This is a genomic window from Microbacterium pumilum (genome assembly GCF_039530225.1).
Classification (GTDB): Bacteria; Actinomycetota; Actinomycetes; order Actinomycetales; family Microbacteriaceae; genus Microbacterium; species Microbacterium pumilum.
Genome location: NZ_BAAAOH010000001.1, coordinates 397,688 through 513,030 on the forward strand (window position 1 = coordinate 397,688; position 115,343 = coordinate 513,030).

Consider the following 115,343-nt stretch of genomic DNA (forward strand, 5'->3'; position numbering starts at 1 on the left):
CCTTACCCTGCTGACGCCCGGGCGATACCGTGTGGCCATGGCGACGAACGGGCCGGTGCGGGCGTTCGCCATCGCGTTCGGAATCGTCGTGGTGGGCATCGCGTCGATCGCAGTGGCATACGCGCCGTGGAACGTCGCCGCCTGGACGGGCGACCTGCTCACAGGATGGGTCTTGACCGGAGCGGGCCTCCTGGCCATGCGGCGGACACCCACCAGCAGTGTCGGCCAACTGCTCGTGATCGCAGGATTCGCATGGTTCGTCGGCGACTACGCGGTGCTGGCGGGCGCAGCGGGGTGGGCCGGCGGCGCCCTGACGTGGGCGTACCACGGGGTGCTCTTCCATGCGATCATCACGGTGCCGTCTGGGCGCATGATCTCGCCTTTTCAACGTGCCGCCGTCGCGGTCGGGTATGCGGCAGCGCTCATGCCGTGGCTGTGGACGAACCCGGCGCCGGCGATCGCCGTCTCCCTCGCAGCTGTCGGCGTGGCGGCGGTGGAGTACTCCAGCTCGCGGGGCGTGCGACGTCGGTCGAAGCGTCGCGCGCTCGAGGCATCCGCGCTCCTTGCGACGTCGACCGCGATCGGATTCGCCATCCGAGAGATGGTGGCCACCTCACTCGCATCGACCGTCGCGCTGGTCGCGCTCGAGGTCACGATTGCGGTCGCGGCCGGTCTGCTCGTCCTCGCTGCGGGCACTGTCAGCCGGGGCGGAGAGCTCGTGGACCTGGTGGTGGAACTGGATGACGCGGCCGGCGCCGGCCTCGAGGGCGCTCTGCGTCGCGTACTCGGCGATCCCCAGCTGACGATCGCGTACGCCACCGCGGACCCGCGTGGGAGGGACCGCGAGATTGCGCCCGACCCAGGCCGGGAAGAACTGGTCATCGATCTCGTCAACGACCGGACCGCTACGCTCTGCACGGTCACCGACGCCCTCGCGGAGCCACCGCTCCGTGATTCTGTTGTCGCCGCGATTCGTCTCGACGCCGCCAATCGCTCTCTCCGCACCGACGTCGCTACACAGCTCGACGCGGTGCGCGCGTCACGAAGCCGCCTCATTCGAGCGGCGGATGAGGCGGGACGCGAACTCGAAGAGCGAGTGCACTCAGGAGCCGACAAGAGCCTCACGGCGCTGGAGCGGATTCTCCACGGCATTCAGGCGCATGAACCCGAGATCGAGAAGCCGCTCGCCACCGTCCAGGCGCTGCTCGGCGATGCCCGCGAGGATCTCGCCCGGTTCTCGGCAGGACTGCACCCTCGCGCTCTGGACGAGCTGGGTCTCACCCAGGCACTCGGAGCCGCGGTGCACGAAAGCGCCATCAGCGTCGACCTCGAGATCGTCGAGCACGACCCAGTCGACCCGGACATCCAGCTCGCCGCCTACTTCTTCTGCCTCGAGGGACTGGCGAACATCTCGAAGCATGCGTCGGCACGACGTGCCTGGGTGCGCGTCGCGGCGGCCGATGGCGTACTGAACCTGGAAGTCGCCGACGATGGAGCCGGCGGCGCGACACTGGGGAGCGGCATCCAGGGCATCGCGGATCGGATCGCCGCCGTGGGCGGCGTCGTCACACTGCAGAGCGCGCACGGCGCCGGCACACGCCTCATCGGTCGCGTGCCGCTCGATGATGCGCCGCCGGCCGTGGTGGGGATCAGGCCATGACGGCTGCGCCGGCCACAATCCGCCGGGTGTCGATCGGAGCCAGCGGCGTCGTCATGCTCGCGTGCGCGGTCGGACTCAGCATCACCGAGAATCCGGCGGCCTCATTCTTCGCGGGAACCGGCCCGCTCCCATTGCTCCTCACGGCAGCGGGGATCTCGCTCCTCGCCAGTGGGTTGGTCGTATTGCAGCTCCGAGCTACATGGCGGACCGGGCCGCTGCTCGTGCTCGCATCGATCCTCTGGTTCAGCCCGGTGTGGATCGCGTGGGACAGCGGCCCGCTCTTCGCGCGCTCGCTCGGCACAATACTGGCACTGTTCACGCCGTTCGTCCTGGCGACGATTGTGATGGGGTTCCCGGATGGACGCGAGCCGCTGCCCCGACGGCATCGAGTGCTCGTGGCCACGGGGATCGCGCTCGGCGTTGCGGCAGCGATCTTCGCCTTCTCCTACGACCCGTTTCAGGACGTCGGATGCTGGGCGACATGCGGCGGCAGTGCATTTCTGATCGTTCCGCTCCCCTGGCTCGCCGGGGCGGCGTTCGTCACGGCAAGCGGTCTGGACGTGTTCGTGGTCGGGGTCGCGATGCTGAGCGCATTTCGGGATGCCACAGTGCGCAGGAGCGCGTCGTCGTGGCTCGCCGTCTCGGCCTCCACTGTGCTGCTGCTCGGCATCGCGCTGAAACTGATTGTCGAGGCGACCGCGGGTTCGCGGGGACCGGGCAACATGTGGGCTGAGACCGGGCAGGCGGCGATCGCGGGTGGTGGGCTGCTGCTCTCAATCGCCATCGCGAGTCAGATCTGGATCATTCGCCGGCGCCAGACAGCTGTCGACGCAATCGTCCAGACGACATCAGGCGGCCAATCGAGCGCCATCCAGGAGTCTCTGCGACAGGCGACCGGCGACTCCACCCTCTCCCTCGCGTTCTGGCTACCCGAGTCGCAGCAGTACATCGACTGCGATGGTATGCCTGTGGAGCCGCCGAGCGACTCGGTCGAGGTCAGAACGGTGACGATCGCGCGCGAAGGACGCAGCGTCGCGACGATCGGGCACAGCGCGCTCACCGAGATCGAGAGCCATCTCGGGCCGGCGCTGCGGCTCGCAATCGAGAACGAGTCGCTTCGCGTTGAGCTCGAGGTCCAGCTGAGAGAACTGCGCTCTGCCCGCACTCGTATCGTCATCGCGCAAGATGACCGCCGCCGCGAACTGGAGCGGGCACTTCACGATGGCGCGCAGCATCGTCTGACGGTCCTCGTACTCCAGCTCCGGGCTCTCGCCGACCTCGCGGATGCCGGCGACCTGCAATGCGCAGACGACCTCCAGCAGGGCATTGCGCTGGCCCGGGCGGCGATCGACGACCTGCGCGAGGTCGCCCGCGGCGTGTACCCGACGATTCTCGAGAGTGGCGGTCTGCTCTCGGCGCTCGCGACCTACGCCACCAGTGCGCCGATCGCGATCGAATTCGACTCCGTCGCACCCGAGCGTGTCGATCGCGCCGTCGAAATGACCGCCTACCGCTTCGTGGTCTCGGCGGTCGAGGATGCCTCTCGACGTCTCGCATCGCATGCCACCGTCACGATCGTGGCAGCGGGAGGAACGCTCACCGTGACCGTCAAAGATGACGCAGCGGACGCGCCGGCGCCCCTCCCGAGCACCCTCGACCGCGTTGGAGCGATCGGCGGTCTCGTCCACGCCCACCATGGACGCATCGTCGCGGAGCTCCCATGCGAGTCGTGATCGCCGACGACATGCTGCTGATCCGCCGCGGGGTAGCAGACGTGCTGGAACGCGCCGGCATCGACGTGGTCGCCGAGGCAGCAGATGGGCTCGGACTGTTGAGCGCCATCGCGGAGCACGAACCCGACGCCGCGATCGTCGACATCCGGATGCCCCCCACCCACACGACCGAAGGACTCGTGGCCGCGCGAGACATCCGCACCAATCACCCTGCGGTCGCCGTTCTCCTGCTCTCGCAGTACGTCGAGGCAAGCTATGCCATGGATCTCATCGAGCAGAACCCGGCTTCGGTCGGCTACCTCATCAAGGACCGGGTATTCGAGCCGATGGTGATCGTGGACGCGCTACGACGCGTCTGCCAGGGTCAAACCGTCATTGATCCAGGAATCGTGGCACAGCTATTGTCGCGACTACGTCGCGACGACCCGATCGATCGGCTCAGCGAGCGCGAGCGCAGCGTGCTGGCACTCGTTGCCGAGGGCCTCTCGAACCGCGCCATCGCGTCGCGGCTCTACGTGAGCGAGCGCACCGTCGAGGCGCACATCGCGCGCGTCTTCGGCAAACTCGGACTGCTCGATTCACCACAATCTCATCGACGAGTACTCGCCGTGCTCGCCTATCTCAGGGCGTAGAGCGCGCCGGCCAGCAGGTACTCGCGATGTTCCGGTCGTCGTAGCTGATCCCCATGCGGGCCATGCTCGATAGGGGCAGATGGCGTGCGGACCTGAGTGCGTGCGATTGGGATCCCTCTACGGGGATGACGGATGCATGCGCTAACGCTCGCGTAGCGCGGGGCCCTCGTCGGCGACCCGACGCTCCAAGCCCTCTAGCAACAGCTCCAACCCGTAGTCGAACTCGTCCGCGAATGCGTAACCGCCATCGCCGAACAGCTCGGCGCGGGAGCGCGCAATGTGCGGATACAGCTCCGCCGACGCCGCAACCCGGACGGCGAATGCCTCCTCGGCGCCGTCCCCGGGTTTGAACGGCAGGCTGGTCTCGGTCAGCGCGAACCCGTACACGTAGGCGTCGATCGCCGAAAACGCGTGTGTTGCGAGCGCGGCGCTGAAGCCCTCGGTCATGAGCACGCCAATCAGCCGGTCGTGGTCCTGCAGCAGCGCTGGCCCGGGGTTCTGGCGCACCATCATCCCGAGCGCCCACGGATGAGCGGTGAGCACCGACCGTGCCGATCGTGCCCGGCCGGTCAACGCCTCCCGCCAGGTATCGCCGACCTCGGGCACCTCGATCCTCTCGAATACCCAGTCGACGAGGTCGTCGAGCAGCGCCTCCTTGCTTGGGACGTGATGGTAGAGCGACATCGCCTCTACGCCGAGCACCTTCGCGACACTGCGCATGCTCACGGCGGCGACACCTGCGCGGTCGGCGACGGCGGCGGCCGCGGCAATGATCCCCTCCCTGCTCAGTGGTTCGCGCCGCGTCATTTTCCCATCCTTGCGCACTTACGCCTGTAAGGCTATGGTTGGGACCGGTCCTTACAACTGTAAGTCCCGAATCTAACGAATCAAGCCAAGGAGCATTGTGATGAGAACGCCTCAATCCCACACCGCACCAGGGAATCCGCCGTCCCAGAGCACGCTGGAAAAGCTGCGCATTCCGGTGCACGCCAAGCTCGCCGCCGCATGGACCAGTTTCATGTTCCTCTACGTCTACGTCGACATCTTCAACTTCTACAAGCCCGGCGTCGTCGACGGCATCCTGAATGGCCTGGTCTGGAGGTTCGACGTCAGCTCGACGTTGTTGACCATCATGCTCGCGTCCGTGGCGATCCCCGCCCTGATGGTGATGCTGTCCATGACGCTGCCCGCCCGGGTGAACCGCGCCACGAACCTCGTCGTGGCATCGCTCTACATCCCCTACTCGGTGTTCAACGCGGCAGGGGCGACCTGGGAGTGGGCTTTCTTCTACGGCCTCTCGATCGGAATCGAGGTGCTGATCCTGGCCTTCATCCTGCGCTCCGCCTGGACCTGGCCACGCCGCACCGCATCGCCGGCAACCCTGGCAGCCAGCCTCGACAGCGGGCCACTCCCCGCGCCGCAGCAGGCCTGACTTCCCGCCCCGCGACCGACCAACCTTCGCTCGCGCCACCCGCGGGCACGGTCACCTGTCTCAGCGTTCGCTGTTGAGCACTCCGTCCCACCCCATCCCCAGAACGGGCCCGGTCATGATCGAGGCGCACGAACTCCCCAAGCGCTACGGCGACGCCACCGCCGTAAACTCCCTCAGCTTCACGATCGCGCCCGGGAACCGTCACGGGGGTCCTCGGCCCGAACGGCGCCGGCAAAGTCCACGACCATGCGCATGATCGTGGGGCTGGACCGGCCGACGTCGTCAGCGAGGTCATCGAAATGACCGGCCTGGCCGGGGTCGCGACCAAGTGCGTTCGATGGTTCTCCCTTGGCACGGGCCCGCGCCTGGGCATCGCCGCCGCCCTCCTAAGCGACCCCAGGACGCTCATCCTCGACGAGCCGGTCAACGGGCTCGACCCCAAGGGGCGCTGAAAAGCGGGTCCAGTCGGGCGTTCAGCTCAGCACATGCCTCGGCGACTCGCCCTCCGAACTCGTCGCGCATCACGCCCTCGGCAGGTCGGGAAGGATGGACGTTGATCGCTCGAGTCGGATCCCGATGCGGGCCATGCCGGATCGGGGACCGCGGCGGGCGCTCGCCCGGCAACGATCCCGCCGAGAATCGGCGCGGAGGGAGAGGAAGACCCCGCGCGACTCAGCCGGCGGGGGAAACGCTCGGGTATTGGAACGATCAGGGCTGCGCTCGGGCATGCGTCTCACGGGCCCGTCATCCGGGTGACCCGAAGTTGTTCGCCTCTGATCGTCGCGAGTCGCGCCACCTCGGCCTTAAGGTGCGATTCGTCGACCGGCGAGGTCAGCTCGAAGTCGCAGTTGGCTCAACCGCCTGGGGCGACGGCGCGGAGGAGGTCGTAGCCGTGCGCTGCCTGGTCACGGCGCGCGCGTACGGCTCTCAGCGTGCTGGTTTGGTCTTCCCTGACGTGGTGACGATTCGGCAGGAGCAAATTATCGTGATGCGCCGGTGGTACTCCCCGGTCGATAGCCACAGCAGATCGTGCATCGAATCGTCCCCGTGCTCAAGACCCCTTTATGGAAGCAGAGGGACCAACTACTCTTTGGGTGGGGCAGCACTATGGAGTGAGCGGTCCGGCGGAACGCTCTCGACGATGACCGCCCCTCGTGAACGATGAGATCTCACGAGTAAGGAGCACGCGATGCCCGAACTACGGCTTGGCATCATCGGCCACAGGGCCGAACGACTGGGAACGCTCATACACACTGATCAGACGCTTCGAGTCGAGCTACCGGATGAGTTCACCGATGCTCATCTGGCTCAGATGAAATACGACACGCAGTTCATCCTGGAGCTCATCGAACGCAACCCCGACGCCATCATGAGCATCCAAGGTGCAGTGCTGCGGAACGACTTCGCCACCGCGAACGAAGTCGCGCGAAGTGTCGGACTCACCGAGAACAACATGATCGACAACGACGGGGGAATGTGGGGATACATCATTCTCGCCGCTGTGGTGATCGGCGCATACGCCGCGTTCAGTGGCTCGGGCGAGGAGGCTCCGCCGCCGCCCCCGGAACCACCCACGCCTCCAGAACCTACGGATGCCGGGTTGCCCGGCGGCACCGGATAGGTCCGGAGCGACGGGCCACCCCGATAAGCGAGTTCGGGCGCTAATGCCTGCTGTGGTGCAACCCGGTCCCGGCGTCGTGAAGTTCGTGCTTCGTGCGCGGTGAGCGCCTGACGGATCAATTCTGAGTGGGTCTTTGTGTTGCGCGTCGGGAGGACATCCATCTTGAGTAGCCAGCACCCGGCTCGGCGCGACCTCGACCGCGTGCAGTTGCGCGGGCAATCACTTTGGACATTTGCAGCCAGAGGACGCTTACGCGTACCGGATGCGAACCCAGGCGAACCGGCGGTTCGCACTCAGTCCTCTCCACGCACTCCACACACAATTCCAGATTCGTCGGCAGGTAAAGAAAAACCCCAGTTGAACTGGGGTTTCTTTGCGGACACGGAGGGGTTTTAACCCTCGGTCCCCCGTGAGGGGACTCCACCTTAGCAGGGCGAAATCGCCGTTCCACGGGCTCGGAGGCGTGGCGGCCGTCCAGCCCCGGACTCACGCAGTTTGTCCACTTCATCTGGGCGTTTCTGGACTGGCCGGGTTCACACTCCTGACACTCGTCGCACTCCACAGTCGTCAAACAATGGCGTCCGCGGGATCCTCGGGGACCCCTGGGGGACCCTTGGAGCAGGTCGATGTTTGCGGGGTGCTGCGACGGTCACATGTTGTCAATCCCACGGCACGGGGCACCGGCATCTCACGGACTCCTTCCGAGACGATCATGGCCGCAACTCAAGTGTCCGGAACAGCGGGTCAGGCTCCCCATGCAATCCATCGCTGCTCATTGCCGCCGGGCCGCGCGGCAACCCCGAGGTGAGACGCAACCATCGGCGGACGCGGACCGCTGCAGTCGGGGTCGGGGATCCGTCGGCCGAGCACCTGGACCAGCCATACGGCACACCTCGACCTGTCGATCCGCGGGCGGCACTCGGTTATGAAGGCAATGCACAACTGCACTTGCCTAATCGGGGCGAAGCGAGTAATACAGTCGCAGGCGACCGAGTCCAGGCTGGAGCGTAACTGACTTGGATACGGATGCGGTCTCATGGTCAGCCGAATGGCTCCCGAAGGAGCAGAGTTGGAACGTGCCCAGCGGTGCCGCTGCGAAACCGGAACTGCACGGGTCGCAGGCAGAGTTCCATCAGGTCCTCGGAATCGGGGTGGGAGGCGGTCAGCGACAGGGGCGCCGACAGCTCGATAAGGGTTGCGCATTGCGACTGCTCCGAAGTCGCTTGCTACTGGCGAATGGTCGGCAAGGCCGCGTGGCAGAACAACTCGTGTAACTGGAAGGGAACGAACCAATGACTGCAGTCACCTGGGACGCCGTGCGGCCGTTCATCGAGTACTCAGAATCCCCGCACTATTACCTGGGCGGCGCCTTCGTATGGAGCACGCCGCCGGGCGGCTTCCTCGCCGCGTTCACCGGCGGCAGCCTCAGTCAGGACGATCCGACAAGTCAGATCTTGACGGGGATCTTCCCCGCCAAGGACGCCGTCTCAGCCGAGGTCGCAGCGCGTGTCCAATTGCACGTGCACTACCAGGACCGAGACCCCGTCATCGCCACCACCGTCAAGTTCTACGGCGGGACGTTGAATCTGCAGGAGTTCACGACGATTGCTGACGACATGCGCGGCGGTTGGAACCCAGACCCACCCGCCTTCACCGGCACGACGAGCGAGCTCCTTCTGTTCGGCGGCACCCAGTCGCTGCTGGTCCTGTCCGCGGTCGTATACAGCGATGTCCCCATCCGGGGGCAAGCTCTGCCCAGCGGCCGCGACGTCGTTGCATGGCCGTTTGAGGAGGCGCTCGCTCTGTCCGCAGACTCGAACTCGCTCGCGGCTATCCGAGAGCGGTACGCAACTCGGTCCGAGCCTCCTCCCCAAGGAAAGCAGCCGCTGGACGATTCGGAGCAGTCGAAGACCACGTCGTAGCGACGTCTTGGAAGTTCGAGGTGCTGAGAGCGGCGAGGAACTTGCGGCGCACTCGCCGCGCCGAGCGCGTCGCCAGCCGCTCAGCGCGGGATGCGCCGGCGCAGCCACTCCAAGCTCGCGGCTAGCGCCAGGAGCGGTGGACATCCTCCGAGGAGGGGAGCACCATGGTGGTGGCGGGCCGCGGGGTGCGAGGAAGCCGCCGGATGGAGTATGAGCGATGTCGGATCTCGATGAGGTTCTGGGGCGGCTGTCGGAGGTGTCATCCACGACGACGGTCCGTGGGCTCGCGATCGGCAAGACCCACGACTCGCTGCGTGTCGCGGTGAGGACGGGTGTGATCGCGATTCCCCTGAGCGAGATCGTCGATCTGCGCCGTGGCGAGACCCTGAGTTCGGGTTCGCAGGCGGTCGAGGTGGATGTGGCTCATCCCGAAAAGATCGTGCAGGTGCTCAAGGTCCGCCCGATCGCACCCGGTGAGCGTATCGACTCTGCGGTGTATTCCTCCCCCGCGGGTTTCAGCCTGACGGGAGAGAGGACGACCGAGACGGCGACCCTCACGGGGCGTCCGCTCGCACAAGACCAGACCGACGACGGTCCGGGCTCGCCGATCGTCGACGACTCGGCCGCCATCGAGATCGAGAGCACCTGGTACTAACGTGGCGTTCGAACGGGAGTGGCTCGAGAGGCTTCCGCAGCTCGCTGATCCCGACAGCGGCGTCATCCGGGCGTACGGTGTCGCCGTCGGGGCACCCGTGGGGCGCCTCCGGCTGCTCTTGGCCGAGACCTGCATCGACCTTTCCCTCGACGATGTGGTGAGCCTCGAGACAGCGGGCGCCGAATCGGGCCGCGGGGCCGTCCCGGTCGAAGCCGTCGTGCGTGCGGGTGCCCCCGTCCTCGCGTTGCAGGACGGGGATGCCCTGCAGCTGGGGGAGTCCTTCGGAGCGGAGACGTTCCCCTATCGCACGCGCACGGACGCGCTCTCCGAGATCCGCTCCCCGGTCTTCGATCAGCTCGAGCGCGAGTATCTGCAGCGCTGGAATCTCGCGAGCTGACGAGTGATCCTCATCGTCGCCTCTGACGAGGACGTGCACGCGCGCCGCGTCGCACAGGAGATCGAGCACATCGGCGCGCCCGCGGCGATCCTCGACTGGCGGACCGCGGCGAACACGTCCGTGGCGTCGCTTCGGTACGGCACCGACCGCGCTCGGCGATCGGTGCGCCCGCTCGACGACCACCGAGCGTTCGATCTCGATGAGGTGGACGCGGTGTGGACCCGCCGCGTCGGCCCCGCCACCATCCCTCCGTCGATCCTCGGCATCGACCAGCGCAGCTTCGTCGCGGCGGAGTGGCGGGATCTGCTCTACGGGCTGCTCGACGGTCCGCACGCGGTGAGCCCGCTCGACGCGCAGCGGTCGGCGACCAAGCCGGCGCAGCTTGCTCGCGCGCCGCGTGCCGGGCTCACGATTCCCGATACCCTCATAACGAGCGATCCGCTCGAGGCCGGCGGCTTCATCGACGAGCACGGCGGCCGTGTCGTTCACAAGACGATGAACAGCCCCCGGGACCGGCTCCTCGCGACGCTGCGCTGGGAGGAGCGTCACCGCAGCGACCTGGCGCGTCTTCCCCTCGTTCCCACGATCTTCCAGGAGCTGATCGAGGGGCCTCGAGATCTGCGTGTCACGGTCATCGGCACGACCTGCTACGCGGCATCCATCGAGGGCGGCGCTTCGGCGAAGCATGTCGACTCGCGTCTCGACGTCGACGTGCCGATCATTCCTTTCGAGCTTCCCCCGGCGCTCGCGGCGGCGCTCATCGACCTCATGGGACTGCTCGGTCTGACCTTCGCGACGATCGACCTCAAGCAGGCGTGGGACGGCACCTTCTACTTCCTCGAGCTGAACCCGCAGGGCCAGTTCCTTTACATCGAGATCCTCACGGGACTGCCGATCGCGGCGGGCATGGCTCGGTATCTGGCGGGGCTGGAGAATCGGCAGGCGTGATCTCCTGCACCCGTGGGTCTGCGCGGAGTGGACAGCCGCCGGGATGGAGAGGACCATAGTTAACACCGGCGAGTGCGGATAGGAGGACGGGCGATGTCCGAGCTCGATGACCTACTGGGGAATCTGTCCGAAGTATCCACGAAGACGACGGTCCGCGGGGTCGCGGTCGGCAAGAGCGGCGATCGGCTTCATGTCGCGGTGCGGACCGGAGTCATAGCGATCCCGATCGCGGAGATCGCCGACCTGCGCCGGGTCGAGACGCTGACCTCAGGCTCCGAGGTGGTCGAGGTTGACATGGAGCGTCCCGAGACGATCGTCCAGGTCTTCAAGGTCCGCCCGTTCCTCGCTGGAGAGCGCAACGACCCCTCGCTGCTTTATGCCTCGGCGTCGAACACCACCTCGACCGACCTCTCGACCGTGACCTCGACGTTGTCCGGCGGAGTCTTGGATCAGACCGACGACGGGTCGACCGGATCGGAACTCGACGACTCGGGAACGGCGGTGCTCGAGTCGGCCTCGTTCTGACTCCGCGGCGCCGCTCGTGATCGAGATCAGCCTTCCCGCGCGTCGAGCGCGAATTCGGCCGCACGGCACTGATGCCCGGCTGCCCCCGGAAGCCGAGATCCGGCGCCTAGGTCTGCCCGTGCTGGGGGAATCTGTGAGGCAATGAGTTGGGCATCCTCTACAGGTCGACCATGAGCTGCGGCTGCCCTCCTCGTAATCCGTCATCGACAGCGTCGTTGATGAGCTATTTGTCCCGCGTGGTGGGGCGATGCATTCTGGAGACCGCCGTGCGGGCCACGGCCCGATAGTCGGCCCTAAATAGCGACTCCGTGTGTCCCCTCGCAATGGCGAGATCAAGCACCGCATTTTTGATGGCGGGCTGCCCAGATCCGGCCGTGCCACCTCGACGAGCTCATCGGACGCGCGTACGGACGGGGGTTCGACGAAACTCGCCGGGTAGACGGCCGCCAATTCTCTGCGGTCAGGGTTGAGCAGCTCAAATGCGGCCAGCCCTACCCACTCCAACTCGTCCGGGTGGACCATAAGCCCGGTCTACTCCAAGGAGTTCTTGTGCAACGAGAGGGGGCATGACACACCGTCTAGGTGGTGAGCGGTCGGCTCGACAGTGTCGCGGAGGTCAGTCATTCACTGCCCTTGTGGGTCGACTGCGAGGGTGCATCCATCGCCCAACCGTGCCATGAGGACCGAATGAAGTCGGCTTCCTCAACGTGCGAAAGCCCGTGCGCCACCGCCGTAATCCAGTCCTCTTGCGCGCTGCCGTGGGTGTCATTCGAGACGTCGCGTCACCGCGCCAACTCGGTGAGCCCGAGTGTCCCGTTTGAGGAGGTGCCTGATGTCAGTGCGTCCAACGAACGCTGACTCAGAGCCGTCAGGTAATCAGGGGGACACCACCTATGGAAGGGTGTAGTCCCCTGAGTGCTATTCGCGGATCACAACCGCGGAATCACACGCGTGTTGGGAGCTCCAGAAAGCGAGCGCAATGCGGATGGCGCACCGCAGGGGTCCCCAAGGGTCCCCTGGGGGACCCCTGGAGAGCGAAAATGCCTCCGATGGAGGCATTTGGACGCGAGAATTTAGCGCAGGATTTGGGCCCCTGATCAGTGATTTTTCTGCGGAGACGGAGGGATTTGAACCCTCGGTCCCCGTGAGGGGACTCCACCTTAGCAGGGCGTCGATTCGCCCATCACAGGCGAAAACACGCACGTGCCGGGCCGCTTGAACACTCAAGACACCGCATCCACCACAACTCTCGGTTCGCGCTGAGTACGCACGCCGCCGACTCAGCGAGGTGGCACACCTGGCCGAACGAGGATCGTCGCTGCCGCCGCGCCGATCCCCGTTTGAGCGGTCTCCATCTATTCTCCGCTGGTTGAATATCTCTGCTGAGCCAGGACCGATCCACCCACCTCGCGCGACGCACTCACGTCACGATCGGGGACGGCAACGAGCATCCACGGGGCTGCGGCATCGGTGACCTGCAGATCGAGCTCGAACCTTTGGATGGCTCCGCGTGCGAGCTCCACGTCGAGGACTTCGGTGGCCATGTCGTCGAGATTGTGCCTCCTTAGGGCGATCGAGTGCGAGCCTTCACCCGATACTCCGACGATGACGCGGATGTCTGCGGTCGAGCTCGTCTCCACCAGCAGCTCGAGCGTCAACCATTGAGACTCATCAAGTCGGATCTCGAGGTGCGCGCCGTCAACCACTGCCAGCGAGGTTCGTGCTCCGCCGAACAGTACGTCGTACTCGCCGGCTGGAATCATCAGGTCGAAACTGCCGGGAGCAACAACCCATACCTCGCCGGTCACGAGCCTCGTGAAGGTCGCGCCCGCGGCAGCGTCCCCACGCACCCGTGCGGGCGTCCCCACCCGGGCGAGGACCATCGCCATCCGGCTCGATGAGTAGACCCACTGCTCCTTGTAGGGGAAGACCGCGTTGTTCCCCCACGCCGGCGTGTCACCGGTGTAGGAGTTGAAGCCGAGCGACAACCCTCCGACGAGATTGGGGAGCTCCGCCGAGAAGTTCTGCCACCAGTCGTGTCCGACGCCGTAGACGAGCGACCGCGAGAACGGATTCGCGCCAACGACCCACTCGAGCTGGCGCGACGCCAGATTCATGTCTGCCGAGCTTCCCCGGGCGATCGCTGCCTGGGCAAGGCCGATCGTCTTGCCGAGGTGCACCGTGGTCGCGCCGTGGCGCACGTGGTCGCACCAGAGCGGGAATCGGCGCAGCCGGTGTTCGCCGCCGAGGTCCACGCCATCCTCGAACATCCGCTGCATCTGCTCGCGCACCAAGTCGGGCATCGGCGGCGTCGGGAAGAGCGGCGTGGGCGGCAACAGGTGGATGAAATCCACCACCGGGTCGGGCGGAAGGGGCGCGTCGAGGTCCGCCGCGCGCCACACCGCGGCGGGGATCATCCCGAATGGAGCAGATGCCTCACTGCCGAGCTGGCAGAAGTAGTCCGCGTAGAGGGCCAGCCCGGTGTGCCATTCGATCCAGTCGTCGCTGTCGACGAACTCTTCGCGTAGCGCGGCAAGGGCCAGCAGACCGGAGTCCTCGAACCCGTCGTGATACTCATGCACGATCCGCGTGCGCGCGGCATCCTCGTAGAAGAAGCCCGTAATGGGAACGTCGGCAACGAACCGGGTCTCCTGCAGGTCGAGCACCCACCGGCCCAGTCTGATCGCGGCATCCCGATACTGCAGGTCACCGGTCGCGCGGTACAGTTCGACCGCGGCAAGACACAGGTAGCCCACCCGGTCGCGCCACGAGCTCGCGTTGATCGCGACCGGCTCGGCCGTGCCGGGAGGGACCAGCCCGTCATATGTGATGGCGAAGTCCTCGCCGGCCGCGACGATCAGCCGTTCCGCGGTTTCCGCGTCGTGGTCGCCGATGGTGCGCGCAGCCCGGGCCATCGCGAGTACGCCCAGGATGTTCTGGAACTCGTCGTAGCGGACCCCACCGCGCCCCTCCTGAACCACGTCGTCATCTGTGCCGACGATGCCGTCGGTGTAGTACGACGCGTCGTTGTAGAGAGCCCGGAGTCCCGCGCCGAAGCGGGTGCCGAGGGACCACGCGATCCCCCAGCAGACCTCCTCCCGCGCACGATCGGCGAGCGCTGCCGCCCCTCGCGCGTACAGCGAGTCGGCGAGGTCGCTCAGGGCGTAGATCGAGAGGTGGGTCCGCCCCGGCCCCTGGGTGAGGTTGGCGGCATCGTGCCAGCCGCCCGCCACGCTCCGTCGATCTCCTTCGTGTTCCGAGAACACGTCGGTGTGACACACACCGTGCACGCCCGGCACGGGCCATCCGCAGCGCAGTCCGTAGAAGGCGTTCAGTGTTGCTTCGACCAGCGGCAGATGCGCGTCGTCGGCGATCGGGAAGACCTCGGTCTCGACCCCGTCGTAGCGGAGGCGCCACTCCCCCTCGCCGGTGAACGTCGAGAAATCGAGCTGCATCCATGAGCCGCGCTCGTTGGCGATCACGGCCGCAGGCAGTGCTGCGACGACCTGGCCATCACGAGAGAGCACCTCGAACTCTGCGGCCTCTCCTGCGGGCGCCGTCGCGAGCTTCTGCGCACCGCGGGTGTACCCGAAGTGGCTGTAGGAGATCGTGCCCTCCGGCACACTCCAGCCTTCGGGCACTTCCGCGTCGACCAGTTCGACCTGCAGCGCGTCGAGGTCGTACGTGATTCGCGGGTCTGACCCGGTCACACCGAAGGTGGGCTGGAAGACGGTGATCTCGGTGACGGCATCCCGTCGTATCTCCGGGATCTCCCACGCGAGGTGGTTCCAGGCACCCGCTTCGAGGTCGCTGAAGTAGTGGATCGCGATGGGGTCTTCGGGGCCGGCGGCCGATCCTTCGCTGAGGAATCCGAGCGCGAACGCGATTGTGGTGTGGTCGGTGGGGTGCACGTAGACCCACAGCGACAGCCGGTTGTACTCGGACCAGTCCTGCGGCACGTCGAAGTGTTTGGCGATCACTGCGGAGAACGGGGTCCCTTCGAAGAGCACCGCCTGCCCGGAGAACGTCCCGTTGGGTTCACGGCTGGCCCGGATGTAGTCGGGATTGCGCAGCAGTGTCGACATCCGCAGGGATCGCGTCCCGGAAACGGAGCGATCGGTCGTGTAGCCGAGCTCGATGACAGGGCTGGGCCGCCAGTCCGAGTCGGTCTCCATGTCGTCGATCGGCTGCCGCTTCAGCACGGGCTTCTCGAGGCTCTTGCGGTCGAGGGATGCCGTCATGTCGGCGTGCAGCAGGGGCCGTTCGGTCCACGAGACCTCGGCCCCGGCGTGGTGATGCGCCATGTCGTCTAGTCCTTTACGTCTAGGTAGTTGCGGGCCCACGCTCTCCATCGGGCCACCATGTCCACGTCGCGATCGCGCAGCCAGAAGATCTGCAGACCGTCCAGCTCGCAGTTCACCTGCAGCGCCAACTCGTCAGGGTCGTCGTACCAAGAGCGAGCCAGATCGCTCAGCTCGCGGAGCGATCTGACCTGACGCTCGCGGAAATACTCGTGTGCCGGATGATCGGCGTGCAATGACTCCGCCGACAGCACGGCGTAGAGGCGGATGAGTTCGGGGCGCTCGGCGTTGCGCGCGATCAGTCGAGCGATGACGTCGGTGAACTCTGCCGCATCGTTGACCGGATGATCCTGTGGTGCAACGGATCGGATGTCGACCTCGTCTCTGCGCGAGAGCACACCGAGCATGAGGTCGTCCTTGGTGGGGAAGTAGTGCAAGACAGCCTGGAAGGTGATGCCGGCACCCTTGGCCACGTCTGCGAACGTCAGGCCCCAGTAGCCCTTCACCGTGAGGAGCGCGAGCGTGACGTCGAGGATCTCCGCCTTGCGCGCCTCGGGGGTCAGGCGTCGCCGGCGCGGGTTCGTGACGGACGGCACGTCGCTCATCGTTCGGCCACACGACCGTTGCGGATGACGTCGGCGTACCAGCGTGCAGAGTCTTTCATCGTCCGAGCCTGGGTGGAGTGGTCGACGTGGATGAGTCCATACCGCTCGCTGAGGCTCGCGGACCACTCATAGTTGTCGAGCAGCGACCACACATAGAAGCCGCGGATGTCGGCCCCGGCCGCCACCGCCCGCCCGGCCTCCGCCAGGAACCCGGCCAGGTAGTCGATGCGCTCAGGATCGTGTACTGCTCCGTCGACCACCGCATCGGCGGGAAGCGAGATGCCGTTCTCGGTGATGAACAGCGGGAGCGTGACCCCGTAGTCGTCCTTGACCATGGTGACGGCATCCGTTAGTGCGGTCGGGTAATACTCCATCCCGTTGGTCAGATAGTTGCCCCCGGGGTGAGAGTCCGCGGCCTCCCACCAGCGGGGGTTGTAGTCCTCCGCGCTGACGACCACCCGTGAGTAGACGTTGAGCCCCAGGAAGTCGATGGGCGCCGTGACGACGCGCTCGTCCCCAGGGAGGATTGCGGGCATGATCCCCGACGCCGTCAGCCGCTCGACTATTCTCGCGCTCGGCCGGCCCGTGAACAGCTCGTCGAGGAAGAAGCGGAATCCGTCGTCCTCGTCGCGCACGGCAAGGTCTCGATCCGCCGGCGAGTCGGTGGCGGGATGGCGAGCCCAGATGTCCAGGACGATGCCGATCTCGCCGATGGCGGATGACGCGCGGAAGGCTTCGACAGCACGACCGTGCGCCAGCATGGCGTGGTGCATCGCCTGCTTGCCGACGCGTTCGTCGGCGATTCCGGGAGCGAAGATCCCCAGTCCGTAGCCCACCCACAGCGCGATGGGCTCGTTGATCGTCACCCACCGGGCCACCCGGTCACCGAATCGATCGAACACCAGCGCTGCGTACTCTGCGAACCAGTCGACGATGTCGCGGTTGGCCCATCCGCCCCTGTCCTGAAGCGCCTGCGGCAGATCCCAGTGGTACAGGGTGACGTTGGGCGAGATCCCCGCTTCGAGCAGACCATCGATCAGCCGGCTGTAGAACGCCACACCCTCTTCGTTCACGCGTCCGGTTCCCTCGGGCAGCAGTCGCGACCAGCTCAGCGAGAACCGGTACGAATCGAGGCCGATCTCCTTCATCAGCGCGATGTCCTCCCGCCAGCGGTGGTAATGATCGACAGCGACATCGCCGGAGATGTCATTCCACACGTTGCCCGGGGTTTGCGAGAACGTATCCCAGATGGAGCGCCCTTTGCCGGCCTCGTTCCAGGCGCCTTCGATCTGGTAGGCGCTCGTAGCTGCCCCGAACACGAAGTCGTCGGGGAATCGGACTTCAGACATCGGTCTGCTCCAAATGGAATCGGAATGCGGAGATCGCGCTTGATTGGGTGTTTGGAACAGCCGTGTTCTCCCTCGAGCTCACCACTGTGTTCTCACTCGTTCTTTCTAGACGACGCCGTGGAACACCCTACCGCTATTTCACTAAACATAGATAGTGCGCCCATGCCCGGATGGGCAACGAGGCACAGGAACCGGTCACCACGCAGTCGGTCATCGTTCGGGTCGATGATCCACAGGGCGATCGCAGGCGGCGTCGGGGCTGGGCTGCTCCGCGGTCGCGAAGGGCACATTGGGTCTGTACTTTCCGCCGCCAACTCGGGTTCCTAGCGCGGGCGGGTGCTCCACTCCGGAAAGGTGGGCTACTTTGCGCGCAATTTGGCAATCTCATCTGATATTTACTTTGGGCGATTGCTGCCAGAAGGCGCGGATGCGTACCGCGCGCGAACTCAGGCGAACAGACGGTTCGCACTCAGTCCTCTCCACGCACTCCACGCACGATCCACGCTCGAGTCGAGGCAAACGAAAAATCCCAGCTGAACTGGGGTTTTTCTGCGGAGACGGAGGGATTTGAACCCTCGGTCCCCGTGAGGGGACCCACCTTAGCAGGGCGTCGATTCGCCCATCACAGGCGAGAATCCGCTCCTACACGAGTCATCTCGCACGCCAAACACCGCATCCTCCGCAACTCCTGGTTCGCGCTGAGTCCGCTAGCCCTGGGGTCACCATGTCGCGCGTGGCGCGGTGATCCCGCCGTCGATCCAGAGGAACCGCCCGTTCGGTGGGTCGGGGGACATCGCCACGCGGAGGACCAGTTCGGCCGCCTCGTCCAGGGGATCGCCGCCTGTCTCATCCATAAGTGCCACCCAGTCCCGATACCCGGCTCCCGCATCGCCGGCCACCGCTGCCGCCGCCCGAATGTCTTCGAACATTTCGGTCCGAACGTCGCCCGGATGGAAGACATCCGCCACAACGCCCGAGCTCTCGAGTTCGAGGGCGAGCTGTCGCGTGAAGTGGTTGACCGCGGCCTTGCTCGTGCCGTAGGCAGAGTTGCCGGCTTGGATGTCCAGACTCGCGGCAGAGGTGGCATTGAGGATTATTCCGCGGCCTTGAGACCGCATCCGCGGCACGATTTCGGCGCACATGCGGAACACGGACAACAGGTTCGTCTCAACCGCTTCGACCCAGCTCTCCGGTTCCACGTCGCCGACGAGAGCGATCGGCCCGAATGTTCCAGCGACGTTCACGAGCAGGTCGGGTTGGAAAGCCTCAGCCTCCATGGCCTCCCGAAGAGCCGATATACCATCCGGACGGACAACGTCCGCAGCGACCAGTATCAGCGGCGGAGCAGGCGGACGGACAGTTCGCGCGAGCTCTGCGAGAGCGGCCTCCCGTCTCGCCACGGCCATCACTCGCGCGCCCGCCTCAGCCAGCACGATGACGATCTGACGCCCAATACCGCTACTCGCTCCCGTGACGACCACGTCATGTCCTGTCAACAACGGCAGGTCCCCTTCCCGCGCTCGTTGCCTCGAGAGACTCGCGCAGGGCAACGGTGCCTCCGATGGCCACGAAGCACAAGTGCCGCCCACGGCTTCTTCCGCGGCTCGACCTGGGCGACACCGGCGTCGCGGACGATCCGCGCCAACGACGCGATCGACGGAGCATCCATTCTCAGGGATGCGCGCCTTGTCTTGCATGTCGGTGCGGCGGTGGATCGCGTCTAGCGACCGCGAACGGTCACGTAAGTGTCAAGCCCTCAAAGACTGCGAACGCTGAACCGTACGATCGGGGGATGGACGACAAGGTCTCGGAGTTCGTCGACGGTGCAGCTCCTGCGCCGGTGCGGATCGCTCGTTTGTGGTGGGTGGTTTCGGCGGCCGCTGCGCTACTCCTCGTCGTGCTACTCGGCGCACTCATCTTCTACCGTCAGGCCGACAAGCCCTTCGGTTTCGAAGTGGAGTGGATGGGAGAGCTGGTCGAGGCCCGTGCGCCGATCTTCACAATCCCCGCGCTCGTTTTCAACTGGGTCGGCGGCGGTATCAGCGGAATCGCCATTGTTCCGATCACCATCATCACCGGCCTGCTGATCTGGCGAAGGCCGTGGGCAGCTCTTTACTGCGTCTGTGCCACGATCGCGAGCGAACTGCTCGTTCTCGTCATCAAGAATTTCGTTGGTCGTCCGCGCCCGACCGACATTCTCGTCGTGTCAGACTTCGGCTCGTTCCCGTCCGGCCACAGCGCTAACGCAGCCCTCATCGCGACAACGCTGGGAATCATCTTCTGGCGCACCTGGGTGTGGATCGCAGGGGCTGTCTACACATTGCTGATGATGCTGAGCCGCACCTACCTCGGGGCGCACTGGATATCTGACACCATCGGCGGGATGCTCATCGGCGTCGCCGTCGCCGTCATCATCTGGGCGCCGTTCGCATTCCTGCTCTACCGCGAGCGTCGAACCCCACATCCACCGATCTGGATCAAGGTCGCTCCCCCCGAGCCGCCCGCAGAGAGGTCCCGAACCTGAGATGTTTCGGGCCACTGGCGCCCAAAGGGGCAACACCCTCGCGGGGTGTAGCGCTCCCAGTGCTCTGTGGACGTCGCGGGCCCGGAACTACGGGTGTGCCGGCCTCTAGAACGCAGCTGCGGCACGAGCGCGACGCACTCAAGGGTCCCCCAAGGGTCCCCGCTGGGGGACCCTTGGGGGACCACGGAGCGCTCAAAGCGTCCACGTTGGCAGGTTTCGACCAGAGTCACTGAACAAGAAAAACCCTGTTTTACCAGGGGTTTCTGTGGCGGAGACGGAGGGATTTGAACCCTCGGTCCCCGTGAGGGGACTCCACCTTAGCAGGGTGGTGCACTAGGCCGAACTATGCGACGTCTCCAGGCATCCAGCGGCCGAAACCACACGGATGCGCCCAGCAATCATAACCGCTCCCGCCGGTGCGCACGAACGAGCAGGTCCCGCTGCCGACAGGCAAAGCAGGCTAAGCAGGCAAGCCGGCAAAGCCCAATTGCCGCTAACCGGTCCCGCGGAGGTTTCCGTTGGAGCAGGTCTCCTGCGCGAGCGTAGAGCCGTTGATGGAATCCGGCAGCTCGATGGCCGTGTCGGTCGGGGCCGGCGTCCCGCCTGGTGTCGGGGTCGCCGACGGCGTGGCGTCGGGCGTCGCGGACGTCGTGGCGCTCGGCGTCGGTTCTACGACGACGACACCGTCGTTCGATCCGGCCTCGCCGGTGATCACCAGGGGCTGGTTTGCGGCGAGTGCGGCCCAGAGCGCTTCGGCGGCGGCCTCATCGGGCACGACCTTGTTCGGGTCAGACGGGTCGCCGACCACGGGGTACTGCAGGAAGGTGATCTCGTCGAACGGCACGTTCTTCACGGCGAGCGCGATCTGCACCAGGGTCAGCGGGTTCGCGAGGCTCTGGCTCGGTGTGATGTTGTCGACCGCGGTCGTCGCGAGCTTGTACAGCGTCGCCGGGTTCGAGAGCACGTCTTCGCTCATGAGCTTGCGCCCGAGGCGCGACATGTACTGCTGCTGGTTCGAGATGCGACCGAGGTCGCTGCCATCACCGACACCATGCCGCGTGCGGAGGAACTGCAGTGCCTCGACACCCTGGATCGTGCGGTTGCCGGCGGGCCAGTCGATGCCGGTGTACTTGTCCCGGATGCCGGAGGCGAGGCACACCTCGACGCCGCCGACGGCGTTGGTGAGCTCGATCACGCCGCCCCAGGTGATCTTCGCCGCGAACGGGATGTTCTGCCCGCTCAGCTGAGACACGGTCTTCACGACGCACGAGAGCCCGCCGACGGTGTAGGCCGAGTTGATGGGCTGCTTGCTCATCGCCGATGTCTCACTGCCGTCTTCGCGGGTGCATGACGGGATCGGGAGCATCAGATCGCGTGGGAACGAGATGACCGTCACACGACGCGGTGCATCCGAGATGTGCACGAGCATGTTGACGTCGTTGAGCTCGCCGCTGGCGTCGGCGCCGGTGCACCGATCGCCGAAGTATCCGGCGTACTCGGGCTCGCAGGCATCCGTGCCCGCGAGGAAGAGGTTCACACCGCCCTCGATCGCCCCGATGTCGGGCGGCACGGCGTCTTGCCCCTCGAGCGCGACTGCGCCGTTGGTGAAGCTCTGCGTGAGATCGATAGCCGCGTAGGCCGCAACCCCAGCGCCCGAAACGAGGACGACCGCCACCACGATGCCGACGAACCTCATCAGCAGGGCGAACGGATGCGGCGACTTCAACTCACCGTGCCGTGCAACGGTGTGACGGCCACGCTTCGCGGGCTTGGTCGTCTGGCTCACGGGGTCCTCTCGGGGGCGGGGTTCCCTCAATCTGCGGAGGGTGTGGGATTCGAACCCACGGGACATTGCTGCCCACTGGTTTTCAAGACCAGGTCCATCGGCCGCTCGGACAACCCTCCCGGCGGTGCCGAAGCATCCGTCGAACAGGCGTCGAGTCTATCCGACGGCACTGCTTCCCCATTGTGCCAGCGACGCCTGGCAAACCTCTGAAGGCCCTTCGGCAAGCTCAGGGACCGCTAGGGGCGGTCAGCGCGTCGTAGATCCAGCGTGCGACCTCCTTGTCGCCGAGGTAGCCGCTGATGCCGTGCTTGTTGCCGGTGTCGTTGACGACATCGCCCTTGTTGGCGATGCCCGGCTTCACGCCGAACCAGGGCTTCTCGAGCGGATGCAGCGCCACGACGTCGTGTGGATCGTAAGCGTTCGACCACTTCGTCACGACTTTCGGATGCTGCAGCGGCGCGAGCACGTTGGTCACGGTCCGCACTCCGAGCGGCGATCCCAGCGTGATGAAGTGCGGCACCTTCCACCCCGCCGCCTCGCCCTCCCGACGCAGCAGCTTGTACGCGACGATCGTGCCGAGCGAGTGCGCGACGACGACGGTCTCGACATCCGGGGTCATGGCCTGACGCACTCCGTCGTCGATGACCTTCGAGATGCGGATGTTCGTCAGGTAGTGATAGACGTCGTTCGTGGCGATCGCAATGGCGCCACCGCTCACCCAGTCGAGATTGTCGTCGAGAGCCTTGAGGATCCCGAGCACGATGGGCCAGTTCTGGATGCCCTTGCCGACGACGGGATCGCCGCCCATCGCCGCGGTCAGCTGGGCGTCCGTGATGCCGAACCTGTCTTTGGTCTCCCCGAGGAAGGCCTCGAAGAACGCACGTTCGGCGGCGTCGTCGGCGGCGCCCTTCACGACCACCTCGGCGGCGTCTTCACCGGAGCGACCGCTGACGAGGTCGACGAGCGTGTCACCGTAGAAGGGGTATCTGACGGCCGTCTCGTCGATCGGCAACTCCAAGTCGGACTTGGCGAGGCCCGCCTTCAGGTCCGATATCCACTCCGCTTTGAGGGCCTCGGGGTCTTTGTGCTGCTGGGCCCGTCCATGAACGAAAACGAGCTCACGGTTGACGCGGGTCATTGCTCCTCCTTGCTCTGATCGCGTCGCGCGCGACGCAGGATCTCGATACCGTCGCCGTCGACCTGAGTCCAGATCGAGGGGAGCAGATGGGCGGGGATGCCGTCGAGCCCGTCACCCAGGTCGATTCCCTTGATCCGCACGGTCGACCATCCGCGCTGCAGCAAGGGTGTCGCGGGGTGCACTTCGTCCTCCGCGGTCGGCGTCCTGCCGTCGAGGTCGCCCGTCAGCATCGCGAGATCGAACAGCCGGAACCCCCACTGTGCCCGCACGGCGTCGTCGACGAGGCGCACGTCATCCCTGCGCTTCAGGTCGTGCAGGACGTACGCGGTGTACAGCGCGAGCGTCGGATCGCAGCCGTCCGGCCGCAGGACCGCCGCGAGCAGAGCGTCGCACTCGTCGCCGGTCAGCCACAGGTCGTTGATCCGCATGCGAGCCGCCACCGCCCCGCGCAGGCGCTGGGCATCGATGTTCACGGCAGCGGCGGGATCGCCGACGAAGGCGACATCGCGCAGCTCACCTCCGGCGAAGGTCGCAACCGTGGTGACGGATGCCGCCGAGGGCAGGATCACGCCGGAGTCGTCGTCGAGGCGCAGCACGACATCCATGGCGAGTGTGTCGCGCGCCGGCTCGACCGTGATCGCGCCGGCTGACACCAGCACGTCGGCATCGTCGCACTCTGCGGACGCCACGGTCGCGCCGCTCACCACGATGCGGCCCGTCGGCGACCGGTCGTGGGCGGCGGTGAACGGGTTCTGGCCTGGGCGTGCCGCGGGGTCCGCAACGCCGTCGCCGAGGGTCTGCGCGGCGAGTCGGGGGTCCGCGATGACGACGAGGTCGTTCAGCGCGCCGAGCCTGCCGACGTGCGCTTCCGCGGGAAGCCCGGCGAGACCGCGCATGAGGTCGCGGAGCCGCACGACCGGGTCGCCCTTGGCGCTGACCGTGCCGCCCGGACGTGCGCCGACTCCCCCGGGAACGATCTCGGCCGTCAGCGCCACTCGCGAAATCGTCGAGTCCGAGACGGCCCAGACCTTGGGTCGCTGCGAGATGTCGAGGGGCACCTTCAGTGCGCCCAGTCTGTTCACCACGTCCTCGGCGAGGATGTCCTGCAGCCCGCGCCGCAGTCGCACGATGCCGAAGGCAGGATCCTCGTCAGGCTCGACGATCTGCGGATGCGCGCCGTCGAGCGTCGCGACGAGCGATTCGGTGTAGATCGGATGAGACACCCCGTGCTCGTCCACGACCTCGTATGCGGCGCTGCCGAGCGGAGCGGCGTAGAGGCGGTCGACCTTCGGCTCGTCGTCGCCCGCGTAGCCGGGGAAGATGACGGCACCCCGGAGGTTCCGGAAGCTGCCCTCCGCATCGCTGCGGCACGCATCGGAGATCAGCACGATGTTGCCGACCGGTGACAGCGCGGCCGCCGCGGCGCTGCCCTGGACGTAGATCGCCTCGCCCAGGTCGGTGGGAGCTCCCGAGAGCAGCAGATACTCCTCTTGTCCGACAGTCACGCCGTGTCCCGTGAAATAGACGATGAGCTGATCGATCGTCTTCAGATCGCACAGCTTCTTGATGCGGGCATGTACGGCCTTCGCAGTCACCGGCGTGCCACCGGCATCGCTGATCCGGTGGATGCGGCGGATCTTCTGGCGCTTCGCCCACTCGGTCATCTCATCGAGACCGGCCTCCACGGCGTTCAGGGGGGCGAGCCCACCACCGGTCTTGCTGACGCCGATCAGGACGAGGGCTCGCTCCATGCTCTACTCCGCTTCGGCGGCGGCCGGACCGGGGTCGGCTTCGACGGGGCCGGCGTCGACGCCGACGTCCGCAGCTGCAGCACCGGCGGCGCCGGGCACCGTCTCCGCCGCCTCGGCCAGCGCTGCCTCTTCCGCGATGAGGAATGCGGCGCGCGCCACGGTCTCCCACGCGCTCCATGAGCTCACGCGCTCCGTCGCGTCGACGGGGTCCGGCAGACGGTGGATGCCGGAGCTCAGCGCGGTCGCGCTGCCACGCCGCTCGGGACTGAGCCCCGAGAGCCAGTCAGTCGGGCAGTACCAGCCTGACGGCCCGTCGATCTCATCGAACAGCGTCATGTCGCCTTCTTGCGTGAATCCCGAGGGCGAGATGTAGACCAGGTTGGGCTCGCACTCTTCGCTGACTCCGAACTCCACAGAGCGCAGCCTGACGTCGGTCTCCCTGCGGCGCCAGAATGCAGCGCGGGCGAGCGGGATGGCCCGCACGAAGAGCTCGCTCTCGAGCTCGCGTCCCGCCCACTCCTTGAGCCACGAGGGCGGGACGAGGGCGCCGATCGGCGGCGCCGAGGGTTCCTGTTCTTCATCGGATGGGGCGGCATCCACGTCGGCGACATGCTCGCCGGCGACATCCCCGCCGGCGTCATTCGCCGGCTCGGGCTCGGCCGGAGCGGTGTCATCGGTCCGTCGCACGATGTCGCGCAGGAACTCATCGATGACCGCGCCGACGAGCGGTTCGTCGAGGCGTGAACGAGCGAAGTCGAGCTCGGCGAGCATCGCGGCCTCGGCGTCGCCGACCGGGACCACCTTGGCCAGGCGCTCCGCCTCGCTCGCGGCGATCTCATCCATCCGCGCCGCGTACTCGGCCCCCCGATCTCCGCCGTGCAACTGCAGGATGGTGCGGGTGAACCGGCGCATCCGGTCGACCTCGCCGGGCACGAACCCCCAGCTGATCGCCGCAGCCAGGTCGTCCCAGCCGTCCTGCCCCTCGCTCGAGATGATGTCGGCGACCGCGACGGCCCAGCTTCCGCTGCGCCATCCGAGCTGCAGGCGCTCGCTGCTGCCGACCCGAACCGCGAGCGCGCGCGCTTCGTCGAACCGGCCCTGGTATACGGCTGCGCAGATGGCGAGGTTCGCCTGATCGGGGTCATCGGCGTCGGCCGCGGCCCGGACCGACTCCCAGGTGGCCGCGGCGTCGCTCTCGGCGCGTCGCGTCTGGAACTCCGCCAGCCACTCGATGTAGGTCACGCTGCCCGTCTCGGCCGCCTCGGCGAGCAGCTCGGCCGCGTCGTCGTGCTCGAGCCAGCTGTACGCGTAGCCGCGAACGGCGTCGATCCACCCCTCGCGCTCGCCGTCCTCCGCCTGCGGGGGCATGAGGTCGAGGGCCTCGCCGGCCCGGCCGGTGTTGAGCAGGCTGTAGACCACCTCCCACGTCGACCCGGCGTCGCCGGGCTCGTGGAACCGCGTCGCCAGGTAATAGCCGGTGTGCAGCAGGCCGACGTTGCGCAGGTCGAATGTGACGTTGCGCCAGAGCTGCGGGTCCTCCGAGCTGTCGGTCGCGTACCAGGCGATCGCGTCGCGCAGCGATTCCCAAAGCCTCGCCGATGGCGGCGGCTTCTCGATGCGATACAGCCGCTGGTGCAGGATGCGGGTGAGGTTGTTCACCCACGCGGTCTCTGCCGTGATGGGCTCGGTCTCGGCGGCCGACTCGCACAGCTCGAGCGCGCGGAGCAGATCCGCGAGCTCCTCAGCCCCGTCGACCAGCCCGGCCGTGATGTAGAGCGAGTCGGCGAGCCGTCGCTCGAGGGAGGGATCGCCGGGGGTCAGAGCCAGTGCGCGCTCGAACGACGCTCGGCCGAGCTCGTTGACGCCGCTCCAGATCGCCTGGTCGCCGATCGCTCCGTAGACCTGGGCGCGGGCCGCGTCATCCAGCCCCACCGCCTCGGCGATCGAGAGACGCAGCCGCACGGCGGGCTCTCGGAGCTGTTCGGCGAGCTCGGGGATCCACAGCTGGGCGGCGACGCCCGATGCGGCGTCGATGGACCCGTCCTCGAGAAGCCGTGACGCGACATCCATCACCAGCGCATCCGCGGGCGCGCGCAGGTCGCTCGTCATACCCGGCACCCACAGGTTGCCGATCAGACCGGAGGCGGCCTCTGCACGATCCTCCGCGAGCAGACGGGTCGCCAGAGCGAGCAGCAGCACCTCGGACGGGGGTTCGAGGAGCGCCGAGAGACGCTCCTCCGCACCCGCGACGGAGGGCAGCGCATCGACGAGCTGCTGGACGACCGTGAGCGGCGGACGCGTCGCCGTCGTTGCCGGCGGTGTGGCTTCGCTGGATTCCGGGCCGCCTCCCACGACGTCCTGCTCGCTGGTCGGTGCTTCGGCGGGCGCGCTGTCCGTCGTCGAACTCGACGGAGATGCGGCTGCCACGTAGCCGTCGGCAGGCGGAACATCCGACCGTGCGGGTCGCGCGCTCTCGGCCTCGTCGGCGCCACGCAGTCGGATGAACTCGTGGATGCCCGCCAGGTCGGCCGCTCCTCCGGCATGCAGCGTCTGGACCGACGACGACATGCCGTCCTCGAGGCCGTGGCGGGCGAGGAACGACTCGGTCGCCGAGATCGCGAGGCCGATGGTCGCCTCAGAGCCCGCCTGCACTGATCCCAGCAGGCGATTCGCCTGCAGGACAAGCGGGATGGCCCGCGCGTCGCCGGCGAGCGCCAACACTCGCGCGATGATCAGGAGGAGTTCGATGCGTCCCTTGACCGAATCGAGGGCGAGGCGATCAAGGGCGCCGTAGACGAAGTGGTCGGCGCTGTGCGACTCGTACTCGAGCAGCACTTCGACGAGGTTGTCGAGCTGGGCGACCGCCCCATGAGCGTCGGAGGTCGACCGCTCGACGGCCGACTGGATCGCTGCCGCGCGATCGGGAAGCCAGGCTGCCCAGTCCGCGACCAGATGCGGCAGGGCGAGGATGCGCCACGCCTCTTCGTTCGCACCGGAGGTGAGCGCCTCGAGCCAGCTCTCGAACCAGAGCGCGGTCCCGGTGTCCACATCCTCATCCAGCTGCTGCGAGAGCCGAGCGCTGCGCTCGGGCCAGTCGTCCGCGCCGAACTGCGCCGCCCACTGCTCGTGGGTCTTCTGTCTCAGCAGATGGTCGACCGCCTCCGAAGCCGTGGTCGCGAGCACATCGAGCGACTGCGGGAAGCGCTCACGCAGATCGTCCCCGACCTCGACGAGCTCGTCGGGATCAGCGAGCGCAGACACGACGCGCTCGACCAGGCCGCTGACATCCGCGAGTGCGGCCCGTAGGAGGTCGGCGCGAGAAGCGGGTTCGGCGGTCACAGTCGTGGTCCCTGTCGTGTGCTCTGCTTCCTCTGAGCAGTCGTCCGTCCGTCATCGGCGTAGGCGCCGCCATCCTGCTCGGCGCGGTCCAGCGGCGCGCGCTCCTCTTCGATGAGCCGGATGTCTCCCTGCATCGTTGTCACGACGCTGACCGCTCCGAACGCCGCATAGTCCTCTTCGCTGGCCAGCTCGCTCATGATGCGACGGGCATCCTGCACGGCGTTCTCGACCGATCGGCCGAGCGCCAGCTGACGGTAGAACGTCTCGGAGAACCCCGTCACGTCACCGGGATCGGTGATGTGCTGGCACAGCACGAGTGCGCGGGTCTCGCTGACCGTCATGCTCTCGCCGAACTGGGCGTTGATGGTCGACTTCGCCTTGAGCAGGTCGAAGTAGACGGACATCGGCGGTGGCAGCGCGGCCGCCTGCGATCCGAGCTGCAGCACCACGACCTTCGCGCCCGACGCGACGAGCATGCTCGAGATCGTGTTCCACGCCACGGGGTCTGCCTGCGACCTGATCGTCGGCATGACGAGGGCGCCGACGGGCGCCGCGGTGGCCACGAGGTGCACGACATCCCATTTCGCACCGACGGCGTCCTTTCCGGGGCGCACCGCCTCGCTGAAGGTCTTCCAGTCGGGCTGCGCGATGACGGTGGCCTCGATCCGCGGCGGGTCCTGGGTCGTGAACTCCTTGTTGATCGTCGCGAACTTTCCCTCGAGCTCGGTCTTGACCGACTTGGGGGTCACGCCGGCCACCGGATCCACGACCACCAGCACGCGGATCGTCTGCTTGCCTTCGAGTGGGATGTCGCCCTTGGGGGGCACCGGAATGTAGCGCGAGAACGAGCAGAGCTCCGACGTCGAGAGACTGGTGACGTACTCCCACGGAATCGCCGTGAGCGGGTCTTCCGCGGCGGTGCGCAGCCGGAAGATGGGGGTCCTTCGCTGGTCGACGGCACCGAGCGCCTGCTTGATGGCGTCCGGCAGCACGGCTCGCTCGAGTACTCGGGAGAGGATCTCGACCTGGTCCTTCGTGCGAAGCTCGTGGCGCCGGGCCCAGTTGTCGAGCGCGTCGAACAGATCGTCGCCGAGGTTGCCGAGCTGCCATGTGGCCTTGGCTGCGGGGTCACCCTCGACCTCGACCGTCCACTGCCGTGGGGGCTGACCCTCCACCGTCGTCTCGTGGAACAGCAGGTTCACGATCACCGGCGGCGCGTAGGCGCCCTCACGATCGCCTGTTCCGCTGTCGCGCCGGACGGCCTCGAGCTCCGCGGTGCCGATCCGCCGCACCCACTCGCCGGCCGCGGCATCCGGGCGATCGTGCAGCTCGCGCAGCTGCGGCACCGCGTCCAGCACGTCCGGGAGAGGTACGAAGTACCCGCCGTTCGGTCCGCCTTTCAGCCGTGAGGCGTTGACGTAGCCGCAGATGAACCCGTTCGGGGTGACGACGGCTGCCCCCGAGACGCCCTCATCCACGATGTCGTCAGTGATCCTCGTGTAATGGTTGCCGGCCTCGTCGAGACTGACGCTCGACCCGATCTCGTAGATCTGCGTGTCGTAGCCGAGCCACGACGCGAACCCGCCGACCCGGACCTTCGCGCCCTCGTCGGGCTGGTTGGCGTCGAGGACCACAGCAGTCGGGAACTCATCGTCCCCCGTGAGCTCGAGCAGTGCGAAGTCGGGCCAGCGCTCGGCTGCGGTCGGCTCAGCTGCCAGACCCCCCAACCCGGCGGGCAGCATGGTGCGCACGCGAGCGGTAAGCGCGAGGCGATCGGCGGCCGCGCGCACGAGCGGGACGTCGCCGCCCGGCGCCACGCCTTCCACCACGTGCCGGCAGGTCACGAGCAGCTTCGACGACACGGCGAAGCCGGTGCCGTGATTGCCCTCGTCGCCGACCTGATACGTGCACAGCGAGATCAGGTCGTCGAATCGCCCAGCTGCCATCGTCCCCACCTGTCGGCGTCAGGCCCTCCCGGGCCCCGTGCTCAGTTTCTTGTACGCGACCGAGGGCCCGCAAGGGCGTGGCAGACCGATGCCGCTCCGACCCACAGGTCGTTGAGCCCGTCGAGGCGACCGCGGCCCTCCGGCAGGCTCAGGACCGCTCGCGTCAGAGCTTGCGCAGCACCTCGGCGACACCGCCGGCCTCGACCGACGAGGTCGTCTCGCCCGCGGCATCCCGAACCTCTTGCGGACCCTGTTCCATCGCCACGGCGCGGCCGCCTCGCTCGAGTGCCCAGCGGAACATGCCGACGTCGTTGCGGCCGTCGCCGATCACGAGCACGTGTGCGGGGTTCAGGCCGAGCTCGGTCCGCACGATCTCGAGGCCCGTGCTCTTGTCGACGCCCTGCGGCGCGATGTCGAGCCACGCGGTCCAGCCCACGGCGTACGACACCTCTTGCAAACCGATGCGCGAGACGAGGTCGACGAAGTCCTGCTCACCCTGATCCGGCGCGACCACGACGATGCGGCACACCGGGTGGGCACCGAGGTCGTCGAAGGCCACCTTGTCCGCGTGCGCCAGGTTCCAGTCCTCGAGGTACTCGGTGTAGAGCCGGTGACCGTCCGGCAGCTCGACGAGATAGCGCGCGTCGGGCAGGTGCTCGCGCAGCAGGAGCAGCACCTCGGTGGGATCGAACGTCTCGACGTGGAACCGTTCGTAGCTCAGAGCCTCGGCATCCAGTCGTCGCAGCACGACCGCGCCGTTCGAGCAGACCACGAACTCGGGAGCGATCCGCAGCCGCTCCAGGATGTCGCGCGTGCCCTCCCAGCTGCGCCCGGTGGCGATCATCACCTCGTGGCCGGCGCGATGGGCGTGCTCGACGGCTTCGACGACGCCGGGGCTCAGCGACTCGTCCTGCAGGATGACGGTGCCGTCGATGTCGAGCACGATGAGCAGCTTCTCGGTAGGAACCTGAGGATCCTCGGTGTCGCGCGCGACCTGCTCGACGAGCTTGGCCGCCTTGCTCGGCTTGACGACCTTGACACTCCCGGTCGGAGGCAGGTGCTCCGTGCTCATTCGATCGCCCCCTTCGGGCGATGCGCGCTGGCGCGCGCAGGACGCGTACCGCGTGTCACTCGATCGGCTCCAAGACCTCGAGTCCACCGAGGTACGGCTGCAGCACCTCGGGGACCGCGACCGAGCCGTCCGCACGCTGGTGCGTCTCGAGGATCGCCACGATCCATCGGGTCGTTGCGAGGGTGCCGTTCAGGGTGGCGACGTGCTGCGTCCTGCCACCCTGTGCCGTTTTGCCGTTCTGGTCTGCGGTGAGGCGGTGGCGGATGTCGAGACGGCGCGCCTGGTAGGTCGTGCAGTTGCTCGTGCTGGTGAGCTCGCGGTAGGCGCCCTGCGTCGGCACCCACGCCTCGACGTCGTACTTGCGCGCGGCGCTCGAGCCGAGGTCGCCCGCGGCGACGTCGATCACGCGGTAGCTGAGGCCGAGGTCCTGCAGCATGCCCTCCTGGAGGGCGACCAGCCGCAGGTGCTCGGTCTCGGCATCCTCCGGAGTGGTGTACACGAACATCTCGAGCTTGTTGAACTGATGCACCCGGATGATGCCCCGGGTGTCCTTGCCGTACGACCCGGCCTCGCGGCGGTAGCACGTCGACCACCCGGCGTAGCGCTTGGCGCCCTTCGTCAGATCGAGGATCTCGTCCATGTGATAGCCGGCGAGCGGCACCTCGCTCGTGCCGACGAGGTAGAGGTCGTCCTCCTCGAGGTGGTAGACCTCGGCGGCGTGCTGCCCGAGGAATCCGGTGCCGCGCATGACCTCTGGACGCACCACGGTCGGCGGGATTATCGGGATGAAGCCGGCCTGCAGCGCCCGGTCGAGCCCGAGGCTCATGATCGCGAGCTCCAGGCGGGCGCCGATGCCGGTGAGGAAGTAGAAGCGGCTGCCCGACACCTTCGTGCCGCGCTCCATGTCGATCGCACCGAGCAGCTCGCCGAGGGCGAGGTGGTCGCGCGGTTCGAAGTCGAACACGGGGGTGTCGCCGTGGGTGCGGAGGGTCACGAAGTTGTCTTCGCCGCCGGCGGGCACACCCTCGATCACGATGTTCTCGATCTTCGCGAGCGCTTCATCGGATGCCGCCTCGGCCGCCGTAACCGCGTGCTGGGCCCGCTTGACCTGTTCGCTCAGCTGCTTCGCTTCGGCGACGAGGGCGGCTTTCTGCTCTTTCGGCGCCTGCGCGACCCGCTTGCCGTGGGCGTTCTGCGCGGCTCGGAGCTCTTCGAAGGAGGTGATGGCGGCTCGGCGCTCGCGGTCGGCCGCAATGGCCGCATCCACCGTGTCGGGCGACTCCCCGCGCGCCTCCTGCGAGCGCTTGACCAGCTCGGGATTGTCGCGGAGGAAGGCCAGATCGATCACCTCTCGAGTCTAGTCAGCGCAGGATGCGGCATCCCGAGCCTGCAGTCCTAGGGTGTACCCATGGCCAGCCCTCCCGATTCGCCCCTCCCCGATCCGGCGAGTGACGGAGCCCCGGGTCCCACTGAGGCCGGGGCGCGCCCGAGCCCCAAAGCCGCGCTCGTCTACAATCCCACGAAGGTGGATGCCGCGACGCTCCGGGCAAGCGTTCAGCAGCTCTCCGACGGCGCAGGCTGGTCCGAGCCCCTCTTCTACGAGACGACGGTCGACGACCTCGGCGATGATGTGACCCGGCAGGCGCTGAAGGAAGGTGTCGACGCGGTCCTGGTGGCCGGCGGCGACGGAACCGTGCGCGCCGTCGCCGAGGCGATGAGCGACAGCGGAGTGCCGCTGACGATCGTGCCGAGCGGAACCGGCAACCTGCTCGCGCGCAACCTGTTCCTGCCGATCGGGGATCCGGCCGCGATGGTGCGCGCCACGTTCGACGGCGACACGCACCCGATCGATGTCGGATGGGCGAAGTTGCATCGCAGCGACGGGTCGCGGGAGGAGCACGCATTCGTCGTGATGGGCGGAATGGGTCTCGACGCCGCGATGATCGCCAACACCAGCGGCGACCTCAAGAAGCGGGTCGGCTGGATCGCCTACGTGGACGGCGCGGCCCGCTCGCTTCCGAACGCGAAGCCGTTCCGGATCATGTACCAGATCGGCGAGCGGCGGCTGCACTCGGCGAAGGTGCAGAGCGTGCTGTTCGCCAACTGCGGGTCGCTGCCTGCCGGGCTCGAGCTGATCCCTGAGGCATCCGTGAGCGACGGTGAGCTCGACATCGTCATCTTCCAGCCGAAGGGCCCGTTCGGCTGGCTGCTCGTCTGGCGTCGCGTGGCGTGGGACAACAGCTTCCTCCGCCGTTTCCGCGCCGGCCGCGAGGTGCTGGCACTGCGCACCAAGGACAACTCCGTGCTGTATTCGCGTGGCGCCGGGGTGGATGTCGCGACGTCGCCGGCCCAGCCGGTACAGCTCGACGGCGACGAGTTCGGCGAGGCCGTGCAGATCGTCACGCGGGTCTCCCCCGGCGGGCTGATCGTGACGGTGCCCAAGGGGCATCCCGTCTCGCGCCTATAGCCCCTCCCCCTTCTTTTCGGTTACGGACGCGACACGCCGTGGCGCGGGGCGTCGGCGCGGCGTGTCGCGTCCGTAACGGGCGCGGGGGTAGCGGGGGACGAGGGCGCGTCCCTTTTTCGGTTACGGACGCGACACGCCGTGGCGCGGGGCGTGGGCGCGGCGTGTCGCGTCCGTAACCGGCGCGGGGGGGTCGGCGGGGGACGCGTCCTCCACAGAGGTGGGCCGAGCCGGGCTCTCCACGAAACCGCTCGGGACGCGGTGACGAAGGGATCCCGCCCCCCACAGTTGGGCGGATGAGCGGCCCCACCCCCCTTCCCGAACAACTCGAGGGGCGAGCCTTTTCGCTGCGAGAGGCCGACGAGCTGGGGGTCCCCCGCGGCAGACTCCGGCGGGGCGATCTCGAGACGCCACTGCGAGGCGTCAGGGTGCGTCGGCAGAAGCGCGCGAAGCGGACACCGAAGAAGCCATGGAAGCGGCTGCGCAAAGCGAATCTGGCGAGAGCGCGTATCGAGGCTGCGCGGCTTCCGGCGGACGCCGCGTTCAGCCATATCACCGCCGGTGTCGCACTGGGGTTCCCACTCGAAATGGGCCGGCTGAGGCATCCGACGACCCATGTCACCTCCACTTCGGATGACGCCCGCAGGCGCCGTCCGGAGGTCAAGGTGCACCCCCTGCCGAAGGATCAGCGGCATGTCGTGGCCAAGGGTCTCCGCGTCACACATCCGGTCGATACCTGGTGCGCGTTGTCGGCGATGCTCTCGATCGATGAACTGGTCGCGATCGGCGACCACCTGGTCCGGCGGCAGTCTCCCGATGCGACGATCGAGGAGTTGCGGCTGGCGGTGGAGCGGTATGCGGGTCGGTGGGGTGCGAAGCGCCTACGCGAAGCCATGGCGCTCGTTCGGCCCCGCACCGACTCGCCCAAGGAAACCGAGGTGCGACTCCTGCTTGTTCGGGCAGGGCTGCCGGAACCGACGATCAACGTCCCCGTCCGCGACCGGAACGGCCACCACATCAAGCTCGGCGACATGGTCTACGAGGAGTACCGCGTCCTCGTCGAATACGACGGCGAGCAGCACCGCACCGATTCAGCCCAGTACGACAAGGATGCCGCCGATCTCGAGCGAGCCTCGGCATCCGGCTGGCTCGTCATCCGTGTGCGAAAAGGGCAGCTGCGCTCCCCCTACTCGATCGTCGCGCGCGTCCGTCGAGCGCTGCACTCGCGCGGCCACTTCCCCTCTTCACCGGTTACGGACGCGACACGCCGCTGACGGATGCCGCGACACGGCGTGTCCCGTCCGTAAACGTGACGAGGGGCGGGCCAGTCCACACGTCGCGTTCCCATGCCCCGGGCCGCCGAGCCCCTCGCTGGCCAAGCCGCTCACCGGTTACGGACGCGACACGCCGCTGACGGATGCCGCGACACGGCGTGTCGCGTCCGTAAACGTGACAAGGGGGGCCAGTCAGCCCTTCACCGCACCGCCGAGGCCGGCGGAGCGCAGGAACACCCCCTGGAAGATCATGAACATCGCGATCGGGATGAGGGTGGCGATGGCCAGCGCCGCCAGGAACACGTCGAGCTCGGTCTGGGACTGCACCTCGGGCAGCCGCACCGACAGCGGCTGCACCGCGGGGGTCGTGAGCACGAGCTTCGGCCAGAGGTAGTCCTTCCACGCGGCGATGATCGCGAACACCGAGACCACGCCGAGGATCGGCTTCGACATCGGCAGCACGATCGACCAGAACAGCCGGAGCGGACCCGCGCCATCCGTCTTCGCGGCCTCGAAGATCTCGCCGGGCAGATTGTCGAAGAACCGCTTCACCAGCAGGATGTTGAACGCGTTCGCCGCCATCGGCAGCCACACGGCCAGGTAGTTGTTGAGCAGCGATCCTCCGATGATCGGCGGGTGCACGATCGTCAGGTAGAGCGGCACGAGAAGCACGATGCCGGGGATGAACAGGGTCGCGAGCACGAGTGCGGTGAGCACCGGCGCGTACTTCGGACGCAGCACCGACAGCGCGTACCCGGCCGTGGTCGCCACGAACAGCTGGAAGAACCACGCGCCGGCCGCGAGGATCACGGTGTTCCAGAAGTACTGGTCGATGTGGATGTCGTTCCACGCCGTCGCGACGTTGGCCCAGTCCATCCCGTTCGGCCAGAGTGCGAACGGCTGGGTCAGGGTGTCCTGCGTCGGCGTGATCGCCGACTTCGCGAGCCACAGGATCGGTCCGAGACCCACGACCGTGAGTCCGATGAACAGGAACGCGTGCGTACCGCGCATCCCCCACCGGGTGCCGCGCCGGCGCCGCTCGCTGGCCGAGATGATCGAACGGTCGTTCAGGTCGTCGACCGAGTCGCCCTTCGACAATCTCAGGGAGCGCCGACGGCGGGAGAGGAAGCCACGCATCCCCTCCTTGGTCTGCGCGGCAGAGATCGTGGTGGTCATGTCGTGCTCCAGCGGTTGGTGAGCTTGAAATACAGCCACGACAGGATGCCGAGCACGATCGCGAGCAGCACCGACACGGCGGTGGCCTCGCCGTAGTCGCCGCCGAGGCTGTTGCGGAACGCGAGGTTGTAGATGTACAGCAGGATCGTCGTCGTCGACCCGACCGGCCCGCCGCCGGTGAACAAGAACGGCTCGAGGAAGACCTGCGCGGTCGCGATGACCTGCAGGATCAGCATGATGAAGAGGATGCCGCGCAGCTGCGGAATGGTGACGTGCCACACCTTGCGCCAGATGCCGGCGCCGTCGACCTCCGCGGCGTCGTAGAGCTCTGGCGGCACCGACAGCAGGGCTGCGAGGTAGATGATGATGCTGCCACCCGCGGCGGCCCACGTCGCCTCGAGCACGAGAGAGGGCATCGCCTGCACCGCGCTCTGGATCCAGGGCTGGGGTGGGATGCCGAACCAGCTGAGGATCGTGTTGAAGACGCCTTCGGGTCCGGCGCCGTAGAAGACCTTCCACAGCAGGACTGCGACGACCGGCGGCACGACGACGGGCAGGTAGGCGAGCGCCGAATAGAGGCCCTTGCCGCGTTTGACCTCGCTCATCAGCACCGCCATGAACAGCGGCAGCGGAAAGCCGAAGATCAGTGCGAGCACCGCGAAGTAGAGCGTGTTGAGCACCGCGCGGCCCAGGGACGGGTCGGTGAGGATCGCGACGTAATTGTCCCAGCCGACCCAGTGCGAAACGATCAGGTTCGTCTTCTGGAAGCTCATGATCACCGACTGCACGATCGGCGACCAGCTGAAGAAGAAGAACACGAAGAGCATCGGCAGCAAGAACAGCAGGTTCCACAGGCCCCCGCCGCGGAACCACGTCAGAGGTGTGCGACGCACCTTGCGGTGGGCCGGGATGTCGGGGGGCGCCGCGTCCGGCGCTGCCGCCGGTGCCGCTGCCTTGTCGATCACGCTCATGAGTCTCTCGTCGAAATCGGCGAACCAGGGGGAAGATGCTGCGGCCGGGGCGTGGCGAGACGCCCCGGCCGCGGCATCCGTACGTCACTCGTCGAGCAGCGCCTGCGCGTCGGTCTGCGCCTGCGCGAGGAGAGCGTCGATGTCGGCGTTCTCATAAGTCAGCACAGCCTGGACGACACCGTCGAGGAGGGCGTAGACCTCCTGCGTCTTGACCTTCGGCTCACCCACGGGCGTCTGGTCCCAGATGCGGTCGCTGAACGGCGCCATCTGGTCCCTCGGCACGTTGATGTAGTCCTCGATCCAGACGAGCGACTCCTCGTAGAGCTCGCGGCTCAGCACCGGCAGCAGGGGCGTGCCCACGGCCTGACCCGACTCGTTGAGCGTCTTCGCGTCGAGCACGGCGGCGTCCTCGTCGAGCAGCTTCTGCATGTAGTACCAGTCGATCCACTTGACACCGGCAGCCTTCGTGGCGTCATCGATCGTCGGGCTCATCACGGCGATGTCGCCACCGCCGAGGGTGCCCGGGTCATCGCCCTCCAGCGGCACGACCGACATGCCGTACACCGATGAGTCGAGACCGAAGTCACGGACGAGGGCGGTGTAGATATCGGAGCCCGAGGTGTACATGCCGACGTTTCCGGCCGCGAACTCCTGGTTGATCGTGCCCCAGTCGAGGTCGACCTTCGACCCGAACGAGTCGTCCTCCCACTTGAGGGCGTGCAGGAACTCCAGCGTCGCCTTCGTCGCGGGGTTGTCGATCGTCGACTCCGATGTGCCGTCCATGTCGTCGATCTGCGTCCGGCCGCCGCGGGCTGCGGTCTGCGACGTCAGCTGCCAGCCGCCGGTGTTGTTGATCGCCATCTGCGAATAGCCGGCCTTGCCGGTCTCATCGTGGATCTGCTTGGCCGCGGCGCGGATCTCGTCCCAGGTCTCAGGCGGGTTGTCGGGGTCGAGCCCGGCCTGCTCGAACAGGTCGCGGTTGTAGTGCAGCGCCGCCGCATAGGCCTGACGCGGGAATCCGTAGATGTTCCCGTCGGGCCCGGTGACCGCGTCGAGGATGATCGGGTTGAAGCTGTCGGTGTAGCCGAGCTCGTCCATCTCCTTCGTGACATCCATCAGCTGCCCGTTCTCGAGCAGCGTCTTGCTGTCGGTGAACGGCACCGTGAAGACGTCGGGAAGGCTGCCGCCGGCGAGCTGCACGGCGAAGGTCGGGCCCTCCCACTCGTACTCGACACCGACGACGTCGATGTCGGGGTTCTCCTCTTCGAACTGCGCCTCCTGAGCGGCGAACGCCTCGTATGCTGCGGCGTCGGCGCCGGGCGGGAACGTGGCGACGCGCAGTTCGGTCTTGCCGCTCTCGCTCTCATCTGCGGCTGGCGAGCAGCCGACGAGCGCGCCGACGGTCGCCAACGTGGCGACACCGGCGAGCAGGACCCTTGCTGGTGACTTCATCGTCTTTCCTTTCGTGGTGGAGTCTCCGCGTCAGCCTCTCGGCGCGGAGTCCTCCGGTGTGGGGGTGGATTTCGTCGCTGCACCGGATGCCGCGGCATCCGCCGTCAGGTTCGGGTCATCGATTCGCAGCCACGCGGTGGAGTCGCCCGCGAGGGCGGTGCTGTCGCCGGGATCGCCGACGCGAGCGATGCGCTCGAGCGGGGCACTCGAGAGCAGGATGGTCGTGCCTTCCGGCAGAGCCACCGGGGTGTCGCCGGTGTTCACGACACACGCGAAGCGGTCGCCGCGACGGAACGCCAGCACATCCGGGCCACCGGGGACCGCGTCGTCCCACCACTCGAGCGGGCCGTCGCCGAGTTCGGGCAGCTCGCGGCGCAGGCGGAGCACATCACGGTAGAGGTTGAGCGTCGAGGTGGGATCCGCTCGCTGCCTTTCGACGGTGAGCGAGACCCACTCCGCCGGCTGCGGCAGCCATGTGTCGGTGCCCTCCGGGCTGAAGCCGAACGGCGGTCGGTCGCCCGACCATGGCAGCGGCACGCGGCAGCCGTCTCGACCCGGATCGACGCCGCCCGAGCGGTAGTGCATCGGATCCTCGATCAGCTCGCGGGGCAGATCCTCGACCTCCGGCAGCCCGAGCTCGTCGCCCTGATAGATGTAGAGGCTGCCCGGCAGCGCGGCGACCAGCAGCGCGGCGGCCCGCGCGCGGTCGCGGCCCACATCGGGGTCGGTCGGCACGCCGAAGCGCTTCTTGAGGAACGCGAATGCGGTGTCTTCGCGCCCATAGCGTGTCACGGGCCGGGTCACGTCGTGGTTGCTGAGCACCCACGTGCTCGGCGCGCCCACGGGAGCATGCGCAGCCAGGGTCTGCTCGATCGATTCGCGGAAGGATGCGGCGCCCCACGGTCGCGCGAGGAAGTCGAAGTTGAACGCCGTGTGCATCTCGTCGGGACGCAGATAGGCGGTGAACCGATCGATGTCGGGAACCCAGATCTCGCCGACGAGCACGCGCGTGCCCTCGTAGGTGTCGGCGACCGCGCGCCACGACCGATACACGTCGTGCAGCTCGTCGCGGTCTTCGGTCGGGTGCTCGCCGGGTCCCTGCTTCTGGCCGACCTCGGGCAGGTCGGCATCCTTGATCAGCAGGGCCGCGGAGTCGATGCGCACGCCCGCGACGCCGCGGTCGAACCAGAACCTCAGGATGTCCTCGTGCTCGCGGCGCACGTCGGGGTGGTTCCAGTTGAGGTCGGGCTGTTCGGGGGTGAACATGTGCAGGTACCACTCGCCCGGTGTGCCGTCGTCGTTGGTGGTCCGGGTCCAGGTCGAGCCCTGGAAGCTCGAGACCCAGTGCGTCGGAATCTCGTCGCCGTTCTCGCCCTTGCCGGGGTGGAACCAGAACCGCTCCCGCTCGGGGCTGCCGGGACCGGCGGCCAGCGCCGCCTGGAACCACTCGTGCTGGTCGCTGATGTGGTTCGGCACCACGTCGATGATGGTGCGCATGCCGAGGGTCAATGCCTCTTGGATGAGCAGCTCGGCGTCGCCGAGAGACCCGAACTGGGGATGGATGTCGCGGTAGTCCTCGACGTCGTACCCGCCGTCGGCCATCGGGCTCGGGTACCAGGGGTTGAACCAGATCGCGTCGACGCCGAGGTCTTTGAGGTAGCCGAGGTGCGCGCGGACTCCTGCGAGGTCGCCCGTGCCGTCGCCCGATCCGTCCGCGAAGCTGCGCACATACACCTGGTAGATGACGGCAGAGCGCCACCACAGCCGGTCGGTCGTCGAGGGCGTCGTGCGGCGCTCTGCGGCCTGCTCGCGGGTGAGGACGTCGCTGTCCACGGGGCTCCTCGTCGTCGGGGAAAGTCTTCTGTTCAGAATGTAGCTTCGGGCAGCCAATCGCGCAACTATGCGACAGGATTACGCAAGATTGCGATTACATCTCAGTATGGCTCGCTCTTGTCCGCGTCCACCCACCGTTTACGGACGCGACACGCCATCTCAGAAGGGGACCGCGCGGCGTGTCCCGTCCGTAACCGGTGGCGTGGGTCCAAGGCCGGGGCGGATGGCGGTGGGCCGGATGTCGTTCGGGCGCAGGAACCGCGGCTCAGGCCGCGACGGGGCCTGTCGAGGAGCGCAGGACCAGCTCGGGCTCGAAGAGCAGCTCGTCGCCGGCCTCGGTCGTCCCCGCGATCTGCGAGAGCAGCAGTTCGATCACGGTGCGTCCCATGGATTCGATCGGCTGCCGGACGGTCGTCAGCGCGGGATCGGTGCAGCTCATCAGCGCCGAGTCGTCGAAGCCGACGATGCTCGCATCCTGCGGCACCTGCAGGCCCGCGCGACGAGCCGCCCGCACTGCGCCGAGCGCCAGCGGGTCGCTCGCGCACACGATCGCCGTCGCGCCCGCCGCGAAGAGGCGAGATGCCCCGGCCTGACCGGACTCCAGCGAGTACAACCCGCGCACCACCATGTCGTCCCCGAGCGGCGCGCCCAGCCGCTCCAGCAGGGGACGCGCGGCGGCGAGCTTGCGCTGTGACGGGATGTGGTCGAGCGGCCCCAGAAGCATGCCGATGCGACGGTGGCCGAGCTGGTGCAAGTGGAGGATCGCCTGTTCCGCGGCGGCTCCGTCATCCGTCGACACCGTCGCGAAGTCGAGCGTCTCGATCCGCGCATTCACGAGGACCGTAGGGAGATTGACCTGCCGCAGCCGATCGTAGTGCTCGTGCGGGGCATCCGCCTGGCTGTAGTTGCCGCCCAGGAAGATCACGCCCGAGACCTGCTGCTGCAGGAGCAGATCGATGTAGTCGGACTCGGTGATGCCCCCGGCGTTCTGCTGGGTGCACAGCAGCGGCGTGTAGCCGTTCTGCGTCAGGCCGCCTCCGATGATCTCGGCGAGCGCCGGAAAGATGGGGTTCTGCAGCTCCGGAAGCACCAGGCCGACAAGCCGCGCGCGCTCACCGCGAAGCTTGGTCGGGCGCTCGTAGCCGAGGACGTCGAGGGCCGTGAGCACGGCCTGGCGCGTGGCATCCGACACTCCGGGCTTGTCGTTGAGAACGCGGCTGACGGTCGCTTCGCTGACTCCGACCTTGCGCGCCACTTCGGCGAGACGCTTCGACATGCGCTCAGTGTACGCAAATACCTTGCAGGATTCTGCAAGCCATTGCAAGGGATCGTGAGCCGCTGTCGGATGCTGTCAACCCCCGCCGGCGCGAAGCGACTCGGATTACCATCCGGTCCATGCCCCCTTCATCGATCGTGTGGTTCCGGGATGACCTGCGCCTCGCCGACAACCCCGCTCTGCGCGCGGCGCTCGACCGCGATGAGCCGGTGATCGGCCTCTACGTCCTCGACGAGGAGTCCGACGGCATCCGTCCCCTCGGCGGTGCGAGCCGATGGTGGCTGCACCACTCGCTCGCATCGCTCGACGCACGGCTGCGGGAACGCGGCGGCTCGCTGGTGCTGCGGCGCGGACGGGCCGGGCGCGTGGTCCGTGAGGCGGTGGCGGATGCCGGGGCCACCGCGGTGTTCTGGAACCGGCGATACGGCGGCGCCGAGCGCGAGGTCGATGCCGATCTCAAGGGCGCGCTGCGGGTCGAGGGCGTCGAAGCTGCGTCATTCGCGGCATCCGTTCTCTTCGAGCCGTGGACCGTGAAGACCGGCGCGGGAACGCACTTCTCCGTTTTCACGCCGTTCTGGCGCGCCTGCCTCGCCCTGCCCGCGCCGCGCGCGCCGCTGCCCGAGCCGCGCGAGATCCCGGGAGCGCGGTCAGCGATCGCCTCGGACCGGCTCGCCGACTGGGGTCTGCTGCCGCACGATCCGGACTGGGCGGGCGGCCTGCGCGAGAGATGGGAGCCCGGCGAGCCGGCGGCACGGCGTCGACTGCGGGAGTTCCTGCGCGACGACCTCGACGGCTACGACAGGGCGCGCGACGAACCCGCGGCGGGTGCGACATCGCTCATGTCACCGCGACTGCGGTGGGGCGAGGTGAGCCCTCACACGATCTGGCACGAGGCCGTCGAGGCCGGCGGCGGCGGGCGCTTCCTGTCGGAGCTCGGCTGGCGCGAGTTCGCGTGGCACACGCTGTTCCACGCACCCGATCTGGCGACGAAGAACCTCCGTCCCGAGTTCGACGCGTTCCCGTGGCCGCATCTTCGCCCATCGCATCTGACGTCGTGGCAGCAGGGTCGCACGGGCATCGCGCTGGTCGACGCCGGCATGCGCGAGCTCTGGCAGACCGGATACATGCACAATCGCGTGCGGATGGTGACGGCATCCTTCCTCATCAAGAACCTGCTCATCGACTGGCGACGGGGCGAGCAGTGGTTCTGGGACACCCTGGTCGATGCGGATGTCGCCAACAACCCGTTCAACTGGCAATGGGTGGCGGGCTCGGGCGCCGATGCCGCGCCGTACTTCCGGATCTTCAACCCCGAGCTGCAGGCGCAGAAGTTCGACCCGCGCGGTGAGTACATCGCGCACTGGGCTCCGGAGTACCGCGACGACGCGAGCGCGGCACCGCCCGAGCCGATCGTGGACCTGGGCGAAACCCGCAGGGCGGCGTTGGACGCCTACGAGCAGGTCAAGCGCGCGTCGCGCGCGTAGGTCACGTCACGGAGGTGCGAGCACCCATGGTTCCGGGGGCTGGCCCCCGTGTGCCGCGTCCCAGCCCGACCTAGTCTCGTGGTGACTCGAACGACAGGAACCCCATGACTCAGCCCACCCAGACCGACCAGCCCCAGCCGTGGTCCGGTCAGCCCGCACCGCAGCCCGCACCGCCGTACGGCGTGCCCCCGCAATACGCGTCGACGCCTCAATACCCGGCGGCGCCTCACTATGCGGCCGCCGCGCCGCAGCAGCTCAGCCCCAAGTCTTGGCTGGCGACCCTCCTGCTCTCGATCTTCCTGGGCGAATTCGGCATCGACCGGTTCTACCTCGGCAAGATCGGCACAGGGATCCTCAAGCTCGTCACATTCGGTGGTTTCGGCATCTGGTGGGCGATCGACATCATCCTGATCATCGCCGGCGTGATGACGGACAAGCAGGAGCGGGTCGTCAAGTACCAGGGCTGACGACGCGGAATAGACCGGATGCCGGTGGCTGTTGGCTTCTGTGATGTCCAGCTCCTCTCCCGTTCCGGCCCTTTCCGTTCTCGACCTCGTGCCGGTGCGCTCCGGTCAGACCAGCGCGCAGGCGGTCGCGGCATCCCTCGACCTCGCGGCGCGAGCCGATCTGCTCGGCTACCGCCGGTATTGGTTCGCCGAGCACCACAACATGCCCGCAGTCGCGTCGACGACCCCTCCGGTCCTGGTCGCGGCCGCGGCGGCGCGCACCGAGCGCATCCGCGTCGGATCGGGCGGCGTCATGCTGCCCAATCACTCCCCGCTCGTGGTCGCGGAGCAGTTCGCCGCCCTGGAGGCGCTCGCGCCGGGGCGCGTCGACCTCGGAATCGGACGCGCGCCCGGCTCTGACCCCGTGATCACGCAGCTGCTCCGGCAGAGCGGCACGACGAGCGACGTCGAGCGGTTCCCCGACCACATCCGCGACATCCTGTCTCTCATCTCGCCCGAAGGTGCGAGCGTGCGGTTCACGAGCGGCGGCACCTACGACGTTCATGCGACCCCGGCGGCGACGGGGGCTCCCGAGGTGTGGCTGCTCGGCTCGAGCGACTACTCGGCACAGCTGGCCGCGGCGCTCGGCCTGCCGTATGTGTTCGCGAATCACTTCTCGGGCCAGGGGCTCGAGCAGGCGCTGGACCTGTATCGGTCGGGGTTCCAGCCGACCGAGGCCCATCCCGCACCGGTCACGTTCCTCACGGTGAACGCGATCGCCGCGCCCACGGCCGAGGAGGCCGAGGCACGCTCGCTGCCGAATCAGCGCATGATGGCGCGCCTGCGGATGAGCCGGCCGCTCATCCCGGTCGAGACGGTCGAGCAGGCGATCGCCGGCGCGGACGAGTTCGACAGCCTCGCCGAGTCGATCATGTCGTCGGCTCGCGCGAACTGGTTCGTGGGCACGGGCGATTCGGTCGCCGCAGAGCTCGCGGCGTTCGCCGCGCAGCACGGGGTCGACGAGGTGATGCTGTCGCCGATCGCGGGTGCCTACGACGACGAGCCGATGGATGCCGCAGCCGGCCGGGCGCAGACGCTCGAGCTGCTGGCCGCCGCCGCGGTTCCGGTGGCCTGACCCTTCGGTCCCTGAGCCCGACGCATCCGTCCCTGAGCCGACGCATCGGTCCCTGAGCCGACGCATCGGTCCCTGAGCGAAGCATCGGTCCCTGAGCCGAAGCATCGGTCCCTGAGCGAAGCATCGGTCCCTGAGCGAAGCATCGGTCCCTGAGCGAAGCATCGGTCCCTGAGCGAAGCATCGGTCCCTGAGCCTGTCGAAGGGCCGATGCGAGACGCCGGACGCCTCGACAAGCTCAGCGACGTGCGGGACCTGGCTACTGCAGGATCGCCTTCGCGGGAGTGAACTCGATGAGGGCGGTGTAGCGCCCGGCCATCGATTCGGTCGTGATGCCGAGACGCTGCAGCCATTCGTCGTACTTCGCGGTGTATTCGGCCTCGATGCGGTCGAGCCACTCGGATGACGGCTCGGGTGAGATGGCGGCGGTCCCGCGCAGGATCGTCCACTGCTCGCCGTCGTCGCCCGACTCGAGGTGGAAGATCACCCGGTCGTTCTCCCGCAGGTTGCGCACCTTCACGCTGCCCGGCTCGCTCATGATCAGCGCTCGCCCGTCACGCCAGAGGAACCAGATCGGCACGGAGTGCGGAAAGCCGTCGCGGCCGATCGTGCCGAACCACGCGACCTGCTCACTCTCGAGCCGCGCCAGCGCGCGGGCGTGCTTCTCGTCAGCGGGATCGAAGATGAAGGGGTCGACGACGAAGGTCACGTCACTCCTGCGGCTCACCGCTGAGGAGGCCCCGCAGCCAGTCGCGCGCCTCGACGAACACGTCGTCGGAGTAGCGCTCGGGGTAGTGCACCAGCGCTCGGTCGGCCCGGGGGTACGAGCCGAGGAAGACGACCTTCGGGCTGAACCGCCGAAGGCCGAGAAGCGCGTCGGCCATCCGCTCGTTCTCGATGTGCCCGTCGGCGTCGATCACGAACCGGTACCTGCCCAGCGCATCTCCGATCGGGCGAGATGCGAGGAGCGAGAGGTTGATGCCGCGCGTGGCGAACTGCTCCAGCATCTCGAGCAGTGCCCCGGGGTGGTCGTCGGGCAGCTCGGCGATGAGCGAGGTCTTGTCGGCGCCCGTCGGCGGAGGCGCTGCGACCGTGCGGCTGACCAGCACGAACCGGGTCACGGCGTTCGGGTTGTCGCCGATGTCCGACGCGAGGAGTTCGAGCTCGTGGTGCTCGAGGATTCCGGGCGGGGCGATCGCGGCATCCGCATCGCTCGTTCCGTCGATGAGGCCGACGGCGCTCGCGACGTTGCTCGAGGCGGGCACGTGCGCGTGGGCCGGAAGGGTGGAGGTGAGCCACTGCAGGCACTGGGCATATGCCACCGGATGCGCCGACACGAGTGACACGTCCTCGAGCTTCGTGCCGGGCCGGCCGACGAGCACGAACTCCACGGGAACGAGGTACTCGCCGACGATCCGGAGCCCGGGCATCGTCGCGAGCGCGTCCTGGGCGGTCGAGACGCCGCCGTCGACGGAGTTCTCGATCGCGATCATCGCGGCGTCCGATCGGCCCGCGACGACATCGGCGAGGGCCTCACCCACATTGCGGACGGGCCGCCACTGCTGTCCCCACGCCTCGGGCACCTGCCCGAGCGCCGTTTCGGTGAAGGTGCCGGCCGGTCCCAGATAGCTGTAGGTGCGTCGGGCGGCCGCGGCATCCGTCATGCGTGTCAGCCTACCGGCGGGCGCGGGGGCCGGATCGCCGCCGCCGAATGCGTCGCGACGAGTGCCCTTCAGCCCGAAAAGCGGCAGACTGAACGCATGACCACGCGTGCCGGACTCCCCGCAGAAGCCTCCGACCTGATCGACGTCGACGAGCTGATCAGTGCCTACTACGACCGGGTGCCGGATCCCTCGGTGCCCGAGCAGCGCGTTGCGTTCGGCACGAGCGGTCACCGCGGATCATCGCTGTCGTCGAGCTTCAATGAGGTGCACATTCTCGCGACCACCCAGGCGATCGTGGACTACCGGAACGCCGAGGGCATCCACGGGCCGCTGTTCCTCGGGCGCGACACGCACGGCCTGTCGCTTCCCGCCGAGCGCAGCGCCATCGAGGTCCTCATCGCGAACGGCGTGGACGTCCGTGTCGACTCGCGCGATTCGTGGGTGCCGACCCCGGCCCTCAGCCACGCGATCCTCACCTACAACAAGGGCCGGGCGCTCGACGATCCGGGCCGGTCCGACGGGATCGTCGTCACGCCGAGCCACAATCCGCCGCGCGACGGCGGCTTCAAGTACAACCCGCCGAACGGCGGACCGGCCGACACCGATGCCACGAGCTGGATCGCGGATCGCGCCAACGAGCTGATCGCGGCGGGGCTCGAAGGAGTCTCCCGAACCCCGTACAAGGACCTGGACGGCGACGCGCTGGGCGACTACGACTTCCGCGACGCGTATGTGCGCGATCTCTCGAACATCATCGACGTCGACGCGATCCGCAGCGCCGGGGTGCGCATCGGCGCCGACCCGCTCGGTGGGGCATCCGTCGAGTACTGGGACCTGATCGCCCAGGTGCACGGTCTCGACCTCACGGTCGTGAACCCGGATGTCGACCCGACCTGGAAGTTCATGACCCTCGACTGGGACGAGAAGATCCGGATGGATCCGTCGTCGCCCTCGGCGATGGCGTCGCTGGTGGCACGGCGCGACGAGTACGACATCCTGACGGGCAATGACGCGGACGCGGACCGCCATGGCATCGTCACCCCGGATGCGGGGCTCATGAACCCGAACCACTACCTCGCCGTCGCGATCGACTATCTGTACTCCCACCGGCCCGACTGGCCGGCGGATGCCGCGGTGGGCAAGACCCTCGTCTCGTCGATGATCATCGACCGGGTCGTGGGTTCGCTCGGGCGCAAGCTGCTCGAGGTGCCGGTCGGCTTCAAGTGGTTCGTGCCCGGCCTGCTGGACGGCTCGGTCGCCTTCGGCGGCGAGGAGTCCGCGGGTGCGTCGTTCCTGCGAAAGGACGGCACGGTGTGGACGACCGACAAGGACGGCCTCCTGCTGTGCCTGCTGGCCGCCGAGATCCTGGCCGTCACGGGCAAGACCCCGTCGCAGCGGTATGCCGAGCTCGAGGCCGAGTTCGGCGCATCCGCCTATCAGCGCGTGGATGCCCCGGCGACGCCCGCCCAGAAGGCGGCGCTGGGCAAGCTCTCACCGGATGCCGTCACCGCGACCGAACTCGCCGGCGAGCCGATCACGGCGAAGCTTTCGCACGCGCCGGGCAACGGCGCGGCGATCGGTGGGCTCAAGGTCACGACCGAGAACGCATGGTTCGCCGCCCGGCCGTCCGGCACCGAGGACGTCTACAAGCTCTACGCGGAGTCGCTGCGCGGCCCCGAGCACCTCGCTCAGGTGCAGGAGGAGGCGCGCGCCGTGGTGTCGGCGGCGCTCGGCGAGGCCTGACTTCCCGCCCCAGCGGTCCGCGAGATCACATGTTCTCGACGAGACCACGTGTCGTTGTACGCACTGCGATGTGACCTCGCCGCGAGCATGTGATCTCGGTGGGAAGGGCGGCGTCACCCGAGCGGGAGCAGGGCGCTCCACGCTTGGCGCCGGGCAGCGCGCGGGTCGGACTCGACCCGGTCACGGTCCGCGATGATCAGGGTGAGGCGCTCATGCTCGACGTAGCGCGGCCACCAATCGGGGGGCGCGCCGGCGGCGGCGAAGTCGATCCAGGCGTCGCGCATCCGCTCGCCCGCGTTGCTGAACACCTTCCGGCCGCCGAGGGACGTCATCCGACGGGCCAGGGGCGCGTCCGTCTGCTCGAACAGCGCGAACATCTCGAGGCCGTGCGTGGCATCCAGTCCCGCCCACCTCATCAGGCGCGGCGCGACGTCGAAGCGGTAGAAGTACACCGGCGCATAGCGGGAGTGGCGCTCCGCGACCGCGACGCACGGGTACCAGAAGGCGTAGTCGCCACCGAAGTCAGGTGCGAGCGCGCCGCCTGGAAGACCGGGGTACGCGCGGGCGATCAGATCCCGAGACTCCGCAGTCCCCCGTGCCAGGACTGCCTCGATCCTCGATGCCGACCGAGGCAGGATGTCGATCCGCTTTCGGAAGATCGTGCCCTCGCGGTCGTTCGTCCCGATGATGAGCGGAACGCGGTGCGCGGTCCCGTCGGCGAACGCGGCGATCGGATGTCGCGGCACCAGCCGCCCGTCGATCACCGGCGCCAGGCAGAACGCTCCGGGATACTCGTCCGGCGTCCGCGCCTGGAGGATGAGCGCAGCGTTCACCATCGTGCCGGCATCCGTCGTCGTGAGCAGCCGAACAGTCTGAGCGACCGTCAGCGGCTGGCGGGTGCCGCTCGCAGGCAGCGTCACCATGCCCGGCCCGATGCCCGTGCCGGTGCGACCACGCAGGATCTCGACGAACTGAGCCGCCCACTCGGCGGCGACGTCACGCGAGTACACGGCGTTGGGAGGAGCGCTCTGCGCGATCGCCCGCGCGAACAGACCCCGCGCCGAGGCCGTCGCCATCAGTGTCGTCACGGCGTTCCCGCCCGCCGATTCGCCGAAGATCGTCACGCGATCGGGGTCTCCTCCGAAGGCCCGGATGTTGCGCCGCACCCAGCGGAGGGCTGCGACTTGATCGCGCAGACCGAGATTCGAGTCGATCGGGCGCCGCGGCGTCGAGTAGCGCGAGAAGTCCAGGTAACCGAGTGCGCCGAGTCGATAGTTGAAGCTGACGTACACGACCGCGCCGGTGCGCACGAAGTTGCGTCCCTGTCCGCTGAAGTCCTGCGAAGACCCGACGCTGTAGCCGCCGCCGTGGATGAACACCATGACGGGCAGCAACGGTCCGCCGGCCGATGCCGACGTCGGGGAGACCACGTTGACGGTCAGGCAGTCCTCGCCGGAGGGCACATCCGGGCCCACGCCGGTGAACTGTCCTTTGTACGCCTGCGGGGCGACCCGGCCGAACACTGCGGCATCCCGAACGCCCTGCCACGGAACCACCCGTCGGGGAGCACGGAAGCGCAGTCGCCCGACGGGCGGCGCCGCGTAAGGGATGCCGCGCCACGCGACGGTGGCTCCTTCACGGACGCCGCGCACGACGCCGCCCGTGACGCGCACGTCCAGCGATCCCTCCACAATCCCTGTCTACGCCTCGGATCATCGGCACGACATAGGGGGTTGCGCTCTCGACCGGCACGTGCTCCAACCTCGTCGCGCGGCAGCCGCTTACGGCCGGGACACGCCGCGTCGCCCGACCAGCGCGCGGCGTGTCGCGTCCGTAACCGATCAGCCGGACGCCGGCGTCGCGACGAGCAGCTCGGTCGCCACCGGAAGCTCCCACGCATTCGGGCCGGATGCCAGGGTGTAACCGCCGGGCTGCACACGCAATGCGCCGGCGTGGACCCAGTCGTCCGGGGCTCCGGGGAGGCGCACCGCGTCGTCCCACACCGCGAGACGCGCCACCGGGAACTCCACCTCCACGTCGCGGCTCGCGCCGGGCGCGAGGCGCACGCGGCGATAGCCGACCAGCAGGCGCCGCGGCGTCGGGATGGGCAGGGCCTCTCGCGGCACCACGTAGAGCTGGACCAGCTCTTCGACATCGCGATCGCCGACGTTGCGCACCCGCACGACCGCCCGCACCGTCTGATCGTGCGCGCCGGGCACGAATCCGGCGTGCCGGTGGGTCGCCGGTGCGGCATGGGCCTCGGCCTCGAGCGTGACCGACTCGTACACGACACTCCCGTACGTGCAGCCGTGACCGAACGCGAACCGCGGCGGCTCGGGCTGGTGGCGGTACGTCGCACCCTGGCGGAGCGTGTCGTAGTCGAAGAGGTCGCCCGCCTGCTCCTGAGTGGCCGGCCAGCTCTGCGCGAGGCGGCCGACGGGCTCGCGGTCGCCCGAAAGCACGTCGACGATGCCGTGCCCGAGTTCCTGACCGCCGTGGCTGGACCACACGACGGTCTCGGCATCCGCCACCCCTTCGCCGAGCACGTACGGATAGCTCGAGACGATCGCGAGGATCGACCGGGGATTCGCGTCGCGCGCCGCGCGCCACAGCTTCGCCGCCGAGTCCGGCAGCAGCAGGTGCGGGCGATCCTCGGTCTCGCGACCTGAGAGGTGCGGGTCGTTGCCGACCGCGACGATGACGACGTCGGCGCGGGCGGCAGCCTCGGCGACGGCGTCGATGCCCGTCCGGATCGCGCGGATGCGGAATCGTTCGGCCCCCTCGAGGGTCACCGCTTCGGCGGCCAGCAGGCCCGAGTCGCGCATCACCCGCACCCAGCGGCCCGAACCGAGGTGCAGCAGCGACCACGTCCCGTCGTCGTGCACGTGACGGCGGAAGCTCTCCTGCACCACCCAGCCGCCGACGCGCTCGGCGTCGGCGCGCATCGGCCACGCCCCGCCGGTGAGCAGGCGCCCACTCGCATGCGAACGGAGGGTCAGGATGCCGTCACCCCAATCGGTGACGTCGAACCGCGTCGCCTCACCTGCCGCGCCTTCGCTGTCGCCGCCTTCCGCCGGCGCGCTGGCCTCGACGGTCCCGCCGTCTTCGGCGACGACGACGGCGAGGCCGTTGGAGGATGCCCGCAGCGTGATGGTGTCGGCGCCCGTCACGACCTGGACGTCGGGGTAGCGCTCGGCGAGCGCCGCGCCGATGCCGATCGAGTAGGGCGGCGTTCCCGCGTACCAGTCGGTGAGGACGAGGTCGGCGAGCGGTCCGACGACCGCCACGCTCGAGGGCTCAGCGAGGGGCAGCACCCCGGAGTCGTTGCGCAGCACGACCACCGAGCGTGCCACGGCCTCTCGTGCGAGCACGCGGGACGCGGGCAGGTCGATCGCGTCGGAGCCGATCCGTCGGTACGGGTCGCCGTTGCCGTCGAACTCGCCGGTGCGGATCCGCAGCTCCAGCAGATGCATCACTGCGCGGTCGATGTCGTCGGTCGTCAGCAGACCCGCGGCGAGCGCCTCGTCAAGGTACCCGATCGTCGGGGCGGAGTCGGCGTCGTTGTCGGTGAACGAGTCGAGACCCGAGCGCACGAGTGCCGCGGTGGCAGCGACGTGGTCGGCGTGAGCGCGCTGCGTCGTGACGAGGAAGGTCGGGGCACCGGCATCCGACACCACGGCGATCGAGCCGTCCGCCCAGGATCGGGCCTCGGCGACGAGTTCGGGCTGGGTGTGCGCGGGCAACCCGTTGACGCGGTTGTAGGCGAGCATCATGCCCCCGGCGACCTGCGCCTCGATCGCCCCGCGGAACGCCGGGAGCTCCTCCTCGTGCAGGGTCCGCAGCGACAGGTTCGAGTCGGTCACCGAGCGGTCGGTCTCGTTGTTGTAGCCCAGGAAATGCTTGAGCGCGGGCACCGTCCGCCACACGCGCGGGTGGTGACCACGCAGACCGCGCGAGTACGCCGTGCCGAAGTGCGCGGTGAGGTGCGGGTCCTCCGAGTACCCCTCCTCGTTGCGTCCCCATGCCGGGTGGCGGAGAGTGTTCACGACCGGAGCCCACACATTGAGGCTCACCATCGGGTTCTCGGCGTGCTTCGCACGCACCTCGACTGCGGTGACCTCGCCGACCCGCTCGATGAGGTCGGCGTCCCACGTCGCGGCGAGCCCGACCGGCTGCGGGAAGACCGTCGCCCTGCCGAGCCACGCAGCACCGTGGAGCGCCTCGCACCCGGTGTGGAACGGGGCGACCCCCAGCCGCTCGATGGCGGGCGCCGCCTGATGCAGCATCGCGACGCGCTCGTCCGGAGTCAGCCGATCGAGCAGATCCCGCGCACGCTCGGCGATCGGCTGATCGATCCGGCGGAACGCCGGGACCGTCGACTCATTCACCGCGTCGCCTCCTCGACCTCGATGCGGATGTCGCCCGCCCCCTCGGCGCGCGCCACCTGATCGCCGACGTGGAGCGACCACGGCGCGTGCGCGTCATCCGATCGCGCGGTGATCACGCCGCCCTCGCGGCGAACGCGGAACGTCGTCGCGCGCTGCCCCGCCGGTCCGGGCACCGTCGTCACGGCGTCGAACCCCTCGGGCAGCTCGAAGCAGTGGAGCGCGACCCCAGCGGCCCAGTCGTAGTCGGGACGCTCCGACACCGCCCCGAGCGGAAGCACTGTGCCGGGACGCACCCGCAGCGGCACCGAGTCGTAGCCGTGCCGCTCCGTCACCCACCGGCGTCCGTCGGCCACCGAGCCGTCCAGCAGCGAGGTCCATCTGCCCTCGGGGAGGTAGTACTCGACACTGCCGTCGGCGGTGAACACCGGTGCGACCAGGAGCGCGTCTCCGAGCAGATACTGGCAGTCGGCATCGAAGGTGGAGCGATCTTCGGGGAACTCGAGCACGAGCGGGCGCATCATCGGGATGCCGCACGCGTGCGCCTCCTCGGCGACTCGCGCCAGGTAGGGCATGAGGCGCATCTTGAGTCGGGTGAACTCGCGGGCGATGTCGACCGCCTCGTCGTCGAACGCCCACGGAACGCGGACCGAAGACGAGCCGTGCAGCCGAGAGTGCGACGACAGCAGCCCGAACGCGAGCCAGCGCTTGAACACCCCGGGATCGGGGGTGCCCTCGAAGCCGCCGATGTCGTGACTCCAGTAGCCGAAGCCCGACATCGCGAGCGAGAGACCCCCGCGCAAAGACTCCGCCATCGAGAGGAACGTCGAGTCGTTGTCGCCGCCCCAGTGCACCGGGAACTGCTGGGATCCGGCCGTCGCGGAGCGCGCGAACACCACGGCCTCACCCTGGCCCCGGTGCCGCTCGAGCGCACGGAAGACGACCTCGTTGTACAGCTTCGAGTAGAAGTTGTGCATGCGCTTCGGGTCGGAACCGTCGTGCCACACGACGCCCTCGACCGGGATCCGCTCGCCGAAATCGGTCTTGAACGCGTCGATGCCCTGGTCCATCAATCCCTGCAGCTTCGCGATGTACCAGTCTCGTGCCGCGGGGTTGGTGAAGTCGACGAGCCCCATGCCGGCCTGCCACATGTCCCACTGCCACACGCTGCCGTCGGTGCGCTTGAGGAGATAGCCGTTCTCCGCCGCCTCCCGGAACAGACCGGATCGCTGGGCGATGTACGGGTTGATCCACACCGAGACCTTCACCCCCCGCTGGTGGAGCCGCGAGATCTGGCCGACCGGATCGTGGAACGCGCGCGCATCCCATTCGAAGTCCGACCACTGGAATTCGCGCATCCAGAAGCAGTCGTAGTGGAAGACGCTCAGCGGGATGTCGCGCTCGGCCATGCCGTTGACGAACGCGTTGACGGTGTCTTCGTCGTAGCTCGCCGTGAACGACGTCGTGAGCCAGAGTCCGAACGACCAGGCGGGCACGCGGGCCGGGCGGCCGGTGAGGGCCGTGTAGCGGCGCAGGACATCTTTCGGCTCCGGGCCCGCGATCACGTAATACTCGAGGGATTCGCCTTCGACGGAGAACTGGACGCGCGAGTTGACCTCGCTCGCGACTTCGAAGGAGACGTTCGCGGGGTTGTCGACGAAGACGCCGTAACCGCGGCTGGTGACGTAGAACGGAACGTTCTTGTACGCCTGCTCGCTCGAGGTCCCGCCATCGGCGTTCCACGAGTCGACGACCTGGCCGTTCTTCACGAACGCTCCGAAGCGCTCACCGAGCCCGTACACGCGCTCGCCAGGCTCGATCGTGAGCTGCTGGTGGACCCAGGTCTCGTCGAGTGCGCCCGCACGCGTGACATGACCGACCGAGCGCGGGAGCGAGGTGGTGAGCGACCGACCGTGGCTCTCGAAGTCCACCCGCCATGGTCCGGAGCGTGCGACACGCGCGCGAAGGGGTCCGGACTCGATGGTCCCGGATGCGTCGTCGAGCTGGATCGCGGGCCTGAAGCCTTCGGCGCCGAAGATCTCGAAGTCCGGACCGTGCTCGACAGCGCCGGAGTGGCGCTCGACGCGGACCTTGATCACGCCCGGCATGGGAGCCGAGAAGGTGACCGTCAGCATCGCCCGGTTGAGAGTGTCGCCCCGATCGCGGACCACCCCCGTCGGCGCGAAAACCGTCATCGTGCCGGCATCGTCGTCACGACGGATGTCGTCGACCTCGACCGCATACAGCGGCGCCAGCCCGGGCCGGGTGAGCCAGTAGCCATCGGTGAATTTCACTCTGCGTGCCTTCCGACCTCTTCATCGCGGTATCGAAGCGCTTCAACACCGAGACGATATACTACGCGTGTGAGGATGTCTACGCAGGGTTGCGTCGACGAAGCAGAGCGGAGTACCCCATGGTGACGATCGCGGATGTCGCACAGGCGGCGGGCGTGTCGATCTCGACGGTGTCGTACGTGATGAGCGGAAAGCGGGCGATCTCGCAGGAGACGCGCGTCCGCGTCGAGCACGCCATCGACAAGCTCGGCTTCAGCCCTCACGCGGGTGCGCGCTCGCTCGCTTCGCGCTCGACCAACGTGATCGGCCTGCAGGCGCCGCTGCGGTCCGGCGTGGATGTGCACGTCGTGATGCAGATCGTGACGGGAGTCGTGACGCAGGCGCGCAAGCACGGCTACGACATCCTGCTGCTCGCCAGCGACGATGCCAAGGCGCTCGAGCGGGCCGCCAGGGCTTCGATGGTGGATGCGCTGCTGGTGATGGATGTCGAATCCGACGATCCCCGCATCGACACGCTCACGGGACTCGAGCATCCGAGCGTGCTGATCGGCCTGCCTGCCGGCCGCCGCGCCATCCCGTGCGTCGACTTCGACTTCGAAGCGGCGGGCTGGCTGGCTGTCGATCGCCTCGTGGCGCTGGGACACCGCCGACTCGCGCTCATCGGATCGCCGCCCGAGGTGATGGCGCGGCACACGTCGTACGCCGACCGCCTGGCTCGCGGGTTCCTCGCCGCCTGCGAGGCGAGCGGTGTGGTCGGGACGGTGCACCCCTGCCCGAGCAGCGCCGACGCCATCGACACGGTCGAGGCCGTCGTCGCCGGCGACCCGGCGATCACCGGCTTCTTCGTCCACAACGAGGGCGCCCTGCCGCATGTCGCCGCGCGCCTGGTGGAACTCGGCCGCACTGGCGCCCAGCCGCTCTCGATCGTCGCGCTGTGCCCCGACGACGTCGCCCGGTCGGTTCCGGGGTTGGCCGACAGCATCGCGGTGCCCGCCGAGGCCATCGGCGCCGCCGCGACCGACATGATCTGCGAGATCCTCGCCAAGGCCGCCAAGCCGACGGTACGGCTGCTGCCCCCCGCACTGACGGGCAACGCGTCGACCACTCGGAAGTGATTCACCGCCCATGCGAATCGACCCCGAGAATCGCGTCGCCCAGGGGCTGACGGGCTTCCTGGCCTTCGTCGCGCTCAACATCATCTTCCTGCTCCTGTGTATCCCGGTGATCACGATCGGGGCGGCCACGAGCGCGCTGTACGAGGTCATGATCCGCTTCTCCGATGAGGAGAAGGGACGCCCGTTGAAGGACTACTTCCCCGCGTTCCGCCGCAACTTCGTCCGCGCCACGCTGCTGTCGCTGTGCCTGCTGCCACCGGTCGTCCTGCTCGCGTTCAGCGGCGTGTTCTGGTTCGCCGACAGCAGTCCGCTGGCGGGCGCTGCCGGCGCCCTCGCGCTCCTCGGCGCCACGTATCTGTTTGCCGCCTTCCTCTACGGCATGGCGCAGGTCGCCTACTTCCGGGTGGGGTTCGGACAGACCCTCAAGAACGCGCTGCTGCTGCCTCCCGCCGAGCCGGTTCGCACTCTCGGCATCCTGATCTTCCCCGTCACGGCCGTATGCCTCACGATCGTCTTCCCCCCGTTCGTGATCCTGCTGCTGACCATCGGCTTCTCGGTCGGCGCGTACGCGACCGCCTTCCTGTTCCGGAGCGTCTTCGCCCGCCACCAGTCCTGAGCCGGTCGCCGGAAGACGCAGCAGCACCGGATGCCGGCATCCGCCACCCGTGAAGGGCACCGGATGCGGGCATCCGGTGCCCTTCACTCGTCGGCAGGTCAGCCCGCGAACTCCTCGGTCACCGCGACACGAGCGTCGTTCTGCTCCTTCGCGTTGGCCATGTCGACGTCGAGGACCTTGTCGAATCCCAGACCGTTCGCCGTCTCGATGAGCTCGTCGAGGAGGGACTCGAACTGCGAGTCGCTCTCGGCGAAGACCATCTGCCACGAGTACTGCTTGATGATGTCCTTCACCTGGTTGCGCAGCGTCTCGGTCTCGGAGTCGTCCGCCGGCGCCGTGTAGCTGGCACCCGGGGCGACGAGGAGCTGTTCGTTGTCTTCCAGGTATCCCATGGTGGAGGTGGCGTCACCCATGTTCGCCGACCAGTCCTCGGTCAGCGTGTTCGCGACCGTCGCCTGGTAGGTCGGCCAGAACGTGTAGCTGTACGGGAACCCGGTCGCGGGATCGACGTCGATCGGCAGCACGGACGTCGTGTTCAGCGCGCTGACGCCGTCGGCGTAGGCGCCGCCGCCCCACTCCTCGGGCACGGTCGCGCCGCCCTCGAGGAACGCCTCCTTGCCGAGGTCGGTCAGCTCGGGCTCGCCCGCGTCGTTGACCTCCCACGTCAGGCCTTCGGGGCCTGCCGAGCCCATGGTCTGGCTGCTGTTCGCGTACGCACCCTCGGGAGAGTAGAGCCAGTCGATGAACGCGGCCATCCGCTCCGGGTCCTCGGCCTTGGAGCCGATCGCGAACACCTGCTTGCCGCCGTAGGCCTCGGCGCCGTACGAGAAGATCGACTGGTCCGCGAGCGGGACCATTTCGAAGCCCTTGCCGTCTGCCATGTTCTGCTCGGTGTTGTAGGCGGACTGCCCGAGCCACGGCCACCACGAGAACAGCACCTGCCCGTTCTGGAACTTCGAGAACAGCGTGTCGTAGTTCTGCGTGGTCGACTCGGGGTCGACGAGACCCAGCTGGTTCGCCTCGTAGTAGAGGCGCAGGTTGCGGATGTACTCGCCATCCGGGTCGAGGATGCTCTGGTAGTCCGAGCCGTCGGCCTTCGCGAGGACGAAGCCGATCTCGTCATAGCCGTAGAAGCACGCCGGCTGCTTGGCCGTCACCATCATGTTGCCGTCCCAGTCCTTGAACAGCGAGAAGGCGTACACAGGCTGGCCGTTGTCGGCAGTCGGGTTGAGCTCCTGCATGTCCGCGAGGACGGGGAGGAGATCCTCCAGCGTGCCGATCTCGGGGTAGCCGAGCTCCTTGTAGAGGTCCCAGCGCACGAACGGTCCGAACGTGGGGTTCAAGCCCTCCGACGGCTCGGTGGGCTGGAGCGACGAGACCGACGTCGGGAAGCCGTAGATGCCGCCGCTGTCTTCGTTCAGGCGCTCCACCGCCTTGTCGAAGGACGCGAGGCTGTCCATCGCCGGGTAGTAGTCGGCTGCGTCGAGGACGAGCCCGCCGGCGATCAGCTCATCGAGCTTCTCGCCCTTGTCGGTCACGATCAAGTCGCCGAGCTCGCCTGCCGAGACACGGGTGTTGTACAGCGTGTCGCCGCCTCCGGCGACGTTGGGGGCGATGATGTTCAGCTTCATGTTGAACTTCTTTTTGACGATGTCGGCGAACCAGCCCTGCTGGACTCCCATGTAGTTCGCCAGTCCGTCGAAGACATCGACGGTGATCTCCTCGTCCCACGACGAGGGGAACTCCTCGCTCGCGGTCGTCTTCTCGCCGCCGCCGCCCGTGCACGAGGCCAGCGAGCTCGCGGCGAGGATCACCGCTGCCGCCAGGGCCACCTTCTTTGTGAGCTTCATTGCATTCCTTTCTGGTGGGTTGTGGTCGCCATCAGCCCTTGACGGCGCCCAGCATGATGCCCTTCACGAAGAAGCGCTGGAACAGGGGGTACACGAAGATGATCGGCAGCACGACGAGCACCGAGACCGTCATCCGGATCGACGTCGGCGTCTGCGTCGTCGCCTCGCCGGCGATCTGGCCGAGGTTGCCGCCGGCGTCCTGCGCGGCCTGGGCGAGGCTCGACGCCTGGTTGATGAACATGTAGAGCAGGTACTGCAGCGTGTACAGGCTCTGGTCCGTGATGTAGATGAGCGTGTCCTGGAAGCTGTTCCACTGCGTCACCGCCGAGAAGATCGCGATGGTCGCGAGGATCGGCGTCATGTTGGGCAGGTAGACGCGGAAGAAGACCTGCACGATGTTCGCGCCATCCATCTCGGCGGCTTCCTGGAGCTCTCGCGGCATCGACTCGACATAGGTCTTGGCGAGGATGATGTTGAACGGCTGGACGATGAACGGAAGCACGTAGACCCAGAAGTTGTTGGTCAGCCCGAGCGTCTTCATGATGATGAACACCGGGATGAGGCCGGCGCTGAAGTACATCGTGATGATGAGGAATCGGTACCAGAACTTCCTTCCCCACATGCGCGTCTGGGTGAACATGAACCCGAGGAACGCCGATGCGAGAACCGTCAGCACCGTGCCGATGACCGTTCGCCCGATGCTCACCGCGGTGGCGATAGGCAAGCCCGGCAGCTGGAACACCTGCTCGTAGTTGGAGAGGTGGAATCCGATCGGCCAGAGGCGGACATCTCCCAGCGCCGAGACGTCGTTGGCACTCACCGAGTTGATGATCAGGTAGTAGAACGGGTAGGCGCAGATCAGCGCGAACAGCAGGAACAGCGCGTAGTTCGCGATGCGGAACAGCACGTCGCCGACCGTGGGGCGCGGCGGCGGGGCGGGGACCGGCGTCGCCGTGAGGAGGGTCTGGGTGGTCGTCATCCTGTGCCTCTCAGACGATCGATTCGCCGCGGACGCGCTTCGAGACCGCGTTGACGGTGAGCAGCAGAGCGACCGAGATGATGCTCTTGAGCATTCCGATCACGGTCGCGAGCGACAGGTTGTTGCCGGTCATGCCGACGTTGTAGACGTACAGGTCGAGGACCTGGATGTACTCCTTGTTGAAGGCGTTCTGGAAGACGTAGTACTGCTCCATCCCGTTGTTGAGGATGTTCGCGATCGACAGCAGCAGGAGCACCAGGTAGGTGGGCATCAGCTGCGGGACGGTGATGTACCACATCGTCTGGAAGCGGCCGGCACCGTCGATCCGCGCTGATTCGTAGAGCGACTGGTCGACACCGGCGATCGCGGCGAGGTAGATGATCGCGCCCCAGCCGAGCCCCTTCCAGATGCTCCAGAGAGTCATCGTGAGCCACACGTTCTGGTCGGTGTCGAGGAACTTGAGCGGTGCCGTCACGAGCCCCGCATCCATCAACACGTCGTTGACGAGCCCTGAGCTCGAGAACAGCGAGAACGCGATCATGTAGACGAGCACCCACGAGATGAAGTTCGGCAGCGCGGTCAGCGTCTGGACCGAGCTGCGGAACCACGGCGCGCGCACCTCGTTCAGGAAGATCGCGAAAGCCAGCGGCAGCACGGAGGTCGCGATTCCGAGGAAGCTGATCGCGAGCGTGTTGACCAGCACCTGCCCGATCTGCGCCATCTGCGCCGGCGAGCCGACGAGCATCTGGAACCACTGCAGTCCGACGAACTCGCTCCCCGCGAGACCGAGCGCGGGCTTGTAGTCGTACAGCGTGTAGATCCACCCGTAGAGCGGCAGATACGAGAAGAGGAACGCGAGCACGAGGAACGGGAGGATGCAGAGGAACAGCGTGAAGGAGGTGCGTCCCCCTGCGGGCGTGAATCGCCTCCCGCGGCGCCGCTTCGACTGATGCGACAGGTTGCCCATCGCCGCTTCCTGCAGGACGACCTGCGACTGCGCCTGCGTCGTCATGAGAACGCGATCCGCGGCTCGGCGACGTCGACGGATGCGCGCGGGTGGGACGGATGCCGCTCCATGTCACTCCTTCGTGTACGTGGGTGTCGACGATTCGAGGATCGTCGACCTTTCGTCTGTCCGTCGAAGCGCTTCGATTTCGAACCGCTTCGATTGCGAGGGTAAGCGCTCTTCCCCCAGTTCGTCAAATAGTCGTTGGTAACGCCCAGGTAACGATCGGCCAGCCCGCACCGTTTACGGACGGGACGCGCCACGCCGCCCGGCCCGCGCGCGGCGTGTCGCGTCCGTAACCGATCAGGTGCGCCGAGACGAGGTGCGTCACGGCTCACCAGCGCGCATCGGGCCAGCCCTCGGCATCCCAGGTCAACGGAAAGAGCGCCAGCTGGAAGGCACCGTCCAGACGCCGGTCGTAGTAGTGCACCGCAAGCGTGCCGTCGGCGATCGACTGCCCGCCCGGCCCGACGTGGACGTCGCCGTCGGTATCGAGCACGGGAGTGCCGCCGCCGTTCAGCAGCGGGACGCCGTCGCGATCGACGTAGGGACCGGTGACGTCATCGGCGCGGCCGACCATCACGTGGTACGTGCTGTCGAGCGCCTGGCAGCACGAGTCGAACGAGACGAACAGGAAGTAGTCGCCGTCGTGTTCCACGATGTACGGCGCCTCGACGGCATTCGGCGGCACGCCGCGGTCGGCGAGTCGCAGCGGCTCAGCGGCATCCGCGCGCGTTCCCTGCGGCCACTCCAGCGGAACCATGCGGATGCCGCTCCAGAACGAGCCGAACGCCATCCACGGCTCGCCTGATTCGTCCACGACCACGCCAGGATCGATCGCGTTGTAGTCGTCGCCCTTCGTGGAGGCGACGACCTGGCCCTGATCGACCCACTCGTACTCTGCGTCATCCGGGTCGAGGGTCGTGTTCGTGGCGAGCGCGATGACCGACGCGTTCGAGCCGAAGGTGGATGCCGAGTAGTAGAGGTACCACGTGCCCTCGTGCTCGATCAGCTCCGGCGCCCAGAGGTTCGAGACGCCGGGCACCGACTCGCCGAGCCACGCAGGTTTGTCGTCCCACACCTCGCCTCGGTAGCGCCAGGTGGTTCCGTCAGTGGAGGACCGGATCTGGATGTTGCCGTCGCCCGTGCTCGCATTTCCCGTCGAATACACGTACTGCTCGTCGCCCGACACGGCGTACGCGGGGTCATGGACCGCGAGGTCGCCGCTGAGCTCACGGGCTCCCCCGCCCGCGCACGCCGTGAGCAGGGCCAGCGCGCCCGCCATCGCGAGCCCCGCCATGCTGCGCCCGACCGACCGCGCACCCCACCGGTTACGGACGCGACACGCCGCTTCGCCCGGCGAGCGCGCGGCGTGTCGCGTCCGTAACCGATGGGGGTGCGGGGTGGAGGACATCAGGCGCCGAGCGAGATCGCCGTCCACGAGACCGGGGGCAGGGTCACCGTCAGCCGGCCACCGTCGATCGACGCGGTCTCGTTCGGCGTGAGCCCGACGCGCTCGGGGTCGTCGAGCGTGTTCGTCGCCGAGCGGTCGTCATCCCACAGCGACACCGACTCCTTCACCGTGAGGCCGGCGAGCGCCGAGATGTCGACACTCACCTCGTGCGCATCGGTCTGGTCGCGGTTCACGAGGAACAGCGCGACAGCGCCGGTCTCGGCGTCGTGGGTGGCGACGGCATCCAGCACGGGCACCTCGCCGTAGACCTCGGTCTTGTACACTGGCGACTCGAGGCGCACCTCGAGCGATGAGCCCACCGCGAGACGCGAAGTGGTCGCGAAGGGGAAGAACGTCGTCTGCTTCCACGCGATGCCGCCGGGCTCGGTCATGATCGGAGCGATCACGTTCACGAGCTGCGCGAGCGACGCGCTCGTCACCCGGTCGGCGTGCTTGAGCAGCGAGATCAGCAGATTGCCGAAGACGACGGCATCCGCCACCGAGTACGCGTCTTCGAGAAGGCGCGGCGCCACCGGCCAGTTGTCGACGCCTTCGATCTTGTCGACGCCGTGGTAGCGGTCGATGTACCAGACGTTCCACTCGTCGAACGAGATGTCGATCTTCTTGGTGCTTCCCTTGACGGCTCCGACGTGGTCGGCCGTCGCGACCACGGTCTCGATGAAGTGGTCCATGTCGACCGCCGACGCGAGGAAGCTGCCGAGGTCGCCGTTCTTCTCCTCGTAGTAGGCGTGGCACGAGATGTAGTCCACGTCGTCGTACGTGTGGGTCAGTACGACGCGCTCCCACTCGCCGAAGGTCGGCATGTGCGCACTGGACGAGCCGCACACAACGAGTTCGAGCTCCGGGTCGACCTGGCGCAGCGCCTTGGCGGTCTGCGACGCGATCTTGCCGTAGTCGTCGGCCGAGCGGTGGCCCAGCTGCCACGGGCCGTCCATCTCGTTGCCGAGGCACCACATCCGCACGTCGAAGGGTTCGGCGTGGCCGTTGGCCACACGCTGATCCGACAACGCCGTGCCGCCCCCGATGTTCGAGTACTCGAGAAGGTCGAGCGCCTCGAGCGTGCCGCGCGTGCCGAGGTTGACGGCGAGCATGAGCTCACTGCCGACCTTCTCGAGCCAGCCCGAGAACTCGTGCAGCCCGACCTCGTTCGTCTCGGTCGAGTGCCATGCGAGATCGAGCCGGCGCGGTCGCTGGTCGCGAGGACCCACGCTGTCCTCCCAGCGGAAGCCCGAGACGAAGTTGCCGCCCGGGTAGCGGATGGCCGAGACGCCGAGCTCGTTCACCAGGTCGATGACGTCCTGGCGGAAGCCCTCGGCGTCGGCGGTGGAGTGTCCGGGCTCGTAGATGCCGTCGTAGACACAGCGACCCAGGTGCTCGACGAACGAGCCGAACAGGCGGCGGTTGATCGGCCCGACGGCGAAGCGAGGGTCGATGGTGAGGGCAGCAGGCATGGTGGTCCTTCGTGTCCGGTGCGGATACAGGTCGTGGGGTCGAGGAGCGAGGGAGGAGCTGCTACTTGAGGCTTCCGAGGGCGAGTCCGCCCTGCCAGTAGCGCTGCAGGAAGAGGAACGACAGGAGGAGCGGCAGGACCGAGATGAACGAGCCCGTCGTGATCAGGTTCCACACCTGCTCGCCGCCGGCTCCGGCGTTGGAGAGCGCCGTCCAGCGGTTGAGCCCCACCGTCACCGGCAGCAGCTGCTCGTTCGTCAGCACGGCGAGAGGCAGGAAGAAGTTGTTCCAGGTGCCGACGACCGAGAGCAGCAGCACCGTGACGATGGCGGGCCGCAGCAGCGGCAGTGCGACCTGGAAGAACGTGCGGATCTCGCCCGCGCCGTCGATCCGGGCGGCTTCGAGCATCTCGTCGGGCACGGCATCCTGCGTGTAGACCCGCATCAGGTAGACGCCGAACGGACTCAACAGCGACGGCAGGATGACGGCCCACGGCGTGTTGATGATGCCGTACTGGCTGAGCAGGATGAACGTCGGGATGACGAGAGCCGTCAGCGGCACCATGACCGAGCCGAGGATGATCGTGAAGAGCGCCGAACGGCCGCGGAAGCGGTACTTGGCGAAGCCGTAGCCGGCCAGGATGGCGAGGATCGTGGCGCCGATGCCGCCGGCGAACGCGTAGATGAACGAGTTGCCGAGCCAGCGCCAGTAGATGCCGCCCTGCTGGGCGAACAGACCCGCGACGTTCTCGAAGAACGCGAAGTTGTCGGCGAACCAGAAGGCAGGGCTCGAGAACAGTCCGGGCGTGGTCTTCGTCGCGGCGACGAACAGCCACCAGATCGGGATGACGAAGTAGATCGCGAGGATGACGAGCAGCACGTGCGAGCCGATTCGGCGCCGGCCGCTGCGCTTGCCCTTTCCGCGAGCGCTCCGGTCCTCGTGCGGGGCGATCCCGGCGGTGGTGCGGGGATCCTCGGGTACGACGAAGGTGGCCATCACTTGAGTCCGCTCTGCTTGCGAGTCAGGAAGAGGAAGACGAACGACCCCGCGAACACGAGGATGCCGAGCGAGAAGGCGATCGTCGAGGCGTAGTTGAACTGGCTGTACGAGAACGCCAGCGAGTACGCGTACATGTTCGGCGTGTACGCCGCGTCGATGGCGCCCTGCGCGATGTTGCGCAGGACCACCGGCTCGGTGAAGAACTGGAGGGTTCCGATGAGCGCGAAGGTGATAACCATGACCATGGAGGACGAGATCATCGGGATCTTGATCCGCAGCGCCGTCTGGAGCCCGTTCGCACCGTCGATGCGGGCGGCTTCGTAGATCGCCGGATCGATCGATCGGAGCGCGGCGTAGATCACGATCATGTAGTAGCCCGACCACTGCCACGTCACGATGTTGACGAGGCTGTAGAAGACCGTGCCGGATGCGAGGAAGTCCGGTGCCGGAAGTCCGAAGAGCTCGAAGAGCGTGCCGGCCGGCCCGAACCGCGGGCTGTAGAGGAAGCTCCACATCAGGGCGCCGATCACGACCGGGATCGCGTACGGCGCGAAGATCAGCAGGCGCGAAGCCTTCGAGAGCCACGAGACGAGCGAGTCGAGGATGAGTGCGGCGACGAGCGCCACGATCAGCTGCGCTGGGATCATGACGACCGCGAACGCGGCGACACGCAGCAGACCCTCGAGGAACAGCGGATCGGTGAATGCCTTGATGTAGTTTCCGATGCCCGAGAACTGGGTTCCGGTCGCGAGACCCGTCGTGAACAGGCTCATGCCGAACGCGTAGAACAGCGGGAAGATCAGGAACAGCGAGAAGACGACGAGGAACGGGCTCACGTAGAGCCATCCCCAGCGCTGGTGGCGCGCGTCGAGTTTCGATCGACGCTCGCGCGGTGCACGACCCGCGGGAGCGGTGATCGTGGCGGTTGCGGTCATGATGCGCTCTCTTCTTCGAGGGGCGGATGCCGGCGGCCGGCCGTCGGCGCGGCCACCGGCATCCATCGGGATTACTTCAGGGTGAAGCCCTGCTCGGTGGCGTACTTCTCGAGTGACGTCTGGAGGTCGTCGAGAGCGGTCGAGGAGTCCTTCTCGCCCTGCACCATCGCGTACAGCTGCTCGGTGAGCTGGTCGTATGCGTAGTTCTGGAACGGGCTGAAGGTGAAGCCGGTATAGGCGGATGCGGCGGGGAGGAACACGTCCTTGTTGATCTGCTGACCGTCGAAGAACGGGTACTCGAGGTCACGGAAGTAGTCCGACTCGAGGATCGGCTTCCACAGCGGGAACAGCGCCGCCTGCTCGATTCCGATCTTCCAGGCCTCCTCGGTGCCGAAGATCTCCTTCGCCACCGTGGCCGAGAGCTCGGGGTCCTTGGCCTGGCTCGTCACGGCGAACGTCGAGCCGCCCCAGTTGATCGCCACCGGGTTGTCGGGGTCCCACTGCGGGACCGGTGCCGCCTTCCACTTCGCGTCCGGGTCGGCATCCGACAGACCACCGAGGTAGCCGGGGCCCCACGCCGCCGCGACATACACGGCGTACGAACCGTCGACGAGCTTCGTGTTGTAGTCGGCGGTGAAGGCGTCGTCGGTCGCGACGAGCTCCTTGTCGACCAGGTCCTCCCAGTACGCCAGCACACCCTTCGCGCCATCGTCGTTCACGTCGATGCCGATCTCGGTGGGGTTCGCGTTGTCGTACTCGAACGGCACCGAACCGGCCTGGGCGAACAGCGCCTGGTTGTACGCGCGGCCGTTCGTCGGGAAGTCGACGAGGACTCCGGGGGCACCGGCATCCTTCAGCTGCTGCGCGGCGTCGGCGAACTCGTCCCATGTGGTCGGCACCGTGATGCCGTACTCGTCGAAGATGTCCTCGCGGTAGAGCATGCCCATCGGGCCGCCGTCGACCGGGATCGCGTAGACCGCGTCGCCGCTCGAGACGTCCTTCCAGGCGCCTTCGGAGTAGTTGGTCTTGACGTCGTCGGCACCGTACTCGGTGAGGTCGACGAGCGCCTTGCGGATCGCGAAGCTCGAGAGCACCTCGGACTCGAGCATGATCACGTCCGGCGCGCCGGACCCCGCCTCGATCGCCGTGGAGAACTTCGTGTACTCGTCGTTGCCCTGTCCGGCGTTCGTCCAGCACACCTGGACATCGTCGTGGGTCTCGTTGAACAGGTCGACGACCGGCTCGAAGGCGGGATACCAGGCCCAGACGCTCACCTGGGGCGCGTCTGCGACCTTGATCTCGTTGGTGCAGCCGGCTTCGGGCTCTGCCGAACCGCCTGACGAGCAGCCGGTCAGGATCGCTGCGGCCATGGCCGCGACGCCTGTCGCTGCGAGGAGCTTTCTCTTCATTGGGGGGCTCGTTTCTCTCGCGGTGTGGGACACCGTTGTCTGCGTGCGATCTGTGCAACGCTCCGCGATGCCGCAAGCCTCTGGCATTCGGAGCGATTTACAACGTTGTAGGTAAACGTTGTAAACGGCATCATGCCCGACAGGGTCCAGCCCTGTCAAGGGTCGTTACGAAAGCGACGTCGACTCGCGCTCGACGATCCGGAACTGCGCGAGATGCAGGCGCGGGGGCTGGGGCTCGTCGCCATTCGCGGCGATCCGCTCCATGAGCGACCGCACCGCGACCGTGGCGATCTCGCTCCGGCCGGGGTTCACGGTGGTGAGGCTCGGGAGCGAATACATCGCCTCGTCGAGGTCGTCCCAGCCGATCACCTGCACATCGTGCGGGATGCGGTACCCCGCCTCCTGCAGCACGCGCATCGCGCCCAGAGCGAGGGTGTCGTTGAGGCCGAACACCGCGTCGAACTCGACATCCCGTGCCAGCAGGTCGCGCATCGCGGTCGCGCCGTTCGCACGGTGCCACAGCGTCGTGAACGCGACGATCCGCTCGTCGTACGGGATGCCGGCCGCCTCGAGCGCCTCGAGATGCCCGCGCAGACGCAGGCCGGCGGAGCCGACGACTTCGCCCTCGTGCGCCCCGATGACGGCGATCCGACGGCGGCCGCGCTCGATCAGGTACTCGGTGGCCGCGCGCGCGGCATCCACGTTGCGCATCGTCACGTGATCGGTCGGCCCGTCGAAGATGCGCTCGCCGAGCAGCACGAGCGGATACGGCACGTCGAGGTGGGGCGCATCATCCATGCCCATGCCGAGCGGGCTGAAGATCAGCCCGTCGGTCATCTTGCGGCGGGGACTCGTGAGCAGCTGGAGCTCACGGTCACGGTCGCCTCCGGTCTGCTCGATGATGACGACCTGACCAACCCGCTCGGCGGCCTCGATGACCGAGTCGGCCAGCTCGGCGAAGTAGCTGAGACTCAGCTCGGGAAGAGCGAGGGCGATCGCACCGGTGCGCCCCGAGCGCAGGCTTCGCGCGGACAGATTCGGCTGATACCCGAGCTCGGCGATCGCCTCCATGACCCGCGCCCGGGTGTCGGGACGGATGTGGGGATAGTCGTTGATGACGTTCGACACCGTCTTGATCGAGACCCCCGCGGCTCGCGCGACGTCGTGCAGCGTGACCGACATGGCGCTCCTCCCCGGGTCGTGACTCTACAACGTTGCACAAACCATAGCGTCGGGCGGGGTGTGCGATGCGAAAGGCGCACGCGAACGATCACGGTCATTCAAATATGTGTTCTAATGTGGGGCTTGTATCAGTATGTGATGCATGCTACTGTTCGTATAGAGATTCTAGGCGGGACCCTTTACGGGAGCTCGTTTGTTGACTGGGTGAAAATGGCGCGGCGACGCGTATGAGACGAATCTCGTTCTCCATTACGTTCACCGGTCGAGCGAGCCCATGACATCCCCCGCTGAATCCGCGCACGAGCCCCCACAGGGCGATGTCCTGCGCGACGCCGAACTGAAGGCGACTTCGTCTCTGGTGGCAGCCTTCGTCGGTGCGCGGACGGGAAAGGGTGCTCTCGACGCACGGGAGATCACCGCGCTGGCCGCCCTGGCCGCCCTCCTAGCCGAGCAGCGTGAGCGGACCAAGGGCGACGAGTCGCGGCACGCCGACATTCCGGGGCGCACGATGGTCGCGGAGCTCGCGTCCGCGGCGCGGATGACCGAGCGCACGGTCCAGCGTCAGTTGGCAGATGCTGCGGACCTGTGCGATCGCTTCTCGCCGCTGGTCACCGCTCTCGCGGAAGGGCGGATCTCGCGGGCCCATGTCAGTGCGATCCATGAGGCCGGCTACGCGATCGCTGACGCCGACGCGCGAACGGTGTACCTCACCGCCGCGATCGAGCGAGCCGCCGAGACCACACCAGCACGGCTCCGCCCCATCGTGCAGGTGCTCGCGGCGCGCGCGCAGCCGCGTTCGATCGACGAACGGCACGGCGCGGCGCGGGCTCTTCGCAGCGTTCGTGTGGTCGACCTCGCCGACGGGATGGCAGATCTCATCTCGACCGTTCCGACGACACTGGCCCACGGCATCCTCGACCGCCTGACGCAACAGGCGCACGCTGTGATCGACGCCCGGCGCACGATCGGCACCGCGGATCCTGCGGCGAGTCTAGGCGAGCCGAAGGGCGTGTCGCTCGATGCGGGTGAGCCGGAGTGTGAGCTCGAGCCCGACATCCGCTCGATGGATGAACTGCGTGCCGACATCTTGTGCGACCTGCTTCTGACGGGTACACCGGAGGCGTGCGTAGCCGGCGATGGGCTGGCGGCGATTCGCGCGATCGTTCAGGTGACGGTCCCGGTGCTCACGCTGGCCGGGAAGGGTAGCGAGCCCGCCGTGCTCGCGGGTCACGGACCGATTGACACCGAGACGGCACGCCAGCTCGCAGGTGGCGCGAAGGGGCTCGAGCGCGTGATGACCTCGCCTCTCGGGCGCCGTGCTCGCGGTCGACCGATACCGGCCGACCAAGCAGCTGAAGCGGTTCCTGGGAGCACGCGACGAGCACTGCAGATTTCCCGGATGCCGCATGCCCGTCTGGCGGTGCCATATCGACCACACGGTGGACGCCGCCCTCGGCGGGGCGACCTGCGAACCCAACCTCGCCCACCTGTGTGTCGGACATCACGTCCTCAAGCACGCCAGCGAGTGGCAGGTGCTCCAACTCGCCGGCGGCGTTCTCGAGTGGACCAGTCCCACCGGCCGGGTCTACATCGACCGGCCCGAGCCGACCCTTCGCTTCGTTACAGACCTTGTCGACCCGCCCGTGCGTCACCTGCTGCATGTCTGGCGCACGGCGCCGCCGGACGATCCCGTGTGGACGTCTCGGGAGTACGGCAGCCCGCCACCGTTCTGACGAAGACCTCGTCCCGTTGAACCGCATGCTGCTGCAGCGCGGCGAGACGGGCTGGTGCAGAGCCGCAGGCGGGTACCGGCAGAATGGGGGTGACCCCCGTTCACGTCTCTGAGGAGTGACATGTCCTGGCTTGTGACCGGCGGCGCCGGCTATATCGGCGCCCACGTCGTCCGCGCACTCTCCGCGGCCGGCCTCTCACCGATCGTGCTCGACGACCTCTCGAGCGGACACCGGGGGTTCGTCCCCGACGGCGTCCCATTCGTCGAAGGAACCATCCTCGACCGTGCGCTGGTCGAAGGCACGCTCCGCGAGCACGCGGTGACCGGTGTCATCCACGTCGCCGGCTACAAGTACGCCGGGGTCTCGGTTCAGCGGCCGCTGCACACCTACGCCCAGAACGTCGAGGGCACGCGCGTCGTGCTCGAGGCCATGGCGGCGGCGGATGTCGCGAGCATCGTGTTCTCGTCGAGCGCGGCCGTGTACGGCACGCCGGATGTCGAGCTCGTCACCGAGGACCTGCCCAAGCGCCCGGCATCCCCGTACGGCGAGTCGAAGCTCATCGGCGAGTGGCTGCTGCGCGATCAGGCGACCGCGACGTCCGATGGGCCGCATCCGCTGCGTCACACCTCGCTGCGGTACTTCAACGTGGTCGGCTCGACGGATGTCGAGGTCTACGACACGAGCCCGCACAACCTGTTCCCGCTGGTGTTCGAGGCGCTGATCGAGGGTCGCACCCCGCGCATCTACGGCGACGACTACAACACCCCCGACGGCACGAACGTCCGCGACTACGTGCACGTGGGCGACATCGCGGCAGCGCACGTCGTCGCGGCGCAGCGGCTCGAAGCCGGCGAGCCCGTCGAGCCCGCGTACAACCTCGGCTCGCGCAACGGACTGTCGGTGCGCGAGATCATGGACGCGATGGCCCGGGTGACCGGCATCGACTTCACGCCCGAGATCGCGGCGCGCCGCCCAGGCGACCCCGACCGAATCGTGGCGACCGGCGACCTCGCCGCCCGCGACCTCGACTGGGAGAACCGCTACTCGGTGGATGAGATGGTGCGCACCGGGTGGCAAGCCCGCCAGGCCGCCGGCTGACGCGGGTCGTCGGCTGACGGCATCCGCTCGTTTCTGGCCCCAGCTCTCGCGAGATCACATGCTCGCGGCGAGCGCACATCGCGTGGACACCGACGACGTGTCACCTCGTCGAGATCATGTGCTCTGGACGAGAGCGGTGAGCGTCAGTGCTGAGCGGGCAATGCGGCCGCGCTGGAGCGCGTGACGAGGGTCGTCGGGACCGTCTCCACCCGACGGCTGCCATCCTCGATCCCCCCGACCAGGGCTGCGACGGCGCGCTCACCCAGGACGTCGAAGTCCTGCCGGACGGTGGTGAGCGGCGGGCGGTAGTCGGCGGCATCCGCGATGTCGTCGAACCCCACCACGCTGACGTCTTCGGGCACGCGCCGGCCGGCCTCGGCGAACGCGCGGATCGCACCGAGCGCCATCTGGTCGTTCGCGGCGAACACGGCCGTGACGGCAGGATCCGCGGCGAGCGCTTCCGCCGCCGCGTGACCGGATGCCGCCGTCCAATCCCCCCGCACGATCTCGGGCTCTTCAGCCCGGTCCTCGGTGAGCGCAAGACGCCAGCCCCGCTCGCGCTCACCGGCTGCGAATGAGGAGGCGGGTCCCGCAAGGAGGTGAACCGTGCGGTGCCCGAGTGCGAGCAGCCCAGCCGTTGCCGCGTGCGCTCCCCCGGCATGGTCCGACTGCACGATGCTGTAGGCCGAGCCGGGATCGTCGATGGGCGCATCCACCACGACGAGTGCGAGATCGCGCGGTGCCGGTGCATCCCGTGCGAGCACCGACGCCTCGTTGAGCACCACGACCCCGTCGACGCCCTGCTCACGCAGCTGCTCGAAGGCCGGGCCGATGCCGTCCGCAGCGCCGAGCGTCACGACGGTGAGTGCGTAACCGCGGGATGCCGCGGCATCCGCCACCGCCTGCAGCATGCGGGAGTTGCCGACGTTCGCGAGCGTCGAGACCACGAGTCCGATCGTCTGCGTGCGACCCGTGCGAAGGGCTCGCGCGGCTCGGTGCGGACGGTACCCCAGCTCCGACATGGCAGCTTCCACGCGCGCCCTGGTCAACGGATCGACTCGCGGGCTCGCGTTGACGACGCGAGACACCGTCTGGCCCGAGACGCCGGCCCGACGGGCGACGTCGGCCATCGACGGACGTCTCTGCTCGCTCATGCCAGTCCCTCTCGCCGCGTCGATCGGTCAGGCGGGATCGAGCCTGTCGAACTCCGCATGTGCCGTTGATGTTGACGTTACCACGGCAGTCACGGTACCGTGTTGACGTGAACATTGCGGATATTCAACTCGAGGAACTCGGCGCCGGCGTCGTGAAGCGCACGACTCGCATGGCCGATGGACGCGCGCTGATCTACTACGACGATCCCGACACGACGCTCGGCCCCGACCGCGCCGTCGACGCTCGCGAAGCCTTCGCGCGACCAGAGACCGCGACGATGCGCCGCGACCCGCTCACCGGAGACTGGGTCTCGATCGCGGCAGCTCGCCAGAACCGTGCCTTCCTGCCGCCAGCCGAGTTGGACCCGCTCGCACCGCAGACGCCGACGAACCCGTCCGAGATCCCGTCCCGCTACGACGTCGCCGTCTTCGAGAACAAGTCCCCCTCGTTCGGCCCCGCCCTCGCCGCCGCGCAGGGCGACGCTCCGTCCGGCGCCGACGCCCCGCAGGGTCTCGACGACCTCGACGCTCCGGGGCTCGGGCGCACCCGCACCTCGGTCGGCCGTTGCGAGGTCGTGTGCTTCAGCCCGGAGCACTCCGGCTCGTTCGGCACTCAGTCCCGCACGCGCGCCCGCACCGTCATCGAGGCGTGGGCCGACCGTACCGCCGCGCTGTCCGCCCTTCCCGGCGTCGAGCAGGTGTTCCCGTTCGAGAACCGCGGCGAGGCGATCGGCGTCACGCTCGCGCACCCCCACGGACAGATCTACGCCTACCCGTACATCACCCCGCGGACGATGAGCCTGCTCGCCTCGATCGACCGCGAGGGGCCTGACCTCTTCGCGCGCATCCTCGAGTTCGAGCAGGGATCGGGGCGCGTCATCCTGACCGGCCAGCACTGGACCGCGTTCGTGCCGTTCGCCGCCCGCTGGCCCCTCGAAGTACACCTGATGCCTCACCGCCACGTGCCCGACCTCGCCGCCACGACGCCGGAGGAGCGCGACGAACTCGCACCGCTCTACCTGCGCCTGCTTCGCGGAGTCGACGCGCTCTACGACTCCCCCACGCCATACATCGCCGCCTGGCATCAGGCGCCCGTTCACCGCGGCCGCGACACCGCACGTCTGCACCTTCAGCTCACGTCGCCCCGGCGCGCTGCGGACAAGCTCAAGTTCCTCGCCGGATCCGAAGCCGCGATGGGCGCGTGGATCGGCGACATCCCACCCGAGACCTCCGCCGCGCGCCTGCGAGATGCGGTCGCATCGATTCCGGAGGTGACCGAGTGAGCACCCCGCAGACCTGGTCGGCGCCCGGCCGTGTCAACCTCATCGGCGAGCACACCGACTACAACGACGGGTTCGTCCTGCCGTTCGCGATCCAGCACCGCACGCACGTCGAACTGACACCGAGGGACGATCGCGTCATCCGCGTCTCGTCCTCGTTCGACGACGACGCCATCGAGGTGGCGCTCGACGACCTGGACGAGCTCTTCCCGGCACGACGCGACGAGGTTGCGGAGTGGGCGCGTTATCCGCTCGGCGTCGCCTGGGCCCTGCTCCACGCCGCCGAGGCGAGCCCGGATGCCGCCCCCGGCGTCGAGCTGCGGTTCACGTCAGAGGTGCCTGTCGGCGCCGGCCTCTCTTCGTCGGCGGCGATCGAGGGCGCGACCGCTTCGGCGCTCAACGACACCTGGAACCTCGGGCTCGATCGCGTCACGCTCGCCCAGGTGGGCCGACGTGCCGAGAACGAGGCCGTGGGAGCCCCGACCGGGATCATGGACCAGATGGCGTCGATGCTCGGCAGAGCGGATGCGGCGATCTTCCTGGACTGCCGATCGCTCGAGGCGACGGTGGTCGACCTCGGCTTCGCCGCCGCCGGCCTCGAGCTGCTCGTGATGGACACCGGCGTGAAGCACTCCCACGCCACCGGCGGCTACGGCGAACGCCGTGCGTCGTGCGAACTCGGCGCCTCGATCATGGGCGTGCCGGCGCTGCGGGATGTGTCGGTCGACGATCTGCCCCGGGCGGCCGAGCTGATGGATGACGTCACGTTCCGCCGGGTGCGACACATCGTCACCGAGAATCAGCGCGTGCTCGACACGGTGCGCGTGCTCGGCGAGGACGGACCAGCCGCCATCGGCGACCTCCTCGTCGCGTCGCACGTGTCGATGCGAGACGACTTCGAGATCTCGGTCCCCGAGCTCGACACCGCGGTCGACGCGGCGCTGGCCGCGGGTGCCGTCGGCGCGCGCATGACCGGCGGGGGCTTCGGCGGAGCGGCCATCGCGCTCGTCACCCACGACCTCGTCGAGAACGTGAAGGACGCCGTCACCGCTGCCTTCGCGGCATCCGGGTTCACCGCCCCCACGATGTTCACCGTGGTGCCGTCCCCTGGCGCCGGCCGCGACTGACCCGGCCGCTTCCTCCCGATCACGCGCCCCTTCCCTGCCGTTTACGGACGCGACACGCCGTCTCACCCCGAGGGCGCGCGGCGTGTCGCGTCCGTAAGCGGAGGGTGCGGAGGCGTCAAGCCCTCGCGCGAACGGAGACGCCGTCCTAACGTCGAAGGTGGGCTGCGGCATCCGACCGTACCCAGAAGGAGCGACCGTGGCGCACATCATCGTCGGTACCGAGAACTCGGCAGACATCGACCTCTACTACACCGATCAGGGATCGGGCCAGCCTGTGGTGCTGATCCACGGTTTCCCCCTGAACGGCGAGTCCTGGGGCAAGCAGCAGGCCGCACTGCTGGATGCCGGCTATCGCGTGATCGCGTACGACCGACGTGGCTTCGGGGCCTCGACCAAGACAGGATCGGGGTACGACTACGACACGTTCGCCGCCGACCTGCATGCCCTCATGGAAGACCTCGACCTGCATGACGCCGTGCTCGTCGGCTTCTCGATGGGCACCGGCGAGGTAGCGCGCTACATCTCGCGCTACGGGAGCGCCCGAGTCGCGAAGGCGGCGTTTCTCGGATCGCTCGAGCCCTACCTGCTGAAGACCGACGACAACCCTGACGGCGCCGGACCCCAGGACTTCTTCGACGGCATCGCGGACTCGGTCAAGCAGGACCGCTACGCGTTCCTCGCGGGCTTCTACACGGACTTCTACAACCTCGACGACAATCTCGGCTCGCGGATCTCGCAGGAGGCCGTCGACGCCAGCGTGCAGGTCGGCAACCTCATGGGCAACGCGGCCATCGCCGCCGCGCCGCTGACCTGGCCGACCGACTTCCGCGCCGACATCCCGGCCATCGACGTGCCGGCGCTCATCCTGCACGGCACTGCCGACAACATCCTGCCGATCGACGCCACCGCACGTCGGTTCAAGGAGCTGCTGCCCGAGGCGGTCTATGTCGAGATCGAGGGCGCGCCGCACGGCCTGCTCTGGACCCACGCCGACCAGGTCAACGAGGCGCTGCTGGCGTTCCTCGCGACCTGAGCCGAGCCTCTCCTAGTCGCCCTGGGGTCGCAGCGCGCGCAGACCCGCGACCGCGAGCGGCACGAGCAGCACCAGCAGGGCGACGACGACGGCTGCGATGCCGATTGCCTGGTTCGACGGGTCGCCGGTCAACCGGCCGACGGCGAGCCACGAGAGTCCCCACGCGAGTGCGATGCCCGGGGCGACCCGCCATCCGCTCGCCCAGGCGATGCCGAGCCCGATCACCGCGACCACTGCAAGGACGGCCAGACCCCAGGCGGAGGCGGCATCCGCCCACGATTCGGGCACGATCCCGGTGAGCCAGGCGGCGATGTTCGCGACGGTGGCGAGGGTGACCCAACCCAGGTGCAGACCCGTCACCCCGTCGATCAGCAGCGCATCGACCCAGCCGCCGCGGGGCGTGCGAGTGACGACGGAGATGCGGAACGTGATGCACAGCGCGATGAGCAGCAGCACGATGACGACGACGGTCCATTCGATCGTCAGCAGCTGCGCGGCGACGAGCCACAGCCCGTTGAGCACGATCGTCAGGGCGATCCACCACCCGATCGCACGCTGCCGTCCCGACGCCCGCTGACTCGGCAGCGCCTGCCAGACGACGTAGGCCGCGAGCCCCAGGTAGATGACCGACCAGATGCTGAACGCGGGCGTCGCGGGCGCGAGATACGAGCCCTGGGCGGAGAGCTGACCGCCCTGCGAGTTCTGCACCTCCGTGCCGCCGAGCCCACCGACGCCGACCGCCACCGCCACCAGTGTGAAGCCGAGTGCGGAGATCACCGCGATCTGACGGACCAGATCGAGGGGGGTGGATGCCGCGGCATCCTTTTCGCGCGTCGTCGAGGTCTCCGTCATGGAACCACGGTACGTGCGCCGGGGTCCGCGTACGCGGGGTTGACACGGCGGATCCGGTCGTGCCCCTCCCCCGGCCGCCCCGATACCGTTACGGACGCGACACGCCGCCCCGCCTCGGCGGTGAACGGCGTGTCGCGTCCGTAATCGGCAGTCGCTACTGGGGGGCATTCGCCATCGCGATGAGGCCGTCGATCATCTCGGTCGTGATGCCGCCCTCGCCGGCGGCGAACATGCCGGCCCGGCCGATCGGGAACGACTCCATCATCTTCGTCATGTCCACGCCCTCCGGCATGATCGACGTCGCACCCTCCATGCCGCCCATCATCTGGGCGATGGCAGCCTGCACGATCGGCCCGACCACGGGGTGCGCCATGACCTCGCCGATCGACGATGTGCGCGACAGCGTCAACGCGACCGGATCGCCCTCGACGGTCACGGACACCGACGAACGGATGTCGCGGCTCGACGCCGCGACGTCGAAATCGTAGTCACCGCCCTCAACGACCCAGCTGTCGGTGCGGATGTCCCAGTACGCGAGGTCCTTGCGGCGCACCGTGAGCACCACATCGCGGCTCTCACCGGCCTCGAGCGCCACCGACGCGAACGCCTTGAGCTCGCGCTCGGGGCGCTGCACGGCTCCGCCCGGGAGCGACGTGTAGACCTGCACGACCTCTCGGCCGGCGCGGTCACCGGTATTCGACACCGGTACGCGCACCTCGACATCACCGTCGGCGCCGACCTGGGCGGTCGCCGGACCATACGCGAAGGTCGTGTACGAGAGTCCATGCCCGAATGGGAATGCGACGTCCATGTGCCGCGCGTCGTACCAGCGGTAGCCCACGAACAGTCCCTCGCCGTAGCGGACGTGCGAGAACTCGCCCGGGAAGTCGAGGTATGCAGGAGTGTCCTCGAGGCGCAGCGGGATCGTCTCGGTGAGCTTGCCCGAGGGGTTGACCACACCGTAGAGCACGTCGGCGATCGCGCCGCCGCCGGCCTGGCCGAGCAGCCAGCCTTCGACGATCGCGGGCACCCGGTCGGCGAAGGGCAGCGCCACGACACCGCCGTTCGAGAGCACCACGACGACGTTCGGGTTGACCTCGAGCACGGCATCGAGCAGTTCGAGCTGGTCGGCCGGGAGATCGATGTCCTCGCGGTCGTAGCCCTCGGACTCGAGGCGGGCAGGGAGGCCGAGGAACAGCACGGCGACCTCCTGGTCCGCGGCGAGCGCGACGGCGTCCGCACGGAGTCGCTCGACCTCGGCAGGATCGGGGTCGACGGCGATCGAGAAGCCCTGCGACTGGAAGACGTAGTCCTCGTTCGCGTGCGCGACGATCTCGAGCGCGACGTCGTCGACGCGCGTGGGGTTGATCATCGACGAGCCGGCGCCCTGGAAGCGCGGCTGGTCGACGAACGCGCCGATGAGGGCGACGGAGCGGTAGCGCTGCAGCGGCAGCACAGTGCCTGAGCCTGTCGCAGGGGCCTCGTTCTTCAGCAGCACCATGGAGCGGCCCGCCGCCTCGCGCGCGAGTGCATGGTGTGCATCGACGTCGAGCGGACCGTCGATCCGACCGGCACCTTCCGAGGCCTTGCGCACCAGTTCGAGCACTCGACCGGCGGCGACATCCACGACGGACTCCTCCAGCGAGCCGCCCTGCACCGCAGCCACGATCTGCGCGTCGGTGATGCCCATGGACGACGGCATCTCGAGGTCCATCCCGGCGGCGAGGCCCGGAACGCGCTCGTTGACCGCGCCCCAGTCCGACACCACGAGACCCTCGAAACCCCACTCATCGCGCAGCACCTTGGTCAGCAGCCACGGGTCCTCCGACGCGTACACGCCGTTGATGCGGTTGTACGAGCACATGACGGTCCACGGCTGCGCGTCTTCGACCACGCGCTCGAAGCCGCGGAGGTAGATCTCGCGCAGCGGCCGGGGGTCGACATCCGACGACGACCGCATGCGGTCGTTCTCCTGGTTGTTCGCGGCGAAGTGCTTGAGCGAGGTGCCCACTCCTTTCGACTGGATGCCGCGCACGATCGCCGCACCCAGCACACCCGAGACGATCGGGTCCTCCGAGAAGTACTCGAAGTTGCGACCGCAGAGCGGCGAGCGCTTGATGTTGATGCCGGGACCGAGCAGCACCGCCACGTTCTCGATCGAGGTCTCGATGCCGAGCGCCTCGCCGACGCGCGCGACGAGGTCGACATCCCACGACGAGCCGATGCCCACCGCCGGCGGGAAGCAGGTCGCCGGCACGCTGTCGCCGAGGCCGAGGTGGTCGCCGCCCCCGCGCTGCTTGCGCAGCCCGTGCGGGCCGTCGGTGACCATGATCGACGGGATGCCGAGCCGCTCGATCGGCTTGGTGTACCAGAAGCTCGCGCCGCTCGTGAGAGATGCCTTCTCTTCGAGGGTCAGGTCGGCGACGGTGGCGGCTGCCCCGCGGGTCGTGGTGTCGGTCATGTCGACCATCCTTTCGTGGGAACGGGAATCAGCGTGTGGCCTTGATCGGCCAGATCGCGAAGGCCCCGAGCAGGCCGAGCACGATGGCGACGGGGAACAGCGCGGCGTAGCCGAACGCGAGCGCGATCGCTCCGGCGATGCCGGGGGCGAGGGTCTGCGGCAGCGTGGCGGCGATGTTGACGATGCCGAGGTCCTTCGCGAACGACTTGGCCGACGGCAGCACCTCGCTCATCAGGGCGGTGTCGACCGCCTGGAACATGCCGAAGCCGAACCCGGCGACGAACGTCATGATCAGCCACGACGTGAAGTCCGGCCAGATCCACGGCAGCAGGAAACCGAGCGCGACGACGGCCGCCGAGCCGAAGACGAAGGGCTTGCGGCGGCCGACCCTGTCGGACAGCGGCCCCGAGACGGCGGTGGAGATGAGGATGCCGACCAGGCTCAGCAGTCCGAGCAGAGGGATGACCGCTTCCGGCGCCTCGACATGGAAATAGTCCGTGAGCAGGTACAGCTGCAGACCCGTGACGGCGAAGTAGCCGGTGTAGAGCAGGAGCCGACCGGTGAACGCCCAGAAGAAGTCGGGGTGCTTCACCGGGTTGACCCAGAACGTCCGGACGAAGTCGCCGAACCGGAAGGGCTCCTTGCGCATCTCGGCGCTCGAGTAGTCGGGGTTGAAGACGATGAACAGGGTGAGCAGCACGATCGCGATGACGGCGAAGATGACGTAGCCGAGCGTGATGCTGTGGAAGAACATCGAGCCGACGATCTGGCCGCCGATCGCACCGACCATGAGGCCGATGCCCGACAGCGCCGCGAACGTGCCACGGCGCTTCAGCGGCACGCGATCGGGCATGACCGCCGACAGCGGACCCTGCGAGAAGTTGAAGCAGATCTGCACGAGCGTCCACGCGAGGATGATGCCCACGACGGAGTTCGCGGCCGCCAGACCCACGAGCGACAGAGACCCGGCGAGCGCACCGAGGATGATCCACGGTGCCCGGCGTCCGAACGTCGAGCGGGTGCGGTCGGAGATCTGCCCGGCGATGGGCTGCGCGAGCATGGCGGCGAAGGCTCCGACCGTCGCCACGACCGTGTAGACCGCGAGCTTCTGCTCGTCGCCGAACTGCAGGGCGATCTGCTGCGGGAGCAGGATGCCGGGAACCGCGCCCCACACCAGGAAGATTCCGAGGTTCGCGGGGATGATCCACCACATCAGGCGGCGGAGACCCTTCACGGGTGCGGGCGGGTCATCGTTCCCTGCGGCCTCGGCGAGGAAGGTGTTCTCCGTCATCGGCTCGGCGATGCGGGAAGGTGCGTCTGACATCGTTGTCGGGTGTTCCTTTCGGAGCCGCCTTGGCCCCTCGTCGAAAACCATACGATATTTGGTTTTGAGAAATCAAGCGTTGTTCGGTTTACTTCAGTTATGGCAGACAGCCGAAAGGGCCAGCGGGGTTCCTACGCCAAGGGCGTGGCGAAGCGAGAGGAGATCCTCGAGCGGGCGCTCGAGGTGATCGCGCGCGAGGGGTATCGAGGGGCATCCGTCAAAGTGCTCGCCGAAGCCGTGGGCCTCAGCCAGGCGGGACTTCTCCACTACTTCGACAGCAAGGAAGAGCTCTTCACCGAGATCGTGCGCAAGCGCGACGAGGTCGACATGCGCCACTACGGGACGGACGCGTTCGACGACGCGACCATTCCCGGTCTCCGCGAGGGCTACGTCTCCGTCATCCGTCACAACAGCGACGTTCCCGGGCTCGTCCAGCTGTACTCGCAGATGTCGGTCGACGCGGCGGATGCGCAGCATCCCGCCCACCGCTTCTTCATCGAGCGCGGCGAGAACCTGCGCGCCGTCTTCGCGTCGGTGATCGCCGAACGCAGCCGGTCGGGCGAGATCACCGACCAGATCGATCCCGAGGTCCTCGCGCGCATCTTCCAGGCCGTCGCCGACGGCTTGCAGCTGCAGTGGATGCTGGAACCCGAGGTCGACATGGCCGCCATCGTGGAGCAGCTGTTCGATCTGCTCACCCACACCCCGACAGACAGGATCACCGATGATCGCAGCAACTGAGGCTCCGGTCGTGAGGATCGCGCCAGGCGCCGTGCGCGGCTTCTGGCGCGGCACACCCGGCGCGCCCGGGGCTTCGGCCGCGTTCCTCGGCATCCCGTTCGCGAAGGCGCCGGAGGGCGACCTCCGGTTCGAGGCTCCGGTTGCGCCCGACCCGTGGGACGACGTGCGCGACGCCGTCGAGTACGGTGCGACTGCGCAGCGGGGCGACTCGGGGATCACGCTGATCCCCGAGCCATGGGTGCCTGGCGAGTCCACGCTGAACGTCAACGTGTTCACGCCCGTTCCGGGCGAGTCGTCGGCATCACTGCCGGTGCTGGTGTACATCCACGGCGGCGGCTACATCGCCGGATCGCCCGCAAGCCCCTGGTATGACGGCCGAGCGTTCAACCGCGACGGCGTCGTGACCGTCTCGTTGTCGTATCGCCTCGGCTTCGACGGCTTCGGGCATATCCCCGGTGCACCGTCGAACCGCGGGGTTCGGGACTGGCTCGCGGCGCTCGAGTGGGTCCGCGAGAACATCGCCGCGTTCGGCGGCGACCCCTCGCGCGTCACCATCGCGGGGCAATCCGCCGGTGGCGGAGCGGTGCTGACACTGCTCGGGATGCCGGTGGCCCAGCACCTGTTCCACGCGGTCTGGGCGCTCTCGGGCGCCCTCGGCGACGTGACTCCGGAGCGGGCACGAACGCTGTCCGCCCGACTGGCGGGTCTTGCGGAGGTCTCGCCGACGCGCGAGGGATTCGCCTCGCTGCCCGAGGATCGTCTGCGCGAACTGCAGGAGCGAGCCGGATCGGCCGACGACGGCAAGCCGCTGGCCGGCGTCCGCACGCTGCTCGACGAGGGACTCCCTTGGGGACCGATGATCGACGGCGACCTGATCACCCGCTCGACCCTTGAGTCGCTCGGGGCGGGCGTCGGCGCCGAGAAGCCGCTCGTGCTCGGCGCGACCGACGACGAGTTCACGATGATCGCCGACGGGCAGAAGGGCAAGCTGCGCTTCATCCCGGTCTCGCTGGCGCTCGGCAGGATGGGCCTGGATCGCCCGGCGCGGAAGGCCTATCTCGCCGCGAACAAGGCTCAGCGGTCGAAGGGCACGGCGGCGATGCTCGGACGCTTCATGACCGACCGCCTCTTTCGCACCGGAGTAGTACGGGTCGCCCACACTCGTTCCGCGGCCGACGCGGACTCGCCGACGTGGGCATATCGCTTCTCATTCAGGTCGCCCACGATGGGATGGGCGGTCCACTGCCTCGATGTGCCGTTCTGGTTCGACTGCCTCGAGGCGGACGGCGTCAGCGCGATCGCCGGCGACGCGCCTCCCCGGGCTCTCGCGGCAGCGGTGCACGATGCCGCCGCCGCGTTCGTCCGGGACGGCGACCCCGGTTGGACGCCGTGGTCGCCCGACCTCGAGTCGGTGCGGGTGTTCGGCGGCGACCCCACGGTTCCCGCGGTCGTGGCAAACGGCTACGCGAGCGTCGACGCGCTGGTCTGAGCCGCGCCCGCCCGCCCCTTGACCGTTACGGACGCGACACGCCGCGCCGCTCGCCCGGGCGACGGCGTGTCGCGTCCGTAAACGGCGAAAGGGGGTGGGGTCACGCCAGAGCGGCGATGACTCCGCGCTCGAAGAGTTCGACCCCGGAATGGTCGTACGCAGCCTCCGGGAAGTAGTGGATGGAGTAGCCGAGGCCGTGCTGGGCACGGCGGGCGAGCCGCTCGGCCACCTGCTCGACCGTGCCGAAGCCGTCGGAGGTGAGGTAATCGTGCTCGATCACGTCGGCGCGCTTCTCGCCGACGAGCGGGAGCAGGCGGGCCTTGACGGCAGCGAGCCGATCCAGGGCCTCGGCTTCGGTCGCACCGACGATCGTGTTGAAGTTCGACGAGCGCGTGATGTCGGTGAAGTCGCGCCCGAGCGTGTCGCAGTGGCCGCGCAGGATGCCGCTCTTGTGGTCGAACTCTTCGAGCGAGCCGGCGAAGTTCGTGTAGCTCGCGTACTGGGCCGCGATCTTGAGAGTGACCTTCTCGCCGGCGCCCGCGATCCAGAAGGGGATGCCGCCATCCTGCAGCGGCAGCGGGCGCACGATCGCGCCGTCTACCTGATAGTGCTCGCCATCGAGCGTCGCGGTGCCGGTCGTCCACGCCTGATGCATGATCTCGACGCCCTCCCGCAGCTTCGCGAGGCGCTGCGGGATCTCCGGGAACCCGTAGCCGTACGCGCGCCACTCCTGCTCGTACCACCCGCCGCCGATGCCCATCTCGACCCGGCCGCCCGAGACGATATCGATCGTCGCGGCGACCTTCGCGAGGTACGCGGGGTTGCGATATCCCATGCACGTGCACATTTGTCCGAGGCGGATGCGGTTCGTCGCCGCCGCGAACGCCGCCATGAGGGTCCACGCCTCGTGCGTCGCCTCCTCGGTCGCGACCGGAACAGTATGGAAGTGGTCGTACACCCACAGCGATTCCCACGGCCCCTCATCAGCACGCTGCGCGAGCGTCGCCATGACGCGCCACTGGTCGGCCGGCTTGATGCCGACGAGATCGAGGCGCCAGCCCTGGGGGATGAAGGTTCCGAATCGCATGGCCCCCAGCATAGGTCGCAGCGGTTGCCGACCGGTCAGTCGATCACCGTGGCATCCGGCATCCGCTGTCTCATCACCGCGATCGCCTCGGGATTCTCATCGACGAGCACCGCGTGGCGGCCGAGCGCCGCCGCCACGGCACCGGTCGTGCCACTGCCGGCGAAGAAGTCGAGCACGCGATCACCAGGGCGGCTCGATGCCTGGATGATCCGGCGCAGGATGCCCTCGGGCTTCTGCGTCGGGTAGCCGGTCTTCTCACGACCCGTCGTCGGCACGATCGTGTGCCACCAGACGTCGGTCGGCAGTTTCCCCCGTTCGGCTTTCTCGGGCGTCACGAGTCCGGGCGCCATGTACGGCTCGCGGTCGACCGCCTCGGAGTCGAACCAGTACCGTGCGGGGTCCTTGACGTACACGAGGATCGTGTCGTGTTTGGTCGGCCAGCGCTTGCGCGTCTTCGCGCCGTAGTCGTACGCCCAGATGAGTTCGTTGAGGAACCTGTCACGTCCGAACAGCGCGTCGAGGAGCACCTTGGCGTAGTGCGCTTCGCGGTAGTCGAGGTGCAGGTACAGCGTGCCGTCGTCGGCGAGCAGCCGCCACGCCTCTTCCAGCCGCGGCTCGAGGAAGCCCCAGTAGTCGTCGAACCGGTCATCGTATGCGCGCAGATCCCCGCGCAACCGCTCGTACTCACGACCGTGGAACCCGCGGCGGACGACGGATGCGGCATCCGCAGTGCCGGAGGAACTCGCCGTCTCGACCGCGCGCTCGCGTGTCCGCCCGGTGTTGAACGGCGGGTCGAGGTAGATCAGGGTGAACGAACCGTCGTCGAGGCCGCGGATGACGGAGAGGTTGTCGCCGTGATGGATCTCGACCGTCGCGGTCACGGCACGCGGCGCAGCCACGCGTCGGTCGAGAACTTCGACTCGACCAAGGCCTCGGCCTCGGCGTATTCCTCATCGGTTATGGTGCCGGGCACCGCTCCGTAGAGGTTCGTGAAGGTCCCGATGAACCGCTCGATGATCGCCTCACGCGGCAGCCCGGTCTGGCGGCGCAGCGGGTCGACCCGCTTGGCGGCCGACACGGTTCCCTTGTCGCTCAGCTTCTCTCGCCCGATCCGCAGCACCTCGGTCATGACCTGGCCGTCCATGTCGTAACTCAGGGTCGCGTGGTGCAGAACACCGCCGTTCGCCAGCCGCTTCTGAGCCGCTCCGCCGATCTTGCCCTGCGGCGAGGCGATGTCGTTGAGCGGCTGATAGGTCGCCTCGATCCCGAGTGAGCGAAGCGCCTGGAGCACCCAGTCGTCGAGGAACGCGTACGAGTCCGCGAACGTCATGCCCGAGACGAGGGATGCCGGCACGTACAGCGAGTAGGTGACGATCGAGTTCGCGGCCATCATCATCGCGCCGCCGCCCGAGATCCGTCGCACCACGTCGAACCCATGGCGCGCCGCACCTTCCGGGTCGACCTCGTTGCGCAGCGACTGGAACGAGCCGATCACGACGGCCGACTCATTCCACTCCCAGAGCCGCAGCGTCGGTCGCCGTCGCCCGTCGCCGACCCGGCCCGTCAGCACCTCGTCGAGGGCGAGGTTCATGCGCGGCGACACCGGTCGCTCGTGCACGACCTCCCAGTCGAAGTCACCCCAACCGGGCGCCGTCACGAGAGCCCGGCGCACCGCCGTGCCGACGGCCTCTGGGGTGAATCCGAGCAGCTGTGCGCCGTCGGGGAGCGCGGCACGCACGGCCGCGGCGATGGCGGCGACATCCGACTCGACGGGCAGCCCCGAGACCGCCGCATCGATGTCGGCGAGCGCCGTGTCGGGTTCGAGGAAGAAGTCGCCCGCGAGCTGGAAGTCGGCGATGCGACCATCGCGCTCCTCGAGGTCCACGACCACGAGCTTTCCGCCGGGGACCTTGTATTCGCCGTGCATGGTGTCAGCCTAGACGGGGGCCGGATGCGGGGTGCCCGGACGGAATCCCTCGGCGCAGACCGCGACGCGAGCCGCGGGGCCGGATGTCGGTAGATGGCCCCGCGACGTGCGTCAGCGATCGTCAGCTTGTCGTGCAAGCCCTGCCGTTGAGCCAGAAGATCCACGGAGCGTTCGCCGCGCCCTTGCCGGTGACGACGATCGCGGCCTTCTTGCCTGGGCCCAGTCTCGGCTGCAGCTTGCCTGCGGTCACCGTGACATCCGCGCCGATCTGCTGGTACGAGCCGCCGACCACCGCCGTGACCTTCTGGGCGCCGTCGAACGTCCACGACAGGGTCCACGGCTGGACGGCGGCGGTGCCCTTGTTCTGCACGACCAGCGCAGCGATGAATGCCTTGCCGACCTTCGTTCCAGAGACCTTCACGTGGCAGTCGAGCGGGGCCAGTGTCGGATTCGACAGCGACACCAGCTCGCGCGCCTGCTCGACGAACCACTGGCCGGCTGCCGGGTCCTCGATGTTCCGGGCGGGGTCGAGCGGACCTCCCGTGCCGCGATAGCACTGGCCATCCGACTCGCCGGGCACCTTGATCCACAGGTAGGCGTCGACCAGGGTGTCGTCCGTCGACGTGGTCGGCAGGGCTCCGAGACCGCGATCCGGCGGGTTGCACCAGTCCTCGTGCACCGGATACGTGTCGGCGGGGTACTGCCATGGCCCGAGCCCGTTGCGGCTGGTGTCGACGACGAAGTGCGTCTTCGGCACGGTGTCGCCGAGCTGGCTCGCATAGCGGGACTCGACGCCGGCGGTGTTGAGCGCCGGGTCTGCGGCATCCGCCGACCACTCGCCGTACTGCGACATCGCGACGCCCGTCCAGTTGTTGGCCGGACCGCCGTTCCAGTACTGGTTGCCGCAGTCGGCGAAGCTGCCCGCCTTCTCGGTCACGAATGCGATGCACGACGACACCCACGTGCCGAAGTACGTCGAGTTGACGGTGAACTGGTAGTTCGAGGCGTTCAGGAAGAATCCGTCCGCGCGCTGCACGCCGCCCTTGAGCAGCCGGTCCGAGATCTCGCCGACGTTCAGCCAGCTCGCTCCGGTGCCGTCGAGGTAGACCGACGTGCTCCCGCCGGCCTTGAGCGCGTCGACGGCGTAGTTCAGCTGTGCGAACCGGTCGGATGCCGCGGTCGCGGCATCGAGCTCGGCGGGCTGGCACCACTCAGGGTTGCCGTCGAGCGTCGTGTAGTGAGGGATGATGCCGAGGCCATCGGGTTCGAGGATGACCGTCGCCTCACGGCCTCCGATCCCCGACGCGACACCGTCGATCCAGTCTTCGTACGCCTCCGTGTCGGCGGCCCCGCCGGCGGAGTACTGCGCACAGTCGCGGAACGGCAGGTTGTAGGCCACGATGACCGGCATCTTGCCGTGCGCGGCTGCGGCATCCACGATCTCGTCCACTGCGGCCTGCGCCTCAGCGGGTGTGCCCTTCGTGATCCAGTCGGCGGAGGGGATGCTGCCCAACAGCTGGGCATCGGCCCGCGCCTGACCCGACAGCGACTGGGCCGCCTCGAGCGTGGTGCTGTAGGGGTTGAGGTAGAGGTCGGAGCCGGCGAGTCCGCCGTCGTCCTCTGCCGCGCCGGCCGCGGTCGGTGCCAGGGCGCCCATCGCCAGCGCCAGTGAGCCGGCGACCGCGAGAGCGGTCGTTCGAATGTTCGTCGTGCGTGTCATGTCTCTCCGGGGTCGTCATCGGCCTGCGCCGACGGCGTCGTCGGCGGTGAGAGTGCACATCCGTGGAGAGGGATCTCGTGGGAGCGCTCCCATGCATGCGCACGTCGCCAGAATGCCGCTTCGACGGTCGGGCGTCAAGGGTGCGAGCGCGCACGGAGGCGATGGCTTCCGCTCGCGAACCAGGGGTTTCCTGCCGAACTCTGGGACGCCGCCCGCTGGCTGGGCGCGCTCAGTCGCGCGCCGGGAACCGCTCGTCGAGCCACGCCAGCAGGTCGCCGCGGACATCCGCCTGCATGGTCTCGTTGAAGATCTCGTGACGCGCGCCGGGGTAGACGAGCGTCGTCACGTCGGTGAGTCCCGAGCGCGTGCGGTAGGCGTCGGCGAGCTTGTGCACGCTGCGCGGGCCGCCCACCGGGTCGTCCCGCCCCACCATCAGCAGCGCCGGGATGTCGCGACCGAGATTCTTGCGCGGTCGACCGTAGAACCGCAGCTGGTCGGTGAGACTGAACAGCTGCGAAGCCGGCGAGGTGGTGGTGAGCGGATCGTCGATGAACGCCTTGCCCACTTCCAGGTCGGACGAGAGCCACTCGGTCCCCATCGCGTCCGGCGTCTGCCACTTCGCATTCAGGCCGCCGGGGTGGAGAGATCCGGGTATGCGCAGCGCGGAGCCGGTGAGCACGAACGCGTCGTAGGCGGAGGGGTGGGCATTGAGCAGCATCTGCGCGATGAACGACCCGCCGGAGTGTCCCAGCAGGATGAGGGGGAGTTCCGGATTGTCCGAACGGACGAGCTGGGTCAGCTGCCAGACCGCGGCGACGGCGGCACGAAGCCCACCCGGCCCCGGACGGCCGAGCTTGGCGGCATCGCCCCCGTGTTGCGCCATACCGGTGCGGCCGTGCCCACGGTGGTCGTTGGCGTACACGGTGAAGCCATCGGCGGTGAGGGCGTCGATCAGGGCGCCGTACCGTCCCGCGTGCTCCCCCAGGCCGTGCACGAGCTGGACCACCGCGCGCGGCGTCGTCTTCGCGGGGTGGATGTCGTAGACGATCGCGATGCCGTACGCATCGATGAACTCGGGCATGCCGACGAGTTTAGGCTTGCGCTTCGCACGGTGCTCCCAATATCAATTTCGCTAGATAAGCTAGCTAAATGACCAGAGATCTCCAAAGCCGCCGCTGGCTCGGTCTCGTCTTCATCAGCGTCGCGGTCTCGCTCATCATCGTGGACTCCACGATCGTCAACGTCGCGATCCCCTCGATCGTCGACGACCTCGGCATCACGTCGACGCAGGTGCAGTGGGTGCAGGAGGCCTACACGCTCGTCTTCGCTTCACTGCTGCTGGTCTTCGGCAGCCTCGCCGATCGATTCGGGCGACGACGGATGCTGCTGATCGGCGTCGTGATCTTCGCCGTGTCGTCGGTGGCAGCCGCCTTCGCACCGACCGGAGACCTCCTGATCGCGGCGAGGCTCGTGCAGGGCGTCGGCGGAGCTATGGTCCTGCCGAGCACGCTCTCGGTCATCAACGCGACCTTCCGCGGCCGTGAGCGCAGCATCGCCTTCGCCGTATGGGGATCCACGATCGGAGGGATGGCCGCACTCGGGCCGCTCCTGGGGGGCTGGCTCACCACGGACTTCTCGTGGCGGTGGGCTTTCGGGATCAATGTGCCTCTCGGCATCCTGATCATCGCCGGAGTGCTGTACGCGGTCGCCGAGTCCCGCGAGGAGTCTTATCGATCGATCGACATCGTCGGCGCACTGCTCGCCGTGATCGCGAGCGCCTCGCTCGTCTTCGCCCTCATCGAGGGCCGTTCCTACGGGTGGTGGGCCACGGAGACAGCCCCGAGTGTGGGCGACTGGACCTGGCCCTGGGATGTCTCGCCCATCCCCTTCGCGCTGGCCATCGCGGTGGCCGCCACCATCGGCTTCATCGCGTGGGGCCGCTACCGCGAGCGCCGGGGTCGATCGACCCTGATCGCCTTCTCGCTGTTCGCCATCCCCTCGTTCCGCAACGGCAACGTGGCGGCGATGGTCGTCTCCCTCGGAGAGTTCGGCATCATCCTGTCGCTCCCGCTCTGGCTGCAGTTCGTGATCGGCTTCAATGCGCTGCAGACGGGCTTCGTGCTGCTGGCGCTGGCGATCGGATCGTTCGTGGCCAGCGGCGCCGCCGGCGCCTCCAGCGGAAGGATCGCGCCCGTGACCATCGTGCGCGTCGGCCTCGCCGCCGAGATCGTCGGCGTCGCGGGGATCGGTGTGGTCGTCGGCGCCGACACATCCTGGGGGTGGCTGGTGCCATTCCTCTTCGTCTATGGTTTCGGGGTCGGGCTCGCGACCGCGCAGCTGACCGGTGTGGTGCTCTCGGGTGTTCCGGTCCGCGAGAGCGGGCAGGCGTCGGGCACCCAGTCCACCTCGCGACAGGTGGGATCCGCGTTGGGCATCGCGATCCTCGGCACGGTGCTGTTCACGAGCACGGCAGCGTTCCTGACCGCGTCGCTCGATGACCGGGGAGTGCCGGCGGTCCAGCGCGACCAGGTCGTCTCCTCGGTGGTCGACAGTGCCGGTGCCGCGATCCAGGGACTCGAGGCATCCCCCACGACCGCCGCGATCGCCGACGACGCGAAGGATGCGTTCTCGCAGGGCACGCGTCTCGCGGCGTTCACGGCCGCTGGATTCCTGACGCTCGGCTTCCTCGCGACGCTCTCACTCGGCTCCGGGCGGTCGAAGGACGAGAGCGACGACGAGGGCACGGAGGATGCGGCGGCAGTCGCCGAACCGTCGGTCTGACATTTACTTAGCATGACTAATGAGCTATGCTAAGTAACTACATGAGCACCGTCACTCCCGCACACCACACCGAGCCCGCCGCCGACCTCTCTGCGTCGGCATCCGAACTCCGCATCGCGACCTTCCGGCTCGCGAGGCGCATGCGAACCCAGCGAGCGGTCGACTCGATGAGCGACGGACAGTTCGCGGTGCTCGCCGGACTCTTCATCCACGGCTCGCACACCCTCGGTGAGCTTGCGGATCGCGAGCGGGTCTCGGCGCCGTCGATGAACCGAACGGTCAACTGTCTGCAGGAGTCGGGCTACGTTCGCCGTTCGGCGGACGAGACCGATGGGCGCAAGGTCGTGATCTCGCTGACGGATGAAGGCCGCGCCGTCGTCGACGAGACGGCACGGCGACGGGATGCCTGGGTCGAAGAGGCACTGGCCGACCTCACCGCCCGCGAGCGGAAGACCATCGCCGACGCCGCGAAGATCATGCAGCGGATGGTGGCCCGATGAGCGCGATGTTCCGCTCGTTCTCGGTGTTCAACTACCGCGTCTGGTTCATCGGCGCCCTGGTGTCGAACATCGGCGCCTGGATGCAGGCGACGGCTCTCAGCTGGGTCGTCCTCACCGAACTCACCGACAACAACGCCGCGGCGATGGGCGTGACGATGGCGCTCCAATTCGGTCCGCCCCTCGTGCTCGTCGGAGTGACCGGCTGGGTGGCCGATCGCTTCGATCGCCGCAAGCTGCTGATGCTCACCCAGAGCCTTCTGCTCGTGCTGGGTCTCGCGATCGGCGCCCTCATCCTCGCCGGGATGATGACCCTGCCGATCATGTTCGGCTTCGCCCTCGCCCTCGGCTGCGTCGCCGCATTCGACAACCCTGCGCGTCAGGCATTCGTCTCCGACCTGGTGACCCGCGAGAATGCGTCGAACGCCGTCGCGCTCAATGCGGCCTCGTTCAACGGGGCCCGCATGATCGGCCCCGCGGTCGCCGGCCTCGTCATCGTCGCGGTCGGCACCGGCTGGGTGTTCATGGTCAATGCCGTCACGTTCCTCGGCATGATCGCGGCGCTCCTGCTCATCCGCGGCGGAGAGCTGATCCCCCGCGTCAAGGCCTCGGGCTCATCGCGGCTCGCCGACGGATTCCGCTATGTCGGGCGCCGGCCCGACCTCATGGTGACGTTCGCAATGGTGTTCCTGGTGGGCGCGTTCGGCATGAACTTCCCCATCTACGCCTCGACGATGGCGATCGAGTTCGGTCAGGATGCCGACGGGTTCGGCCTGCTCAGCTCCATCCTCGCGATCGGGTCGCTGACCGGTGCGCTCCTCTCGGCGCGGCGCGACAGGGCACGCATCCGGGTCGTGATCGGTGGCACGCTGCTGTTCGCCGTGGCGGCGTCGGTGTCTGCATTCATGCCCACCTACTGGGCATATGCCGCAACGCTGATGTTCACGGGGTTCGCGGTGGTCACGATGCTCACGACGGCGAACGGATATGTGCAGACCACCACGCCGCCGGCACTGCGCGGACGGGTGCTCGCGCTCTACATGGCGATCCTTATGGGCGGCACCCCGATCGGAGCCCCCGTCGTCGGATGGGTCGCGGCCCAGTTCGGGCCGCGAGTGGCGATCCTCATCGGAGCGGCCGCCGCCCTCATCGCGTTCGGAATCGGCGCGACGTGGCTGCTGGTCTCGGGGCGCCTGCACCGTCACGAAGACAAGCGCTTCCGGCTCACGATCGACGAGACCCGGCCGATGTCGGTCGTCGGTCCAGAGCAGTTCAGCGACGAGGTCGCCTCGACGACGCCGATCCCGCTCTCGCAGGAAGAGCGGATGGCCGCCACCCGCTCCCGCGTGGGCTGAGGGTCAGCCTCGTTCCTCACGCACCCCGACGCGGACGAGGTGGTCGTTCACGAACCGCCCGTCCGGGTCCAGCCGTTCGAACACCGCACGGGCGTCGGCGAGGCGCGGATGCACCCGCTCGATGGCCGCGCGGTCGAACCGGTGCACCTTGCCCCAGTGCGGGCGCGCGTCGAACGGCGCGAGCGCCTCTTCGATCGGCGGCAGCAGCGCCCACACCCCGTCACGGTGGTTGTGCCAGGTGAAGTGGATGATCACGCAGTCGCGCTGGTAGGCGGGGCTCAGCCACAGGTCGTCGGCGGCGGCGGTGCGCAGTTCGGTCACGATCAGGTGGGGACGGATGTCGTCACCCAGCGCGCGTACCGCGCGCAGCGCATCCGCGGCATGGCGTCGTGCGACGAAGTATTCGGTCTGGATCTCGTCGCCGAACGACGGCTCGCGGTCCAGGCGGAAGTGCGGCAGTCGCAGCAGCCATGGCCCCGGGACGCCGTGCCCCTCGGTGACGTTGTCGCCGCCACCCAGCGGCGACTCATCGGCCGCGTGCACTCCATCGAGAATCGCGTCGGGGACTGCTCCGTCGTCGGCTTCCAGCCGTGTCTTCACCAGAATCGGGCCGATCGAGTCCGGCTCCCATCGAGAGAACACCGACACGCTGAACCCCGCCCCGGTCACGGCGGAATAGTCGCCGAGCGCCGCATCCCACGACACTCCGGTGTAGATGTCCTGCCGCATCCGGAACGAGGGCCGGATGTCGAGGGTCAATGTCACGACGATGCCATAGGCGCCGAGGCCCACCACGAGCGCGTCGAAGTCGGTGTCGCCGCGACGAACCTCGTGCACCTCGGCGTCTGCGCCGATGTAGCGCAGCGAGCGCACCGACGCCGACAGCACGGGGTTGGCGTCTCCCGAGCCGTGGGTGCCGGTGGCTGATGCGCCGCCCACGTTGATGTGCGGCAGCGACCCCATGTTGCGCAGCGCCCAGCCGCGCTCCTCGAGCCATAGCGCGAGCTCGCCGTAGCGGGTGCCCGCCGTCACGGTGACCGCATGCGATTCTGCGTCGAGCGAGAACTCCGAGGGGATGCCCGTGACATCGACGAGCGTGCCGGTCGTGTCCGGAAGATCCGTGAACGAGTGACGCGTGCCGAGGGCCCGCACCCGTCCGGGCGCCGCCAGGACGCGGCGGATGTCGTCGACCGAGCTCGCCGCCACCGTCTGCGGCGCGGTGTATTCGTAGGTTCCTGCCCAGTTGCGGGTCATCGCTGCTCCCTCATCCGCTGGATCGCGGCTCAGTTCGTCGCTTCGGCAGCGAGTCGCTGCGAGGCGGTGGCCATGTGCGTCGCCATCGCCGAGGCGGCGGCATCCTCGTCGGCCGCCGCGATCGCGCGGTAGACGGCATCATGCTCGGCGATGGCGATGAGCGCCTCCGCCTCATCGTGCACGGCGCGGTCGGCATACACCTGCAGCAAGGAGCGGACCACGTGGAGCAGGTCGACCAGGGTGTCGTTACCCGCAGCCGCGGCGAGCGCGTTGTGGAAGTCGAGGTCGGCGCGTGCGAAGGCCCGCAGATTGTCGACCTCGGCACGCATGCGATCGAGCGGCCCCGAGATCGCCGTGAGCTCCCCGCCGGCCGCGCGCGCGGCCGCCAGCCGCGCGACGTAGATCTCGAGCCCGGAGCGAAGCTCCAGCAGTTCGGCTGTGCTCTTCTGCCCGATGAGCAGCCCCCACCGCAGTGTCTGCGGCAGCAGTTCGCTCGCGGTGCCGCGAAGGTACGTACCGGACCCGGGACGCACATCGACGATGCCGAGGATCTCGAGCGCGGCGAGCGCCTCTCGGACCGCAGAACGGCCGACGCCGAGCGTGGCAGCGAGGTGGCGCTCGGGCGGCAGACGCGTACCCGGCTCGATGGATCCACTGGTGAAGAGGTCCATCAGGCGACGAGCCACCTCCGACACCGGTGTGCCGCTCGGCAGCGCGCCGAGCGACGCGGAGATCTCTGCCGATCGGTCGTCGGGAAAGGCGGGCATGCGAACAACCTAGCGCGAAAAACCCGGATCAGGTCTTGCAATTGGTCAACCGGTTTGCCAATATGTAGTCAGGCATCAATTCGGATGCCGCAGAAATCAAGGACGATCACAGGAGTCAGCGTGGACAGCACCCCCGTCGTGACCGGCATAGAATCCCCCGTCGCCAAGTCGGCCATCCGCAAGGTCTCACTGCGGCTCGTGCCCTTCGTGGCGCTGATGTTCTTCATCAACTACCTCGACCGCACCGCGATCGGCTTCGCCGCCCCGAACGGCATGAACGAGGACCTCGGGCTGACTGCGGCCCAATTCGGCTTCGCGTCCGGCGTCTTCTTCGTCGGCTACATCCTGCTCGAGGTGCCCTCCAACCTGGCTCTGCACAAGTTCGGCGCCCGACGCTGGCTCTCGCGCATCATGGTCAGCTGGGGCATCGTCGCGCTGCTGTTCACGTGGGTGCAGAACTTCGAGCAGCTCGTGGTGCTCCGATTCCTCCTCGGAGTCGCCGAAGCGGGATTCTTCCCGGGAGCGATCCTGTTCCTGAGCCTGTGGGTGCCCTCTCAGTACCGCGGCCGCATCCTGATGCTCTTCTACCTGGCCCAGCCGCTCACCACGGTCATCGGCGCCCCGCTCGCAGGCTGGCTCATCCAGCAGGACGACGCCGTGTTCGGCCTCGCAGGCTGGCGCTTCATGTTCTTCGGCGTCGCGATCCCCGCGATCGTCGTCGGTGTCATCGCGTGGTTCTACCTCAAGGACAAGCCGGCCGATGCGAAGTGGCTGACGGCGGAGGAGCAGACGTGGCTCACGGATGCGAACGCTGCGGAGCGGAAGCTGACTGAGAAGTCCGAGAAGCACGTATCGGTGCGCTACGCATTCGGCAGCGGACGGGTCTGGATGCTGTCGTTCATCTACTTCGGCTTCATCTACGGCCTCTACGCCCTGGCCTTCTTCCTGCCGACGATCATCGACGGGTTCCAGACGGCGGCCGGCACGGAGTTCGACATGTTCCAGAAGGGGCTCATCACGGCGATCCCGTACCTGCCCGCCGCGATCGCGATGTACTTCTGGTCGCGCGACGCGTCACGACGCGGACTGCGGACGTGGCACATCGTCGCACCCGCCCTGCTCGGAGCGATCTCGATCCCACTCGCCCTGTTCGCCGGCTCCCCCGCCGCGACGATCGCCGTGATCACCTTGACCGCCATCGCGATCTTCTCCGCGCTGCCGAACTTCTGGACGCTGCCGACCAAGTTCCTCACGGGGATCGCGGCCGCCGCGGGCGTCGCACTCATCAACACCGTCGGCAACCTGGCCGGATTCAGCGCCCCGTTCATCACGGGTGCGGTGCACGACTGGACGGGCGGATACGAGGTGCCGATGATGATCGTAGGCGGCGTGATGCTGGTGTCGGCGATCCTGATGGTCCTGCTGGCCCGCAGCAACCGCGCCGCCGTGACCGCGGCCGGACTCGCCACCGCGCATGCCGAGCAGGAGGCGAAGCGCTGATGACCAGGCTGTGGAACGAACCCGCCGATTTCGCGGACGAGATGATCGCCGGATTCGTCGCGGCGAACGGGCGGTATGTCCGACGCGTATCAGGCGGGGTCGTCCGCAGCACGGTCGTGCCCGACGGCCAGGTCGCCGTCGTGATCGGCGGCGGATCGGGTCACTACCCCGCTTTCGGCGGGCTCGTCGGCCAGGGCCTCGCGCACGGGGCCGCGATGGGCAATCTCTTCGCCTCACCGTCCACCCAGCAGGTGCACAGTGTCGCCGCTGCCGCCGAGCACGGCGGCGGGGTGTTCCTGAGCTACGGCAACTACGCCGGCGACGTGCTGAACTTCGACTCGGCGCAGGATCGCCTGCGCGCCGAGGGCATCCCGTGCGAGACCGTCACCGTCACCGACGACATCTCGAGCGCATCCGTCGACGAGCGCCACAAGCGTCGCGGCATCGCCGGCGACCTCACCGTGTTCCGCATCGCGGCTGCCGCCGCCGAGGCGGGATACGACCTCGCCGGCGTCACCACGGTGGCTCGACGGGCCAACGACCGCACCCGCTCGTTCGGCGTCGCGTTCACCGGCTGCACGCTCCCCGGCGCCGAACAGCCGCTGTTCTCGGTGCCCGAGGGTCGTATGGCGGTGGGCCTCGGCATCCACGGCGAGCCGGGTATCGACGAGACCGATGTTCCGACTGCCGACGAACTCGCCGAGCTGCTCACCGCTCGGCTGCTCACCGAGCTTCCCGACGACATCGCTCAGACGAACGGCGGCCGCGTGGTGCCGATCCTCAACGGGCTCGGCTCCGTCAAGTACGAGGAGCTGTTCGTCGTCTACGGCCGCATCGCGCAGCTGCTCGGCGACGCCGGCGTCGAGATCGTCGACCCGCATGTCGGCGAGTACTGCACGAGCTTCGACATGGCAGGCACGTCGCTCACCCTGCTCTGGCTGGACGACGAGCTCGCCGAACTGTGGGACACCCCCGTCGACACCCCCGCGTATCGTCGCGGCTCGGTGGTCGCGGCCGCGCACGACGACACTGCCGCCTCCGCGGAGACGACCCTCGATATCCCGGCGGCGAGCGAGGGATCACGAGCCGCGGCCGCCCTCGCGGCCCACGCCGTGACCGTCATCGCCGAGACGATCGACACCCACGTCGACGAGCTCGGCCGCCTCGACCAGATCGCCGGCGACGGCGACCACGGCATCGGCATGCAGCGCGGCGCCCGCGCCGCGCGTGCAGCGGCCGCAGCCGCCGTCGAGGGCGGAGCGGGAGCCGGCACCGTGCTCGTGCACGCCGCAGACGCCTGGTCGGATCGCGCCGGCGGAACGTCCGGAGCGCTGTGGGGCGTCATCCTCCGCTCGATCGGCGAGACGATCGGCGACGATGACGCGCCGAGTGCGGCATCCGTCGCCGCGGGTGTCGCCGCGGCGAGCGACGGAGTCACCGCGTACGGCAAGGCCGAGGTCGGAGACAAGACGATGGTCGACGCACTCGTGCCGTTCAGCGCCTCCCTCACGCAGGGCGTCGCCGCGGGCGCGACACTGTCCGCCGCGTGGCAGAAGGCGGCGGATGCCGCCACCCGCGCTGCGGCCGCCACGGCCGACCTCCTCCCCCGCATGGGCCGTGCCCGACCACACGCCGAGAAGAGCCTCGGCACCCCCGACCCCGGCGCGCACTCGCTCGCCCTCATCGCCACCGCCATCGGCGCGCTCCTCATCGACGCGTCGGATGAAAGGAACTGACATGCCCGAACCTCTCCGCCTCGTCGTCGGCTGCGACGACGCCGGCTACGACTACAAAGAGATCCTCAAGCGCGACCTCGAGGCGAACCCCGGCGTGGCATCAGTGGTGGATGTCGGGGTCGACGCCGACGGACACACCGGCTATCCCCGCATCGCGACCGCGGCGGCCGAGCTCGTCGCCAAGGGCGAGGCCGACCGCGCGCTGCTCATCTGCGGCACGGGCCTCGGCGTCGCCATCGCGGCGAACAAGGTGCCGGGCATCCGGGCAGTGACGGCTCACGACAGCTTCTCGGTCGAGCGCAGCGTGCTCTCGAACAACGCGCAGGTGCTCACGATGGGGCAGCGCGTCGTCGGCATCGAGCTCGCCCGCCGACTCGCCCGTGAATGGCTGGAGTACCGCTTCGACCCGACCTCGGCGTCCGCGGCCAAGGTCGCATCGATCGACGAGTACGAGCAGACCGGCAGCTGCTGATGGCCGCACGCGCAACCGTCGGCGTGAGCCTCAAGATGTACTTCGGTCATCGTGAGGCCCGCGAGTGGTTCGCGCGCGTCGCCGAGCTAGCCGCTCGGCACCCGGCCGTCGTGAACGGAAGCGTCGAGCTCTTCGTCATCCCGACCTACCTGCAGATCGGCGCGGCGCTCGAGGCGTTCCAGGGAACCCGCACGATCGTGGGAGCTCAGGATGCCGCAGCCGAGGACTCCGGCGCCTTCACCGGTGAGGTCAGCCCGGCCGAGCTCGCCGAGGTCGGAGTGGGAGTCGTCGAGATCGGGCATGCCGAGCGACGCCGCCTTTTCGGCGAGACGGACGAGGTGGTGCGAGCCAAGACGGCGGCGGCCCTTCGCAATGGTCTGCGACCCGTGCTCTGCATCGGCGAAGTGGATCAGGTCGACGCCGCCGAGGCCGCGACTCGTACCGTCGCGCAGCTGCGCGATGCCCTCGACGGTGCGCCGGCCGGTCCGCTGATCGTCGCGTACGAGCCGGTCTGGGCGATCGGCGCGCCGCAGCCCGCTCCGGTCCCGCACATCCGCACCGTGACGCTCGCTCTCCGCGAAGCCGCCGCGGAGCGTCCTGGCACGTCCGTCATCTACGGCGGGTCGGCCGGACCCGGCCTGCTCAGCGAACTCGGGGATGCCGTCGACGGACTCTTCCTCGGACGCTTCGCGCACGACGTGGACAACCTCGTCCTGGTGCTCGACGAAGCCGCGGAACACGCCGGGGGAACGCGATGATCGGCCTCGGGTCCTACGCGTACTTCTGGCAGCAGTCCGACCGGGTCGATGAGCCGGTCTCGCTCGTCGACGTGCTCCGCGACACGCGAGCGCAGGATGTCGATCTGTTCCAGATCTGCGACTACCCGCCCCTGCTCAGCATGAGCGCCACCGAGATCGCGGATGCCGCGTCCGCCGCCCGTGACCTCGGGATCGAGATCGAGCTCGGCACGAAGGGCATCGATCCCGCTCACCTCGAGACGTTCCTGCGGCTCGCGGATGCTTTCGACGCGCGACTCGTACGCAGCATGCTGTTCGCGCCGGACTCGCGACCCTCGCTCGAACAGGCCGAGCGGATGCTGCGCACGGCCCTGCCTGCATACGAGGCGGCCGGCGTCACCCTCGCCCTGGAGACGTACGAGCAGGTCGCGACCGACGATCTCATCGGACTCATCGAGAGCATCGGGTCCGATCGGCTCGGCATCTGCCTCGACCCCGCGAACGTGGTCGCGCGACTCGAGACCCCGCAGCGGGTCGTCGAGCGCTGCGCGCCGTTCACCAAGAACATCCACGCGAAGGACTTCGCCTTCGCCCGCCAGGACGGCTGGGTGGGCTTCACGTACAGCGGCACGGCGATGGGCACAGGCCTTCACGACTACCCCCACCTGCTGCGGACAGTGCGGCCTGACGAGCGGCACATCAACCAGATCGTCGAGCACTGGCTCCCCTGGCAGGGCGACCCCGAATCCACCATCACCACCGAGCGGGACTGGACCCGCATCACACTCGAATACCTGAGGAGCACGACATGAGCACCACTCAAGAGGCCTACACGATCGCCGTCCTGGGCGCCGGCGGCAAGATGGGGATGCGAGTCTCCGACAACCTCGTCAAGACCGGACACGACGTCCTCTACGTGGAGAACTCGCCCGCGGGGCAGGAGCGCACTCGCGCGGCGGGACGCGAGGTCACCGAACTGGCGGATGCCGTCGCCGACGCCGACATCGTCGTCTTCGCCGTTCCGGACCTGGCGCTCGGCGCTGTCACCGCTCAGGTGGTGCCGGAGATGAAGAGCGGGTCGATCGTGCTGACGCTCGACCCGGCCGCTGCGTACGCGGGCCTGCTCACGACTCGCGACGACGTCATCCAGGCTGTCGCGCACCCCTGCCACCCGTCGATCTTCCTGCAGCGCCAGACGCCCGAGGAGTGGGCCGACACGTTCGGAGGCATCGCCGCGCCGCAGGACGCGATCGCGGCGATCGAGTCCGACGACCCCGCCAAGCAGGCGATCGTCGAGGCCACCGTGCGGGCGATCTACGCCCCGATCATCGACGTCCACTGGGTGACGATCAAGCAGCTCGCCCAGCTCGAGCCGACGCTCGTCGAGACGGTCGCCTGCATGATCGGCGCGCTGCTCAACGACGCGCTCAACGAAGCCGTCAACACCATGGGCGTACCCGAGGCGGCCGCGCGAAGCATCCTGTACGGACACACGCAGGTCGCGCTCGCCAACGGCCTCCGCGGCGACAACCCGTTCAGTGATGCGTGCCTGATCGCGATGGACTACGGTCGCGAGAGCATCATCAAGGACGATTGGAAGAAGATCTTCCGCGACGACGAGCTCGACAAGAACCTCGCCCGCATGCTGCACCTGGACCACATCGAACGCTGATTCGACCGGACGCTGAGGAGTTTCACCATGACAGGTCGCCTCGAAGGCAGAACCGCGCTGGTCACGGGTGCCGGCACGGGCATCGGTCTCGGCGTCGCAGAGCGCTTCGCCCGCGAGGGCGCACGTGTCATCATCGCCGATCGTGACGCGGATGCCGCGAACCGCGCAGTCGCGTCGATCGGCGAGTCCGCCCGCGCTGCGGTGCTCGACATCTCGGATGAGGACTCGGTCGCGGCAGCTTTCGCGGATCTCGACGCGGCCGGCTGGAGCCCCGATGTCGTCGTCGCCAACGCGGGCGTGCAGCTGTTCGGCCACGACGCGAAAGCTGCCGACCTCGACCTGGACGTATGGAAGCGCACGATCGACATCAACCTCACCGGCACGTTCCTCACGGTGAAGCACGCCGTGCGATCGATGCTCGCGCGCGGCGAGGGAGGCTCCATCATCCTCACCGGCAGCCCGACCGGACTGAACGGCGAGGGCCAGGACTTCACGGCTTACAGCGCATCGAAGGCCGGTATCCACGGGCTGGCACGGACGGTGGCCGCGGCATATGCCGATCGCGGCATCCGGGTGAACACCGTGGTTCCCGGGTACACGGAGACCAGCCTGGTCACGGCGATCTCGTCCGACCCCGAGGCACGCGCAGCCATCGTCGGTCGCATCCCGCTGGGCAGACCCGGCAGTCCGGCGGATGTCGAAGGCATCATGGTCTACCTCGCCAGCGACGACGGCGCGTTCGCCACGGGCGCCCTGTTCGCCGTCGACGGCGGCATGACCACTCTCTGACATGGCGAGCGCCTGGGATTCGTCTCACGCTCCATCCCGCCACTGGCAGAGCGGAGAGTGGTCGATCGAACTGCGCGACGACGAGCTCGCCGAGATCCGCTACGGCGGCCGACGGGTGCTGCGCAGCATCCGGGCCGTCGCGCGCGATCGCAACTGGGCGACTGCGGATCTCGTCGTGGACCGCGTGCGGGAGACCGACTCGACGCTCACCCTGCACGTCCGATCGGTCGGCCTCGGCTCGTCATTCGCTGGAGTGGTTCGCGTCGAGACTCGGGCGGATCGACTCAAGGTCGTCTGCGATCTCGAGTCCGCAACGGTCTTCCAGACGAACCGCACGGGGCTCGTTGTGCTGCACCCGCCCGAGCTCGCGGGCGTCGAGCTCGCGGTGACCCACGCCGGCGGGCGAGTCGAGTCATCCCGCTTCCCTGTCCCGATCAATCCGCACCAGCCCGTCTTCGACATCGCCGGCCTCGCGTGGCGGCACGACGGTCTCGCCGCCGAGGTGGCGTTCACCGGCGACGTCTTCGAGATGGAGGACCAGCGCAACTGGTCGGACGCCTCGTTCAAGACGTACAGCAGACCTCTCGACCTGCCGTTCCCCTACGCGGTCGAAGCCGGCGAGCGCGTACGGCAGGAGATCACCGTCGCGGTGACCGATGCCGCTCCGGCCGCGACGCCGGTTTCGGGATCGACGACACGGATCGAGTTGAAGCGCGGCGGGACCTTCCCGGCGATCCTCGTCGGCGCGGCGACCGCGCCCGATCCCGCGCCGGCGGCCACGTCTGTGGGGCAGGGGGTCCTGGTCGAACTCGACCTCGGCTCGTCGAACTGGCGTGCGGCCCTCACCCGTGCGACCGCGAGCGGACTGCCGCTCGACGTGCGGGCCGTGCTCGCCCGCGATGCAGCCGGCTCGACCGTCGACGATCTGGCCACAGCCCTGGTCGATCTGCCCGTGCTGCGAGTCGCGATCTTCGACCCGATAAGCCACGTGACGGATGCCGCCGCCACTGCCTCGCTGCGCGCGGCGCTCGCGAGCGCGGGCCTGACGGTGCCCGTGATCGGGGGCGCGCGTTCGCACTTCACCGAGTACAACCGAGAGCACGATCGCATCCCCACCGATCTGGACGGGATCACGGTGGCCATCACGCCCCTGTTCCACACGCTGGGCACCGAGCAGCTCGTCGAGTCCGTCTCGATCCAGCGACTGATCGCCGAGCAGACGATCGCGATGGCGGGCGGTGCGCCCGTCCACATCGGGCCGGTCACGGTGCGACCGCGCTTCAACCCCGTGGCGACGGCGGCCGAGCCCGGGCCGACCCGCGACGACCTCGCGGAGGGCTACGGCGCGGAGTTCACCGGTGGCGTGGATCCGCGCCAATCCTCGCCCGAGCTCGCGGCCTGGACCATCGCGAGCGCCGCGGCGCTGGGGATACCCGGGGTCGCGAGCATCGCATGGTTCGAGGAGTGGGGGCCGCGCGGCATCCGCTCCGTCGCAGGCGACCCCCTGCCGGCGCATGACGCCATGGCAACGCTCGCCGACATGGCTGCGTCGGCTTCGGACGATCTGCTCTCGGGTGACAGTCCCGACGGCGAGCTGTGGGCCATCGGCGCACAGTCCTCCACCGGCAGCCGCGTGCTCGTCGCCAACATCGGGCGGATCGAGCGCACCGTAGACGTGGTCACGCCGGACGGTGGCCTGACGGCATCCCTCGCGCCAGGGACTTTCGCGGCTCTGACAGCTTCGCCCTAGCGGCTCAGTGGGGTGCGGTCGGCGCCCATCCCTCGCCGCAGGCGCCACCGTCGGCCGACTCCGCGATCCTCACCTCGGTGCCGTCCATGCGGAGCAGCGGGTTGTAGAACCGTGCGATCTCGGTGCTGTCCACCGGCACGTAGTGGAAGATCAGCGAGCGACGGAAGCGGTCTGCCGACCGGTTGCGCCCCGAGCCGTGGACCATGCTGCCGTGGAAGAAGAGCACGTCTCCGGCAGCGAGTTCGGTCTGGACAGCCGACATGCCGTCCGGCAGGGTGATCGCGGTGTTCGTGAACGACTCCTCGGGGTCGGCCTCGTCCGGGCAGACGATCTCGTAACGGTGCGATCCCGGCACCACCTTGAGCCCGCCGTTCTCCTCATCGCAGTCGTCGATCGCGATCCACGCGGCGATGCAGGTCTCGGGATGCGCCTGCAGGAAGATGTTGTCCTGGTGCAGCGCCTGCCCGCGCGCGGTCGGCGGCTTGAAGTAGAACATCGACTGGGCGGCGTAGACGGGTCCCATCATTTCTTCGACCGGTCCCGTGATCCGCGGGTCCAGCAGCCAGCGACGCGCCAGGCCACCGATCGCGAGGTCGGTGCGGCGATGCGGATGGATGAAGCGCGGGTAGCGAGCCAGCACGTCGTCCGCGGGGAGCTGGTCGTATGAGCCGAGCGTGCGGTCGCGCTCGACCTGCTCCATGAAGACATCGCGGATCTCCGCGGTCTCTTGGGGGGTCAGGAGGCTCTTCGCGTGCACGACGCCGTGCTCGTCGAATTCGCTGGAGAGGGCTGGTGAGGGACTGATCGTCATCGACATGACCGCCACTCTTCCTTTCGCGACGCTCGCAAGCCATGGCATGATCGGGCGATGATATGGATGATCCTGCTATGACGGGGTTGGTCAACAGGCGCGAGGCGCCGCATCCGCACGTGATACGACTCGTGGCCGGCGAGTTCACGGAAGGCTCCGACTACGACACCTGGCGCGAGCGGGGGACGACGGACTGGCTGCTCATCTACACGGTCGCAGGGTCGGGGCGCGTCGGCGGACCGACCGGCGAGATCGTCACCGGCGCCGGCGATGCCGTGCTGCTGCGCCCGCACCAGCAGCACGACTACGGCACCTCTATGCGCACGTGGTCGCTGACATACGCGCATTTCCACCCGCGCGCTGAGTGGTCGCCGCTCCTGGACTGGCCGATGCGCGGTGGGGTGGGCATCCTGCACGTCCCAGGTGAAGTGCGGTCGCGCGTGCTCGGCGCCCTGCGCACGTGCGCCCGGTCGTCCGTGGGCTCGCTCGCGCAATCGGAGCTGTTCGCGGTGAACTCGCTCGAGTCGGCCCTGCTCTGGCTCGACACGCAGAATCCACTGCGAGGTCGTATGGATGAGAGGCTCATCCGGGTGATGGAGCACATCGGCGCGCACCTCGCCGACGACCTCGGAGTCGGCACGCTCGCGCGCATCGCCACGCTCTCGCCGTCCCGGCTGACCCACCTGTTCTCAGCCACGCTCGGCATCCCGCCGCAGGCGTTCGTGGAGCGTGAACGACTGACCCGCGCAGCGCAGCTGCTCGACTCGACCGACCGGGCGATCGGCGAGATCGCGCGGGACGTCGGCTGGGACGACCCGCTGTACTTCTCCCGGCGCTTCTCGCACCTGCACGGGCTCAGCCCGACGGCTTATCGGCGGCGCACTCCGCAGGCCTGAGATGCCCTGCGCGTGCATGGCGGCGTCATCCGGCGAGAGCATCAGTCTGCGGCGAAGCGCGGTGCGATCCACGCCGAGACCATGGCAGTGAGCGCCCGGGGACTGACGCTCTTCAGATCGCGCTCCGGGTCGAGCTCGTCGTACTCGGTCGCGACGACCACGACGAGATCCCGTTCGGGCACGACCTCGATCAGCTGGCCACCGAGTCCGAACGCCGCGAAGGCGCGCGCGCCATCCGCTTCGAGGGTCCACCACAGGTATCCGTAGCCGAGTTCGCCCTCGGCGCCGGCGACCTGTTGAGCGGTGGCCGTCGCAACCCAATCCTCGGGAATGACCTGGTCTCCGCGCGGAGACTGACCATCCGCGAGGTAGGCGACACCGAGCGCCGCCAGGTCTTGTGGGCGCAGTTTCAGGAGGGTAGAGCCGCTGTGGAATCCCTGCGGGTCCATCGGCCAGGCGAAGTCGGCCGCGTTGTATGCCGCGATACCGTCGAGTTCGTCGTCGCCATCCATGACGAACTCGGTCGTCGGGTCTGCGGGGATGCCGAGTGGTTCGAAGAGATACTCGCGCGCGAACTCCAGCACGGATCGGCCCGTCGCCTCGACAAGGACGGCGGACAGGAGGTGAGGTCCAGCGTTCGAGTACCGGAACGCCCCGTCACCTGGCCCGGCGGCGGCTCGCTGAGCGAGGATGGCCCTGATCCAGTCGGGCGACTCCCAGAACGTCTCGTCGGCAGAGCGGTCGAGAGGGAAGTTCTCGGTCTGGGTCAGCAGCCGCTGCAGGGTGATGGCTGAGACTTCCGGCGTCATCTCGGCGGTGTAGGAGGGCAGCAGCTCACCGAGCGTCGCATCGACTCCGGAGATCATCCCCTGCCCGATGGCGATTCCGACGAGGGTGGACATCACCGACTTGGTCACCGACCGGGTGTCCCAATAGTCCTCGGGGTCTGCTCCGCGGTAACGCTCGAGAACCGCCTCACCATCGTGATAGACGAGCACCGCCCGCACCTGACCTGCGTCGTCGCCGTCGCGAAGGAACTCGTCGAGGTCTTCCTCGATCTGGACGGCGATCGATTCCACGTCGGGCCGGTCGGGATCGTCGGGCGTGCGGATGCAGCCGTTGAGGGCGAGCGAAGCCCCGGTCACCAGGACGATGGCGAGGACGGTTCGCGAGACACGGGCAGACATAGGAGTCGCCGACCGACTCAGTCCACGACCCTCGTGATGCGCAGCGCCACGGCCTCGCCCGCGGGCAACTCGAGGGGTGCGGCCGCTCGGGCATACGCGTCGTTGCGCTGCACGTCATCGAGCACGAATCGCCCTGCTCCGGACTGGACGGTCATGTTCCACGTGTCGATGACATCGACGTCGAAGACATCCCCGACTTCGAGCCTGGCGCCGAGGGTGCCCTGCGGGAGTCGGAACGACCATTCCGCCGGCGCGCTGGAGCCCAGATACTGCAGGTACTGCCCGCGGGCGACACCGGCGACGTACGCGGGGTCGTCCCACTTGTCGATCGGATCGAGCCCCGCGACGACGAGGTCGTCCAGGATGCCGCGCAGGAATCCGAGGCGCCGCGGGGCCTCGCCGCGCAACGGACCCCCCTCGACCATGTGGAGGCTGCCGCTCGGGGTCACGAAGCTCTCGCCGTGCGACGCGTAGCATCCCGACACCGTCGCGATCCAGAACTGGTGCACGAGTTCGCGACCGGTGAGGTGACCCCAGCGATCGGGGATGTCGCCTTCGTACTTGATCTCGTCCAGCACGACCGGCTTCTGCCAGACGTCTCGGTACAGGTTGGCGCGGCCGAAATCGGTCGTCGCCGACCCGTTCTGCACGGACGCATGCGTCACCCACGACTGGTTGTTGTCGTACAGGTCCTCCCAGTTGTGGATGGACCTCAGGTGCTGATGCGGGTCGATGTCGGCGAGGAGCGCGCCCACCCGATCCCAGCGCTCCGCCGGGCGTTCGAGCTGGTCGAACTCGTTGCACAGCGACCACCACACGTTCGGGTAGGCCGAGAGTCGCGCGACGAGGTAGCGGAGGTACGCGGCATCCTGCTCCTCCGTAAGGCGGTCGAAGCCGAAATAGCCTCGGTCGTAGGCGTTGAAGATGAGCACGTCTGCCTGGATGCCGCGCTCGGCGAGCGTTGTGACCGCCGCATCGAGGCGCCGGAAGAACGGGATGACGGGTCGCGCGACATCCCACATCCCATCGGTGTTCTCGAACGGAAGCAGCGCGGGAAAGTGCTCGATGTAGCCGCCCGCCTGCGGGAAGACCATGAAGCGCAGCTTGTTGAAGCCCGCCGCCGCGATCGAGTCGATCGTCTCGGAGAACAGCGGCTCGTCCTGGTGAAGCCAGTTGTATGCCGTGGCGCCCACCGGCCGGAACGGTGTGCCGTCGGCATGGGCGAAGTGGTACCCGTGCGCGACGCGCACCGGACCTGCACCCGTGGCCGCCGAGACCGTCAGCGAGCCCTCGTGACCGTCCAGCAGCGGCTCGGCGCTGTCGGTGCGCCACGCCCACTCTCCTTCGCGCTCCGGCGCGAATCGCACGACGTACCGACCTCCGCCGTCCCAGAAGCCCGGGACGCGATACTCGCGCCCGTCGCCGTCTCGGAAGATCGCGACGAGGGGAGTGCGGTCCGCGGGGATCGGCATCGCCGGTCCATCGAACACGAGCTCGACCGTGCTGTGGGCAGGAGTCATCGCGCGGTCGACTCGCGCGCCACCAGCTCGGGCCGGAATCGCACGGACCGTTCGTGCAGCCCATCGGGCTCCGCGAGGTCCTTGAGCAGCAGGTCGACAGCCGTGTACCCGATGAGCTCGGCGGGCTGCCGGATCGAGCTGAGCGGCACGACGGTCGCGGCGGCGAAGTCGATGTCGTCGTAGCCGATCAGGGCGATGTCGTCCGGCACCCGCACATCGCTCAGGAGCGAGAAGGCCTGGAGCGCACCGACGGCGAGCAGGTCGTTCGCCGCGAAGACGGCATCCGGCCTGTCGTCCGGCGATCGGGCCACGATCGCGTCTCCCGCGTCGCGTCCGTGCAGGACAGTGAGGGAGGGCATCTCGATGACCTCGAGCGTCGCATCGGGCCACGCGGCGACAGCCCGCCGCGCACCTTCGAGTCGATCGGCGACCTGCCGGATCGTGCGCGGGCCGCTGACGAACGCGATACGCCGACGTCCGATCTCGAGGAGGTGCGAAACCGCGAGGTGCCCGCCTTCCACGTCGTCGACCGCGACGGACCCGAAGTCGGAGTCCGGCGCCTCGTGGTCGACCAGGATCACGGGCACGCCGCCGCTCTGAAGGCGCTCGAGCAGTCCCAGATCCTCGGTCACCGGAGTGACGAGCACGCCGTTGACCCGCTGCTCGCGGAAGAGCTCGAGATACGCGCTCTCGCGATCGGGCCGCTCGTCGCTGTTGCCGAGCAGCACGCTCATGCCGTCCTCGGCCGCCCGTGCGTCTGCACCCCTCGCGACCGCGGCGAAGAACGGGTTGCCGACATCGAGCACGACGAGTCCGATACTCCGACTTCGCCCCGCCCGCAGCTGCCGCGCCGCGTCGTTGCGCACGAAGCCGAGCTCGTCGATCGCCTGCATGACGCGCTCGACGGTCGCGGGCGAGACCTTCGACGGACGATTGAGCACATTCGAGACGGTGCCCACCGAGACGGATGCCGCCACGGCGACGTCGCGCACACTCACGGCCACGGCGGCTCCTCCCCTAGGGCGATCATCTCATCGAGCGGATCGCGCGGCCGACAGCTCGGCGAGTCGATCCGCGATCACGGCCTGCAACGCCGGACCGGTCTGCTGGAAGATCGCCTCGCCGAGATCGCGGCCCGGCTTCCATTGTGTCGTCGTGCGGAAGGACTGGGCAGCCGTGGGCTTTCCCGCCTCGAGAGCAGTCAGGATCACCCGGTAGGCCTCGGGGTCGTCGATCACGGCTGCGAGGGTCGAGTCCAGCCCGACGTGTGCGGGCAGCGCGGCAGGCTGATCGGCGTCGACCTCCCATTCGTGCGTGCCCGAGCCGACCTCGTGGGTGGATCCATCGGGCAGGGTGACGATTCCCGTCGTGTTCGGCGGGATGACGGCCTCGATCCGGATGCGGTCACCGGAGCGCGTCCACGCGGAGCGTGCCCGGCCGTAGGGCGTGAGGTGCTCGGCCGAGGCGAAGTCGAACCCTTCGAGCGGATGCGGCGCGATGCTGATCCGCTCGTACGCCGGCGCCGCGGGCGCGAGGCCCGCGACTACCCGGTGCAGCCAGTCGCCGATCGCACCGAAGGCGTAGTGGTTGAACGACGTCATCTGGCCCGGATTGATGGTGCCATCCGGCAGCATCGAGTCCCACCGCTCCCAGATCGTGGTCGCTCCCATCGTGACCGGGTAGAGCCACGAGGGGTTCTCGGTCTGCACGAGCAGGCGCCGGGCCGTGTCGAGGTGTCCGGTGCGCGTGAGTGCGTCCTGGATGATCGGCGTGCCCACGAACCCGGTGCCGATCTTGTAGCCGGACTCGCGGGTGAGTTCTGCGAGGCGATCGCCGAGCGCGGGGATGAGCGACTCCGGTGCGATCTCGAACACGATCGCCATCGCGTACGCGGTCTGCGCATCCGACATCATCCGGCCCGAAGGGGTCACGTACTCGGAGAGGAACGCCTCGCGCACCTCTTCGGCGATCGCGGCATATTCCGTGGCTTCGGCGTCGTTCCCGAGCAGCTTCGCCGCGCGTGCGACCGCGTCGGCGGAGCGGAAGAGGTACGCGGTCGCAACGATGTCGCCATCCGTCTTCGCCCGCGCGGGCAGGTCCGGCGGAGCATCCGGGTCGAGCCAGTCGCCGAACTGGAACTTGCCCTCCCAGAGACGCCGATCGCCGGCGATCTCGAGCAGTGCGTCGGTCCACGCCTTCATGCTCGGGTACTGCCGCTCGAGGATGCTCGTGTCGGCGTAGCGCTCGTTGAGGACCCACGGGACGACCGTCGCGGCATCCCCCCACGCGGCAGCAGGCCGAGCGGGGCCGAGCACATTCGGAACGACGAACGGAACGATGCCGTGGTCGTTCTCCTGCTCGAGCGCGAGATCGCGCAGCCACGAGTCGAGGAACCCGCGCACGTCGTAGAGGAAGCTCGCCGTCGGGGCGAAGACCTGGATGTCGCCGGTCCATCCCAATCGCTCATCCCGCTGGGGGCAGTCGGTCGGCACGTACAGGAAGTTGCCCTTGAGCCCCCACACCACGTTCTCGTGCAGCTTGCTCACGAGCTCGTGGGATGTCTCGAACCACCCGGTGCGCTCCATGTCGCTGTGGATGACCACTGCGGTGACCGCTCCGGGATCGACGTCTCCCTGCCATCCCGAGATCTCGGCGTACCGGAATCCGTGGAATGTGAACTCGGGCTCCCACTCGATCTCGCCATCGCCGGCGAGCGTCAGCCGGTCGGTCGCAGCGGCCTGCCGAAGCGGCCGCGTTCCGAGCTCCCCGTGCTCGAGCACCTCGGCATGGCGCAGCACGAGCTCGGTGCCGGCGGGCCCGGTCACACGCACTCGCAGCCGGCCCACGAGGTTCTGCCCGAAATCGAGGACCGTCTTGCCGGACGGTGTCGTGATGACCTCCACGACCGGAAGCTCCTCGAGCCGGCGGACGAAGGGCGACACGCGGGCCTCGGGAACCACGACCGGCTCGAACACGGCCACCGCGCTCCAGCCCGACTCGTCGTATCCGGCATCCGCGAATCCGCGCCCGCCGCCGTCGATCAGGACCCGGCGAGCGTCGTAGTGCTCGCCGCCGTAGAGGCCGCTGAAGGTGATCGGACCCGTCGAGGCGCGCCACGCGGCATCCGTCACCACCCACTCCGCTGACCCGTCGGCGTACTCCAGGAGCAGCTGAGCCGCGAAGCGCGGCTGGGAGCCGTAGATCAGGCGCGCGTTCTCGCGGAAGCCGAAGTGCTCAGTGCCCCACGCTCCTGCGAGGCGCACGCCGATCGCGTTGCGGCCGGGCGTGATCAGCCCGGTGACGTCGGTCGTCTCGTGGATCGTGCGGTACTGGTACGGGGTCCAGCCCGGCTTCATCACCTGGTCGTCGACATCCGCACCGTTGAGTGCCACTTGGTACACGCCCACGGCGGTCGCATAGAGCGTCGCGCGCGACACTGTCGATGCGATGTCGAACTCGGTGCGCAGGTACGCCGGCTGAGCGTGCTCCTGCGGGTCCGCGAGGCCGACCGTCGTCGCCTGCCACTCGCCGTCGAGGAAGCCGGCGAAGATCCGGCGCGGCTCGCTCCAGGGACCCTGCTGCCCGTCCTCGCCCGTCACGCGCACGCGCAGGGTCACGTCGTCGCGCGGCGCGAGCGGAGCGAACGGCCAGGCGATCTGGGTCGACGCGCGACCCTCGACCGTGTGCGACTCGATCGTGCCGGCGCGGTCCAGTTCGAGCTCGGCGCCCGCCTGGAGCCAGTTCGCGGCATCCGTCTCGGTGATCCAGCCGACGATCGGCTCAGGTGAGGCGACGATGTCGCTGCGGTATGGGGCATCGACGACGACGCGTGCGATCGGATGAGTCATGGCACTCCTCTGTGCGAGTTGGTCTCGGGCCGTACGGGTCAGGCGACGACGGCAGCGCTCGGATGGGCGACCGCGGGGGCGGTGACGCTGATCCGGTGCGTGCCGTGCCGGAGATCGGCCGGCGCCGGCGCGCCGTCGACGGTGACGATCGATTCGTCGGTGACCGGCAGGTCGAGGATCGCGCGAGAGCCGAACGGCACCTCGAGGGTGGCCTCGAACACCCCGTCCGTCACCTGCCAGTCGATCGCGAGTCTGCCGAGCCGCGTGTCGATGGATGCGCTCGCCCGGTCGAGGCCCTCGGCCGGCCGCGGTGCGACGTGGACGGTGCGATATCCCGGGTCGTCGATGTCGGGAGCCAGACCGGCGACCGTGCGATAGACCCAGTCGATCATGGCGCCGTAGGCGTAGTGGTTGAACGAGAGCATGCTGCCCTCTTCGCGGTCGACCTCTTCGCTCGGCTGCGCGTCCATCGCCCCGGAGTGGATGCTCCCGTCGGGCAGGATCGCATCCCATCGCTCCCACACGGTCGTGGCGCCACGGTCGACCTGGTAGAGCCAGGATGGCGCGTCGCGGCGGAGCAGCATGAGGTACGCCTCGTCGAGGTACCCGTGGCGCGAGAGCGCGAACAGCACGAGCGGTGTGCCGAGGAAACCGGTCGCGATGCGGCCGTTCTCACGCCGTACGTCTTCCGCTAGTCCGGCGGCGATCGCCTCGCGCTGGTCGGCGGGAGCGAGATCGAACTCGAGTGAGAGCGCAGCCCCGGTCTGGGTGGTGACAGCCTCGTCGCCCCACTTCTCGAAGGTCGCGGCGGCCACTCGGTCGGCGAGCGCGTCGTAGTCGGACCCACGACCGGCGTCGCCCACGAGGCGCTCCGCCTCGGCCAGCAGCCGGGCCGAGCGCACGTAGAAGGCGTTCGCGACGAAGTCGCTCGACACCTTCGCCTCCCAGGGCCGCTCGCCCGGCGCATCCGGGTCGAGCCAGTCGCCGTACTGGAACGGCTCGGTCGGCAGCACGACTCCGTCGCCCGCGCGGCGACGCAGGTGCTCGACCCATCGGCGCATGCTGTCGAGCTGGCGCGCGAGGATCTCGTCCGACCCGTACGACTCGTATACCGCGAACGGCACGATGGTGGCGGCATCCGCCCAGCCGGCCCGGCCCATGTTTTCGGTCGGCACTCCGCCCATCAGCATGTCGACGGGGCGGATGATGTCGGGAACGACGGATGCCACGCCACCCTCATCCGTCTGATCGATCTCGAGGTCGCGCAGCCACGATGCCCAGAACGACTCCGAGTCCATCAGCGTCGACGCCGTGGCACTGAAGGCCTGTGCGTCTCCGGTCCAGCCGAGCCGCTCATCGCGCTGCGGGCAGTCCGTGGGCACCGAGACGAAGTTGTCGCGCTGCGACCAGAACACGTTCGAGTGGAACTGATCGAGCGCTTCATGCGAGGAGCGGAATGCACTCCGCGGCGCGAGGTCGCTCGAGATCGAGATCGCATCGGCCGACACGACTTCGGCGCCGACGACATCCGCATAACGGAACCCGTGGAAGGTGAACGCGGGCTCGAGGGTGTGCTCGCCGTCACGATCGAGCGTGTAGACATCCGTCGCCTTCGCGCTGCGCAGCGCGGCGGTGTGCAGGTTGCCCGACGGCTCGAGCACCTCGGCGTGGCGGATGGTGACCGTGTCGCCGGTGCGACCGCGCACCGTCAGCCGCACCCAGCCCGCGATGTTCTGACCGGCATCGAGCTGAGTGGTGTCGCCGTGGGCGTAGGCGCGCATGGGGAGCTCTGCCACGACCTCGACCGGGGCGGCGATACGAGGCTCGAAGAGTGCGGGATCGGCATCCAGTATCTCGACGGCGACCCAGCCCTCTGCCGCGAAGCCCGGGGTGTGGATGTCGGCCGAGAGGCGCAGGTCCGTCACCGTTCCGTCGTAGATGCCGGCCGATCGCACCGCCCCGAAGCCGCCCACCCAGGACTCGTCCGTGACGAGCGCCACGTCGCCGTCGACCTCGAGCTGCGCGATCGCGCCGATGCGGTCGCCGTAGATCGCGGTGCGACGGGCGAAGCCGAAGCTCCCCCGGTACCAGCCTTCACCCACCGCGAGCACGATGACGTTCTCACCTTCGTGCAGGAGATCGGTGACATCGACCGTGTCGATCAGGATCCGCTCCTGATACGACGTCCACCCGGGGGTGAGCAGGGCGTCCGACGCGCGCACGCCGTTGATCCACGCGTCCACCAGTCCCAGTGCGCTGAGTCGAAGGCGGGCGGATGCGGGTGCCGCATCCAGCGTGAACTCACGGCGAAGCAGCGGCACCGGGCCGTCGATCTCGCTCGGGATGCCGATCACGCGCGCTTCGAGCTGCGTGCCGTCGACGCCGGCCTCGACCGTGAGGGAGTCGCTCCACTCGGTCCATCCGGCATCCGTCGCGATCCGGACGCTGTAGCTTCGCCGCTCGCGCGGCGACAGGCCGCCGGGCGCCTCGACGCCGATCGAATCGCTCGACTCGACCGGTTCCGCCGGGGTGGGCTCGGTTCCCTCTGCGCCGCTCCTGAGCTGATACCCGAGCTGTCGCGCGGTGGGTTCGTCGCTCTCGACGCGCCACGTCAGCCGGACGCTTCCAGCCGGGACGCCGAGCAGGCCGGCGGGATATTGGGACTGGACAGCGACAACCCTGGTCGACGTATCTGCACTCGTGGACGGAGGAAGTGCCGGCATGGCTGGGGTCCTTTCGGCGCTGGCAGCTTTGCCGCGCGATCTCATCCTGAAACGATTCAGGCGCTGGTGTCAATCCCGGGGTCCCGGACGTTCATGTTCTGGTCGAGACGTTACGGGATCGTAATGATACGTTTCACCGGATGCTTGACTCCGAGCCCCATCGCGTCGTAGCGTGACGGCATTGAATGGTTTCAACCCTTTCGACCCCGCAATGTGGCGGACCTACCGCACAGCGGCTTTACAAGGAGGTAAAGGATGAAGCAATCCCCGACCCGACGGGTCCTGACAGCAGCCGCAGGGCTGGCGGTGCTCGCGCTCCCGCTCGCCGCCTGTAGTGGTGGCGGCGGCAACTCCGACGATGGTGGCGCTGTCGAGATCTCGTACCTCACGCAGAGCGATGACAACAACACCAACCAGGCGAAGGCGCTTATCGAGGCGTTCGAGAAGGCCAACCCTGACATCACGGTGAAGCTGGAGACGCAGCCGGGTGGCACCGAGGGCGACAACCTCATGAAGACCAAGCTGTCGACCGGTTCGATGGAAGACGTCTTCCACTACAACTCCGGGTCGCTGTTTCAGGCGCTGAACCCCGACCAGACGATGGTCGACCTGAGCGACGAGGAGTGGGTGAGCACACTCACGGACGACTTCAAGGCGGTCGTCTCGACCGACACCGCCCTGTACGGGGCGCCCTGGGGCGCATCGTTCGCCGGCGCGGTGATGTACAACAAGAAGGTGTACGCCGACCTCGGCCTCGAGGTTCCGACGACGTGGGATGAGTTCATCGCGAACAGCGAGAAGATCAAGGCTGAAGGCAACGGCGTCGCTCCGATCATCCAGTCCTACGGAGACACCTGGACGAGCCAGCTGTTCGTGCTGGGCGACTTCGCCAATGTCACGGCGCAGGAACCGGAGTGGGCGGAGCAGTACACCGCGAACGACCCGAACGCGAAGTACGTCAACGAGCCGGCGTTCGCGGGATTCGCGAACCAGCAGGAAGCATTCGACAAGGGGCTGTTCAACGAGGACTTCCCGTCGATGACCAACGCGCAGGCGATGGAGGCTCTGGCCACCGGCGCGGGCGCGCAGTACCCGATGCTGACCGCGACGATCGCGACGATCATCCAGAACAATCCGGACAACGTCGATGACATCGGCGTGTTCGCTCTGCCCGCCGCGAACGCAGACGACACGGCGATCACGATCTGGCAGCCGAACGCCATCTACATCTCGAAGGCAACCGAGGGCGACAAGCTCGACGCAGCGAAGAAGTTCGTCGCGTTCGCCAACTCGTCCGAGGGCTGCGAGGTGCAGAATGCGACCGCCGCGCCGGCCGGTCCGTACGTGACGACCGCCTGCACGATTCCGGAGGACTCGCCCGCGCTGGTGGATGACATCCAGGCGTACTTCGACTCCGGCAAGACCGGGTCGGCGTTGGAGTTCCTCTCCCCCATCAAGGGACCGAACCTCGAGAACATCACCGTCGCGGTCGGCTCGGGCATCACCCCTGCTGAGGAGGGCGCTGCACAGTACGACGACGACGTGAAGAAGCAGGCCCAGCAGCTCGGACTCCCGGGCTGGTAAACCCTCACCTGATCTGCTGAGATCGACACACCAGGGGCCGGCGGCGAAAGTTCGCCGCCGGCCCCGCTTCACGAAGGAGTGATGATGACGACTGCTGTCGCACCCACCGGAGCGGCTCCACCGGCCTCCCGGACGAGCAAGCCCCCCATGGGACGCAAGGGCATGAAGAGCATGTACCCGTCCTGGTTCTACATCCCCGCCGCCGTGCTGTTCATCATCTTCTTCGCGGTGCCGACGTTCTCCTCGTTCTATTTCTCCCTCACCCGCTGGACGCTGTTCGACGTGCAGTTCATCGGGTTCGACAACTTCATCGCGTTCTTCCAAGAGCCACAGCTCGTCACGGCGTTCATCAACACCTTCATCTACGGGTTCGTCACCTCCGCGTCGAAGGTCGTCCTGGGTCTCGCGCTGGCGCTGCTGCTGACTGGCCCGATCCTCGGCCGCGGCTATCTTCGCGGCGTCATCTTCTTCCCCGTGCTGGTCTCCACCATCGG

General features: G+C 68.1%; 88 protein-coding genes, 2 tRNA genes and 2 pseudogenes (1 of these 92 cut by a window edge). 42 read left to right on the forward strand and 50 right to left on the reverse strand.

Translation table 11 applies throughout. The features are described from left to right. The first annotated feature begins 37 nt into the window (after positions 1 to 37). From ABD188_RS01840 to ABD188_RS01850, 3 genes are read left to right on the forward strand one after another with little or no spacing between them, the layout of a single operon-like run. Positions 38 to 1,660, forward strand: a complete 1,623-nt coding sequence (locus ABD188_RS01840) for a sensor histidine kinase (protein ID WP_344057971.1) — start codon at positions 38 to 40, stop codon at positions 1,658 to 1,660. Then, on the forward strand, positions 1,657 to 3,393 hold the full coding sequence (locus ABD188_RS01845; RefSeq protein ID WP_344057973.1) for a sensor histidine kinase: 1,737 nt from the start codon (positions 1,657 to 1,659) through the stop codon (positions 3,391 to 3,393). Before ABD188_RS01840 ends, ABD188_RS01845 begins: the two co-directional genes overlap by 4 nt. Continuing rightward, positions 3,381 to 4,025 (forward strand): LuxR C-terminal-related transcriptional regulator, encoded by a 645-nt coding sequence (locus ABD188_RS01850; protein ID WP_344057975.1) that lies wholly within the window; start codon positions 3,381 to 3,383, stop codon positions 4,023 to 4,025. Before ABD188_RS01845 ends, ABD188_RS01850 begins: the two co-directional genes overlap by 13 nt. 141 nt (positions 4,026 to 4,166) lie before the next feature. On the opposite strand, the gene ABD188_RS01855 is transcribed toward ABD188_RS01850, so the two are convergent. After that, positions 4,167 to 4,832 carry a TetR/AcrR family transcriptional regulator C-terminal domain-containing protein gene (locus tag ABD188_RS01855; protein ID WP_344057977.1) on the reverse strand — a complete coding sequence of 222 codons (666 nt, stop codon included), beginning with the start codon at positions 4,830 to 4,832 and terminating at the stop codon, positions 4,167 to 4,169. 100 nt (positions 4,833 to 4,932) lie between these two features. Between ABD188_RS01855 and ABD188_RS01860 the strand changes: the two genes are divergently transcribed. The 8 genes and pseudogenes from ABD188_RS01860 to ABD188_RS01895 all read left to right on the forward strand — a co-directional run bounded on the left by ABD188_RS01860 (position 4,933) and on the right by ABD188_RS01895 (position 11,525). Next, positions 4,933 to 5,457, forward strand: a complete 525-nt coding sequence (locus ABD188_RS01860) for a DUF6326 family protein (RefSeq protein WP_344057979.1) — start codon at positions 4,933 to 4,935, stop codon at positions 5,455 to 5,457. A gap of 115 nt (positions 5,458 to 5,572) precedes the next feature. Further along, a pseudogene (locus ABD188_RS01865) lies at positions 5,573 to 5,903 on the forward strand (ATP-binding cassette domain-containing protein); the annotation flags it as partial. Positions 5,904 to 6,646: 743 nt separating this feature from the next. Next, complete coding sequence (locus ABD188_RS01870; RefSeq protein ID WP_344057981.1) at positions 6,647 to 7,078, forward strand: hypothetical protein; 432 nt, start codon at positions 6,647 to 6,649, stop codon at positions 7,076 to 7,078. A gap of 1,292 nt (positions 7,079 to 8,370) precedes the next feature. Then, positions 8,371 to 9,000 carry a hypothetical protein gene (locus tag ABD188_RS01875; RefSeq protein WP_344057983.1) on the forward strand — a complete coding sequence of 210 codons (630 nt, stop codon included), beginning with the start codon at positions 8,371 to 8,373 and terminating at the stop codon, positions 8,998 to 9,000. A 217-nt stretch (positions 9,001 to 9,217) separates the two neighbouring features. Further along, positions 9,218 to 9,655: a hypothetical protein gene (locus ABD188_RS01880; protein WP_344057984.1), complete on the forward strand. Its 438-nt coding sequence runs from the start codon at positions 9,218 to 9,220 to the stop codon at positions 9,653 to 9,655. A 1-nt stretch (position 9,656) separates the two neighbouring features. Continuing rightward, the gene (locus ABD188_RS01885) at positions 9,657 to 10,052 is read left to right on the forward strand and encodes a hypothetical protein (protein WP_344057986.1); all 396 of its coding nucleotides are present in this window, start codon (positions 9,657 to 9,659) and stop codon (positions 10,050 to 10,052) included. A gap of 3 nt (positions 10,053 to 10,055) precedes the next feature. Beyond that, a complete protein-coding gene (locus ABD188_RS01890) occupies positions 10,056 to 11,000 on the forward strand; it encodes an ATP-grasp domain-containing protein (RefSeq protein ID WP_344057988.1) in 945 nt (314 codons plus the stop codon). Positions 11,001 to 11,093: 93 nt separating this feature from the next. Further along, positions 11,094 to 11,525, forward strand: coding sequence for a hypothetical protein (locus tag ABD188_RS01895; protein ID WP_344057989.1), 432 nt, complete (start codon positions 11,094 to 11,096; stop codon positions 11,523 to 11,525). A 1,355-nt stretch (positions 11,526 to 12,880) separates the two neighbouring features. On the opposite strand, the gene ABD188_RS01900 is transcribed toward ABD188_RS01895, so the two are convergent. The 4 genes from ABD188_RS01900 to ABD188_RS01915 all read right to left on the reverse strand — a co-directional run bounded on the left by ABD188_RS01900 (position 12,881) and on the right by ABD188_RS01915 (position 19,477). Continuing rightward, complete coding sequence (locus ABD188_RS01900) at positions 12,881 to 15,829, reverse strand: glycoside hydrolase family 9 protein (RefSeq protein ID WP_344057990.1); 2,949 nt, start codon at positions 15,827 to 15,829, stop codon at positions 12,881 to 12,883. Between the two features lie 5 nt (positions 15,830 to 15,834). After that, positions 15,835 to 16,422 (reverse strand): TetR/AcrR family transcriptional regulator, encoded by a 588-nt coding sequence (locus tag ABD188_RS01905; protein ID WP_344057992.1) that lies wholly within the window; start codon positions 16,420 to 16,422, stop codon positions 15,835 to 15,837. Between the two features lie 5 nt (positions 16,423 to 16,427). Next, positions 16,428 to 17,780, reverse strand: a complete 1,353-nt coding sequence (locus ABD188_RS01910; RefSeq protein ID WP_344057994.1) for a GH1 family beta-glucosidase — start codon at positions 17,778 to 17,780, stop codon at positions 16,428 to 16,430. 719 nt (positions 17,781 to 18,499) lie between these two features. Further along, complete coding sequence (locus ABD188_RS01915; RefSeq protein WP_425561316.1) at positions 18,500 to 19,477, reverse strand: SDR family NAD(P)-dependent oxidoreductase; 978 nt, start codon at positions 19,475 to 19,477, stop codon at positions 18,500 to 18,502. Between the two features lie 95 nt (positions 19,478 to 19,572). Here ABD188_RS01915 and ABD188_RS01920 point away from each other — a divergent pair, with 95 nt between their 5' ends. Beyond that, entirely contained in the window at positions 19,573 to 20,304 is a 732-nt protein-coding gene (locus ABD188_RS01920; RefSeq protein ID WP_344057998.1) for a phosphatase PAP2 family protein, read from the forward strand. A 266-nt stretch (positions 20,305 to 20,570) separates the two neighbouring features. Here the strand turns inward: ABD188_RS01920 and ABD188_RS01925 are convergent. From ABD188_RS01925 to serS, 9 genes are all read right to left on the reverse strand, one after another. Continuing rightward, a tRNA-Ser gene (locus tag ABD188_RS01925) sits at positions 20,571 to 20,662 on the reverse strand. Positions 20,663 to 20,797: 135 nt separating this feature from the next. Beyond that, positions 20,798 to 22,090, reverse strand: a complete 1,293-nt coding sequence (locus ABD188_RS01930) for an LCP family protein (RefSeq protein WP_344058000.1) — start codon at positions 22,088 to 22,090, stop codon at positions 20,798 to 20,800. Positions 22,091 to 22,124: 34 nt separating this feature from the next. Further along, a tRNA-Ser gene (locus ABD188_RS01935) sits at positions 22,125 to 22,209 on the reverse strand. A gap of 107 nt (positions 22,210 to 22,316) precedes the next feature. Then, a complete protein-coding gene (locus tag ABD188_RS01940; protein ID WP_344058002.1) occupies positions 22,317 to 23,228 on the reverse strand; it encodes a lipase family protein in 912 nt (303 codons plus the stop codon). Next, a complete protein-coding gene (locus ABD188_RS01945; RefSeq protein WP_344058004.1) occupies positions 23,225 to 24,979 on the reverse strand; it encodes a hypothetical protein in 1,755 nt (584 codons plus the stop codon). Before ABD188_RS01945 ends, ABD188_RS01940 begins: the two co-directional genes overlap by 4 nt. Positions 24,980 to 24,982: 3 nt before the next feature. After that, entirely contained in the window at positions 24,983 to 28,318 is a 3,336-nt protein-coding gene (locus tag ABD188_RS01950) for a hypothetical protein (RefSeq protein WP_344058006.1), read from the reverse strand. After that, complete coding sequence (locus ABD188_RS01955; RefSeq protein ID WP_344058008.1) at positions 28,315 to 30,264, reverse strand: S1 family peptidase; 1,950 nt, start codon at positions 30,262 to 30,264, stop codon at positions 28,315 to 28,317. The genes ABD188_RS01950 and ABD188_RS01955 overlap by 4 nt, the downstream gene beginning before the upstream one ends. A gap of 163 nt (positions 30,265 to 30,427) precedes the next feature. After that, positions 30,428 to 31,336, reverse strand: coding sequence for an HAD family hydrolase (locus ABD188_RS01960; RefSeq protein ID WP_344058010.1), 909 nt, complete (start codon positions 31,334 to 31,336; stop codon positions 30,428 to 30,430). A gap of 55 nt (positions 31,337 to 31,391) precedes the next feature. Beyond that, positions 31,392 to 32,684 carry a serine--tRNA ligase gene (serS, locus tag ABD188_RS01965; protein ID WP_344058012.1) on the reverse strand — a complete coding sequence of 431 codons (1,293 nt, stop codon included), beginning with the start codon at positions 32,682 to 32,684 and terminating at the stop codon, positions 31,392 to 31,394. A gap of 60 nt (positions 32,685 to 32,744) precedes the next feature. Between serS and ABD188_RS01970 the strand changes: the two genes are divergently transcribed. Both ABD188_RS01970 and ABD188_RS01975 read left to right on the forward strand, forming a co-directional pair. Beyond that, positions 32,745 to 33,803 (forward strand): diacylglycerol/lipid kinase family protein, encoded by a 1,059-nt coding sequence (locus ABD188_RS01970; protein WP_344058014.1) that lies wholly within the window; start codon positions 32,745 to 32,747, stop codon positions 33,801 to 33,803. A gap of 293 nt (positions 33,804 to 34,096) precedes the next feature. Then, positions 34,097 to 35,074 carry a DUF559 domain-containing protein gene (locus ABD188_RS01975; protein ID WP_344058016.1) on the forward strand — a complete coding sequence of 326 codons (978 nt, stop codon included), beginning with the start codon at positions 34,097 to 34,099 and terminating at the stop codon, positions 35,072 to 35,074. Between the two features lie 192 nt (positions 35,075 to 35,266). Here the strand turns inward: ABD188_RS01975 and ABD188_RS01980 are convergent, their stop codons facing one another. From ABD188_RS01980 to ABD188_RS02000, 5 genes are all read right to left on the reverse strand, one after another. Further along, complete coding sequence (locus ABD188_RS01980; protein ID WP_344058018.1) at positions 35,267 to 36,250, reverse strand: carbohydrate ABC transporter permease; 984 nt, start codon at positions 36,248 to 36,250, stop codon at positions 35,267 to 35,269. Next, positions 36,247 to 37,221 carry a carbohydrate ABC transporter permease gene (locus ABD188_RS01985; RefSeq protein WP_344058020.1) on the reverse strand — a complete coding sequence of 325 codons (975 nt, stop codon included), beginning with the start codon at positions 37,219 to 37,221 and terminating at the stop codon, positions 36,247 to 36,249. The genes ABD188_RS01980 and ABD188_RS01985 overlap by 4 nt, the downstream gene beginning before the upstream one ends. A gap of 84 nt (positions 37,222 to 37,305) precedes the next feature. Next, positions 37,306 to 38,673: an ABC transporter substrate-binding protein gene (locus ABD188_RS01990; RefSeq protein ID WP_344058021.1), complete on the reverse strand. Its 1,368-nt coding sequence runs from the start codon at positions 38,671 to 38,673 to the stop codon at positions 37,306 to 37,308. A gap of 30 nt (positions 38,674 to 38,703) precedes the next feature. Further along, positions 38,704 to 40,506, reverse strand: coding sequence for a glycoside hydrolase family 13 protein (locus ABD188_RS01995; protein ID WP_425561317.1), 1,803 nt, complete (start codon positions 40,504 to 40,506; stop codon positions 38,704 to 38,706). Positions 40,507 to 40,771: 265 nt separating this feature from the next. Further along, positions 40,772 to 41,782, reverse strand: a complete 1,011-nt coding sequence (locus ABD188_RS02000) for a LacI family DNA-binding transcriptional regulator (RefSeq protein WP_344058023.1) — start codon at positions 41,780 to 41,782, stop codon at positions 40,772 to 40,774. 119 nt (positions 41,783 to 41,901) lie between these two features. Here ABD188_RS02000 and ABD188_RS02005 point away from each other — a divergent pair, with 119 nt between their 5' ends. The 3 genes from ABD188_RS02005 (at position 41,902) to ABD188_RS02015 (ending at position 44,847) form a co-directional block, all read left to right on the forward strand. Beyond that, the gene (locus ABD188_RS02005) at positions 41,902 to 43,266 is read left to right on the forward strand and encodes a cryptochrome/photolyase family protein (RefSeq protein WP_344058025.1); all 1,365 of its coding nucleotides are present in this window, start codon (positions 41,902 to 41,904) and stop codon (positions 43,264 to 43,266) included. A 104-nt stretch (positions 43,267 to 43,370) separates the two neighbouring features. Continuing rightward, on the forward strand, positions 43,371 to 43,733 hold the full coding sequence (locus ABD188_RS02010) for a TM2 domain-containing protein (RefSeq protein ID WP_344058027.1): 363 nt from the start codon (positions 43,371 to 43,373) through the stop codon (positions 43,731 to 43,733). 43 nt (positions 43,734 to 43,776) lie between these two features. Then, entirely contained in the window at positions 43,777 to 44,847 is a 1,071-nt protein-coding gene (locus tag ABD188_RS02015; protein ID WP_344058029.1) for an MsnO8 family LLM class oxidoreductase, read from the forward strand. A 256-nt stretch (positions 44,848 to 45,103) separates the two neighbouring features. Here ABD188_RS02015 and ABD188_RS02020 read toward each other — a convergent pair whose 3' ends face one another. Both ABD188_RS02020 and pheA read right to left on the reverse strand, forming a co-directional pair. Then, entirely contained in the window at positions 45,104 to 45,553 is a 450-nt protein-coding gene (locus ABD188_RS02020) for a pyridoxamine 5'-phosphate oxidase family protein (protein WP_344058031.1), read from the reverse strand. A 1-nt stretch (position 45,554) separates the two neighbouring features. After that, the gene (pheA, locus tag ABD188_RS02025; protein WP_344058033.1) at positions 45,555 to 46,508 is read right to left on the reverse strand and encodes a prephenate dehydratase; all 954 of its coding nucleotides are present in this window, start codon (positions 46,506 to 46,508) and stop codon (positions 45,555 to 45,557) included. Positions 46,509 to 46,604: 96 nt separating this feature from the next. On the opposite strand from pheA, the gene pgm reads away from it, so the two are divergent. Next, positions 46,605 to 48,251, forward strand: a complete 1,647-nt coding sequence (gene pgm / locus ABD188_RS02030; protein ID WP_344058035.1) for a phosphoglucomutase (alpha-D-glucose-1,6-bisphosphate-dependent) — start codon at positions 46,605 to 46,607, stop codon at positions 48,249 to 48,251. Positions 48,252 to 48,364: 113 nt separating this feature from the next. On the opposite strand, the gene ABD188_RS02035 is transcribed toward pgm, so the two are convergent. The 3 genes from ABD188_RS02035 to yicI all read right to left on the reverse strand — a co-directional run bounded on the left by ABD188_RS02035 (position 48,365) and on the right by yicI (position 54,930). Next, positions 48,365 to 49,942 carry a carboxylesterase/lipase family protein gene (locus ABD188_RS02035; RefSeq protein WP_344058037.1) on the reverse strand — a complete coding sequence of 526 codons (1,578 nt, stop codon included), beginning with the start codon at positions 49,940 to 49,942 and terminating at the stop codon, positions 48,365 to 48,367. 150 nt (positions 49,943 to 50,092) lie between these two features. Further along, the gene (locus tag ABD188_RS02040) at positions 50,093 to 52,639 is read right to left on the reverse strand and encodes a glycoside hydrolase family 3 C-terminal domain-containing protein (protein WP_344058038.1); all 2,547 of its coding nucleotides are present in this window, start codon (positions 52,637 to 52,639) and stop codon (positions 50,093 to 50,095) included. Further along, positions 52,636 to 54,930 (reverse strand): alpha-xylosidase, encoded by a 2,295-nt coding sequence (yicI, locus tag ABD188_RS02045; protein WP_344058040.1) that lies wholly within the window; start codon positions 54,928 to 54,930, stop codon positions 52,636 to 52,638. The genes ABD188_RS02040 and yicI overlap by 4 nt, the downstream gene beginning before the upstream one ends. Positions 54,931 to 55,049: 119 nt before the next feature. Here yicI and ABD188_RS02050 point away from each other — a divergent pair, with 119 nt between their 5' ends. Continuing rightward, on the forward strand, positions 55,050 to 56,045 hold the full coding sequence (locus ABD188_RS02050) for a LacI family DNA-binding transcriptional regulator (protein WP_344058042.1): 996 nt from the start codon (positions 55,050 to 55,052) through the stop codon (positions 56,043 to 56,045). 10 nt (positions 56,046 to 56,055) lie between these two features. Further along, complete coding sequence (locus tag ABD188_RS02055) at positions 56,056 to 56,661, forward strand: DUF624 domain-containing protein (RefSeq protein WP_344058044.1); 606 nt, start codon at positions 56,056 to 56,058, stop codon at positions 56,659 to 56,661. 98 nt (positions 56,662 to 56,759) lie between these two features. Here ABD188_RS02055 and ABD188_RS02060 read toward each other — a convergent pair whose 3' ends face one another. The 9 genes from ABD188_RS02060 to ABD188_RS02100 form a co-directional block, all read right to left on the reverse strand. Next, positions 56,760 to 58,511, reverse strand: a complete 1,752-nt coding sequence (locus tag ABD188_RS02060; RefSeq protein WP_344058046.1) for a type 2 periplasmic-binding domain-containing protein — start codon at positions 58,509 to 58,511, stop codon at positions 56,760 to 56,762. A gap of 31 nt (positions 58,512 to 58,542) precedes the next feature. Beyond that, the gene (locus ABD188_RS02065; protein ID WP_344058048.1) at positions 58,543 to 59,490 is read right to left on the reverse strand and encodes a carbohydrate ABC transporter permease; all 948 of its coding nucleotides are present in this window, start codon (positions 59,488 to 59,490) and stop codon (positions 58,543 to 58,545) included. A gap of 10 nt (positions 59,491 to 59,500) precedes the next feature. Next, a complete protein-coding gene (locus tag ABD188_RS02070) occupies positions 59,501 to 60,502 on the reverse strand; it encodes an ABC transporter permease (RefSeq protein WP_344058050.1) in 1,002 nt (333 codons plus the stop codon). Between the two features lie 328 nt (positions 60,503 to 60,830). Beyond that, the gene (locus ABD188_RS02075; RefSeq protein WP_344058052.1) at positions 60,831 to 61,781 is read right to left on the reverse strand and encodes an arabinan endo-1,5-alpha-L-arabinosidase; all 951 of its coding nucleotides are present in this window, start codon (positions 61,779 to 61,781) and stop codon (positions 60,831 to 60,833) included. A gap of 128 nt (positions 61,782 to 61,909) precedes the next feature. Further along, a complete protein-coding gene (gene arfA / locus ABD188_RS02080) occupies positions 61,910 to 63,421 on the reverse strand; it encodes an arabinosylfuranosidase ArfA (protein ID WP_344058053.1) in 1,512 nt (503 codons plus the stop codon). A 61-nt stretch (positions 63,422 to 63,482) separates the two neighbouring features. Next, entirely contained in the window at positions 63,483 to 64,415 is a 933-nt protein-coding gene (locus ABD188_RS02085) for a carbohydrate ABC transporter permease (RefSeq protein ID WP_344058054.1), read from the reverse strand. Beyond that, entirely contained in the window at positions 64,415 to 65,353 is a 939-nt protein-coding gene (locus ABD188_RS02090) for a carbohydrate ABC transporter permease (RefSeq protein ID WP_344058056.1), read from the reverse strand. The genes ABD188_RS02085 and ABD188_RS02090 overlap by 1 nt, the downstream gene beginning before the upstream one ends. A gap of 71 nt (positions 65,354 to 65,424) precedes the next feature. After that, entirely contained in the window at positions 65,425 to 66,762 is a 1,338-nt protein-coding gene (locus ABD188_RS02095) for an ABC transporter substrate-binding protein (protein ID WP_344058058.1), read from the reverse strand. A 165-nt stretch (positions 66,763 to 66,927) separates the two neighbouring features. Next, positions 66,928 to 67,944, reverse strand: coding sequence for a LacI family DNA-binding transcriptional regulator (locus ABD188_RS02100; protein WP_344058060.1), 1,017 nt, complete (start codon positions 67,942 to 67,944; stop codon positions 66,928 to 66,930). Between the two features lie 274 nt (positions 67,945 to 68,218). On the opposite strand from ABD188_RS02100, the pseudogene ABD188_RS20180 reads away from it, so the two are divergent. From ABD188_RS20180 to galE, 3 genes and pseudogenes are all read left to right on the forward strand, one after another. Next, positions 68,219 to 69,235 (forward strand): annotated as a pseudogene (locus ABD188_RS20180) (DUF222 domain-containing protein); the annotation flags it as partial. 115 nt (positions 69,236 to 69,350) lie between these two features. After that, positions 69,351 to 69,677 (forward strand): hypothetical protein, encoded by a 327-nt coding sequence (locus tag ABD188_RS02115; protein ID WP_344058066.1) that lies wholly within the window; start codon positions 69,351 to 69,353, stop codon positions 69,675 to 69,677. 120 nt (positions 69,678 to 69,797) lie between these two features. Next, positions 69,798 to 70,775 carry a UDP-glucose 4-epimerase GalE gene (galE, locus tag ABD188_RS02120; RefSeq protein ID WP_344058068.1) on the forward strand — a complete coding sequence of 326 codons (978 nt, stop codon included), beginning with the start codon at positions 69,798 to 69,800 and terminating at the stop codon, positions 70,773 to 70,775. 143 nt (positions 70,776 to 70,918) lie between these two features. Here galE and ABD188_RS02125 read toward each other — a convergent pair whose 3' ends face one another. Further along, entirely contained in the window at positions 70,919 to 71,929 is a 1,011-nt protein-coding gene (locus ABD188_RS02125; protein ID WP_425561318.1) for a LacI family DNA-binding transcriptional regulator, read from the reverse strand. A 170-nt stretch (positions 71,930 to 72,099) separates the two neighbouring features. Here ABD188_RS02125 and galT point away from each other — a divergent pair, with 170 nt between their 5' ends. From galT to ABD188_RS02140, 3 genes are all read left to right on the forward strand, one after another. Beyond that, on the forward strand, positions 72,100 to 73,212 hold the full coding sequence (galT, locus tag ABD188_RS02130; protein WP_344066808.1) for a galactose-1-phosphate uridylyltransferase: 1,113 nt from the start codon (positions 72,100 to 72,102) through the stop codon (positions 73,210 to 73,212). Beyond that, positions 73,209 to 74,336 carry a galactokinase gene (gene galK / locus ABD188_RS02135; RefSeq protein WP_344058070.1) on the forward strand — a complete coding sequence of 376 codons (1,128 nt, stop codon included), beginning with the start codon at positions 73,209 to 73,211 and terminating at the stop codon, positions 74,334 to 74,336. Before galT ends, galK begins: the two co-directional genes overlap by 4 nt. A gap of 196 nt (positions 74,337 to 74,532) precedes the next feature. Continuing rightward, entirely contained in the window at positions 74,533 to 75,369 is an 837-nt protein-coding gene (locus ABD188_RS02140) for an alpha/beta fold hydrolase (protein ID WP_344058072.1), read from the forward strand. Positions 75,370 to 75,381: 12 nt separating this feature from the next. Here the strand turns inward: ABD188_RS02140 and ABD188_RS02145 are convergent, their stop codons facing one another. The 3 genes from ABD188_RS02145 to ABD188_RS02155 form a co-directional block, all read right to left on the reverse strand. Continuing rightward, positions 75,382 to 76,221 carry a TspO/MBR family protein gene (locus ABD188_RS02145; protein WP_344058074.1) on the reverse strand — a complete coding sequence of 280 codons (840 nt, stop codon included), beginning with the start codon at positions 76,219 to 76,221 and terminating at the stop codon, positions 75,382 to 75,384. Positions 76,222 to 76,375: 154 nt separating this feature from the next. Then, complete coding sequence (locus ABD188_RS02150; RefSeq protein WP_344058076.1) at positions 76,376 to 78,682, reverse strand: glycoside hydrolase family 3 C-terminal domain-containing protein; 2,307 nt, start codon at positions 78,680 to 78,682, stop codon at positions 76,376 to 76,378. A gap of 28 nt (positions 78,683 to 78,710) precedes the next feature. Further along, a complete protein-coding gene (locus ABD188_RS02155; protein WP_344058077.1) occupies positions 78,711 to 80,006 on the reverse strand; it encodes an MFS transporter in 1,296 nt (431 codons plus the stop codon). Between the two features lie 99 nt (positions 80,007 to 80,105). Here ABD188_RS02155 and ABD188_RS02160 point away from each other — a divergent pair, with 99 nt between their 5' ends. Next, the gene (locus ABD188_RS02160; RefSeq protein ID WP_344058078.1) at positions 80,106 to 80,747 is read left to right on the forward strand and encodes a TetR/AcrR family transcriptional regulator; all 642 of its coding nucleotides are present in this window, start codon (positions 80,106 to 80,108) and stop codon (positions 80,745 to 80,747) included. Then, positions 80,731 to 82,236 carry a carboxylesterase/lipase family protein gene (locus ABD188_RS02165; RefSeq protein WP_344058080.1) on the forward strand — a complete coding sequence of 502 codons (1,506 nt, stop codon included), beginning with the start codon at positions 80,731 to 80,733 and terminating at the stop codon, positions 82,234 to 82,236. Before ABD188_RS02160 ends, ABD188_RS02165 begins: the two co-directional genes overlap by 17 nt. A 100-nt stretch (positions 82,237 to 82,336) precedes the next feature. Here the strand turns inward: ABD188_RS02165 and ABD188_RS02170 are convergent, their stop codons facing one another. The 5 genes from ABD188_RS02170 to ABD188_RS02190 form a co-directional block, all read right to left on the reverse strand. Continuing rightward, on the reverse strand, positions 82,337 to 83,323 hold the full coding sequence (locus ABD188_RS02170; protein WP_344058082.1) for an LLM class F420-dependent oxidoreductase: 987 nt from the start codon (positions 83,321 to 83,323) through the stop codon (positions 82,337 to 82,339). 35 nt (positions 83,324 to 83,358) lie between these two features. After that, the gene (locus ABD188_RS02175; protein ID WP_344058084.1) at positions 83,359 to 84,204 is read right to left on the reverse strand and encodes a DNA-methyltransferase; all 846 of its coding nucleotides are present in this window, start codon (positions 84,202 to 84,204) and stop codon (positions 83,359 to 83,361) included. Further along, positions 84,201 to 85,250, reverse strand: coding sequence for a lipoate-protein ligase LplAB (lplAB, locus tag ABD188_RS02180; RefSeq protein ID WP_344058086.1), 1,050 nt, complete (start codon positions 85,248 to 85,250; stop codon positions 84,201 to 84,203). The genes ABD188_RS02175 and lplAB overlap by 4 nt, the downstream gene beginning before the upstream one ends. A 121-nt stretch (positions 85,251 to 85,371) precedes the next feature. Further along, positions 85,372 to 86,970 carry a glycoside hydrolase family 6 protein gene (locus tag ABD188_RS02185; protein WP_344058088.1) on the reverse strand — a complete coding sequence of 533 codons (1,599 nt, stop codon included), beginning with the start codon at positions 86,968 to 86,970 and terminating at the stop codon, positions 85,372 to 85,374. Between the two features lie 229 nt (positions 86,971 to 87,199). Continuing rightward, the gene (locus tag ABD188_RS02190) at positions 87,200 to 88,051 is read right to left on the reverse strand and encodes an alpha/beta fold hydrolase (protein ID WP_344058090.1); all 852 of its coding nucleotides are present in this window, start codon (positions 88,049 to 88,051) and stop codon (positions 87,200 to 87,202) included. A 68-nt stretch (positions 88,052 to 88,119) separates the two neighbouring features. Here ABD188_RS02190 and ABD188_RS02195 point away from each other — a divergent pair, with 68 nt between their 5' ends. Genes ABD188_RS02195 through ABD188_RS02205 form a run of 3 tightly spaced genes read left to right on the forward strand, consistent with a single transcriptional unit; the run spans position 88,120 to position 91,603 of the window. Then, positions 88,120 to 89,751 (forward strand): DHA2 family efflux MFS transporter permease subunit, encoded by a 1,632-nt coding sequence (locus ABD188_RS02195; protein ID WP_344058092.1) that lies wholly within the window; start codon positions 88,120 to 88,122, stop codon positions 89,749 to 89,751. 41 nt (positions 89,752 to 89,792) lie between these two features. Then, positions 89,793 to 90,251: a MarR family winged helix-turn-helix transcriptional regulator gene (locus ABD188_RS02200; protein WP_344058094.1), complete on the forward strand. Its 459-nt coding sequence runs from the start codon at positions 89,793 to 89,795 to the stop codon at positions 90,249 to 90,251. After that, positions 90,248 to 91,603 carry an MFS transporter gene (locus ABD188_RS02205; RefSeq protein ID WP_344058097.1) on the forward strand — a complete coding sequence of 452 codons (1,356 nt, stop codon included), beginning with the start codon at positions 90,248 to 90,250 and terminating at the stop codon, positions 91,601 to 91,603. The genes ABD188_RS02200 and ABD188_RS02205 overlap by 4 nt, the downstream gene beginning before the upstream one ends. Positions 91,604 to 91,606: 3 nt before the next feature. Here the strand turns inward: ABD188_RS02205 and ABD188_RS02210 are convergent, their stop codons facing one another. Then, positions 91,607 to 92,857, reverse strand: a complete 1,251-nt coding sequence (locus ABD188_RS02210) for a D-arabinono-1,4-lactone oxidase (protein ID WP_344058099.1) — start codon at positions 92,855 to 92,857, stop codon at positions 91,607 to 91,609. Positions 92,858 to 92,886: 29 nt separating this feature from the next. Next, positions 92,887 to 93,624: a FadR/GntR family transcriptional regulator gene (locus tag ABD188_RS02215; RefSeq protein WP_344058101.1), complete on the reverse strand. Its 738-nt coding sequence runs from the start codon at positions 93,622 to 93,624 to the stop codon at positions 92,887 to 92,889. A gap of 120 nt (positions 93,625 to 93,744) precedes the next feature. On the opposite strand from ABD188_RS02215, the gene ABD188_RS02220 reads away from it, so the two are divergent. The 8 genes from ABD188_RS02220 to ABD188_RS02255 are packed head-to-tail and all read left to right on the forward strand — an operon-like array spanning position 93,745 to position 102,280. Next, positions 93,745 to 95,124, forward strand: coding sequence for an MFS transporter (locus ABD188_RS02220; protein ID WP_425561319.1), 1,380 nt, complete (start codon positions 93,745 to 93,747; stop codon positions 95,122 to 95,124). After that, complete coding sequence (locus tag ABD188_RS02225; RefSeq protein WP_344058103.1) at positions 95,124 to 96,860, forward strand: dihydroxyacetone kinase family protein; 1,737 nt, start codon at positions 95,124 to 95,126, stop codon at positions 96,858 to 96,860. The genes ABD188_RS02220 and ABD188_RS02225 overlap by 1 nt, the downstream gene beginning before the upstream one ends. A gap of 1 nt (position 96,861) precedes the next feature. Beyond that, the gene (locus ABD188_RS02230; protein ID WP_344058104.1) at positions 96,862 to 97,332 is read left to right on the forward strand and encodes a ribose-5-phosphate isomerase; all 471 of its coding nucleotides are present in this window, start codon (positions 96,862 to 96,864) and stop codon (positions 97,330 to 97,332) included. Further along, the gene (locus ABD188_RS02235; RefSeq protein ID WP_344058106.1) at positions 97,332 to 98,090 is read left to right on the forward strand and encodes a triose-phosphate isomerase family protein; all 759 of its coding nucleotides are present in this window, start codon (positions 97,332 to 97,334) and stop codon (positions 98,088 to 98,090) included. Before ABD188_RS02230 ends, ABD188_RS02235 begins: the two co-directional genes overlap by 1 nt. Next, entirely contained in the window at positions 98,087 to 98,881 is a 795-nt protein-coding gene (locus ABD188_RS02240) for a sugar phosphate isomerase/epimerase family protein (RefSeq protein WP_344058107.1), read from the forward strand. The genes ABD188_RS02235 and ABD188_RS02240 overlap by 4 nt, the downstream gene beginning before the upstream one ends. Then, positions 98,878 to 99,741 carry a phosphogluconate dehydrogenase C-terminal domain-containing protein gene (locus ABD188_RS02245; RefSeq protein ID WP_344058109.1) on the forward strand — a complete coding sequence of 288 codons (864 nt, stop codon included), beginning with the start codon at positions 98,878 to 98,880 and terminating at the stop codon, positions 99,739 to 99,741. The genes ABD188_RS02240 and ABD188_RS02245 overlap by 4 nt, the downstream gene beginning before the upstream one ends. A 27-nt stretch (positions 99,742 to 99,768) precedes the next feature. Further along, positions 99,769 to 100,530 (forward strand): SDR family NAD(P)-dependent oxidoreductase, encoded by a 762-nt coding sequence (locus ABD188_RS02250; protein WP_344058111.1) that lies wholly within the window; start codon positions 99,769 to 99,771, stop codon positions 100,528 to 100,530. A gap of 1 nt (position 100,531) precedes the next feature. Then, complete coding sequence (locus ABD188_RS02255) at positions 100,532 to 102,280, forward strand: D-apionate lactonase family protein (RefSeq protein ID WP_344058113.1); 1,749 nt, start codon at positions 100,532 to 100,534, stop codon at positions 102,278 to 102,280. Positions 102,281 to 102,284: 4 nt separating this feature from the next. Here the strand turns inward: ABD188_RS02255 and ABD188_RS02260 are convergent, their stop codons facing one another. Beyond that, the gene (locus ABD188_RS02260; RefSeq protein ID WP_344058115.1) at positions 102,285 to 103,097 is read right to left on the reverse strand and encodes a phytanoyl-CoA dioxygenase family protein; all 813 of its coding nucleotides are present in this window, start codon (positions 103,095 to 103,097) and stop codon (positions 102,285 to 102,287) included. A gap of 71 nt (positions 103,098 to 103,168) precedes the next feature. Here ABD188_RS02260 and ABD188_RS02265 point away from each other — a divergent pair, with 71 nt between their 5' ends. Next, on the forward strand, positions 103,169 to 103,987 hold the full coding sequence (locus ABD188_RS02265) for a helix-turn-helix domain-containing protein (RefSeq protein ID WP_344058117.1): 819 nt from the start codon (positions 103,169 to 103,171) through the stop codon (positions 103,985 to 103,987). A gap of 41 nt (positions 103,988 to 104,028) precedes the next feature. Here the strand turns inward: ABD188_RS02265 and ABD188_RS02270 are convergent, their stop codons facing one another. From ABD188_RS02270 to ABD188_RS02290, 5 genes are read right to left on the reverse strand one after another with little or no spacing between them, the layout of a single operon-like run. Then, positions 104,029 to 105,174 (reverse strand): serine hydrolase domain-containing protein, encoded by a 1,146-nt coding sequence (locus ABD188_RS02270; protein WP_344058119.1) that lies wholly within the window; start codon positions 105,172 to 105,174, stop codon positions 104,029 to 104,031. A 17-nt stretch (positions 105,175 to 105,191) separates the two neighbouring features. Then, positions 105,192 to 106,694 carry an apiosidase-like domain-containing protein gene (locus ABD188_RS02275; protein WP_344058121.1) on the reverse strand — a complete coding sequence of 501 codons (1,503 nt, stop codon included), beginning with the start codon at positions 106,692 to 106,694 and terminating at the stop codon, positions 105,192 to 105,194. Next, complete coding sequence (locus ABD188_RS02280) at positions 106,691 to 107,698, reverse strand: LacI family DNA-binding transcriptional regulator (protein WP_344058123.1); 1,008 nt, start codon at positions 107,696 to 107,698, stop codon at positions 106,691 to 106,693. Before ABD188_RS02280 ends, ABD188_RS02275 begins: the two co-directional genes overlap by 4 nt. Positions 107,699 to 107,725: 27 nt before the next feature. Beyond that, positions 107,726 to 110,542, reverse strand: coding sequence for an alpha-L-rhamnosidase (locus ABD188_RS02285; RefSeq protein WP_344058125.1), 2,817 nt, complete (start codon positions 110,540 to 110,542; stop codon positions 107,726 to 107,728). 38 nt (positions 110,543 to 110,580) lie between these two features. After that, positions 110,581 to 113,265 carry a family 78 glycoside hydrolase catalytic domain gene (locus ABD188_RS02290; protein WP_344058127.1) on the reverse strand — a complete coding sequence of 895 codons (2,685 nt, stop codon included), beginning with the start codon at positions 113,263 to 113,265 and terminating at the stop codon, positions 110,581 to 110,583. A gap of 255 nt (positions 113,266 to 113,520) precedes the next feature. Between ABD188_RS02290 and ABD188_RS02295 the strand changes: the two genes are divergently transcribed. Together ABD188_RS02295 and ABD188_RS02300 are read left to right on the forward strand one after the other, a co-directional pair. Beyond that, positions 113,521 to 114,849, forward strand: coding sequence for an ABC transporter substrate-binding protein (locus ABD188_RS02295; RefSeq protein ID WP_344058129.1), 1,329 nt, complete (start codon positions 113,521 to 113,523; stop codon positions 114,847 to 114,849). 84 nt (positions 114,850 to 114,933) lie between these two features. Beyond that, positions 114,934 to 115,343, forward strand: partial view of a carbohydrate ABC transporter permease gene (locus ABD188_RS02300; RefSeq protein WP_425561320.1) — the 5' end (the start) only. Its footprint extends 523 nt past the window's final position; only the first 410 of its 933 coding nucleotides appear in the window; its start codon is at positions 114,934 to 114,936; the stop codon falls past the right edge of the window.

What these genes read in the sequence shown, in the direction of transcription:
- ABD188_RS02150 (WP_344058076.1), bottom strand. Translation starts at nt 78,682, where the DNA reads ATGACCGACACCACGACCCGCGGGGCAGCCGCCACCGTCGCCGACCTG.
- ABD188_RS01970 (WP_344058014.1), top strand. Translation starts at nt 32,745, where the DNA reads ATGGCCAGCCCTCCCGATTCGCCCCTCCCCGATCCGGCGAGTGACGGA.
- ABD188_RS02145 (WP_344058074.1), bottom strand. Translation starts at nt 76,221, where the DNA reads ATGACGGAGACCTCGACGACGCGCGAAAAGGATGCCGCGGCATCCACC.
- pheA (WP_344058033.1), bottom strand. Translation starts at nt 46,508, where the DNA reads ATGACGGATGCCGCGGCCGCCCGACGCACCTACAGCTATCTGGGACCG.
- ABD188_RS02245 (WP_344058109.1), top strand. Translation starts at nt 98,878, where the DNA reads ATGAGCACCACTCAAGAGGCCTACACGATCGCCGTCCTGGGCGCCGGC.
- ABD188_RS01960 (WP_344058010.1), bottom strand. Translation starts at nt 31,336, where the DNA reads ATGAGCACGGAGCACCTGCCTCCGACCGGGAGTGTCAAGGTCGTCAAG.
- ABD188_RS02165 (WP_344058080.1), top strand. Translation starts at nt 80,731, where the DNA reads ATGATCGCAGCAACTGAGGCTCCGGTCGTGAGGATCGCGCCAGGCGCC.
- ABD188_RS02265 (WP_344058117.1), top strand. Translation starts at nt 103,169, where the DNA reads ATGACGGGGTTGGTCAACAGGCGCGAGGCGCCGCATCCGCACGTGATA.
- ABD188_RS02190 (WP_344058090.1), bottom strand. Translation starts at nt 88,051, where the DNA reads ATGCCCGAGTTCATCGATGCGTACGGCATCGCGATCGTCTACGACATC.
- ABD188_RS01870 (WP_344057981.1), top strand. Translation starts at nt 6,647, where the DNA reads ATGCCCGAACTACGGCTTGGCATCATCGGCCACAGGGCCGAACGACTG.
- ABD188_RS02010 (WP_344058027.1), top strand. Translation starts at nt 43,371, where the DNA reads ATGACTCAGCCCACCCAGACCGACCAGCCCCAGCCGTGGTCCGGTCAG.
- ABD188_RS02085 (WP_344058054.1), bottom strand. Translation starts at nt 64,415, where the DNA reads ATGGCCACCTTCGTCGTACCCGAGGATCCCCGCACCACCGCCGGGATC.
- ABD188_RS02115 (WP_344058066.1), top strand. Translation starts at nt 69,351, where the DNA reads ATGCCCGTCTGGCGGTGCCATATCGACCACACGGTGGACGCCGCCCTC.
- ABD188_RS01980 (WP_344058018.1), bottom strand. Translation starts at nt 36,250, where the DNA reads ATGACCACCACGATCTCTGCCGCGCAGACCAAGGAGGGGATGCGTGGC.
- ABD188_RS02200 (WP_344058094.1), top strand. Translation starts at nt 89,793, where the DNA reads ATGAGCACCGTCACTCCCGCACACCACACCGAGCCCGCCGCCGACCTC.
- ABD188_RS01975 (WP_344058016.1), top strand. Translation starts at nt 34,097, where the DNA reads ATGAGCGGCCCCACCCCCCTTCCCGAACAACTCGAGGGGCGAGCCTTT.
- ABD188_RS02275 (WP_344058121.1), bottom strand. Translation starts at nt 106,694, where the DNA reads ATGACTCCTGCCCACAGCACGGTCGAGCTCGTGTTCGATGGACCGGCG.
- ABD188_RS02160 (WP_344058078.1), top strand. Translation starts at nt 80,106, where the DNA reads ATGGCAGACAGCCGAAAGGGCCAGCGGGGTTCCTACGCCAAGGGCGTG.
- ABD188_RS02205 (WP_344058097.1), top strand. Translation starts at nt 90,248, where the DNA reads ATGAGCGCGATGTTCCGCTCGTTCTCGGTGTTCAACTACCGCGTCTGG.
- ABD188_RS01940 (WP_344058002.1), bottom strand. Translation starts at nt 23,228, where the DNA reads ATGACCCGCGTCAACCGTGAGCTCGTTTTCGTTCATGGACGGGCCCAG.
- ABD188_RS02070 (WP_344058050.1), bottom strand. Translation starts at nt 60,502, where the DNA reads ATGACGACGCAGGCGCAGTCGCAGGTCGTCCTGCAGGAAGCGGCGATG.
- pgm (WP_344058035.1), top strand. Translation starts at nt 46,605, where the DNA reads ATGACCACGCGTGCCGGACTCCCCGCAGAAGCCTCCGACCTGATCGAC.
- ABD188_RS02240 (WP_344058107.1), top strand. Translation starts at nt 98,087, where the DNA reads ATGATCGGCCTCGGGTCCTACGCGTACTTCTGGCAGCAGTCCGACCGG.
- galE (WP_344058068.1), top strand. Translation starts at nt 69,798, where the DNA reads ATGTCCTGGCTTGTGACCGGCGGCGCCGGCTATATCGGCGCCCACGTC.
- ABD188_RS01990 (WP_344058021.1), bottom strand. Translation starts at nt 38,673, where the DNA reads ATGAAGTCACCAGCAAGGGTCCTGCTCGCCGGTGTCGCCACGTTGGCG.
- ABD188_RS01895 (WP_344057989.1), top strand. Translation starts at nt 11,094, where the DNA reads ATGTCCGAGCTCGATGACCTACTGGGGAATCTGTCCGAAGTATCCACG.
- ABD188_RS02125 (WP_425561318.1), bottom strand. Translation starts at nt 71,929, where the DNA reads ATGAGCGAGCAGAGACGTCCGTCGATGGCCGACGTCGCCCGTCGGGCC.
- ABD188_RS01900 (WP_344057990.1), bottom strand. Translation starts at nt 15,829, where the DNA reads ATGGCGCATCACCACGCCGGGGCCGAGGTCTCGTGGACCGAACGGCCC.
- ABD188_RS01920 (WP_344057998.1), top strand. Translation starts at nt 19,573, where the DNA reads ATGGACGACAAGGTCTCGGAGTTCGTCGACGGTGCAGCTCCTGCGCCG.
- ABD188_RS01880 (WP_344057984.1), top strand. Translation starts at nt 9,218, where the DNA reads ATGTCGGATCTCGATGAGGTTCTGGGGCGGCTGTCGGAGGTGTCATCC.
- ABD188_RS02050 (WP_344058042.1), top strand. Translation starts at nt 55,050, where the DNA reads ATGGTGACGATCGCGGATGTCGCACAGGCGGCGGGCGTGTCGATCTCG.
- ABD188_RS01855 (WP_344057977.1), bottom strand. Translation starts at nt 4,832, where the DNA reads ATGACGCGGCGCGAACCACTGAGCAGGGAGGGGATCATTGCCGCGGCC.
- ABD188_RS01845 (WP_344057973.1), top strand. Translation starts at nt 1,657, where the DNA reads ATGACGGCTGCGCCGGCCACAATCCGCCGGGTGTCGATCGGAGCCAGC.
- ABD188_RS02290 (WP_344058127.1), bottom strand. Translation starts at nt 113,265, where the DNA reads ATGCCGGCACTTCCTCCGTCCACGAGTGCAGATACGTCGACCAGGGTT.
- ABD188_RS02295 (WP_344058129.1), top strand. Translation starts at nt 113,521, where the DNA reads ATGAAGCAATCCCCGACCCGACGGGTCCTGACAGCAGCCGCAGGGCTG.
- ABD188_RS01915 (WP_425561316.1), bottom strand. Translation starts at nt 19,477, where the DNA reads ATGCAAGACAAGGCGCGCATCCCTGAGAATGGATGCTCCGTCGATCGC.
- ABD188_RS02090 (WP_344058056.1), bottom strand. Translation starts at nt 65,353, where the DNA reads ATGACCGCAACCGCCACGATCACCGCTCCCGCGGGTCGTGCACCGCGC.
- ABD188_RS01985 (WP_344058020.1), bottom strand. Translation starts at nt 37,221, where the DNA reads ATGAGCGTGATCGACAAGGCAGCGGCACCGGCGGCAGCGCCGGACGCG.
- ABD188_RS01910 (WP_344057994.1), bottom strand. Translation starts at nt 17,780, where the DNA reads ATGTCTGAAGTCCGATTCCCCGACGACTTCGTGTTCGGGGCAGCTACG.
- ABD188_RS02195 (WP_344058092.1), top strand. Translation starts at nt 88,120, where the DNA reads ATGACCAGAGATCTCCAAAGCCGCCGCTGGCTCGGTCTCGTCTTCATC.
- ABD188_RS01850 (WP_344057975.1), top strand. Translation starts at nt 3,381, where the DNA reads ATGCGAGTCGTGATCGCCGACGACATGCTGCTGATCCGCCGCGGGGTA.
- ABD188_RS01945 (WP_344058004.1), bottom strand. Translation starts at nt 24,979, where the DNA reads ATGGAGCGAGCCCTCGTCCTGATCGGCGTCAGCAAGACCGGTGGTGGG.
- galT (WP_344066808.1), top strand. Translation starts at nt 72,100, where the DNA reads ATGGCCGATGGACGCGCGCTGATCTACTACGACGATCCCGACACGACG.
- lplAB (WP_344058086.1), bottom strand. Translation starts at nt 85,250, where the DNA reads ATGCACGGCGAATACAAGGTCCCCGGCGGAAAGCTCGTGGTCGTGGAC.
- ABD188_RS02075 (WP_344058052.1), bottom strand. Translation starts at nt 61,781, where the DNA reads ATGGCGGGCGCGCTGGCCCTGCTCACGGCGTGCGCGGGCGGGGGAGCC.
- ABD188_RS02225 (WP_344058103.1), top strand. Translation starts at nt 95,124, where the DNA reads ATGACCAGGCTGTGGAACGAACCCGCCGATTTCGCGGACGAGATGATC.
- ABD188_RS02055 (WP_344058044.1), top strand. Translation starts at nt 56,056, where the DNA reads ATGCGAATCGACCCCGAGAATCGCGTCGCCCAGGGGCTGACGGGCTTC.
- ABD188_RS01860 (WP_344057979.1), top strand. Translation starts at nt 4,933, where the DNA reads ATGAGAACGCCTCAATCCCACACCGCACCAGGGAATCCGCCGTCCCAG.
- ABD188_RS02255 (WP_344058113.1), top strand. Translation starts at nt 100,532, where the DNA reads ATGGCGAGCGCCTGGGATTCGTCTCACGCTCCATCCCGCCACTGGCAG.
- ABD188_RS01840 (WP_344057971.1), top strand. Translation starts at nt 38, where the DNA reads ATGGCGACGAACGGGCCGGTGCGGGCGTTCGCCATCGCGTTCGGAATC.
- ABD188_RS01875 (WP_344057983.1), top strand. Translation starts at nt 8,371, where the DNA reads ATGACTGCAGTCACCTGGGACGCCGTGCGGCCGTTCATCGAGTACTCA.
- ABD188_RS02235 (WP_344058106.1), top strand. Translation starts at nt 97,332, where the DNA reads ATGGCCGCACGCGCAACCGTCGGCGTGAGCCTCAAGATGTACTTCGGT.
- ABD188_RS02215 (WP_344058101.1), bottom strand. Translation starts at nt 93,624, where the DNA reads ATGCCCGCCTTTCCCGACGACCGATCGGCAGAGATCTCCGCGTCGCTC.
- ABD188_RS02015 (WP_344058029.1), top strand. Translation starts at nt 43,777, where the DNA reads ATGTCCAGCTCCTCTCCCGTTCCGGCCCTTTCCGTTCTCGACCTCGTG.
- ABD188_RS02250 (WP_344058111.1), top strand. Translation starts at nt 99,769, where the DNA reads ATGACAGGTCGCCTCGAAGGCAGAACCGCGCTGGTCACGGGTGCCGGC.
- ABD188_RS02000 (WP_344058023.1), bottom strand. Translation starts at nt 41,782, where the DNA reads ATGTCGAAGCGTCTCGCCGAAGTGGCGCGCAAGGTCGGAGTCAGCGAA.
- ABD188_RS02260 (WP_344058115.1), bottom strand. Translation starts at nt 103,097, where the DNA reads ATGTCGATGACGATCAGTCCCTCACCAGCCCTCTCCAGCGAATTCGAC.
- ABD188_RS02170 (WP_344058082.1), bottom strand. Translation starts at nt 83,323, where the DNA reads ATGCGATTCGGAACCTTCATCCCCCAGGGCTGGCGCCTCGATCTCGTC.
- ABD188_RS02155 (WP_344058077.1), bottom strand. Translation starts at nt 80,006, where the DNA reads ATGTCAGACGCACCTTCCCGCATCGCCGAGCCGATGACGGAGAACACC.
- ABD188_RS02270 (WP_344058119.1), bottom strand. Translation starts at nt 105,174, where the DNA reads ATGTCTGCCCGTGTCTCGCGAACCGTCCTCGCCATCGTCCTGGTGACC.
- ABD188_RS02065 (WP_344058048.1), bottom strand. Translation starts at nt 59,490, where the DNA reads ATGACGACCACCCAGACCCTCCTCACGGCGACGCCGGTCCCCGCCCCG.
- arfA (WP_344058053.1), bottom strand. Translation starts at nt 63,421, where the DNA reads ATGCCTGCTGCCCTCACCATCGACCCTCGCTTCGCCGTCGGGCCGATC.
- ABD188_RS02005 (WP_344058025.1), top strand. Translation starts at nt 41,902, where the DNA reads ATGCCCCCTTCATCGATCGTGTGGTTCCGGGATGACCTGCGCCTCGCC.
- ABD188_RS02100 (WP_344058060.1), bottom strand. Translation starts at nt 67,944, where the DNA reads ATGTCGGTCACGCTGCACGACGTCGCGCGAGCCGCGGGGGTCTCGATC.
- ABD188_RS01955 (WP_344058008.1), bottom strand. Translation starts at nt 30,264, where the DNA reads ATGGCAGCTGGGCGATTCGACGACCTGATCTCGCTGTGCACGTATCAG.
- ABD188_RS02060 (WP_344058046.1), bottom strand. Translation starts at nt 58,511, where the DNA reads ATGAAGCTCACAAAGAAGGTGGCCCTGGCGGCAGCGGTGATCCTCGCC.
- ABD188_RS02185 (WP_344058088.1), bottom strand. Translation starts at nt 86,970, where the DNA reads ATGACACGCACGACGAACATTCGAACGACCGCTCTCGCGGTCGCCGGC.
- ABD188_RS02210 (WP_344058099.1), bottom strand. Translation starts at nt 92,857, where the DNA reads ATGACCCGCAACTGGGCAGGAACCTACGAATACACCGCGCCGCAGACG.
- ABD188_RS02095 (WP_344058058.1), bottom strand. Translation starts at nt 66,762, where the DNA reads ATGAAGAGAAAGCTCCTCGCAGCGACAGGCGTCGCGGCCATGGCCGCA.
- ABD188_RS02285 (WP_344058125.1), bottom strand. Translation starts at nt 110,542, where the DNA reads ATGACTCATCCGATCGCACGCGTCGTCGTCGATGCCCCATACCGCAGC.
- ABD188_RS02230 (WP_344058104.1), top strand. Translation starts at nt 96,862, where the DNA reads ATGCCCGAACCTCTCCGCCTCGTCGTCGGCTGCGACGACGCCGGCTAC.